The organism is Ectorhizobium quercum, assembly GCF_026552795.1.
GTDB classification, from domain to species: domain Bacteria; phylum Pseudomonadota; class Alphaproteobacteria; order Rhizobiales; family Rhizobiaceae; genus Ectorhizobium; species Ectorhizobium quercum.
Genome location: NZ_JANFPI010000007.1, coordinates 166,720 through 273,275, shown reverse-complemented (window position 1 = coordinate 273,275; position 106,556 = coordinate 166,720). Strand labels below are relative to the sequence as shown.

The following is a 106,556-nucleotide window of genomic DNA, read 5'->3' as shown; positions in this document are numbered from 1 at the left end:
ATGCAGATGCGTGACCTCACCCTCGGACAGGGTGACGATCTTCACGTCGGCATAGGACATGCGCTTGAAGATACCGGCAATGTCCTCCTGATCGCGCGACAGCCGGTCCATCGCCTCGGACAGGATCAGGTCGAAGCGACCTCGCGCGGCGTCCGAGATCAGCGCCTGAATGCCGGGTCGCAGCAGCGACGCGCCGGAGATGGCGTGGTCGGTATATTCCTCGACGATGCGCCAGCCTTGCTTCTCTGCATGCAGGCGGCACATGCGCAGCTGGTCGGCGATCGAGGCATCGCGCTGGTTGTCGGAGGAATAGCGGGCGTAGATCGCGACTTTCATCGGGCATGGCTCCTTACCGGGAGCGGCGCGACCCCCGCCTGATTGCTTGCGCCGCGAAGTCCTGACGCGCCATCTGCTCGCCCAGCAGCCGGGCGAGGCGGACAAGACGCGGGTCGGGATCGCCGCGCGGGGTGAAGCTGAGTTCTGGCACGTCGACCAGCATTGCTTCGAGCAGTTCTTCGTGCTCGCTGCGTGGTATTGCCGTTGATGTGCGTGCCTTTTGCGTCATGAAGCAAAGGATTGACGCAAGAGAGAGTATAAACAACTGGAATCAAAGGCAGAAAGTCGGCGCTGACGGGCGTGGCATCGCGTATCACAGAACACGCCAGCGAAGAATGGCGCATGATGGCATAGTGAAATGACTGGTGTCTGTTCTGTGAAATCGGCTCAAAGCGCATGGCAACTCCCCGGCGATTGCACCTTGAGACCATTACTTCGGGGCAAAGGATCACGTCGCCATCACCGGCGACAATAGCGTATTGCATTTAAAGCTACAAGACGTTATGTTGCAGCCAAGGAGAAAACCAATGGTCAGCACCGCGGAACGCAAGGAATACCCGATCTCGATGCGCCTGCCCGAGGCGGACGTCGCGATGATCGATCGCGCCGCCAACCTGCGCGGGCGTTCGCGCACGGACTTCGTGCGCGACGCCGCCGTGCGCGCGGCCGAGGACGTGCTGATGGAGAACCGGCTGATCCGCATGAGCCCGGAGGGATTCGCCGAGTTCATGGAGGTGCTCGCCGCACCCGCCGGGCCTGTTCCCGAAATGGTGGAGCTGGCGAGACGGCCCGCGCCCTGGGAAGCCGGCTATGACGCGAAGCGTTGAACCGTGGCGCTTTCGGCTCCCGAACCGCTCACCGCGGAACATGATGTCTCGGCCTTTTCCTGCGGCAAGCCGACGCTCGATCACTGGCTGAAAACGCGCGCGCTCTCCAATCAGGACAAGGGGTTTACCGCCGTCCTCGTGGTGCATGAGGGCGGGCGTGTCGTCGGCTATTATGGCCTCGCGCCGACGGCAGTCATTCCGGCCATCCTGCCGCGCTCGGTCCGCACCGGCCAGCCGCCCGACCCGGTTCCCTGTCTGCTGCTCGGTCAGCTCGCTACCGACACCGAATGGGCAGGACGTGGCATCGGTACGGGCCTCGTAAAGCATGCGCTCCAGCGCTGCGTTCAGGCCGCGCAACTGATCGGCGGTCGGGCGCTGATGGTCAACGCCGTGGACGAGGAAGCGGCCCGGTTTTGGCAGAGGCGCGGGTTTATGCCATCAAAAGACGATCCGTTCGTTCTGTTCCGATCCATCGCCGCAATCGCCGCGTCGCTTGGGGAGGGGCAGGGAGATTAGATTTGAGGCGAGGTCAATTTCGGCCCTAAGCGGCCGCTTGCCGTACCTGTATGCTGCACCGCCGTATTCTCCAAAGCGGCCATTCGATAGCTGCCGCAGCAAAACGCGGGGAGACGCGGTAGTGATACGGGACGGGCTAACGTTCACTGCGGCGACAATCATTTTCTGCTTAAGTCGCAGTATAGGCGGCTTTTGCGCCCATGGTTACAAGATCAGAGGCCGAATGATCTCGGTTGCGGGACGCAGCTCATTATGAGCGGTGGCAGCGACATTAACGGGCCACGCATTCAATCAGCTTCTCGGCAATTTCTTAGCTCAAAAATAGGTGGCTTTTCGAACACGAGTGCCAACGCTTGGTGGAGCGTGAGCCCCTATGGCCGGGAAAACCGTTTTTGAAGATGGCACCCCAGTAGCCTGGGACATTGATTCCGGAGTAATGTCGGCCGATGTCGGCCTTCTTCGCCATGGCGATCGGTGCTTTTACCGCCGCATCCCCTTAGGGAAGGGCCAAGGTAATGCGGCCGGCCTACAGCTCGCCGATCATCTTGCGGTGATTCTGTCGTAGAGGCTCGTCCAGTCGCAGTCGGCGCGAGCGGTTGCGGTCTTTTTCGCCATCGCGGTTCGCCGTGACGGGTGCCGAAAGTTCTCTCCTAGCTATCGACCCGTCGCGGCAATGCCGATGGGAGGAAGCCCAGGGCGCGCTCGCGCACGCCGAGTTGCTGGAGTTGATCGAGTTCCTCGCCGGCCGCGATGTCCGTGACCGCGCAAAGGCTCTGTTTTCTGATTTCGGCGACAAGTTGCGGGACATCGCGGTGCATTCGGAGGCGATCGATCCCAGCCTGGAGATCGAGATCAACGAGGCTGCCGGACTCAGGGATGCTCTTCGCGCACTGCTGACACCGGTCATGTCCAGGACAGAGCGGGACAGCGTCGCCTCGGGCGATCCGCTGGCTGGAACGCAGTTCCTCGCGGCAGAGCCGATAGCCGAGGACTTTCAAATCTATCGGCATCTGGCGGACAGCTTTCCCGAGGATGTGCGATACGAAGCGCTGCCCTATTGGTCGTCTGTCCCACTGCCGGCCTAATCCCTGGGGCCTCGGTACGCGGCTTGGAAGCGCGCAACCATCAAGGCCGCGCCGAAACTCACGAAGATGACACGGGACCGCCGCAACAAGCTGGATGCGCCTGCGAGGTGGCCTGACGCGAAACTCAGGGCGCTCAGCGCCGCGGCACCGGCGAAACTTCTATCCCTGCCGTGGGTCGCGCCGTCCCTACCGTGGTGGCCGCTTGCCGGCGGCTGGAAGAACGTGGCCGCCGACCCGAAGCTGCTGATGTTCAGCCGCTTTCGAGCGACTCCGCCGAGCGTGGCGGCGCTCCTGAGTTTCGGCGTCGAAGCGTCATGCCTTCCCCGACAGCGCGGTGGCTACGAGAAAGCCTATCGGCGGCGTCGCTTCAAACTGGCGGCCGTTCCCGGACCGGTCATGGCCGCCTTCCATCCGTCGCCGTGGCTCATCCGGCATACGGATCCGCTCGCGAAGGCGGGAGAGACGGTCGGTGCTATCCGCAAGCAGGTGAGACGGCAGATTCTCGCGGCACTTCCCAAGGGGATCATCGAGAAGGACACTGTAAAGGCTCGTCGGCGGCACCGGTCCATCGGCCGGACCTTGGCCGCGATAGAGCGGGCGGCCGGGCTGTCGGGACAGTCTGCCGCTGCTTGGAGCAGCGCCGTCGGTGAGGATCGCGCCGCCCGGTCCGCTGTCCTTAGATGGCGACAGACGCCGACGATCGAGCGCCTCTCGCCGGCCGAACTCGATGATCTCGTCGATTACGCCATTGGCGCGCCGGGCGTGGTGCTAGGCCGGGCGCTATTGCGGCATGACCCAACAGTCCTTGATCCGGCGCGCTATGGTGAACTCGTTCAACTGAGCTGGCAGGGCTTGCGCGCGTATCTCGACAATCCGGTGATCCTGTCGTCCCTGCCGGGCAAGAACGCGGTCGATCAGGTGATGGGCGCCGTCGTCGATGGCGGTTTCGAAAGTGTCCTCGACGAGCATTTCTGGCTTCGCGCGCAGAATCTTCCAGAGGGTGCGGCGGGTCTCGCCAAGGATTTGCAATCTTCGCTCGGCCTTCGGGCGGGTAGTTTCAGCTTTCACAGTGTTGGCGGGCCAGCGCACAAGATACCGGTACGGTCCCATGTCGCTGTTCCGTTCGGTGACGCCGAGGCGGAACCGGCCGACAAGGTGAATGGAGCACTCGCGCCATCCGCGCCAGCGCGGCCGGACGAAGTCCGCCGGAGCTTCAACACGCCGTTCTGGCCGCACGTGCTGGCAACGACGTCGGTGGGACAGGAAGGTCTGGATTTCCATCCCTGGTGTTCGCATGTGGTGCATTGGGATCTGTCCTCGAACCCGCTCGACCTTGAGCAGCGCGAGGGCCGCGTTCGGCGATACGCCGGGCTGGCAGTGAGGCGGCGACTTTCGACCATGTTGCACAAGGAGGCGCTTGGAGATGCCGCCGTGTCGAGCGGTTCTCCGTGGCACCATCTGCAGCGCCAGGCTGAGACGCTGGTCGATGCGAGTGGCCTTCGACCTTGGTGGGTGCTCGAGAAAGCCGAGATCAGCCGCCACGTCTTCGAACGTCCATTTGGCCGAGACATGAGCCGCTTCGCCCAGCTCCGCGAGCAGCGCATGATCTACCGACTGGCGTTGGGCCAGCCCAACCAGGAGGACTTTATCGAGATTCTTGCGCGGGGCGGCGAGGCGACCCGCGTATTGCTGAGCCCGCTTGTGCTGGATCTGTCCGCTATGGGGTTACGTCAGGCACCCGAACCGGCCGCCCCGGATTGTCGCGGCGCCTTACGGTTCCCTCTTCCCTTGGAGGAAGTAGAGTGATACAAATCCTCGGATAATAGATGCCATACTCCGAGCCTACGTATCGTGCCCGAATCCTCGTCCCAGCGCCACATTGCTCACTCCGTGCTGAAAGCGCGTGGTATCGCGCGTCTCACCGAACTGCGGGCTGCGGGAGTAACTGCGGCGACTATGAGTCGCATGGAACGGGATGGCGAGGTGCTTCGCCTTGCGCGGGGGCTTTATCAACTCTCTGATGCTCCGCTCGACGCTCATCACAGTCTGGCCGAGGCAGCGAAACGGGTGCCGAAGGGTGTGGTTTGCCTCGTCTCGGCCCTTGCTTTCCATCAACTTACCGATCAGCTGCCGAGGCAGGTGTGGATCGCCATCGGCCAAAAGGATTGGGCTCCCAAGCTTGATGGGGCGCCAGTTCGGCTCGTGCGCTTCACGGCTCGCCTCCTTACGGAAGGCGTCGAATCCCACACCGTCGAAGGGGTGCCCGTAAAGGTATTTGGGGTCGCCAAGACGATCGCCGACTGCTTCCGGTATCGCAACAAGATCGGCCTCTCGGTGGCGATTGAGGGCCTCCAGGAGGCGCTGCGTCAACGCAAGACAACCCCTGGCGAAATCGTCAGGCAAGCCGAGCGAGGAGCGATCGCGACGGTCATTCGACCTTATCTCGAGGCGCTGACCGCCAATGGCTAAGGAGCTCAAGAATGTCGGCGCTTCGGTGCGCGCCCGCCTCCTGCAGCTCGCCAAGACATGCGGCCAGAGCTTTGATCTTGTCTTAACGCGCTTTGCGCTCGAACGACTCCTCTTCCGGCTTAGCCAATCACCGCATGCGGACCGCTTCGTTCTGAAAGGCGCGATGCTGATGATGAGTTGGTTTGAGGATCCACATCGCGGCACGCGTGACCTCGATCTGTTGGGGTTTCCCGGTGCGATGCAATGCCATTCGACACGGGTCCGCTGGCACCATCTGAGGATTGCCATTGGGGTCAGTTCCGTGCCGTTGTCCGAGACAATCGTGTGAGGGCGTCCGCGTTGGGCCATGACGATATCGAGTTCCCGCGTGACACGCAGACCCGAAAGGGATGTGTCGGCGACCAGCGCCAGGCATTCCCGTGTGAAGTCGTCGACAACGGCCAAAACGCGAAACCTCCGTCCCATCGGTGAACGCATCGCTGACGAAGTCGAGGCTCCACCGTTTGTTGGCCCGTGACGGCAGCGCGATGGGCCGTCGCGTTCCCAAGGCCCGCTTGCGGCCACCACGCTTGCGAACGGCGAGTTTCTCTTCCCGGTAGAGGTGACGCAGCTTCTTCAGGTTGATGACGATACCCTGTCGGTCCAGCATCACATGGATGCGGCGATAACCGAAGCAGCGGCGCTCGGACGCAACCTGCCTCATGGCTTTCCGAATGGACGCATCGTTCGGCCGAACGCTGCAATATCGCACACTCGACCGGTCCACGGCCAGGATTGCACACGCCCGGCGCTGGCTCACGTCATGCTCCTTGCAGACATGGGCCACCGCATCTCGTCTTGCGCCGGGCGTCACCATTTTTTTGATGCGACATCCTTCAGATTGGCGTTGTCCAGCATCGCCTCGGCGAGCAGCTTCTTCAGCTTGGCGTTCTAGTCTTCCAGGGCCTTGAGCTTCCTGGCGTCGGAGACATCCATGCCGCCATACTTCGCCTTGTATTTGTAAAGGTTGCCTCGGATATCCCGTGCTGGCGGCAGACATCGGTCGTCCTCTGGCCGCTTTCCTGCTCCTTCAGCATCCCGATGATCTGCTCCTCCGTGAACCGTGCACGCTTCATTCCGTCCGTCTCCTCAATATGGCGGACTCTACCAGAATCTGGAGGAAGATCAGGGGTTCAGGTCATGATCATTGAGCCGTATTGATCGAGCGGCCCTTCCACGGTCTTGCGCGGCTCTCATCGATCGTTTGGCGGATCATCCATCCGTAAGGCGGCGATGAAATGGTCTGTCGATATGGCCATTCTCGTGAAGGTCAGGGTGGGGGGAATGGTGCTTTTTTGCGCGCCCATCGCTCCTTCCATTCTCGGGCTATCTCTCTCTTATGATTTGCGCAAAAAAGTCCTGGGCGGCGTTCAGGTAGGCGTTTTCATCGTGTGCCGCGCCCGGGATCATTTCTAGTTGGCAGCGCATGCCGGCGGCCTCGAACGAGGTTTTGAGGGCTTGCAGGCGTTCGGGTCGCGTTTCGCCTGCATCGTTCGCGCCGTCCATGAAATACGCCGATTGCGGCCGGTGCATGATTTCCCAGGTCTCGAGATCGACGGAGCCCGCCGCCATATGGACGGGAACTGTTCTCAGGCGCTCCAGGTCGACAGTTATCCCGAATATCGACGGCACGTCCTTGATGCCGACCCACCAGGAGCGCTCCGGATCCAGCCGGGTAACGGAGCCCGGCGCCCCTATGGAGCATGCTGACATTCGGTCGGGGTGAAGGAGCAGGAAGCGGTGCGCGAAATGGCCGCCGCCGGAAAATCCGCACAGCATGAACCGGCTGAAATCCTTGGCATAACGCTCGGACATCTCGTCGATCATCGCAAGGAGGACCAGGTCGTAGCGGATATCCCCTTCCCGGATGTACTTGTAGCCGTGCAAATTGCGATCGCCGCGCACGCCGCTGGGAAAAAGCGGGCACATGATGACGCAATTGTTCCAGCGGCCAAAGCTCGCAAGCGCCTGCAAGGCAGGGTCGAAACGCCGCCCAGTGCCGTGGATGAAAACGAGAAGCCGGGGCTTCGAACCCGCTTCCAGCGCCGATGGCGGGACGTAGAGCGAATAGCTGAAGCGGGCGTCCGCCTTGCACGCCTCATGAACGGTAAATCCCTTGTCGTAGGGGAGCATTCCGTCGCCGGTCTTTGTCGCATCGATCTCTTTTGCGCTCATCTGGGAGGCCTTCTTGTCCGTGTCCTGCGTGCCTGAATATCCCTGTCGGGATGTTTAGGCAAGGGTTCGCAAAAAATTTGCGCAAAATTAATCGCGTGAAAATATGCGATTAAAGCCTGTAAATCGGATAAATAAGAGCGTTCCCTTTCAATTTTTCGTTCTTCTGGCTTGACTTGATTATAAATGTGCGCAAATCAAAACGACAAGATGTACCTGTAACTCATCAAAGGGAGGAAACGTGATGAGAAATCTCAGGCTCGCGGGCATGGTCATGTCGATCGCCGCCCTGCTGGGCGGCGGCGTTGCGCTGGCCGCTCCGGCAGAAGAGGTCGTGGAGGGATCGAAGCAGGAGAACCAGCTGCTCGTCTATTCCAACATGGGAACGGACAACTGGAATCCGATCCTCAAGGCGTTCAACCAGCATTATCCTTGGATCAAGGTCGAGACGCTCAATCTCGGCGCCAGCGAGCCGATCAGCCGGTACGAGGCGGAGACCGGCACGGGCAACAGTTCCGCGGACTTCATCGTGACCGGCTCGATCGCCGACTGGATCCGCTTTGCCGACAAGAAGCTTGCCTCGGACTACGTCTCCAGCGAAGACGCCGGCCTGCCCGACTGGAGCAAGCCGTTCCCCGGCATCTACACCTTCTCGACGGACCCGATGGTCCTCGGCTACAGCAAGCTTTTGCTGACGGAGGAACAGCAACCGGACAATTTTGCCGATTTCGCCAAGGTCGTCGGCGAGAACCCGGCCCTGTTCAAGGGCAAGGTCGGCAGCTATGCCGTCGACGGTTTCGGCGGCTCCATCAACTGGGCCTTCGTGCGCCAGCATGGAGACAAGGCCTGGGAATGGCTGGACGCCATCGGTCCCAGCGTCAAGGCCGGCGACGGCAGCGGCGCGATGATCGAGAAGCTCTCCCGCGGCGAGTACACGGCGGTCTATTTCCTGTCGGGTCCGGTCATCATGCCGAAGATGGAGGCCGGCCTCGGCCAGGTGATCGAGTGGAAATACATCACGGACGGCACCCCGGTCTTCATGCGCGGCATGGCCGTGACCGGCAAGGCCAAGAACGTCAACTCCGCCAAGCTGCTTCTCGATTTCATCCTTTCGCCCGAAGGCCAGATCGCGGTCTCCGAGGCCGGCTTCATGCCCTATCGCGAGGGGCTTCCCGCCGATCAGTTGCGTTTCGATTCGCTTGAGCAATTGAAGGAAAGGATCGGAGAACAGAACATCATCACGATCAATTACGACCCCGATATGCTGACCGGCTTCGATGCGTTCACCAAGCGCTGGGCCAAGGCGATGGGCCAGTAAAAGTCGATCGAGAGAAAGAGCGGAGGGGAGGGCGATGGCAACCGATAGCTCAGGCCTGGACGTAATGCTGCCGCGAACCGGTTACGGGAAAGGCGCGGCTTTCGTGAGGAGCACCGGTCTGCAATGGGCCGTCATGCTGGTGCTGGCGGTGCTCGTCCTCACCCCGCTGCTGCCGATCCTGGTGCAGGCATTTGCCTCGGCTCCGCTTTACGACAGTAGCTGGCAGTTCACGTTCGGCAATTTCCAGGCGTTCATACGCTCGCCGCAAGTTTGGGCGGCAACGGGCAATACGCTTGTCTTCACCCTGATATCCACCGGCATCGCGCTCGTGGCGGGTGCGGCGATGGCGATCCTCGTGGGGCGGACCGATCTGCCTCTGCGCGGATTCGTCGGCGATCTTTTCATGGTGCCGCTCTATCTGTCGCACCTCATCCTCTGCATCGGCTGGATGACCATGTATGCCCCGGGCGGTTTCGTCACCACATGGCTGTTGCAGATCGGCGTGCCGCAGTGGAATCTCTACTCGATGGGCGGAATGTCGCTCGTCGCCGGCGTCGCTCAGGCGCCCCTCGTCTACATGTACTGTCTCTACGGCGCCGCAGGCGGGGCCGGCGGCAGCCTTGAAGACGCGGCCCGCACCGTCGGCGCCGGCCGGTTCCGCGTCCTGTTTTCGATCACGCTGCCTCTGATGGTGCCCGCGCTTGTCTATGCCACGATCCTCAACCTCGTGGCCGGGCTCGAAATGCTCGCGATTCCGAAACTCCTGGGCAAGACATCCAACATCCACGTGCTCTCGACCTTTCTCTTCGATGTCGGGATAGACAATCCGAATCCCAATCACGGGCTGGTGGCCAACGCCGCGTTCCTGCTGATGGCGCTGGTCGGGATCTCGCTCTTCCTGCAATGGCGGCTCCTGCGGAACGCCTTCAAGTTCACCACCGTTCAGGGCAAGGCCGGCCGCGCCAAGCGGGTCAGCCTCGGAAAGTGGCGCTGGGTGCTGTTCGCGCTGATCATGCTCTACATGCTCGTCACGCTGGTCATTCCCGTCGGAGGTATCATCCTGCGGGCCTTCACCGTCATTCTGACACCGCTGGTGCCGCTCGCCAACGTGCTGACCACGGCGAATGTGGTGCGCATGTTCGAGGAGCCCCGCTTCTTCCAGGCGATCGTCAATACGATCGAGGTCGGGCTGCTGTCCGCGGCCATCGGAACCGTGCTCTGCGCCGTCCTCGTTCTCGTCAGCCAGCGGTCGAGCTTCCGGCATGCGGCGCTGGTCGACGGGCTGGCGATGCTGCCGCGTGTGCTGCCGGGGCTGATCGTCGGGCTCGGCGTGTTCTACGCGGCGGTCATCTTCCCGCCCTTCGGCTGGATACGGTCGTCCATCTGGATATTGGTCGTGGCGTATCTGATGAACATGATTCCCCTGGGCGTCGGCGTCATCGCGCCTGCCGTCCTGCAAATCAGCCGCGATCTGGACAAGGCCGGGCGGGTGAGCGGCGCGGACTGGCTCAGGACATCGCTCAGCATCATCACGCCGCTGCTGAAACCGGCGATGGCCGGCACCTTCATCCTGATGTTCGTGGCCAGCCTGAAGTCCTACACGATCGCCATGTTCCTCTTTTCTCCGCGCACCGAGGTCATAGGCGCGTCGATCCTGCTGTTGGCCGGCGATGGCGACACCGGCATCGCCTGCGCACTGGCCACCGTGCAGATCGCCTTCACGCTTATCATCGTCCTCGTGGCACGGTGGCTTATGGGAGTTCGCATCTATGGCTGAGCTTGTTCTTTCCGGTATTACCAAAAGTTACGGCAATGTCAGCGTCATCAAGGGCCTGGATCTTTCCATCTCGAAGGGAGAGTTCGTCTCCCTGCTCGGTTCCAGCGGTTGCGGCAAGTCGACCACCCTTGCGATGATCGCCGGGCTGGAGGCGCCCAGCAGCGGAAAGATCCTGTTCAGGGACAAGCCGCTCGCCTCTCCGGTGGACAATATCTTCGTCGAGCCGGAGGACCGGCAATTCGGTGTCGTGTTTCAGTCCTATGCGCTCTGGCCGCATATGACCGTGGAACAGAACCTCGCCTTTCCGCTGAAGATCCGCAGGATCGCGCCGGAGGAGCGCAGCAGGCGGATTGCCGAAACGCTCGAACTGGTCGGTTTGTCGGGCCTGGAAAAGCGCTATCCCGGCCAGCTTTCCGGCGGCCAGCAGCAGCGTGTCGGGCTTGCGCGCGCCCTCGTCTACCGTCCCCAGCTTCTTCTGCTGGACGAGCCGCTGTCGAATCTCGATGCACTGCTGCGCGAGCAGGCGCGCGTATGGCTCAAGGAGATCCAGCTTCGGCTGGGGATCACGACGATTTACGTCACGCACGACCAGACGGAAGCGCTTTCGCTCAGCGACCGTATCGTCGTCATGAAAAACGGCGTCGTCGAGCAGGTCGGCTCGCCGACCGAGATCTACGAGCGCCCCGCGACGCCGTTTGTCGCGGAATTCGTGGGAAGCTCGAATTTCTTCCCGGCAACGGTTGCAGATGCCGCCGCCGATAGCGCGCGGCTCGAACTGCCGGGCGGCCAGACGGCGGTCGTCCAGATCGCGGGCAGCCTGGCGGCGGGCCAGAAGATCAGGCTTTCCCTGCGGCCGGAGCGCCTGAAGGCGGAACAGACGCCGGGGTTGAGCAATGCGCTGAAAGTCACATTGAAACGCAATGTCTATGTCGGTGAGCGTTTCAGCTACGAATGCGAACTGGATGGGCAGTCGTTGCAGGCTTTCGGGGATCACCCGCTGCCGGAAGGGGCGGTGGAATTGTATTTTTCCCCTTCATCTGCAACCATCTTTGCAGCGTGAGCATAAAGGATTTATTGCCTAGAGATGGAATCGGACCTGGTGGGAAAAATGCGGGCGGACCTCCTGATGGGAGAGTTCGAGCATGGCCAATGGCTGCGGCTGAACGAACTGGAGAAACGCTATTCCGTCAGCCGTTTCGAGGTCCGCAAGGCGCTGGCGACGCTGGCGGCCGTCGGCGCGCTGGAACACGTCGAGAACCACGGCTACCGGCTGCCCCCGGCAGACCCGGAGCGCGATTCCCACCATCGGGAAATACGCATGCTGCTGGAGCTGGGGGCGGCGCCCAAGGTTTATTACCGGGCCTCGATCGACGATCTGGCCCACCTTCACGAACTGGCGCGAAATTTTTCCGACGCGGTAGAAGGCTCATCGCTCATCGATATCCAGACCGCCAACGACAATTTCCATCGCGCCTTCTTCGCGCTCTGCGGCAATCCGGTGCTGTCCGGAACGATAGACGAATTGCGGGAACTGGTCCGGCCATACAGCCGGCACCCGTATTCGACGAGCGAGAACCGGCAACAGAGCGCCGCCGAACATTTCGAGATGCTCGACTGCATCGAACAGAAGAACCTGCCGGGTCTTCTCGACGTCATGCGGCGCCATCTTTATCGTATTTCCATCGCCTCGAAGCTCGCAGGCCCCGGTTCCGACGACGAATGACCCCGCTCGGCGTTCAGTCCCGGCTGGCGGTAAAGCAGGGGATCGGTTCCGCTGCCGCTTCTGCCAGCAGGAATTATCTAGCCGGATAAATATTGGCAACTACGTGCGGGTGCCCGGCCGGTCTGGCGGTCAGTTGCAGTCGGCGCACAGGCCGTGAACCTCGATCGTGGCGGACCGGATCTTGAAGCCGTTGTCTCTGGCGTGCTTCGTCAGGGCGTTCTCGACCCTGGCGTCCTGAAACTCGCTGACCCTGCCGCAGGCCTCGCAGATTTCGAACGCCGTAATCCGGGGATGGATCTGGCCGTGCCGTGAATGACAGCAGACGACGAAGGCGTTCATGCTCTCCAGACGGTGGACGCGGCCGATCTCGAGGAGCTTGTCGAGGGCGCGGTAGATCTGCAAGGGCGCCTTCAGGCCGTGAACCCTGAGGCGATCCAGAATGGTGTATGCGCTGAGCGGCTGCCCGGATGTTTCCAGCACCGACAGAACCAGGCTCTGGTTCCTCGTCAGCTTCAGGTCGGGCCGGTGGAGCGCCTGCGACATTACCATCTCCGAAACATGCGTAGAGAACGATCCGCGGCCGCCGCTGCGGATCGGGGGCTGATCGTCCAGGAGCCGGAACGCCCGGCGGCCATCGGGCGGTTGCGGGCAGGGTCCGGGCTCATGGGGAATCCTTCCGGGCGGGGCGGCCGCGTTATTCGGCCGCCTGTCTGACGGCGCGGCATTTGAGGAAACCGTCGGTAATGACGTCCTTCGGCAGGTCGCGGCCGATGAAGACGAGTCGTGTGATGCGCTCCTCGTCTTCCTCCCAGGGCCGCTGGTGGTTGCCTTCCAGCAGCATGTGAACACCCTGGGCCACATAGCGGTCGTCGTCGCCGGAGAAGGAAATGATGCCCTTCAGCCGCAGGATATCCATGCCGAAGGCCTGAACGGTCGTTTGCAGCCACGGGAAGAATTTCTCCGGATCGATCGGCTGGCGCTCGACCAGCGAGAAGCTCGCCACATGGTCGTCATGCTCGTGGTCGTGCTCTTCCACCAGAAAATCGGGCTCGACGTCGAGGATACGGTCGAGATCGAATGCCTTTCTGTCGAGAAGGCTCGCAATGTCGAGGTCGCAACGCTCGGAGCGCAGGATGCTGGCGGTCGGGTTGATGCGGCGAATGCGAGTCTCGACGGCCGCCAGATCCTCTGCGGAAGCGAGGTCCGTCTTGTTGAGGATGATCGTGTCGGCGAAGGCGATCTGCTCCTGTGCCTCGTGCGCCCGGTCGATCTCGCCGGGCAGATGCCGGGCGTCGACGACCGTGATGATGGAGTCGAGCCGCGTCCTGGCCCGCACGTCCTCGTCGACGAAGAAGGTCTGCGCCACGGGGGCGGGATCGGCAAGGCCGGTGGTTTCGATCAGGATGCCGTCGAAGCGGCCCGGACGGCGCATCAGGCCCTCGATGATGCGGATGAGATCGCCGCGCACCGTGCAGCAGATGCAGCCGTTGTTCATCTCGAAGACGTCTTCCTCGGCATCGACGATCAGGTCGTTGTCGATGCCGATCTCGCCGAACTCGTTGACGATGACGGCGAATTTCCTGCCGTGCGGCTCGCTGAGGATACGGTTGAGCAGCGTCGTCTTGCCCGCGCCGAGATAGCCGGTCAGCACGGTGACGGGGATGGGGGCGGTCTTACGGGACATGGCCTGAACCTCGCGTTTCAAGGATTTCTCTCTGCCGCTGCGCGTCGCCGAAGCGGGCCGTGACGGCAATAGATATGTTATTACGTTACTTTTCATTTGACGAATGTAATAACATTACCTATGCAGTCGCTGTCAATCCCCGAGGACGCGATGACCGAGATTTGCCTTTCATTCGAAAACCTGACCCTTGGCTATCAGGGTCACGCCGCCGTCCATCACCTGACCGGCACCGTCGAGCGAGGCTCCCTGACGGCGGTCGTCGGGGCCAATGGCTCGGGCAAGTCGACGCTGATGAAGGGGATCGCCGGCATCCTGAAGCCGATCGGCGGAACGTGTGCTATGCGTTACCGGCGGCTCGCCTATCTCCCCCAGCAATCGGAACTCGACCGCAGCTTTCCCGCCCGCGTGATCGATCTCGTCTCGCTCGGTTTCTGGCAGAGGCGGGGCCTTATGGGGCGGATCACGCGGGAGGACATGGCCGATCTGGCGAGATGCCTCGAAGCGGTGGGACTGACGGGGTTCGAGAAGCGCCCGCTCGACAGCCTTTCCGGCGGCCAGATGCAGCGGGCGCTCTTCGCCCGCGCCATGTTGCAGGATGCCGACCTGATCCTGCTGGACGAGCCCTTCAACGCCGTCGACGCGCGCACCATCGACGATCTCCTCGCGTTGATCGGATGCTGGGTCGCGGAGGGGCGGACGGTGCTCTGCGTCCTGCACGACCATGCGCTGGTGCGCGCGCATTTCCCGCGGACGCTTCTTCTCGCCCGCCGGCCGGTGGCCTGGGGGCCGACCCGCGACGTTCTCACGGCCGAAAACCTTTCCCGGGCGCGGGGTTTCCAGGAAGCCTGGGACGAGGTGGCCGGCTGGTGCGACGACAACCCGGTTTCGGGGCCCGCCGCCGCGCACGGCCATGCCACGGGGAAGGCGGTGGCGAATGTATGATTTCCTGATTGCCCCCTTCCTGCACTACGGCTTCATGCAGCGGGCGCTGTTCGGCTCCCTCGTGCTTTCCGCAAGCTGCGCCCCGGTCGGCGTCTTCCTGATGCTCCGGCGCATGAGCCTCACGGGAGACGCCATGTCGCACGCCATCCTGCCGGGGGCGGCGCTGGGCTTCCTGTTCTTCGGGCTGGATATCCTGTCCATGACGATCGGCGGGCTGGCGGTCGGCCTGCTGGTCGCACTCGGCTCCGGTGCGGTGTCGCGCTTTACGGTCCAGAAGGAAGACGCCTCGATGGCGGCCTTCTACCTCATCTCGCTGGCGGTCGGCGTGCTGCTCGTGTCCTGGCGCGGCTCGAGCGTCGATCTCATGCATGTGCTGTTCGGCTCGGTGCTGGCGCTGAACGACGAGGCGCTGGCGCTGATCGCCGGCATCGCCGTCATCACCTTCTTGGCCCTCGGCATATTCCGGCGCGCGCTCGTCGCCGAATGCCTCGATCCGCTCTTCCTGCGCTCGGTGAGCCGCATCGGCGCGCCGGTCCATTTCCTGTTCCTGACGCTGGTGGTGCTCAATCTCGTCGGCGGGTTCCAGGCGCTGGGCACGTTGCTGTCGGTCGGCCTGATGATGCTTCCGGCGGCGGCATCGCGTTTCTGGTCGAACCGGGTCGGCACGCTCTGCCTGATCGCGATCGTGATCGCCGCCGTGTCGTGCGTCGGCGGGCTCCTGCTTTCCTACCATGCGTCGATGCCGTCCGGACCGGCCATCATCCTGACCGCCGGCATCGCCTATGCGCTTTCCGCTCTCGCCGGCCGGAGGGGGATGCTTTCCAGCCTCCTCGTCTTCCGCCGCCACAAGACAGCCTGATCAACACAAGGAGATTTCCATGTTCAGGACGTTCCGCATCGCAACCACTGCAAGCCTTCTTACGCTGGGCGGTCTCGCCCCGGCCGCCTCGGCGGCCGACCTCGATGTCGTCGCCAGCTTCTCGATCATCGGCGACTTCGCGAAGAATGTCGGCGGCGACCGCGTGGCTTTGACGACGCTCGTCGGCCCCGACGGCGACGCCCATGTCTACGAGCCGCGGCCGGCCGATGCGGTCGCGCTCGAAAAGGCCGGTGTCGTCCTCGTCAACGGCCTCGAATTCGAAGGCTTCATGAAGCGGCTCATCGAAACCAGCGGCACCAGGGCGACGGTGGTCGAGGTGACGAAGGGCATCGAGCCGCTGAAGCCGGAAGAGGAGGAGCACCACCACGACGAGACGGCCGAGGCGGCCGGCCACGACCACGACGAGACGGAGGAGGCCGGCCACGAGGGCCACCATCACCACGGCGAATTCGACCCCCATGCCTGGCAGTCGATTGCCAATGCCGAAATCTATGTGAAGAACATCGCCGACGCCTTCTGCGCGGCCGACACGGCCGGCTGCGCGACCTATACCGCCAATGCCGACGCCTATCTCGCCAGGCTCGCGGCCCTCGAAACGGAGGTGAAGGCGGCAATCGAAGCGATCCCGGTGGACAAGCGCACGATCATCACCTCGCACGACGCCTTCGGCTATTTCGCGCACGAATACGGCCTGACGTTCATTGCGCCCGAGGGGGTTTCGACGGAGGCCGAAGCATCGGCCGCGGATGTCGCCAGGCTTGTCGACCAGGTGAAGGAGGACAAGGCCTCGGCGATCTTCCTCGAGAACATCACCAATCCGCGCCTTGTCGAGCAGATCGCCAGCGAGACCGGGCTGAAGGTGGGCGGCACGCTCTATTCCGACGCGCTGTCGGGCGAGGATGGCCCCGCCGCCACCTATATCGACATGGTCCGTCACAATGTCGAAACGATAAAGGCCGCCATTCTCGGAGGCTGAATCCGGCGGCCTGCCCGGTGTTCAGCGGGCAGGCCGTTCGTTCCCGCAACCGCAGGCAGGAATCTGATCGGACAAGATGGGCAGGCTGTTGAAGCGACGCGAACCGGCACCCGAGGCGCCGGAGACCGCAACGAGACTCTACGACCCGGTGCCCGTGACGCTGCTGACCGGCTTTCTCGGCGCCGGCAAGACGACCTTGCTGAACGCGCTTCTTGCCGACCGGCGGTTTGCGGGCACCGCCGTCATCGTCAACGAATTCGGCACGGTCGCCGTCGACCACGATCTGGTGCGCGGCGGTCGCGAGACGTATTTCCGCACCACGACCGGCTGCATCTGCTGCACGGCGACGAGCGATATCCGCGTCTCGCTTCACGACCTGCACGAGGCGCGGCGCGCCGGCGATATCCCGCCCGTTTCCCGCGTAGTGATCGAAACCACCGGCCTTGCCGATCCGGCGCCGATCATCAACAGCATCATTCCGGGCGGCGCACCGGCATTCGGCCTGCGCGACCACGTCGTGGCGCGGCATTTCTACCTGAGCGGCGTCATCACCGCCTTCGATGCGGTCGCGGGCCGGTCGACCCTCGACACCCACATGGAAGGATGGAAGCAGCTTGCCTTCGCCGACCACGTCGTCCTGACCAAGACGGATATCACCGAAGAGCAGGTGCCGTGGGAGAGCGAACTGCATGGCCTGAACCCGGCCGCTGTTTTCCATGACAGGCATGCGCCCGGTTTCGACCTGTACCGACTGATCGGTGACCGGGCCTATTCCATCCAGGGCAAGGCGGAGGACGTGCCCGGCTGGCTTGCCATGCAGGCTTTGGGCGCGCATCCCCAGCACGCGCACGCTGCGGACCGCCACGGCAATGCGATCGAGGCGATCAGCCTCGACCACGACGTGCCGCTCGATCCGCATTCGGTGATGACCTTTCTGGAACTGGTCACGAGCAATACCGGCTCCGGCCTGCTGCGGCTGAAGGGAATTTTCGCCGTGACGGACGATGCGGACAGGCCCGTGGTCGCCCATGCCGTCCAGCACAGGCTCTATCCCCTTCAGCGGCTGGATCGCTGGCCGGATGGCGACCGCCGGACCCGCGTCGTTCTGATCGGGCAGGACATGCCTGTCCAGCCGATCCGCGACCTTTTCGAGGTGCTGGCACCGCGTGCGCTGCGCAGGCGGAGGTCGGCATGAGCGGAGGATTCTCCAATCTGCTGGCGCGGGGCACGTCGGGCGTCGTCGGCAAGGCGCGCGCCATCAAGCAGTGGACCCGCGTGCTGCTCGCCTTGCCCGAGGACGCCGTGGTTTCGGTGAACGAACTCGCCTGCCATCTGCCCGGCTGCCCGCCGAAGGAGACGGTGGTGCTGGTCATGCGCGATGGCGAAACCACGCAGGTCTCGATCCACAAGGCGATGCTGGACCTTGCGGAGGACGACATCGCCGATGCGTTTTCGGCGATCGGCCGCCCGCAGGGCTCATATGCGGCGGGCCGCTTCGGTGGTCCGGGGACAGGATAGGGCGCGGGGCGGACATGAGTGGAACAATGGCGCTTGAGATCGAGGGCCTGTGCATATGCTTTGGCAAGCGGCGGGTCGTCGGGCCTTTGAGGCCCAGCCGCATGTGCAGATGGCGCCGTTGCTCGGCGTCGGACCCGGGCGGCTGGCAACGCGCTATATCCTTCCCGCGGTCTTCGGACCCATGCTGCGCCACGCCACGCTGCGGTTGCCGGGCGCCGCGCTCGTGCTTCTCGCCGTTCTGGCGGTCTCGCTGCAAATCCGGAACGGACGCGCTGACGGGACAGCCGAATGCCGTTTTCGGGGAAGATCCTCTCTTTGCGGCGTAAAGAGGCTTTCAGGGATTTTTCTCTACCGGAACGCGGGTTGCAGGCCATGAGGGCCGCATGTCCGTCCAGCGCCGGTCACAGGAAAGGGGCCGCGACGGTCGTCGCGGCCCCGATGGCGTCCCTATTGTGCCGGCGCCTCAGGGAGCGCATAGGCAATCACGTAGTCGCCGCGATTGTCATTCGTCCCGGTCCGGGTGGCGCCGCCGGCCACGACGACGACGTACTGCTTGCCGTCCTTGCCGACGTAGCTCATCGGGGCGCCCTGGCCGCCGACGGGCAACCGTCCGCGCCACAGCTCCTCGCCCGTCGTACTGTCGAGCGCGCGGGTGTAGTAGTCGAGCGTTCCGTGGAAGAAGGTCAGGCCGCCCTTGGTGACGAGAGGCCCGCCCATCGTCGGCATTCCGAGCGGAATGTGGACGCCGGGAACGATGCCGTGCACGGGCGCATCCTCGATCGTTCCCATCGGCACCTGCCACCGGGTCTTGCCCGTGGAAAGGTCGATTGCGGTCATCGAGCCGAAGGGCGGCTTGAAGCAGGGAATGCCGAGCGGCGAGACGAACATCGACCGCTCCACGCCCCACGGGGTGCCGAGCTGTTCGGAGTATTCGCCCTCGGTCGACGGGGTCAGGCCGATCTCCCGGGCCACCTCCTGCTTGATGAAGTGGCCCCATTGCGCCATGCGGATGTCGTTGACGATCAGCGTGCCGGTCGAGGCGTCGATGGCGCCGCCGCCCCAGTTGAAGCCGCCGTAATAGCCGGGATAGATCAGGGTGCGCTGCTTGTCGGAGAGCGGCGTGAATTCGCCTTCCCAACGCATTTTCTTGAACTCGATCCGGCAATAGAGCTGGTCGAAGATCGTCGCGCCCCACATATCCGATTCCGTCAGCTTTTCGGCGCCGACCGAGATGGCCGAATAGGGCTGTGTCGGCGCGACCTTCATGTCGGGCATCGCATCGGTCGCCACCGGGCGCTGCTCGACCGGAACCACCGGCTCGCCGGTGCGGCGGTCGATCACGAAGACCTGGCCGCGCTTCGTCAGCTGGATCAGCACCGGCACCGTGGTTCCGTCCGCGCGCGGCAGATCGTAGAGGATCGGCTGGGCGGACACGTCATAGTCGAACTGATCGATATTGGCGGTGCGGAAATGCCAGCGTTCCCGGCCCGTCTTCACATCCACCGCGACGACCGCGTCGTTGTACTCGTCCGAGTAGGGATGGCGGTTGCCGGTCCAGAAGTCGGGCGTCTGGTTGCCGGTCGGGAAATAGGCCAGGCCGAGCGCCGGGTCATAGGCGGCCGTTCCCCAGAAATTCGGGGTTTCCGGCTTGTAGATCTCGCCGTCGACCAGCGGCGTGCTGTCGGCCGCACCGCGGGAGGGATCCCAGGCCCAGACCAGATTGCCGGTTCCCACGTCATAGCCGCGCACCACGCCGGAGGCCTCGCCCACGGTCAGGTTGTCGTTCAGCTTGCCGCCGATCATGATGATCCCTTCGGCCACCAGCGGGGCCGAGGTCAGGTAGTAGGACCCTTCAGCAGTCGGTCCGAGCCCCTTGAGCAGATCGACGAAGCCGCCATCGCCGAAGTCGGTGCACAATGCGCCGGTCCCGGCGTCCAGCGCGAAGACGCGTGCGTCCACGGTGGTGGTCATGATGCGCCGGTGGCAAACGGCGGCCGCCATGCCGGCCTGATCCGCCGCGGCGGGCGTATCTGTCGCGCCCGTGTCCGCGCTCGTGTCCGGAAGCGCAGCCGGCCCGGCCTGCCACGAGGGCGGCGGCGTCTGGTCCAGATCGACATAGGCGACGCCGCGGCAACGCTTCCAGCTCTCGTTGCCGGCGGTGTCCCTGACCTCCGGATCATAGCGCCAGCGCTCGGCGCCGGTGGTCGGATCCAGCGCGATCACGATGTTGGACGGCGTGCAAAGATACATCGTGTCGTCGATCTTGATCGGTGTGACCTGATATTCCTTGCCGTCGACGGCCAGGTCGCCGGTGCGATAGGTCCAGGCGACTTCCAGGTCCTTCACGTTCGAAGCGTTGATCTGGTCGAACTGCACGAAACGATTGCCGCCGAGGCTGCGTCCCCAGGCCGGCCAGTCCTGACCGCTTTCCTCGCCTGCCGAGGCGTGAACCACCGGCGCGGGTTGCGCGCTTTCGGCAACGATGGTCGGATGCGGCCGGAACATGCCGGCGAGGACCGCGGCCAGACCGAATGCGAGCACGACCGACAGCGCAGTGGCGGCCTTGCCGCCGAGCGCTGGGCGCCCGGAGGGGCGCAGGAGAAGCGGCGAGACGATTGCGGCCCCGAGAGCGATGACGAGGAATGTCACCACCCGCGGCACGAGTTGCCAGAAGTCGATGCCGACTTCCCAGAACGCCCAGGCCGTGCTGACGGCAAAAAGTGCGAGCGCGATCCAGAGCGCGGACGCGCGCCTGCGGAACACGAGATATCCGGTCGCGGCCATGACCAGACCGGCGATCAGATAGAACCAGGAACCGCCGAGCGTCACGAGCCATACCCCGCCCGCTGCCAGACCCAGCCCCAGTAAAGCGACGACGATTCCAAGACCGCCGAGTATCCACGACACCATTTTTTTCATTCCTTCACACTACACTTTCCTATCCGGCCGATGGCCGGCTGCCGTCTCAATTCCGTTTCTTGCGCCATACCGGACCCTTGCCGATGCGGGTTATCCCCGTTCCGTTGCGGAATAGGCGAGCGCCGCCACGGGCAGGCCAAATCCGATCCAGGAGGCGAGCGTCCATCCGCCCTGCGCGTAGGCCCAGCCTCCGGCCGCCGATCCGATGGCGCCGCCGAGGAAGAACGTCGCCATGTACAGGCCGTTGAGGCGGCTGCGCAGCTCCGCGCCGAGGACGAAGATCGCGCGCTGGCCGAGCGTCAGGTTCGCCGCCACGCCGAAGTCGAGAAGGATCGCCGCAACGACGAGCAGGACGAGCGCTGCGGTCGAGCCGGACGGCGCAAGATGCGTCAGCAGGAACGCGCCGGCCACCATGACCATCGCCACCGCCGTCGCGGAGCGCATCCAGCCGCGATCGGCGAGCCGGCCTGCGATTGGCGATGCCACCGCGCCGGCCACGCCCGCCAGCGCAAAGAGCGCGATGCCGCCTTGCGACAGGCCGAATTCCGGGCCGGTCAGCAAAAGCGGCGTCGTGGTCCAGAACAGGCTGAAGGCGGCGAACAGGCAGGCATGATAGATCGCGCGCCGTTGCAGGACCGGCGTCGTGGCGGCGAGCCGCGCCATAGAGGCAAGCAGTTCGCGGTAGCGCAGCTTCGAGGCCGGCAGGCGGGGCGGCAGCGCACGGCGGAGAACCAGCGCGATCGCACCCATTGCAACGATCGAAAGCAGGAAGACGGCGCGCCACGACGCCAGTTCAGCGATGAAGCTGGCAACCGGCCGTGCCAGCATGATGCCGAGCAGCAGGCCGCTCATGACATTGCCGACCACTCGCCCGCGAATGGCTTCCGGCGCCAGATGCGCGGCATAGGGCACGAGTACCTGAACGGCGACCGAGCCCAGCCCGATGAGAAGGGAGGCGAGGAGGAAGGGCAGGGCATGCGGCGACAGGGCCGCGCCGACGAGGCCGATCGTGGCAATGCCGATCAGGACCAGCGTCAGGCGGCGGTTCTCCACCAGATCCCCGAGCGGCACGATCAGCAGCAGGCCGGTGCCATAGCCGATTTGCGTCAGGGTCACGATCAGTCCCGCGGCATGCGGCGACAGGCCGAGCGCCTCGCTGATCGGGCCGGCCAGCGGCTGGGCGTAATAGATGTTGGCGACGATCAGCCCGCACGCCGAGGCGAGCAGGAAAATCAGCCGCGAGGAAACGGCATCGGTGCCGGATGAGGAAGCGACCGGGATCGTCATGGCCGCCGCCGGGACCGGGCCGGGGTATTGGGCCCGCGTCGCAAAGACCCGGGGGGCTTCAAACCGCCGTCATCGTCGATCGTTTGCTGCACCATGGCGGGTGCTCCTCCTCTCATCTCTTCCGCCCCATTCTGCCGGCGATCGGCTGCCGCGTCTTCCGGGAAAAGACAGACCGGCAACCGGGATCGCCGGATACCGTCATTCGGCACCGGTCATCGCTTCGGCGCCCTCCCGCCCGGGAACCTGCTGCGGACTGAAGGCGGCAAGGATCGCAAGGCCGAGCGCGGCAAAGGAGAGCAGGGCCCCGGCGAGGATCGGCGCGGTCAACCCGAGCCCGACGGCGATGGTCGCGCCGCCGGCCCCGGCCCCGATGGCGTTGCCGAGGTTGAACATGCCGATATTGACCGAGGCCGCCAGCGTCGGGGCGCCCGCCGCCCTGGCCCTGTCCATGACCAGCTTCTGGATGGGCGAAACGGTCGCGAATCCGAAGGCCGCCATCAGGAAGACGGCTGCCGCCGTCACGACCCGGCTTTCCGCGAAGATCCAGAACACGACGAGGACCAGGCCCTGGGCGGCCAGTGTCAGGAACAGGGTGCCGAACAGGCTGCGATCCGCGAAGCGGCCGCCCAGCCAGTTGCCGATCACCAGCCCGAGGCCGAACAGCAGCATCAGGAAGGCCACTCCGCCGTCGCCGTAGCCGGCGGCTTCCGTGGCCATCGGCGCGATATAGGTGATGACGGTGAAGAACGCCGCCGGGCCGAGGACGGTAATCCCCATGACCAGAAGCACCCTGGGATCGGCAAAGGCGCGCAGTTCCTGCCGGACGGGCGCGGCTTGTCCCGCGCCGATCGGGGGCACCCAGCGGGCGACCGCGACGATCACGACGACGCCGATCCCCGCAATCACCCAGAACACGGCGCGCCAGCCCGCCACCTGCGCCAGCCAGGTTCCGGCCGGCACACCGACCAGGTTGGCCACGGTCAGGCCGGTGAACATGAAGGCGATGGCGCTCGCCCTGCGGTGCGGGGCGACAAGCGAGGCGGCGATGATCGAGCCGATGCCGAAGAAGGCGCCGTGATTGAACGACGTGATCACGCGTCCGACCAGGGCCACCGGCAGTGTCGGGGCCAGCGCGGTCAGAAGATTGCCGGCGGTGAAAATCATCGCCAGGCCGATGAGCATCCTCTTGCGCGGAACGCGGGCGCCCAGAATGGTCAGAAGCGGCGCGCCGACGAAGACGCCGAGCGCATAGGCCGTCGCCATGTGACCCGCCTGGGGAATGCCGACGCCGAGGCTGCCGGCGATCTGCGGAAGGATGCCGGCGATGACGAACTCGGTCATGCCGATGCCGAATGCGCCGATGGCAAGAGCCCAGAGTGCTGCGGGCATGCGTATGTCCTCGTTGTTGGTATGTCCGATCGCGGCGGAGGGTGCTGTGCCGGCACGCGAGACCGGCCTCCGGTGCCGGGCGGCCGGCGTCAGGAAGCGTCGTGCGCCGGGATCGACCGGCTTAATCGGTTTTCGCGGGGACGGTCTTCGTGCGGGCGATCCAGTCGGCGAAGGCGCCGGCGAAGGTGCCGAGGAACGTCCGGGTGTTGTCGTTCGCCAGCTTGTCGCTCTCGTCGAACAGCGTGCCGACGTTCGACAGGTAGACTTCCGGCTGCTGCAAGACCGGCATGTTCAGGAACACGAAGGACTGGCGCAGGTGGTGATTGGCGCCGAAGCCGCCGAGCAGTCCCTGCGAGATCGAGACGACTGCCGCCGGCTTGCCGTCCCAGACGCTCCGGCCATAGGGCCGGGACCCGACGTCCAGCGCGTTCTTGAGCGCGGCCGGAACCGAGCGGTTGTATTCGGGCGTGACGAACAGGACGGCATCCGCCTTGCTGATTTCGCCGCGCAGGCGCAGCCAGGACGCTGGCGGCGCCTCTCCGTCGAGATCGGGATTGTAGAGCGGGAGATCGCCAATCGCGCTCTCCTGCAATTCGAGACCGGGAGCGCCGAGTTCGCCAATGGCCCGGCCGACCGCCCGGCTGAAGGAACCGTTGCGCAGGCTGCCGATCAAAAGTGCGACTTTCGCCGTCATGTTTTCTCCAATTGTTGTTCACCCGCTTCGCGCGATGGGCTGGCGGGCTGCGGTACTGGTGGCGGGCCCGATCCGGGCAATGGAGCTGATTGCATCGACTCGGATATCATTTTCACCGGATGCAATAATCACCTAATAACGCAAGGCAGAATTCATACGGAATGAAGGATGGATCGGTCGACCCCCGGGGGGGTGCGGCGGCGATGAAATCCGTCCGGCGCAGCGAACGGCGCCGGACGCGATGGCGGGGCGGATCCCCGCGGGAAGGGACTGGGTGTTTTCGAGCGTGGCTCCGGGCGGTTCCGTGTCCGCTTAAGAATGCGCCTCCTCGGGTGCGGGCTCCGGCTCCGGTTCGTCCGGTGTCAGGGCAAGTGCCGCATGGTGATGACTGACCGCGACCGGCGGCGGCAGCGACGTGCCGCGCTGGCGCTCGCGGATCAGGGTGAGCAGGCCGGAGGCGACGATGAGGACGATCCCGGCAAGCGTCGGCGTGTCGATGGCGTCGCCGAAAACCAGATAGCCGAGCAGGATCGCCCAGACCATCTGGCTGTACTGGGTCGGGCCGATATAGGCCGCCGGCGCATGCTGGGCCGCGGACATGAGCAGCAGGTTGGCGCCGGCCGCCAGCAGTCCGTAGCTGGCGAGCATCGCCCATTCGGCCGAGGTCGGCGGCTCGAAGGAGGGGATCATCACCGCGCCGCTGATGACGATGCCGCCGAGGATTCCGGCGCCGAAGAGGGAAACCTTCTTCTCCTCGGCATCGGCGGCGCGGAAGGTGATGACGGACACGGCGCCTCCGAGGCCGGCGAAGATCGCGCCGAGATGACCGATCGAGAGTTCGCGGAAGCCCGGTCTCAGCACGATCAGCACGCCGATGAACCCGACGACGACGGCGCCCCAGCGCTTGACGCCGACCTTTTCCTTGAGGAACAGCACCGACATCACGGTGACGAAGGCCGGTTGCAGGAAGATCAGGCAGAATGCCTCGGCCATCGGCAGGTGGGTGAAGGCCGTGACGCTGCCGATGACGCCCATCGGATAGGAAACGAAGCGCAGGAGCCAGAGCGGCCGGTTCCGCGTCGCGAAAATATCCGTCCAGCGGTCGCCCGGCCGCATCAGGAACGGCAGGACGCAGAGTGCGAAGACAGCGCCGAAAAAGGCGGACTCATAGGGCGGCAGCGCGCCCTCGATCAGTTTGACGCTGGCGTCGCTGAAACAGAAGGCGGCGAAGGAGGCAAAGCCGAGCAGCACGCCCCTTGTGGTCTGGTCGGAGCCCTGGTCTTCCACGGGGGCCGGGGCCGGCTTGACGGGATCGTTCGACATGACGCGGCTCACCTCGTCCCGGTCTGTTCGGGAGCGTCGAGGAGCGGGGTATCGGCCCAAGCCCGGCCGGGCACCGGCCGCGGTGCGGCAGGTTCCCTTACGGCGAGGCGGATGGAGCGGGCGAAAGCCCCCTTTCGGAGGCGACCGGGGAGGACGGCGACGTGGGCAGGCACGATGGATTCCTTCGGGAGTTGATCATGGGTAAACGGTCCTCCTCCCGTTTCGGCGATCCTTAGAGCATTTCATCCTTTCATGGAAACGACGAAATGCTCTAACCATTTGTTTTTGCACAATTGCGAACGGAAAACCGCTTCACAGTTTTCCTTCGAATTGCTCTAGGCGCTTGCGGCATCGAGCGCGGCGATATCCTCCGCGGTCAGCGCCAGCCCCGAGGCCTTCGCGAAGCCCTCGACATGAGCGATCTTGGTGGCGCTGGCGATGGGGGCGGTGACGCCCTCGCGGGCGATCAGCCAGGCCAGCGCGACCTCGGCCGGCGTGGCCGCATGGCGCGCCGAGACCTCGTCCAGCGCCTTGAGGATCGCCGTGCCGCGCGGGGTCAGGTACTTGCCGATGCCGCCGCCGCGCTGCGACTGTCCGAGATCGGCCTCGGACCGGTATTTGCCGGTCAGGAAGCCCGAGGCGAGGCTGTAATAGGTGACGACGCCAAGCCCCTCGCGGATCGAAAGATCGCGCAGCGCTCCGTCGAAGGACGAGCGGTCGTAGAGATTATATTCCGGTTGCAGGACCTCGTAGGCGGGGAGGTTTTCGTCCTTCGAAACCTTCAGCGCTTCACCGAGTTGGCCGGCATCGAAGTTCGAGGCGCCGATATGGGCGATCTTTCCGGCTTCCAGCAGCTTCGCATAAGTTTCCAACGTCTCCGCCGGCGGCGTCAGGGGATCGAACTCGTGCGAGAAATAAAGGTCGATCCGGTCGATCCCGAGCCTGGCCAGCGAAGCGTCGACGGACTTCTCGATCCATTCTCGCGAAAGCCCCCGTTCGACGTGATAGCCGACCTTGGTGAAGATCGTCACCCTGTCGCGCATGCCCGGCCGCGCCTTCAGCCAGTTGCCGATGATGGTCTCGGACTCGCCGCCCTTGTTGCCCGGCGCCCAGGCGGAGTAGATGTCGGCCGTGTCGATGGCGTCGAAGCCGTGATCGACGAAGGCGTCGAGGACGGCGAAGCTCTGCTTCTCGTCGATCGTCCAGCCGAAGACGTTGCCGCCCAGCACCAGCGGGGCGATGGAGAGGCCGGTGTTGCCGAGTGCGCGCTTTTCCATTGTTCTTCCTTTCGTCGGGTCAGGCGATGGCGCCGCCGCCGTCGACATAGACGGTGGAGCCGGTGATATAGGGGTTGGCGATGAAGGCCATGATCTGCACGGCGATATGCTCCGGCGTTCCGACCAGTCCCGCCGGCAGGCGTGCGGCCGCTCCGTCGTACATGGATTTGCGGGCGGCGGTGTCAAGCCCGTCATACAGTTCGGTCGCGACGAGCCCCGGCGAAACGCAGTTGACGCGCACGGGCGCGAACTCGAGCGCAAGGCCGCGCGTCAGCCCTTCGACTGCGGCATTGATCGCGCCCTGAATGGCCGCGCCCTTCCTGGGCCGGATCGACAGGAAGCCGGAGACCAGCGTCAGCGAGCCACCCTCCGCAATCTTCGCGGCGCGGGCGATGCGGTAGGCGCCCCAGAATTTCGAGTTCATCGACTGGTAGGCGTCGACGAGCGGCAGTTCGCGCACGGCGGCCACCTTGGTCTTCGACGCCGAAACGACGATGTGGTCGAAGGCGTTCCGGCCGGCGAAGAAGGCCTCGACGCCGGGCTCGTCGGTCGTGTCGAGCACCTGGCCTTCGGCGCCGGCACCCAGCCGGGCGACGGCCGCCTCCACCTTTTGCTTCGAACGGGAGGCGATCGTCACGGACGCGCCGGCCTCGAGTGCGGCCTGCGCCGCGCCGAAGCCGATGCCGGAACTGCCGCCGACCACAAGGACGGTCTTGCCGGTTAGGTTCATGGGGTCGTTCTCCTCTTGCCTGCTTCTGTCACGGGATGACCTTGCGAGCGCGGAACTCGTCGAAAAGCCGCAGGAACATCGCTTCGGAATCGACGACATCCTGGAAACCCGCCTGGCGGATCTTCGTCGTCGAGCAGATCACGTCCCAGTCGCAGTTGAAGATGAAATCGCCGAAGCTCCAGGACGCGACCGTCTCGAAAGGCACCGGAACGAGACCGTGCTTTGCGACGATCCTGTCCCAGAGCGGCCCCTTGTCGGCCATCATCTTCGCCAGCGGGATGGGCATGGGCGGCGCCAGCTCCATGTCGAAATGGCGCGCGAAAGCCTCCCACAGCCGGTTCCAGCGGAAGATATCGCCATTGGTGAGATTGTAGGCCTCGCCGCCGGGGGCCTGGCTCGCGGCCCATTCGGAACCGGCGGCGAGCTGGGCGGCGTCCGTCACCTGCGCCAGCCGTCCGTAGCATTCCGCCGTGCCGGGAAAGCGCAGCGGCAGGCCGAGTTCCTTCGAGATCGCGGCATAGACGGCGATGACCATAGACAGGTTCATCGGATTGCCGATGGCGAAGCCGCAGACGACATCGGGCCTCAGCGCCACCATGTCCCACGGCCGGCCTTCGGCCTTCTGCCGCAGCCAGTCCTCCTGATCGTAATAGAACATCGGCGGCATCTGGCGCGGATCGTCTTCCTTCGCCGGCGTCACGAAGGCGCCGAGATGGGCGCCGTAATATTTGCCGCCCTCGTAGAGCACGACCCGCTTCAGCGCCGGCGAGGCCGTATCCGCCGCCTCGATGAGGTTGCGCAGCATGGCGAGGTTGATGTCGACCAGCCAGGACGGATCGGCATGTTCCTGATAGGCGGCATGAAAGACATGGGTGACGTCCGACAGGCCGGAAAGCGCGGCCTGCGTCGCCTCCGCGTCGAGAAGGTCGACGGACAGGAAGGTCGCGGGCGTTTCGAAATCCGGCTTTCGCCGCGAGATCGCCGTTACCCGCCAGTCCGGGCGGCTCGCCAGATAGTCGACGAGGTTGCGGCCGATGACGCCGAGGCCTCCGGCGACGAGGGCGTGTTTGCGTGTTTCGCTGATCATATGGATTTTCCTCACAGGCTGTCGATGACGCCGCCATCGACGCGCAGGGCCGCGCCGCTTGTGGCCGAGGCCTGGTCAGAGCAGGTGTAGACGACCATGTTGGCGACCTCTTCGACGCTCGCCGCGCGGCGGATGACCGAGGACGGGCGATTGGCGAGCACGAAGTCGCGCGCGGCATCTTCGAGGGACTTGCCGCTCGCTTTGGCCTCGTCCTCCAGCATGGCGGCCATCCCGTCCGAAAGGGTCGGTCCCGGCAGCACGGAGTTCACCGTCACGCCGGTTCCCGCCATGCGCTTGGCAAGACCGCGCGCGATCGACACCGCCGCCGTCTTGGTGAAGCCGTAATGGATCATGTCGGCGGGAATGTTGAAGGCGGATTCCGAGGAGATGAAGACGACGCGGCCCCAGCCGTTCTTCTCCATTCCCGGAAGATAGAGCCGCGCCAGCCGCACGCCGGACAGCACGTTGACTTCGAAATAGCGCCGCCATTCCGCGTCGGGGGTCTCGAAAAAGTCCTGCGGGCCGTAGATGCCGAGATTGTTGACGAGGATGTCGCAGGCCGGATGCGCATGCACGAGGTCGGTCGCCCCGGCTTCGGTGGAGAGATCGGCCGCCAGTCCCGTCACCTTCGCGTCCGGCACCGCCGCCTTTACAGCGGCCACCGCGCGGTCCACCGCCTCCCGGTGGCGTCCGTTCACCACGACATGCGCGCCGCTGGCGGCAAGGCCCTTCGCGATGGCGAGGCCGATGCCCGCGGTGGAACCCGAAACGATGGCGGTCTTTCCCGATAGATCGATCAGCATGTTTTCCTCTCAAGCAATGCGCCCGCCGCCATCGACATGGACGACCGAGCCTGTCATGAAGCCGTTCTCCATCAGAGAGATGGCGGCATGGGCGATATCCTCGACGGTGCCGATCCGGCCGGCGGGAAGTTCCGCCGCCACCCGGTCGTGGAAGGCCTTGCGTTCCGCCTTCCCCATACCGGACCAGAGTGGCGTATCGATGACGCCGGGCGAGATGACATTGACCCGGCGCGGCCTGAGTTCGAGCGCCAGACCCATCGCCAGGCTTTCCAGCGCCAGGTTCAGCGCCCCGACGACGGCGGAGCCTGCCGATGGCCGGTATCCCGCCAGACCGGACACGAAGATCAGGCTGCCGGTTGCGACGAGATGCGTCGCCGCCGCCCGGGCGATGTTGACCGGTCCCCAGAACCTGGAGGCCAGCATCCGGTTGATCTCGTCCTCGCTCAGATCGACCAGCGGCTTGAATGTCAGATCCCCGGCGGTGGTCACGATGTGGTCGAAGGGGCCTTCCGCGGCGACCGCCCCGGTCACGGCGTCCTGGTCCGACAGGTCGATCGCATGGGTGGCGATCGCCTTGTCCCGCAAGGTGGCCGCGACGCCGTCCAGCTTCGCCCGGCTGCGTCCGGCAAGGGCGACATGCGCCCCGCGTGCCGCAGCCAGCCGGGCGATGGCCGCCCCCATGCCCGATCCGCCGCCGGCAACGAAGAGCTTCTTGCCGATCAGGGCACCGAGACCGTCACCGCCGCGCGTCGCGGGACAGAAAGAGGATTCGGTCATTGCCGCTCCGATTATCGATTGTACCGACCTGGATATCATTTTCATTTGGAACAATAATCACCTAACATCGAAAGGCAGAATTCAGTCTGGATTAACGATGGATCAGCTCAGCCTCCTGCGGCTTCTCGTGGCGATTGCCGACCACGGCAGTCTTGCCGCCGCCTCCCGCGCCCTGTCTCTCTCGCCCTCGGCCGTCACGCTCGGCTTGCAGCGCCTCGAGGAACAGGTGGGCGCGATCCTCGTCGTGCGCACCACGCGGCGGTTGTCGTTCACGCCGGAGGGCGAGCATTTCCTGACGGACTGCCGGCGCATCCTGGCCGAAGTGCAGGAGGCGATCGATTCCGTCGCCGACCGCGGGCGGCTGCGTGGCGAGATCCGGGTGACGGCCACGAACGATTTCGGGCGCAACAGCCTGGCGCCGGTCATCGACGGGTTCATGCGGGTTCACCGCGAGGTCCGGTTCGCGCTGCTGCTGAGCGATTCCGTGATGGATCTGGCCGAAGGCGGTTTCGACGTCGCCCTGCGCATGGGACAGCTCGGCGCCTCGCGGGCGGACCAGCGCCTGCTGATCCGCGGGACGCGGCAGATCTGCGCCTCGCCCGGCTATTGGGAGCAGGCGGGCAAGCCTCGCCATCCGCGGGATCTGCAAGGCCACAACTGCATGGTGCTGGCGCGACCCGACGCTCCGCAGTCGAGCTGGCACTTTCAGGACAAGGGCCGCGAGTTCAGCGTCCGCGTATCGGGCGACCGCACCGCCAACGAAGGGGCGACGCTGCGCCACTGGGCGATCGCCGGCGCCGGTGTCGTCCTCAAGTCCAGCATCGACATCAGGGCCGACGTCGCCGCCGGAAGGCTCGTCCCCGTGCTGGAGGAATACGAACTGGCCGAGCACAATCTCTACGCCGTCGTGGCCTCGGGACGACGGGTTTCAAGACGCGTCACCGCGTTTGTCGACTATCTCGCGCAAAATCTCTAGGGTCGGGAAAAGTGCGAAGCGGGTTTCGTTCGCAACTGCGCAAAAACAAAGAGCCGGAGCATTGCAGCGTTTTCCTGAACCGCTGCAATGCTCCGGAACGCCCGCGCGCCGATGCGGATTTCACGTCCGGCGGCCAGGCCGCGCGTGTTCCTTACTTGCCGCGAACGTCGCCAATCGCATCGGGCGCCACCGGCGGCGCGGCGTTGCCCCAGCTGTTGCGGATATAGGTCAGCACGTCGGCGATCTGCTGGTCGTTCAGGCGCCATGCGAGCGAGGGCATGGCGGGCGTGGTCGGCGCTCCGGCGGTGCCGACGCCCTGGCTGCCGGCAAGCACCAGATGCGCCAGGGTCTCGGCGCTCGGCTGCTGCACGATGGCATTGCCGGCCAGCGCCGGGAAGAGCTGGCGGGCGCCCTTGCCGTCCATCCCGTGGCAGGCCGAGCAGGTGTCGTGATAGATTGCCGCGCCGGCAATCATCCGCCGGTCGGCGGCCCCGACCGGCGCCGGCTTCGATGCGGCCTCCGGCGACAGGCTTTTCAGGTAGACGGCAATCGCCTTCAGATCGGCGTCTGTCATCTTCGAGGTCGAATCCGCGATGGCTTCCGTCATCGGCCCGGAGGCGACGGTGTGGGCATTCGTGCCGGTCTTCAGATATTGCACCAGCTCCTCCTCGCTCCAGCTGCCGATGCCGATATGCGGATTGCCGGTGATGTTAGGCGCATACCAACCTTGCAGCGAAGCCCCTTGCAGGAATTCGCCGTCCTTGTCGGCGCCGAGAAAGCTCTTCGGCGAATGGCAGGTGCCGCAATGGCCCGGCCCCTGGACGATATAGGCACCGCGGTTCCACTCCGCCGACTGGTTCGGATCGGGTTCGAAGGCGCCTTCCGTGAAGTTGAGCATGTTCCAGCCGAGCATCAGGAGCCGGATGTTGAAGGGGAACGGCAACTGGTTGGCGACGACCTCGTTCGACACCGGCTCGATCGTCGTCAGATAGTCCCAGAGATCGGAAATGTCCTTCTCCGGCATCTTGGTATAGGCGGTGTAGGGCATGGCGGGATAAAGACGGGTGCCGTCATGGCCGATGCCGGTCTTCATCATGCGGATGAAGTCGTCCTTCGACCAGTTGCCGATGCCGGTTTCCCTGTCGGGGGTGATGTTCGGCGGCACCAGCGTTCCGAACGGCGTTTGCAGAGGTTCGCCGCCGGCGAAGGGCTGGCCGCCGGCCTTCGTGTGGCAGGCGACGCAATCGCCGAGGATGGCCTGGTAGCGGCCGTTGATGATCCTGTCGGCCTGATCGGCCGCACCGGCGGCGGCGGACGAGGCGAGGAAGGCGCCGAGCGCCAGGAGGGGAGCGATCTTTCTCATGCCGACACCAGGGGAACACCGGGGTTGCGCAGATACTGGTTGCGGATCGCGTCGGCTGCGAGGAAGGCGAGCGCCCCGACCGTGCCCGTCGGGTTCTTTCCCGCATTGTGCGCGAAGGCCGACGCACCGATCACGAAGACGTTGGGAACGTCCCAGCTTTGCAGATAGCGGTTGACCACGCTGGTGCTCGGATCGGCGCCCATCACGGCGCCGCCGGTATTGTGCGTGCTCTGGTAGGGCACCGAATCCCAGCTCTTGTTGCGCCGGGCGATGGTGTATTCGCGTCCGCCGAGCGTTCGGGCGATCTCCTCCATCCGGTCCGAGACCCAGTTCGACATGCGGATGTCGTTGTCGGGAAAATCGAAGGTCATCCGCATCAGCGGCCGTCCGTAGCGGTCCTTGTAGGTCGGGTCGAGGTCGAGATAGTTGGTGCGGACCGGGTAGCTCGAGCCCTGCGAGCTGAAGCTCAGCGTGCTCTTGTAGGCCTGCCGGGTCGCCTCCTTCCATCCCGCGCCCCAGCGCGGGGCGCCGGGCGGCATGGGCCGCGTGGAAATCGGGCGGCCGTTCGTCGGAATACAGTTCACGCCGGCGCCGCCGACGAAATCGAGCGGTCCGTGATCGAAGGCGTCGCCGTTGAAGTCGTCCACCGTCTGGCCGAGCGAGCCAGCCGCGACGAAGGGGTTGAAATTCTTGTCGTCGAAGAAGACCGAGGCTCCGGCATTGGTCTGGTAGCAGTAGTTCCGGCCGACGGTTCCCTCGCCCGTGTCGGGATCGTAGATCTCGCCGATGCCCGACAGCATCAGCATGCGCACATTGTGAAGCGCATAGGCGCAGACGAGGACGAGATCGGCCGGCTGGAAGAATTCCTCGCCGGACGTATCGACATAGGTGACGCCCCGCGCCATCCGGCCCGAGCGGTCGAGATCGACGTGCAGCACTTCGCTGTCCGTCCGCACCTCGAAATTCTTCTTCTTCATGAGAACCGGCATGATGGTGGTCTGGGCGCTGGCCTTCGAATAATTGGCGCAGCCGAAGCGCTCGCAGAAACCGCAGAAGGTGCATTGGCCCATCGCGATGCCGAGCGGATTGATATAATCCTTCGACAGGTTGGCGGAAGGCGCGGGGAACGGATGCATCCCCAGGGAGCGCGTGGCCTCGGCAAAGAGCGTCGGCGCGTAGGTCATTTCCATCGGCGGCAGCGGATAGTCGCGGGCGCGCGGATCCTCGAACGGGTTGCCGCCCTCCTGGATCTGTCCCGCGATATTGCCCGCCTTGCCCGAAATGCCGGCGAGATACTCGAAGCGGTCGTAGAAGACCTCCATCTCGGCGGCGGTGACGCCCCAGTCCTGCAATTGCAGGTCGGCGGCCTTCTGCGCGCCGTAACGCTCGGTGAGCTTCGTCCGGATCTGGAAATCGGAATCCCAGAAGCGCCATGTCTGGCCGTTCCAGTGGACGCCGGCGCCACCGACGCCGTTGCCGAGCAGGAACGAGCCGAAATCGCGCATCGGCAGCGCCGTCTGCGAGGGATCGTTGCGCACCGTCATCGTCTCGACGACCGGTTGCAGGAACAGGTCGCGGCGGATGCCGTAGCGCAATTCGTCCTGGGCGTAGCCGATGTTGAAGTCGGTCGCCGTGTCGCGCCAGGGTCCGCGCTCGATGGCAAGCACGTCCAGACCTTCCTCGGTCAGTTCATGGGCGAGGATGGAGCCGCTCCAGCCGAGGCCGATGATCACCACATCCTTGCGGGGAAGAATTCTCGTCATCGTCCCGACCTCACTGTGCGAGCCATTCGGGCGCGCCGGCAATCGACACCGGCGGCCGCGGATAGGGCTGATTGTGTTTGCTGACATGGTCGCGATAATCGTATCGCGCACCGGGAAAGCCGAGCATGCGCCAGGAGACCATGTCCCTGTTGCCGCCATAGACGGGATCGGCGAAGAAGCCTTCCATCGTATTGTTGAGGATCAGGGTGAAGAGCCCCTTGCCGTCGATATTGTGTGGAAGCGCGATCCTGCCGGCCTCCAGATCGGTCAGGAAGGTGTCCTGCTGCTCCGGGGAAAGCGCCGTGAAGGGCGTGCCGCCGTTCTGCATCAGATAGGCCTTGATCGCGTCGAGCCCGCTGCGATAGCGCGCCGCCGGCACCGCCTCGCCCTGATAGCCCTGCGTCGGCAGGCCGGGCAGGAAGGGCCCCTGGGTGTAGAGCCGGCTGGAATTGCCGAAGGGTCCGGCAAGCTGCCGGTCGATATAGACCGCGCAGCCGGCCTCCTTGCCGCCGATGGTGATGTCGTCGGGGGGAATGAGGCGGTCGACGATGGCTTCGACGGTCGCGGCTTCCTCGGCCGTGAAGAAATGCCAGCCGCCCGGCGTCACCTGGACCGGCGGATCGGCCGCATAGGATGTCCAGGGCAGAATTCCGCCCCGGAAGCTGCGGGCCAGCACCGGTCCGGCGGTGCCGGCGAGAATGGTGAAAGCGACGGATGAGAGGAATGTGCGCCTGGACAGGCGCGGGGGACAGTGCTGACCCATGAAACCCTCCGGAACAGGTCGATAACGCAGAACGGAGAAAATGCAGCATTAACCTGATGAAATCAGACAAGTTTTTAAAATTTGTCCATACCAATAAGCTTAGGGCCGGATTGCGATAAAACAACCCTTCGCCCGGAAATGAGGTCGGGAGGGGAGACGCGCAAAATCGCAGGGAGATGGCCGGAAATGGCGGATGATTGCCATTCTGATTGCTTTTTATGCGTTTTTCCGCTGATCTGCGAACCGCTCCGGAATGAAGAGACGGCATAAGGATACAGCATGTGGCGCAGGCAGGACTGGACCTTTTCCAGCATCGTGGCTCTGGCTTTCGGCCTCTCGACCGCATGGTTCTGGTGGTGGTTGATCATGTATGAGGGCGTGTGGGCCTACATGATCTTTGCATGGATACCGGCCGTTCCGGCGCTTGTCTTCGGTTTCCATGCGGTGAAGAATCACGGCAGCGGAGTCGGGGCAATCGCGATGCTGCTCGCCCTTTCGCCGCTGGCGACATCCATGATTGTCTGAGCGATGACCCGGAAAGCGTCTTCGACGGTGCGGTGAGCAGGACGAGGGATAAAGCTCCATGACAGACCTGTCGACGCAAGGCACCTTCCAGCAACGGATCGGCTGGAGCCCGCGCCGGTCGTCCGGTATCGCACCGCTTCCCGCCAGCCGTCGCCGTTTTAGCTGCAATCCAGCCGCGAGGATGATTTCAAAGGCTGGCACGTTCATACCCCCTCTCATCGCCGCGACGGTCATGGTGATCGCCTGCGGCAGCGGACCGGCCGGCGCAGGGGCGGGGTGGGTCGGCGAATGGCAATCCGGCCCGGAGAAGGCGATCGCCATATCCGCCGGCCCGCAGCCGGGCGGGCTTCTGATCGAGGGCAATGCGACATTCGGCACGACCGATCCCGAAAGGACAAGCCGCGGATCGGTCAATACCGGCAGTTTCTCGGTGGTCTGGCCGGGCGTGCGGGAAGACGACCGGCAGATCGCCTTCACGATCGCCGACGACCGGGCCATCGACTACGCGAGCGGCGAGACCTACGATTGCAGGCTGCGGCTGACGTTGGGGGGAGGGCACCTCGACGTCGAGGACAATAACCAGTGCGGCGGCTTCAACGTTACCTTCACCGGGCGGTATGCCCGAACGGAGCCGTGAAGGCGAAACATGCTCTGAATCCGGCAAACGGCACCGGGCGTCGAATGCTATCCGCCCACACGGACGCATCCCTCCGTCCGCCGGTCATAGGCCGGCCTGTCGGGTTCCTGTCGAAGCGTGTTCAATGCGGCGGTGCGATCCGCCGACAGCCGCGAGGCATCGGCGCCGGCCGAAAGCAGCATCGTCGTGACGTCCTTCCGGCCTGTCCGCACGGCTTCGTCGAGAAAGCTCGGCTCGTCGCGGAAAGGCGCATCGATATCCGCCCCGTTCGCCACCAGCATGCGGGCGAAGTCCAGCGACCGCGGCACGCCGGTTTCCTCCATGAAGCGGAAAAGCGCCCCGGTTGCCGCTTGCAGATCGGCCTTGCCGACCGGGACGGGCCGTTCTTCCAACAGCCATCCGCCGACATGCATCGCCGCACCGCCGGCGGCGGCCACCAGCAGGTGCCGCTCGCCGGTCCCGCCCTGCTCGCGGGTGTTCAGGGGCACGCCCGCGGCTGAAAGGAACCGGACGAAATCCAACCGGTCCAGTTCGGCCGCGGTGCGCAGCGCTTCGCTTCTGGCCGCCTCGTCGCTGACCGGCAGCAGGAGCCGCGCCATCTCCTCGTCCTCGCGCGCCACGGCGACGCTCAGGGCCATCAGCAGCGGCAGATAGGATCCCTCGCAGGTGCGCAGGCTCATTTGCGCGCCGTACCAGTTCCCTCGTCCGACGACCGCTCCCTGTCCGATCAGATGCCGTGCTGCGTTGCGGGCTCCGTAATCGGCGGCGGCGAGCAGGTCGTCGCCGGCTCTCGTCCTTGCCGTGCAACGCTCGCCGCACCCGGCCTGAGCGGTCAACAGCGCCGGAAGGTCGTCGCTGGCAATGGCATCGAGAATGGCGCCGCGCTGGGCGCTTGCCACGTTTTCCGCGCGCGTCTCCCACAACTCGCTGGCTGCCCAGCCGGCAAAGAGCAGCGCCGGCAGGGCCTGGACCGCAAGGAGGGCGCCGAGCCAGCGCGGCCGGTAGCCGGACCCCCAGATGACGGTATTGAGCAGGCAGGAGAGGCAGTTTCCCGCCCCCAGCAGCAATATCCCGAGCGCGAGACCGAGCCCCGGGAAGAAGCCGCCTTGCGCCCGGCTGGCGATGAGTGCGACGCCCATGACCACGCTGCCGGCAAGGATGAGCAGCGAAAGGGGCAGAAGGAGCGATTGAACCACTGTTCTCATGCGACTGAACCCGGGTTGGTAACGGGAAACGACGGAACATTTCCGGCAAACGTGCCGAAGGCGGCTTTGCGGCGGGGAAAACCTTCCTTCGCGAAGCCATTTTCGGCCATCCTGTCCTGCCTGATATTGGCCGGTTGCGCCAACTGCAATATTCTTTTCGTCTCCATGCCGCTTCGGTGACGGTTGCCGTTGCCCGGGCTGAAAACGCATGGGGCCGGGGCATGGGCCGAAGCGCCCGAATCCGGTTGCGGGAAACGGAAGTCCAGACGGAGCGCAATTGAATCCATGTCCAGATCGTCTCCTTCGCTTTTTCGGCAGGCGGTGCGCCTTCTTCTTGCGGCCGGTGCGTTCTCCTTCTTATGTTTCGCCGCCTTTGCGGAGGAGGACAAGCTTCCCCTCGTCCTCACGCCGGAACCCGGCATCTCCGCGCGGGTCGAAAAGCGCGGAGGGGATTATGTTCTGGTGCAGCCGGACGGCCGGCGCCTGACGCTCATGACGCAGGAGGACATCGATGCACAGGGCACGTCGCCCTTCTTCGACGAGGAGGATTATGATTACGACGGCCACCCGGATCTCGCCGTCGGCCTGCCTGCCGGCATGGTCGATATCGGCTATGGCCTTTACCTCTACGATTCCGGGTCGAAGTCCTATGCGATGTTCGACGTGCCGGATGCGGTTGCGGACCGGCAGAACTGCGGCGGCTTCTGGAGCATCGAGCGCCTTCCCGAGCGCAAGGCCATCTACAGCACCTGCCGCGGCGGGGCGCGCTGGCACCATGACGTGCTGCGGATCGAGCCGGACCGGTCGGTCTGGATCGTCGAGCAATCGCGGGTGCCGGAAGATGCGGTCGACTGGCCCTATTTCAGCAAGCCCATGCGGTCCGTTTCCTATGACCGGCGAGGCAATATCCTGTCGGAAGACGTCATTTCGCCCGAAGAAAGGGAAGAAGTATGGGATGTGCCGGTGGAGCGGCTTGCGCTCTATTCGGCCCCGCAGGAGACGGCGAGGACCCGAGCCTATCTGATCAGGGGCGATGTCGCCATCATCCTGGCCTTCAGGGGCGACGACTGGATGAAGATTGCCTACAACGGCAGGAAGGACAGGATCGAGCGCTGGGTCTCGCTGAAGGATGCCTACGATCTTGCCGCACGCTACGATCCGCAGCAGCCACCTCCCGCGCCGCTGGCGCTGTCGGCGGCCGACTATAGTGGAAACACCGAGGACCCGGATTACTACCGTAACCTCTTCACGCTCTCCCTCGACAACCGGGGGCAGGGGGATATCCGTATCGGCCACGGGGAAATCCATCTGATCTTCACCGGGCCTGACGGCAAAAGCGTCCCGCACAAGCTCTACGACATCGGCGATTTCACCCTGACGCCGGGGCAAAGCCGCCTGCTGGACGACAATGTGATTGAAAAGCATGGCGAGACCCACGTCATCTTTCACGGCTCCAGCGCCGGCGACGGCTATGTCCCGTTCTTCCCGCCGGGCCTTGCGCCCGGCCGCTACACGGTCCGGCCGGTCCTCACCGATCCGGACCTGTCCGGCCCGCTCTATGCAAAGGAAGAAATCCCGATCGACTATCCGCCGCGGCTGCGCGCCGATCTCGTCAAGGCGGCACCATGATTGCATCTGCCAAGCGTATCGGGTTTCCCGGCCGGATACACCTGCCGTTCAGTTCCGCATCCGCTGCTTCAGAAGCTGCATGAGATCGCCGTTGCGGGGCAGCCTGTCGCTCCTGCCCTGTTCCGTGAGCCAGTAGAACCGGCCGGGCTTGAGGCTTGCCGGCAGCTCGTAGTCCATGCCGTCCCAGACATCCTCGCGGAAGGAATAGAAGGCCCAGTGGCCGCCACGCGCATCGACCGCATCCATGACGTCTTCGAGATAGGCGCGGCAATCCGCCCACAGGCGCATGCAGCCGAACTCGGCGGCGACCACCCGGTTGGACGCGAGCCCCTGCGCCTTCGCCCAGTCGAACGCCGTGTCGATATGGGCGGTGACGGCCGCGCGGTCCCAGGCGAGATCGCCGCCTGCGTAGCGGGTCGTCACGCCCGGATAGCGGAAGGGTTCCTTGCGCGTCATGTTCGGTGCGCTCGTCGCGGCGTAGGGCTCGTACATATGGAAGGCGTAGAGCACCCGGTCGTCAGAAAGGCGTGCCGGCCAGGCGGCGAGCGAGCGCGGATTGGCGTAGTAGCCGCTGTCGACCATGACGGGCGTGAGCGGATCGACCGCGCGGATCGCCGCGATGATCCGTTCGTAAAGCGCCGGCAGGTCGCGCGGGCCGCCCGCCTGCTTTTCCTGCCATGCCTTGAGGTCGTCCATCGCGGCGTTTTCCGCAAGGCCGGTGGTCTTTTCGGGAGCGGGCTCGTTGAGAAGATTGTAGGCGGCGATCGCCGGATGATCCTTCAGGGCTGCGGAAAGGTCCGCCCAGAAACGCACCGCCTGATCGGAGAAGGCGGGATCGGACCACAGGCGGTCGTCGAACGCGCCGCCGTTCTGCTGCACCCAGCGCGCGCCCGGCAGGCTGAGCGGCGCGACGACCACCTTGAGACCCGCAGCTTCGGCGGCATCCAGAACCTTGCGCAGCGTCGCCAGATCCTGCGCCTTCAGGCCGTCGTAACGGTCGGCGTTTCCGATCAGAAAGTCGCGACCCTCGCCCTTCCACTTGCTGAAAGTCAGGCGAACCCATGTCGCGCCGGTGTCGGCCAGCGCCCTGAAATAGGCCTCGTCCGGCGGCGTCTCGTTGAAGCTGTTTCCGCCTTTTTGCGGACTGTCCCAGAAGGTGATGAGATCGGCGGCCGTGGCCGGCCGAACGGTCGAGCATGCCAGAAGAAAACCGAGGCACAGAAAACGAAAAGCCGTCATGTAAAACACCATCCCGACGATGAATTGCGCGGCACCTTCTCATCGTCTTTTCGGGCTTTCTTATGTCACGCGCGGGGGAGGCACCGTATCGGCCGATGCGGCACGTCCGGGATTTCCCGGCTGCGAAGTCGTCGGGGCCATTGCGCCGGAAGGCGATTATCTGCCATCACAGGGCGACCGCTGACATTCGCTTCCCGCATCTAGGACCCGCGACATTGAACCGCCACACGCTGACCGAAATCGGCTTGCCAGCCGGCACCTTGTTGATCGCGGTGCTTGCCACTTTCGCACCGTTTCCCGCCGCGCTTCCCGCCACGTTCGAACATGGCCTGGACTTTGCCGCCATCGTCCTGATCTTCGCGACGGTCTTCGTGGTGCTGCGCCATGCCGAAACCGTCGCGCACCATGTCGGGGAACCGTTCGGCACGCTGGTCCTGACGCTGGCCGTCACGGCCATCGAGGCATCCGTCATCATTTCCCTGATGCTGGACGGCTCCGAAAAGCCGACGCTGGCACGGGAATCGGTATTCTCCACCGTGATGATCATATGCGCGGGCGTCGTCGGCGCCTGCCTGACCCTCGGGGGATGGCGGCACGTTCGACAGGACCTGAAGCGGCAGGGGACGAGCGCATTCCTCTCCATGCTGATCGCCCTGGCCGGCTTCACGCTCGTGCTGCCGAATTTTACGCTGACCGGCCGCCCGGGCGAGTTCTCCCACGTGCAACTGGCATTCATCGCCACGCTGGCCTTCCTCCTTTACGTCGTCTTCGTGATCGCGCAGACGAGACGCTACAGGGGCGATTTCGTCGAGGATCTCCGCCATGAGACAATGGTCCATCCGGCGTTGCCGGAACGCAGCCTGCCGGCCAGCCTCGTTCTGCTGGTGGCGGGGCTCGCCGGCATCGTGATGCTGACCGAGATCGTCGCCCACAGCGTCGAGGAGAGCCTCATCCGCTGGCAGATCGAGCACACCGAGGCGATCATCGGCGCCTTCATCGCGACGCTCGTCCTGATGCCGGAATCGATCTCCGCGGTGAAGGCGGCGCTCAGGAACGAATTGCAGCGGGGCCTGAACATCGCGCTGGGCTCGGCCTGCGCCACGATCGGCCTCACGGTTCCGCTCGTGGCCGTCGCGAGCCTGATATCGGGAAGAGAGCTGGACCTCGGGCTGGTTCCCGGCGACATCGCCCTTCTGACGATAGCGCTGGCGACCTGCATGGTCAGCTTCAGCACGGGGCGAACGACCCTCCTGACCGGGCTGGTCCATCTGGTCATCTTCTTCGCCTATCTGCTTCTCATCGCCGTGCCCTGAAAGATCGCGAAGCTTTCGATGGGAACGATGGCACGATATGTCCGGTCTTCGTCCTGCCGGTGTATTTCCTGCCGTCAGTGCAAGGGTCTAACATGGGCTCATGTCAACACACAGGAGTTCTCCGATGTCCGCTTCCAAGACCGCGCTGATCGTCATCGATGTGCAGGAATCCTTTCGCCATCGCGACTACTGGAACGAGGCGGCCCTGCCGGCCTTCGTCGAGCGGCAGCAGGCTCTCGTCGACGGGGCGAAAGCCGCCGGCATTCCCGTGGTCCAGATCTTTCACGTCGACGAGAGCGGCGTCTTTTCCGAGGCCTCGGGTTTCGTCGCGACGCTGGCGCCGCTCGACATCCGGCCGGACGCCGTCTTCCGCAAGCGCCGTCACAGCGCCCTGGTGGGATCGGGCCTCGACGTTTGGCTGACGAGCAACGGCATTCGACGGGTCGTCATATCCGGAATCCGCACCGAGCAATGCTGTGAAACCACGGCCCGGCATGCGTCGGACCTTGGTTACGATGTCGATTATGTCGGGGAGGCGACGCTGACCTTCCCGATGACGGATGCGGCCGGCCGCGAATGGAGCGCGGCGGAAATCCGGGCGCGCACGGAACTGGTGCTGGCCGGACGTTTCGCCCGCATCGCCACCGTGGAGGAAGCGCTTGCCGGGCGGCAGGAGAAGGCCGCCGCATGACGGATGCGACGCAGCCCCTCGACATCGCCGTCTATGTCGTCGTGCCGCCATGCGTGCTGCTGCTTGACGTGGCCGGGCCGGTCGAGGTGCTGCGCAAGGCCAATCTCGAACAGGACCGGGTTCGCTTCGCCGTTCGCTATATCGGGCCGTCCTCGACGGCGGGAAGCTCCATCGGCCTGGCCATCGCCGGCATCGAGCCCCTGCCGGAGCGCCTGCCGGACGGGGCCATCGTCGTCGTTTCCGGCAGCACGGAGACCCCGCTCGGCGGCGATCCGGCCGCGAGGGCCGGTGATTTCGCGCTGAATGCGCTCATCGTCGAATGGCTGAGGACGGCGATCCGGCCCGGCATCCGGCTCGTCTCGATCTGCTCGGGCGCCCTGCTGGCCGCCCGTGCGGGATTGCTCGACGGGTACGACTGCACGACCCACCATGCCTGTACGGAAGACCTTGCCGAACTCGCCCCCGCCGCGCGGGTGCGTGAAAACCGGCTCTATGTCGAGGACGGCGAGCGGCTGACCAGCGCCGGCATCACCGCCGGCATCGACCTGATGCTGCATATCGTGGCGCAGACTGCCGGCCACACCTGCGCGCTCGCCGTGGCGCGCTATCTCGTCGTCTATCTGCGGCGCGGCGGATCGGACCCGCAGCTTTCGCCCTGGCTCGAGGGGCGAAACCACATCCACCCGGCCGTTCACCGTGTGCAGGATGCCGTCGCCGCCGATCCGGCGCGGCAATGGTCCGTCGCCGCGCTGGCAAGGCTTGCCGGCGCCAGCCCGCGCAATCTGTCGCGCATCTTCAACGAGCATGCCGGCATGAGCGTGAGCGATTATGTCAACCGCATGCGCGCGGCGCTGGCGCGCGAAATCCTCACCGGCTCCCGCGTCGATCTGGAAACCGTGGCGACGCGGGCCGGGTTTGCCTCGACAAGGCAGTTGCGGCGGGTCTGGAACCGCCTGCACGATCAGCCGCCCAGCCGAATGCGCGGACCCTTCCCGCCCACCGCCTGATCCGGCGGCCACCCGTGTTGCCGCCGGAATGCGAGACCGCGCCGGTGACGGTACGCCCCCGGTTCAGGGTGCGGCGGCGGTCCGCGCTTCGGCATGGCCGCGGGAGCAGCAACCGCCATGCGCAGGCACGGACGGGGAATCGCCGCCGGTGGCTTCCACGGGCAATCGCGCCGCGCGCATGCCAAGCCTGGCGAGAAGCCCGGCATCCTTGTCGCGGCCGGGGTTGCCGGTGGTCAGCAGCACGTCGCCGGTGAAGATCGAGTTCGCCCCGGCGAGGAAGCACAGCGCCTGCATCTCGTCGCTCATGGCGTCACGCCCCGCTGACAGGCGCACGACGCTTTGCGGCATCAGGATGCGGGCGAGCGCGATCAGCCGCACGAAGGCGATGGCGTCGGCGGGCCTGGCCTTGTCCATCACCGGCGCGCCCTCGATCGCGTTCCACATGTTGAGCGGCACGCTTTCGGGGTGATGCTCCAGCGTGGCGAGCGTCACCAGCATCGAGATGCGGTCGTCCACCGTCTCGCCCATGCCGACGATGCCGCCGCAGCAGACCTTGATGCCGCCGGCCCGCACGTTTTCCAGTGTCTCCAGCCGGTCGTCCATCGTGCGGGTGGTGATGATCTCGGGATAGAAGTCCCGCGACGTGTCGATGTTGTGGTTGTAGTAGTCGAGGCCGGCTTCCGACAGGCGCTCGACCTGCGGCGGCGTCAGCATGCCGAGCGTGACGCAGGTTTCCATGCCGAGCGCCTTCACGCCCTCGATCATGGCGCAGACCGCATCCATGTCGCGGTCCTTGGGGCTGCGCCAGGCGGCCCCCATGCAGAAGCGCGTCGCGCCGCCCGCCCTGGCGCGGCGGGCTTCCGCCAGCACCCGCTCGACCTGCATCAGCTTGGTCGCCTTGACGCCGGTCTTCCAGTGCGCGCTCTGGGAACAGTAGCCGCAGTCTTCCGGGCAGCCGCCGGTCTTGATGGACAGCAGCGTCGCCGTCTCGACCTCGGCCGGGTCGAAGTGCCGCCGGTGGACTTCCTGCGCGCGGAACAGAAGCTCCGGGAAGGGAAGATCATAGATTTTCCGGGCCTCGGCCTGCGTCCAGTCGGTGCGCGGCGGCGGCGCGGCCTGCCCGGACGGCAGGCCGGTGGCGTGCGTGGCGCGGCTCATCGGCCGGCCTTCCGGAGAAAGCGGGCGGGAACGAGCGCGGCGCCGAGCGAGACCATCGCGATGTTGATCAGGTCGCCGAGGATGAAGGGCACGAAGCCGAGGACGAGGATCTGATCCGCCGGGACATAGAGGCCAAGCCACAGAAGACCGGCCGCGTAGGTGACGCCAAGCCCCGCCAGCATGGCGAGCGTTCGGCCGGCCGTGCCGCGGCCGCGCGCCAGCGTGCCCGTCAGCCAGCTTGCGCCGAGATAGCCGAGCAGATAGCCGCCCGTCGGGCCGGCCATGTAGGCGATGCCGATGCCGCGCTCGGGCGTTCCCGAAAAGACGGGCAGGCCCGCCGCGCCGGCGGCGAGATAGGCGCAGAAGGTCGCCGTGGCGAGACGCGCGCCCATCGTGACGGCAATCGCCATCACCGCGAGCGTGTGCAGCGTCATCGGCACCGGCCAGGAGGGCACGCGCAGCTTGGCGCAGAGCGTGATCAAGGCCGCCCCCAGCACGATGGCGGCGGTCGTCTTCGCCACGGATCTGAGATTGGGCTTGGAAAGAGCGAGTGTCTGGCTCATGTCGGCTCCTTTGATTTTATAGATAATCGTTGAAGATATCTATAATGAATCCACAAGAGCGGCTGACTCGCAAGGGAGATGTAGATAATTTTATCCGACTATCGCAAAAACATCGCGTTTGCGGCCGCCGGCGGCCGGAACCGGGCGATGGCCGATCCACTGAACATGCCGGGCAAGCGTCGAGCAGGCGGTTTCGACATCGCCCTTGCGCAGCGCGGCCAGAATGGCGCGGTGATCGTGATCGGTGCGCGCTTCCCAATTGGATTGCCAGGCGGCGAAGAGAAAGCGGGCGCTGGCCGCATGCAGGTCGTCGATGGACGCGAGCAGGCGCGGCATGCCGCAGGGCTCGACGATCAGGCGGTGGAAGCGGCGGTTCGCCTCTTCCCAGGAGCGGACGTCGTGCGAATTGTCGCCCGCCCTGGTGGCTTCCTCGGCCGCATCGAGGATCGCCTGGGTCAGATGCGGCGCGGCGTGGCGCAGCGCCAGAACCTCGAGCGCGGCCCGCATCTCCGCGACTTCCTTCACTTCCGAGAGGTCGAAGGCCGCCACCCGCACGCCGCGCCGGGGCTCGCTCACCGCCAGTCCCTGCGCTTCCAGCCGCCGGAAGGCCTCGCGCACCGGCACATGGCTTGCGCCGAACTCCTCGGCGATGTGGTCCTGCCTCAGCCGCGACCCGGGTTCGATCTCGCCTGCAATGATCCTCTCCGCCAGGGTCCGGCTGATCCGGGCGGCCACTGTTTCTTCCGTTTTCGCGCTCATGTTTTATAGATAATTTGCGGCGTGCCGATTGTCGATCAATCAGTGCGGTCGTGCAGAAGAATTTCTGCTTCGCCGCGGGGCCGGTTCCGCGGGGCCGGCGGGTGGCAGGATGCGGGAAGGGCCTTGGTTTGCCGGATAATGACGCCGGCAACGGATTGTTCCGGAGATCCTCCGCTCCGGTATGGCGCCCGGGTTTACGAGCCGAGCGGCCGTCTTTTCATGAATGCGAATTCCCCGAACCGTCTCCACCTTCCCCATTGCGATCATCGACGAGGGCGGAGTCGATTCGATGGATCTCGACCGGGCGGCGGTTTGCCGGAACCTTCTTGACGGAAGCCTTCAGGCGTTTCCGGAAGGTTTGCCGCGGCTTTCTCAAGGTATTTGCTCGCTTGCTGATCATCTCTGCTCCCTGATTCGGCAATTTATTGATGCGTACTACCTTCATGCAAGTAAATCTTGCGGCATCAACCCCGATTCGACTCTTTTCGCCTGCCGGCTAACCATTTTGTGATTGTTGTCCAGGCGGCTTCGTTACTGTCCCGTGACCAATACTCTGCCTCACGGGCGATCGGAGCGGCTTTGCGACGTGCCGTTGGATTTTGCAGCGGAGGCGGATGTATTTGCCGGCCACAATGCGACGGCATGGCATGCAGGCGCAAATGTCGCATGTAAAATGATTCTAAAGTGGCTTGCGCCGATAGAAATTCTATTTTAGAATCATTCTAGATTTCATGAATGAGCGGCTCAACTTTACGGGCCGCGACCACCCGGAAGAAGGAGACTGAACGATGTCCAGCAACGCCACCTGCAATGCCTGCGCATTCTACGAGAACCATGTCGCCAACACGCAGAAGGTTTCGGAAAACGCCGGCCTGTGTCGTTTCAACCCTCCGGTCACGCAGCCGGAGGCGAATGCGCGTGGCCTGTGGCCGGTGGTGTCGGCCACCGACTGGTGCGGCCACTTCGCCGACGAGCGCAAGGCGGCCTGACGGCACCAAGGCCATCGGAACCGGAAAAGGCGGTGCTTCGGCGCCGCCTTTTTGTTTGGATGGCCCTTCCGCTTTCCGCGCGCTATCGTTGCCGGGCGGGAAAAGGTGGCCACGGTTTCGTTCCGCCGCAGCGTGCCGCATATTTGGCCTTGCCGGTCGCTTGACACCATTTTGGGCGGCTCCTAGAAACCTCTACCAAACGGTAAAAACATGGGGAACACGATCATGAGCAAAGACATCCTCCTTTCCCGCCGCGCCGTGCTGGCGGGCGGTCTCGTGCTCGGCGCCGGCGCCTTCGCGCCAGCCGTCAGGGCCGCGGACCCGATCAAGGTCGCGGGCATTCACGGCTCGCCGGTCGAAAATGCCTGGAACTCGGTCCTGCACAAGGCGCTTCAGGATGCGGCGAGCGAGGGTGTGATCGAATACGTCTTTTCCGAAGGCGTTTCCGGCACCGACTATCCGCGCGCCATGCGCGAATACGCCGAACAGGGCGCGAAGCTCATCATCGGCGAGGCCTATGCCGTCGAGAGGCAGGCCCGCGAAGTGGCTGCGGATTATCCGGACACCGCCTTCGTGCTCGGTTCCAGCGGCAAGGAGGAGGGCGACAATTTCGGCGTGTTCGGCACCTGGAACCATGACGGCGCCTATCTGGCCGGCATGCTGGCCGGGAAGATGACGCAATCGAACGTCGTCGGCTCGGTCGGGGCGATGCCGATTCCGGAAGTCAACATGCTGATCAACGCCTTCGCCGCCGGGGTGAAGGAGGTCAATCCGGATGCCAGGCATCTCGTCACCTTCATCGGCACCTTCTTCGATCCGCCGAAGGCCCGCGAGGCCGGTCTCGCCCAGATCGATGCCGGCGCGGATATCCTGTTCGGCGAGCGCATCGGCACGGCGGACGCGGCCAAGGAGCGCGGCATCAAGGCGGTCGGCTCGCTGGTCGACTACACGCCGCGTTATCCGGATACCGTCTTCGCCAATGCGCTCTGGGGCTTCCGTCCGATCCTCGACGCGGCGCTGGCCGATGTCGTCGCCGGCAATCCGGTCGGCCGCGATTATACCGCCTACGGGCTGCTCAAGGAGGGTGGCAGCGACATCGTCTATGTGAAGGACAGCGCTCCGGCCGATGCCGTCGAGGCGATGGAGGCCCGCCGCGCCGAAATCAAGGCCGGCACCTTCACCGTGCCGCAGGACACGGCGGAGCCGACGTAAGCATTGCGATGCAGGACGACGCAAGCGCGCTTGCCAAAGCGATCGGCACGGGCCGGCTGACGGCGGTGGAGGCGATGGAAGCATCGCTTGCCGCCGCTGACGTCTTTTCCGTGCTCGGAGCGGTCGCTTATGGCGATGCCGGAAAAGGCATGGCGGCGGCCCGCGCCTTCGATGCCCTGCCGGCCGGGGCGCCTCTTCGCCGCGGGGCGTTCGGCGGGGTGCCGACGCTCGCCAAGGATCTCGGCGGGCCGTTCGAGGGATTTCCCGTGAGTGCCGGGTCGGCGCTGTTGCCGCGCCGCGGCGGCATGGCCGATTCGGATCTTGCCGAACGGTTCCGTGCGGCCGGCTTCTGCCTGTTCGGGCTGACGACCAGCCCGGAATTCGGCCTGTCCCTGGCCAGCGAGCCAGCCATCGGCCCGGTTTCGCGCAATCCGCTCGCCCCCGATCTCAGTCCCGGCGGCTCCTCCGGCGGCGCGGCAGCCGCCGTCGCGGCGGGCATCGTCTCGATCGCGCACGCGACCGATGCCGGCGGCTCTATCCGCGTTCCCGCCGCCTGCTGCGGGCTGGTCGGCCTGAAGCCGGGGCGTGGCGCGATGCCCGGCGGTCCCGGTTTCGGCAATCATCTCGGCGGCATCGCGACCGAGCTTGCCGTCTGCCGCTCGGTGCGGGACGCGGAACGCGCCTTCGCCGCCCTGTCCGGCGCGGCGCGCGGGCCCTTTCCGCCACCCGCGCAGGAAAAGGCCGCCGAAGGCCGGCTGCGGATCGGGCTTCTCGCCGACACCGGCGCGGATACCCCGACCGATCCCGAACGGCTTGCCGCCGTCGAGGCCGCTGCCCGGTCCCTGGAGGCGGCGGGACATGGCATCGTCACCATCGCGTGGCGGGACATAGAACAGATGGCGCTTGCCAGTGCGCAGGTCTTCGCCGGTGTGGTTGCGATCAATCTGGCCGAGACGGCCGAGCGTCTTTCCGCCGACTTTTCCGCCGCCGAGCCGATGACGCAGGCCGTTCTGGAGCGCGGGCGGGCGATGAGCGGCACCGAGGTGTGGCGGCTGATGAACGCCGCCGTCTTCGTCAGCCGCGATCTCTGGCGGGTTTTCGACGCCGTCGATTGCCTGCTGACGCCGATGCTCGCCACGGCGCCGAAGCCGGTCGGCGCCTTTCCCACCGATCATTGCGATGCCGAGCTGCATTTTTCGCGGATGACGGCGTTCGCGCCGCTGGCGGCGCTGGCCAACATATCCGGCTTTCCCGCGCTGACCCTGCCCGTCGGGGCGGATGCGGCCGGCCTGCCGCTGCCGGTGCAACTCGTCGCGCCGATGGGCCGCGAGGCGCTTTTGCTGAAACTGGCCGCCGCCCTCGAAGGCGAGGGGCGCTGGCAACACCGCTTTCCTGTTGCGGGGCTCGAACCATGAGCGAAGCCGTTCTCGAAATCTCCGGCGTCAGCAAGCGGTTCGGCGACACGCTCGCCAATGACGACATCTCGCTGTCGCTGGGCAAGGGCGAGATCGTCGCGCTGCTCGGCGAGAACGGCGCGGGCAAGACGACGCTGATGAGCATTCTCTTCGGCCATTACGTGCCGGACGGCGGCGCGGTGCGGGTGATGGGCCGGGAATTGCCGCCCGGCCGGCCGCGTGCGGCGATCCGCGCCGGCATCGGCATGGTTCACCAGCATTTCTCGCTTGCGCCGAACCTCACCGTGCTCGAAAATGTCATGACCGGTACGGAAAGCCTGTGGTCTCCGGCCTCGAACGCTGCTGCGGTGCGGAAGAAGCTGATGGCGATTTCGCAGCGCTTCGGCCTGAAGGTCGATCCGGATGCGCGGCTGGGCGATCTTTCGGTCGGCGAGCAGCAGCGCGTGGAAATCCTGAAGGCGCTCTATAACGATGCCCGCATTCTGGTGCTGGACGAGCCGACGGCGGTGCTGACCAATATCGAGGCGGAAAAGCTGTTTTCGACGCTGAAGGACATGGCGCGGCAGGGGCTTTCGCTGATCTTCATCTCCCACAAGCTTGACGAGGTGATGGCGACCGCCGACCGCATCGTCGTGTTGCGCGGCGGCAGGCTGGTGGCGGAGCGAAAGGCGGCTGAAACCGGCAAGGCGGAACTGGCCGAACTGATGGTCGGCCGCGCCGTGCAGCGCCCGGTGCGCGAGGCGGCGACGCCGGGCGAGGTGGTGCTGGAGGCGGCGGGCATCACCGTTCGCACCGGCGGGGTGGACCGGCTGAAGGCGGTCGATTTTCACCTGAGGGCGGGCGAGGTGCTCGGCATCATCGGTGTTTCCGGCAACGGCCAGACCACGCTTGCCCACCTGCTGAGCGGCACGGCGCAGCGCAGCGCCGGCGACCTCGTGCTGTTCGGCAAGGGGATCGGCGATCTCACGGTCGCCGAGGCGGTCGAGGCCGGCATCGGCCGCATTCCCGAGGACCGCAACCGCGAGGGCGTCATCGGCGAAATGGCGATCTGGGAAAACGCCATCCTCGAACGCGTGGCGCGCTTTTCCCGCCGCGGGCTGGTGGACCGCAAGGCAGGCATGGCTTTCGCGCGGCGAATCATCGAGGCTTTCGACGTGCGCGGCGGCGGGCCCGCGAGCCGTATCCGCCTGCTTTCGGGCGGCAACATGCAGAAGCTCATCCTCGGCCGGAACATGATCGAACGGCCGCGCATCCTCGTTGCCGCGCAGCCGGCGCGCGGGCTGGACGAGGGCGCGGTCGCGGCGGTTCACGAGCGCATTCTGGAGGCGCGCCGGGCCGGAACCGCGGTGCTGCTGATCTCCGAGGATCTCGAGGAGGTGATGGCGCTTGCCGACCGCATCCAGGCCATCGTCGGCGGACGGCTGTCGCCGCCGGTGCGGGCGGAGGATGCCGACGCCCGGAAACTCGGCCTGATGATGGCCGGGGAATGGGAAAGGGAGGGGCTCGCCCATGCGGTTTGAACGACGCGAGCATCGACCGGCGGCGCTGGTCGTCGCCACGCCGCTGATCGCGGTCATTGCCGCGCTGGCTCTCGCTGGCGTGCTGATCGCGCTTGCCGGTGCGCCGGTTCTCACGGCCTACTGGAAAATCCTGACCGGCGCCTTCGGCTCGCGGCTTTCGGCCACCGAAACGCTGACGCGCGCAGCACCGCTGATGCTGACGGGACTGGCGGCGGCCATCGCCTTTCGCGCCCGGCTGTGGAACATCGGCGCGGAGGGGCAGTTCTATCTCGGCGCGATCGCGGTGGCGGCGGCGTCCGCCCACCTGTTCGGCGGGCTGCCGTCGCTCATCCAGATCCCGGTGCTTTTCGTCACCGGCGCGGTGGCGGGCATGGCGCTGCTGCTTCTGCCGCTGTGGCTGCGATTGCGCTTTTCGGTCGACGAGGTGGTGACGACGCTGCTTCTCAACTTCGTCGCCATCCTGTTCGTGTCCATGCTGATCGACGGGGTGCTGAAGGACCCGCTGGCTTTCGGCTGGCCGCAATCCGAGCCCGTGGCGGATGCCGCGCGCCTGCCGAGGCTGCTCGACCGCTCGCGGCTGCATATCGGGCTGGTGATCGCCATAATCCTCGCCATTGTCATCCACTTCGTACAGTCGCGCACCGTCTTCGGGTTGCAATCGCGCGCCGCGGGGCTCAACCCGGCGGGGGCCGTCTTTGCGGGTGTGCCGCTGGCCCGCACGCTCGTCATCGTCGCCATGCTGTCGGGCGGCCTGGCGGGGCTGGCCGGGGCCGTCGAGGTGATGGGGGTGAAGGGCTATGTGACGACCGACCTTTCGCCGGGCTACGGCTATTCCGGCATCGTCGTCGCCATGCTCGCCAATCTCAATCCGCTCGGCGTGGTGCTGGCCGCACTGTTCACCGCCGTCATGTTCGTCGGCGCCGACGGCATGAGCCGCAGCATGGGCATTCCCACCTATATCGCCGACGTCACCGTGGCGCTGTCGCTCCTGTCGATGCTGGTGGCAGTCTTCTTCACGCAGTACAGGATACGCCGATGAGCGCGCTGATCGACATCCTTGCCTCCGCCGGCCTGTGGGCCGCCGTGCTGCGCATCGCCACGCCGCTCATCCTCGGCACGCTGGGGGCGCTTTTGTGCGAGCGTTCCGGCGTGCTGAACCTCGGCATCGAGGGCATCATGACCTTCGGCGCGATGATCGGCTGGCTCGCCGTCTATAACGGCGCGGACCTGTGGACCGGGCTTTTCGTCGCGGCGCTGGCGGGCGGCGTGTTCGGTGCTCTCCACGCGCTGCTGACGGTCACGCTCGGCCTGTCGCAGCATGTCTCCGGCCTCGGCGTCACGCTGTTCGCGTCGAGCTTCAGCTATTATGTCTTCCGGCTGATGGTGCCGGTGGCGGGCACGCCGCCGACGGTGGAGCCGTTCCGGCCCATCGCCATTCCCGGCCTGTCCGACCTGCCCTTCCTCGGTCCGGCCTTGTTCACGCAGACGGCGCCGACCTATCTGGCGATCGCGCTCGCCCTTTTGCTCGCCTACATCGTTTTCCGCACGCCGCTCGGTCTTGCCATCCGCATGACGGGCGAGAATCCGCATGCGGCGGAGGCGCAGGGCATCAACCCGATGATGGTGCGCTACGGCGCGGTGATCGCCGGCAGCGCGCTGATGGGGGTGGGCGGGGCGTTCCTCACGCTTTCGGCCTTCAACAGCTTCTTCCCGACGATGGTGCAGGGGCGCGGCTGGATCTGCATCGCGCTCGTCGTCTTCGCCTCCTGGCGGCCGGAACGCGCGCTTTTCGGGGCGCTGCTCTTCGCCTTCTTCGACGGTTTCCAGCTTCGCCTGCAAACCGTGCTGAGCGGCGTCGTGCCCTATCAGATCTTCCTGATGATCCCGTATGTTCTTTCCATCGCCGCGCTTGCCGTCATGGCGCGGCGCGCCCGCGTGCCGCAGGCGCTGATGCAACCGTACCGGCGCGGCGAGCGCTGATTTCAGACCCTGGAGGTTTCGCCCATGTTCGACCTGATCATCCGCAGCGCCAATCTTCCGGACGGGCGCAAGGGCGTCGATATCGGCGTGGCCGGCGGCAGGATCGCGGCGCTTGAAAGGAAGATCGATGCGCAGGCGGGCGAGGAGATCGATGCCGGCGGACGGCTCGTCAGCCCGGCCTTCTGCGATCCGCATTTCCACATGGATGCGACGCTGTCGCTCGGCCTGCCCCGCATGAACGTCTCCGGCACGCTGCTGGAGGGGATTTCGCTGTGGGGCGAATTGCGCCCGACGCTGACGAAGGACGCGCTGATCGATCGGGCGCTGCGCTATTGCGACCTCGCCGTTTCACAGGGGCTTCTCTTCATCCGCAGCCATGTCGACACCTCCGATCCGCGCCTCGTGACGGCGGAGGCGCTGCTGGAGGTGCGCGAGATCGTCAGGCCCTATATCGAGCTTCAGCTCGTCGCGTTCCCGCAGGACGGCTATTATCGTGCGCCGGAGGGCGTGGCCGCGCTCGAACGGGCGCTCGACATGGGCGTGGAGATCGTCGGCGGCATTCCGCATTTCGAACGGACGATGGAAGAGGGGCGCCGGTCCGTGGAAGCGCTCTGCCGCATCGCCGCCGAGCGGGGACTGGCGGTGGACATGCACTGCGACGAGACGGACGATCCGATGTCGCGCCACATCGAGACGCTGGCGGCGGAAACCGTGCGCTTCGGGCTTCAGGGCCGCGTCGCCGGCTCGCACCTCACCTCCATGCACTCGATGGACAATTATTACGTCTCGAAGCTCATTCCGCTGATGGCGGAAGCCGACATCAACGTCATTCCCAACCCGCTCATCAACATCATGCTGCAAGGCCGTCACGATACCTATCCGAAGCGGCGCGGCATGACGCGGGTGCGCGAGCTGATGGCCGCCGGCCTCAACGTGTCCTTCGGCCATGATTGCGTGATGGACCCGTGGTATTCGATGGGCTCCGGCGACATGCTGGAAGTGGCGCATATGGCGCTGCACGTTTCGCAGATGGGTGGCGTCGCGGAAAAGAAGATGCTGTTCGACGCCGTGACCGTCAATTCGGCCCGGACGATGGGGCTGGAAGGCTATGGTCTCGATGTCGGCTGCAAGGCCGATCTGGTAGTGTTGCAGGCCGAAGACGTGCAGGAGGCGCTCAGGCTCAAGCCCGCCCGTCTTTTCGTCCTGAAGGCGGGCAAGGTCGTCAGCCGCACGGCGCCGGTGGTCAGCGAACTGTTCCTGGAAGGGCGTCCGCGGACCATCGACGGCGGCCGGGATTTCGTGCCGCGCGCGGCCGGCTGATCCGTCCCGGGTCAAACGGGGGCCTTTTCAGGGCGTTTCGGGCGCCTTGTCGCGCAGATAGACCTTCATGCGCTCGGAAGCGTTGCGCAGGTGGCGTTCGGCCGCCGCGCCGGCTTCCTCGGCATCGCCCTTTTCGAGAGCGTCGAAGATCTCCTTGTGCTCGCCCTGCACGGCGTCCATCAGGCCGGTCAGGTTTGCCCGCGTGTTGGCGCGGGCCCGCCGGATGACGTGGCGGGCGCCGAATTCCAGATGCTTGCAGAGCGCGATGAAATGCGGATTGTGCGTGGCGGCGACGATGGCGTGGTGGAAGGCGTAGTCCTCGTCGTCGCCGAGCCGGTCGCTGGCGATGGCGTATTCCATGCCGATCAGCGCCCGCCTGATCTTCTTCAAATCCTCCGGCGTGCGGTTCAGCGCGGCGATGCGGGTGGCGGCAACCTCGATGGCGACGAGAAGCTCCAGCAGGTGTTCGAGCGATTTCGCCTCCTCGATCACCACCGGCTGGACCCGGAAGGCCTTCATGCCGCTCTTGTCGATGACATAGACGCCACTGCCGGCGCGGGCCTCGATCAGCCCGTCCAGCTTCAATTGGGAAAGTGCCTCGCGCACCACCGGCCGGCTCACCGCGTATTCGGCGGAAAGCTCACGTTCACTCGGCAGCTTGGCACCCACGGGAAACTCGCCGGCGAGGATGCGCTTCTCGAGCTGGCGCGCGATCTCCTCCGGCAGATGGCCAGCCGCTCTCGCGCCTGCTGCGCTTTCCTTCATCGCCTTCTCCCGGTGTTGACAAATTGTATCGGGAAGGATGGCTTAACCGGCCTGACAAGTCAATCTGAAGGCAGTCCGTTTCCGCTTCCATGCAGGCTAAGCGCACCATTAATTTCCAAGGTTATGATAAAATAAACAATGAAATCAAATAATTATTCAAAAATCCAATTTGGTCTTACTTCTTTGTTGACTGGTAAGTCCAGTTTGCGCTACCACTTCGATCAACCGGAAGACGGAGGGGTCTTCCGATATCGTGGAGGAAATCATGTCTCTTGGCGCAGTCCTGCGGGCCGGTGTTGCCTGCCTGTCTCTTGCTATCGCCGGTGCGGCTTCTGCCGAGCCGCTGAAGGTCGCTCTCGTCGAAACGCTGTCGGGGCCGCAGGCCTCAACCGGCCTGCTCTATCGTGCGGCGGTGCTCTACCAGCTCGGCAAGATCAACGAGGCCGGCGGCTTCAACGGCGAGAAGATCCAGCTTCTGGAATACGACAACCAGGGCGGCCCGGTCGGCGCCGCCGACCGCGTCAAGGCGGCGATCGCCGATGGTGCGCAGGTCATCCTTCAGGGGTCCTCGTCAGCCGTGGCGGGCCAGATCACGGAAGACGTGCGCAAGTTCAACCTGCGCAACAGGGGCCGGGAAGTGCTCTATCTCAACCTCGGCGCCGAGGCGCTGGAGCTGACGGGCGCCAAGTGTCACTTCTATCACTTCCGCTTCAGCCCGAACGCCGCGATCCGCTTCAAGACGGTCGCGCTCGGCATGAAGGAAGAGGGCATTCTGGGCAGTCGCGCCTATTCCATCAACCAGAACTATTCCTGGGGCGTGGACGTGGAAAACACCGTCACCGCCAATGCCGGCGAAATCGGCTACGAGGTGGTCGAGAAGACCCTGCACGAAGTCAACAAGATCCAGGATTTCTCGCCCTATGTCGCGCGGATCCAGGCGGCCAACGTCGATACGGTCTTCACCGGCAACTGGTCGAACGACCTGCTGCTGCTGATGAAGGCGGCCAGCGGTGCGGGTCTCAAGGCGAAGTTCGCCACCGCCTTCCTCGACCAGCCGGGCAATATCGGCAATGCCGGCGCCATCGCCGAAGGCCATGTCGTCTCCACGCCCTACAATCCGGAAGCCAACGGTGAGACCTCAATGGCCTTCGCCGAGGACTACAGGAGCGTGACCGGCCACTATCCGGCCTATGTCGAGCCGGCCGCCGTCTTCGGCCTGATGCTGTTCGGCGAGGCGCTCAAGGACGTCGCCTCCGATGGCGGCAAGGTCGATACGACGAAGATCGCGCTCGCGCTCGAAGCGGCGACCGTCGACACGCCGATGGGCGAATATTCGATGCGGGCGGACGATCACCAGGCCCAGTTCCCGATGGTCGTGCAGACCGTTTCCAGGGAAGCGAAGGTCAAGGCCGACGGCACCGAGTTCGGCTTCCTGCCGGTCAAGTCCTTCTCCGGTGCCGATTCCATCGACCCCGTGCAGGACAGCTGCTCGATGCAGCGTCCCGGCTGATTTTCCCGCCGTCTCTCCCGGTGGCAGGGCGGGCCGATCGCGAATGAGCGGTTCGCCCTGCAATCCGCGCTGAACCTTCAATCACGGACCAGACAATGGATCAGATTCTCTTTGCCGTCCTGAACGGTGCGATCTACGGATTGCTGCTGTTCATGGTCTCGGCGGGTCTCACCCTCATTTTCGGCATGATGGGGGTTCTCAACTTCGCACACGCCTCCTTCTACATGGTGGGGGCCTATCTCGCCTATACGCTTCAGCCGCTGACCGGCTTCTGGCTGGCGATCCTGATTTCGCCGCTGATCGTCGCGGGCATCGGCATTCTCGTCGAGCGCGTCATCCTGCGCCGCGTGCATGCCTACGGCCATGCGCACGAACTGCTCGTCACCTTCGGCCTGTCGGTGGTGATCGCGGAAGTCATCAAGATCTTCTACGGCAATTTTCCTGTCGAATACCGCGTGCCGGCGGCGCTGCAATTCTCCGCCTTCGATATCGGCGGCGGCAGCTATCCGTTCTACCGGCTGTTCATGGGCGGTGTGGCGCTTCTCATGTTCGCCCTTCTCTATCTCATGCTGACGCGCACCCGCATCGGCATCGTCGTGCGCTCGGCCATCTACCGCCCGCGCATGGTGGAAGCGCTCGGCCACAACGTGCCGCTGGTCTTCATGGGCGTGTTCGGCGTCGGCGCCTTCCTCGCCGGCTTGGCCGGCGCGGTGGCGGGCGCGTTCTACACCACCAATCCCAACATGGCGCTGGAACTCGGCGTGATGGTGTTCGTCGTTGTCGTCGTCGGGGGCCTCGGCTCGCTCGGCGGCGCGATGGCCGCCTCGCTGCTCATCGGCATCCTCACTTCGCTTGCCGTCGGCGTCAGGGTCTCGATCGCCAGCCTGCTCGATTACATCGGCCTCGGCGGCGTGGCCCGCGATATCGGCGGCGTCTTCGTTCTCGAAGTCTCCAGCATCGCCGCGACCCTGCCGTTCTTCCTCATGCTGATCGTGCTTCTGGCGCGTCCGAGCGGCCTTCTGGGCGAGAAGGAGTAATCCATGACCCTCAAGCATTCCGCCGCAGCGCTGCTCGTCGTCGCCCTTCTCGCGGCCCTGCCCTACCTCGTGTCCGAATCCATGACCAATGCGGCGATCCAGATGCTGATCGCGGCGCTGTTCGCCACCGCCTTCAGCCTGCTCTGCGGGCAGGCGGGCATGCTGTCCTTCGGCCATGCCGCCTATTTCGGCCTCGGCTCCTTCGCGGCCGTGCATGCCATGAACGCCCTCGGCGGCGAGGGATTGCTGCCCACGCCCCTCATTCCGCTGGCGGGTGCCGGTGTCGGCCTTCTCTCCGGCATCGTGGCGGGCTGGTTCTCGACAAAGCGTTCGGGCGTCTATTTCGCCATGATCACGCTGGCGCTGGCCGAACTGCTGCACGCGCTGGCGCCGCATCTGAAGGGCACGTTCGGCGGCGAGGCGGGCGTCTCCTCCTTCCGCATGCCGGCCTGGGGTTTCGATTTCGGCTCGACCACGGAAGTCTATTACCTGGCGCTCGCCTGGGTCGTCGTCTCGATCCTGCTGCTCTATCTCCTGACGCTGACGCCCTTCGGCCGGCTGACGCTGGGCCTCAGGGAAAACACGCACCGCCTACGCTTCCTTGGCTACAACACCCATGCGCTCGGCACGATGGCCTTTGCGATCTCCGCCATGTTCGCGGGCATCGCCGGCGCGCTTCAGGCGGTGAACATCGAGGCGGCCAACTACGTCGTCTTTGAAGCCACCATTTCGACGGCAGTCGTGCTCAACAGCTTCATCGGCGGCGTCGGCACGTTCTTCGGCCCGGCCATCGGCGCCGCTGCCATGACCTTCTTCGGTCATGTGACCTCCGACGCGACGCGCTCCTGGCTGCTCTATCAGGGCCTGATCTTCGTGCTGGTGATGATGTTCCTGCCGCGCGGGCTGGTCGGCGAGGCGGTCGAGCGGCTGAAGAACCGCAAGGCGGGGTCCTTCGCCCCGGGCCCGGTTGCCGGGCGGCTGGCCGGGCTGGTCGCGACGGCGGCAGGTGCCGTTATCGTCATCGAGCTGACGCAGCGCTTCTTCTCCAGCGACTACAAGACGCTGGTCTCCGCCGGAAACTGGCCGCCCGTCACATTCCTCGGCCGGGAATGGCTTCCCTTCGCCCTAACAACCTGGGGCCTGCCGCTCGTTCTTCTCGCCGCCGGCATCGCGCTGCTTGCCATCGTCAACCGCCGCATGGCCAAGGCCGGGGGAGAGGCATGATGACAAAGGACATTCTCGTTCTGGAAGGCCTCAACAAGTCCTTCGGTCCCGCCCACATCATCCGCAATGTGAACCTCGCCGTGCATGAGGGCGAACGCCACGCGGTGATCGGCCCGAACGGCGCCGGCAAGTCGACGCTGTTCCATCTGATCTCCGGCCAGTTCGCGCCGACCAGCGGCAGCATCCGGCTCGACGGCGAGGACATCGGCGGGCTCGCGCCGGCCACCGTCAACCGCAAGGGGCTCGCCCGCTCCTTCCAGATCACCAACATCTTCCCCGGCCTGAGCGTGTTCGAGAACATCCGTCTCGCGGTCATGCGCCGGCACAATGTGCAGTTCGTGCTGTGGCGGCCCGTTTCCGGGTTGAAGAAGGTGCGCGACGAGGTCGAGACCCTGCTGGAACAGGTGCGGCTCACCGCGCGGGCCGCAACGCTCGCCAGCCAGCTTTCCTATTCCGAGCAGCGTTCGCTCGAAATCGGCATGACGCTCGCTTCCGATCCGCGCGTCATCATCCTCGACGAGCCGATGGCCGGCATGTCGCAGGAGGAGACCGATTACACGGTCGGCCTCATCCGCGAGATCACCAGGGGCCGCACGCTGATGATCGTCGAGCATGACATGGACGTGGTCTTCACGCTGGCCGACCGCATCAGCGTTCTCGTCTACGGCGAGATCATCGCCACCGGCACGCCGAAGGAAATCCGCGAAAACGCCCGCGTCCGCGAGGCTTATCTGGGCGAGGAGGTGCAGTGATGGCCCCGTCTTCCGACATCATTCTCGACGTGCGCGACCTGCATGCGCATTACGGCAAGAGTCACATCCTCCAGGGCGTGAGCTTCGACCTGAGGAAGGGCGAGGCCATCAGCCTGCTCGGGCGCAACGGCTCGGGGCGCTCCACGACGATGAAGGCGGTGATGGGCCTCGTGCCGCCCACCGGCGGCGAGGTGCTGCTCAACGGCAGAAATATAGCCGGCGAAAGACCCTTCCGCATCTGCCGCGACGGCATCGGCTTCGTGCCGGAGGAACGGGAGATCTTCCTGAACCTGACGGTGGACGAAAACCTGCAAATGGGCTTACAGCGCGGCGCGCCGGGCGCGACCAAGTGGACGGTCGACCAGATGTTCGACTATTTCCCGCGCCTCAAGGAGCGCCGCAACACGCGGGCGGGCAGCCTGTCCGGCGGGGAACAGCAGATGCTGACCATGTGCCGCACGCTGCTCGGCAATCCGCTCGTCATGCTGATCGACGAGCCGACGGAAGGCCTTGCGCCGAAGATCGTCGCGGTCGTCGGCGAGATGATCCGCGACATCAACCGCCACGGCGTCTCGGTCGTGCTGGTGGAGCAGAAGCTGACCATCGCGCTCAAGGTCTCCGACCGGGTCTGCGTGATGGGGCACGGCCGGATCGTTTTCGAAGGCACGCCGGACGAACTGACATCCAAAGAGAAACTCATGGAGGAATGGCTCGCCGTCTGACGGGCCATCGGGAGAAACAATCATGACCACGATGACCGCGCCGCTCGAAGTCGGCCTTGCTGTCAGGGACCTGAAGCGCATGCGCGCCTTCTATGAAGAGGCGCTCGGCCTGCGCTTCGTGTCGGAAGTGCATGTGCCGGGCCCGAAGGCCGAGGCCGCCGCCATGTGCCGCGACGGCTATACGGCGGTTCGCCTCCAGACGCAGAAGGGCGAGCGCATCAAGCTGCTTTGCCCCGACCGGCCGCCGGAAGCGAAGGAGGATGACCGCCTGATCCTCGAGCGGGCCGGCTCCAGCTACCTGACCTTCATCGTCGACGACCTGAAGGTGCTGCTCGACCGGCTGGTTGCGCACGGCGGCCGTTCGATGACCGGCGCGGACCCGGTCGAGGTGCGCCCCGGCACCTGGCTGGCCTTCGTCGCCGACCCGGAAGGCCACATCGTCGAGGTCGTCCAGTATGACGATCTTGTGGCCTATCGCAGCGATTTGTGAGTCGGCTCATGACATTCGATTTCGAAAACCGCACCCTGCTCGTCACCGGAGCCAATGGCGGCATCGGCCGGGCGCTGGCGGAACTCTACCATGCCTCCGGCGCCAATCTGGTGCTGAGCGATCTGGATGAGCCGGCGCTGCAAGGATTTGCCGCCTCGCTCGGCGACGACGTCCGCATCGCCACGTTGAAGGCCGATGCATCGAGCGCCGAGGATGCGGAAAGGACCGTCGCCCTCGCGACGAAGCGCTTCGGCGGCATCGACTTCCTCGTGCCGTCCGCCGGCATCTATCAGGCGAAGCCCTTCGCCGAAATGTCGGACGCCGACTGGCACAGGACGATCTCGATCAACCTCGACGGCGTCTTCTATCTCTGCAAGCGGGCGCTGCCCGCCCTGAAGGACGGGTCCTCCATCGTCACCATCGCCTCGCTCGCCGCCTATCGCGGCGCCTATACCAACGCCCATTACGGCGCGACCAAGGGAGCGATGGTGTCCATGACGCGGGCGCTTTCCCGGGAACTGGCGCCGAAGACCCGCGTCAACGGCGTCGCGCCCGGCATCATAGAGACACCGATGATCGGCGAGCTTCTGAAGACGCGCATGGAGGAAACCATGTCGCAAACGCCGCTGAAGCGGCTCGGCAAGCCATCGGAAATCGCCTCGGTCATCGCCTTTCTCTGCTCGCCCGCCGCAAGCTTCATCACCGGCGAGACGATCCAGGTGAATGGCGGCATCTACATGGCATGACGGCAAGGGAAGGAAGACGAATGACGGGACTTCTCAAGGGCAGGCTGGCCCTCGTGACCGGAGCCGGGCGCGGGCTGGGTGCTGCGATCGCCGCGGGAATGGCGGTGCAGGGCGCGCGCGTCATCCTCGCCGATATCGACGGGGAGGCGGCGCGGAGGCAGGCCGCGGCCATCGAGGCGGACGGCGTCGAAGCCGAGGGCCATGCGCTCGACGTGACCGACCGCGCGGCGGTGAAGGCGTTCGCCGGGGATGTTCTCGCCCGGTTCGGCGGGATCGACGTTCTCGTCAACAATGCCGGCGTGGCCGGCCGCGCCGCCTTCGACCAGCCCGAGGCGGCGGAGGTGTGGGACCGGGTGATCGGCGTCAATCTCGAAGGCGCCTTCAACGTCTCGCATGCCTTCGTGCCGGCGCTGAAGGCGAAGAAGGGCAATGTCGTCCATCTCTGCTCGGTCGCCGGCTTCGTGGCGGGTGGTTCCACTGCCGGCTATGTCGTCTCCAAGGGCGCCATCCGCTCGCTGACGCAGGTGATGGCGCGCGATCTCGCTCCCCACGGCATCCGCGTCAACGCCGTTGCGCCCGGCATCATGATGAGCGAGATGGCCGTCGCCCAGCTCAACCGGCCCGGCGGCACCGACTGGTTCATGAACCGCGTGATGTTGAAACGCATCGGCGAGACCGGCGAAGTCGTCGACCCCGTCATTTTCCTGGCCTCCGACATGGCGAGCTACATCACCGGCACGATCCTGCCGGTCGATGGCGGCTTCCTGGCGGCCTGATCCTTATCTCTTCCGGTTGCGGAGACACGCTCATGCCCGAATACAAAGACCTTGTTCCGAACAGTTTCTGGCGGGAAATCATTCCGACCGACGCCGACCGTGCCGTCTTCGACGTGACGCTCGGCGGCACGATGCTGGCCGAGATGCACCTGATCCGCGCCTTCGAGGAGAAGGTGCTGGAACTGGCTGGACACGGCCTCGTCCACGGTCCGGCCCATTCGGCCATCGGCCAGGAAGGCGGGGCGGTCGGCTCGGCGGTCTCCCTGCGCCCTTCCGACCAGATCAACGGCTCGCACCGCGCCCATCACCAGTTCCTCGCCAAGGCGCTCGGCTATGTGGTACAGGACGGCATCGACCCGAAGGCGGCCTTCGGCGAGGATATCCGCACGCTCGCGCAGCGGACGCTGGCCGAAATCCTCGGCCTGTCGCAAGGCTTCTGCCGCGGGCGCGGCGGCTCCATGCACCTGCGCTGGGCCGAATCCGGCAATCTCGGCACCAATGCCATCGTCGGCGGCGGCGTGCCGATGGCGGCGGGCGCTGCATGGGCGCACAAACGTGCCGGCACCGGCGACGTCGTCTATACCTATTTCGGCGACGGCGCGACCAACATCGGCTCCGTTCTCGAAACCATGAACATTGCCGCTGCGTGGAAGCTGCCGATCTGCTTCTTCATCGAGAACAACCGCTATGCCGTTTCCACCCATGTGGAAGAGGTGACGGCGGAGCCGCGCCTGTCCTCCCGCGGCCTGGCGTTCGGCATCCCGTCCTTGAAGGTGGACGGAATGGATCCGGTCGCCGTCTGGCTCGCGTCGGAAGAAGCGAACGCCATCATGCGTGAGGGCGGCGGCCCGACGATCATCGAGGCCGACGTCTACCGCTACTTCCACCAGAACGGCCCGCTGCCGGGCAGCGCCTTCGGCTATCGTTCCAAGGAGGAGGAGGCCGAGTGGCGCGGGCGCGATCCGCTCGTCGCGCTGGCGAAGACGCTTCAAGAACGGCAGGCGATCGGCGAGGACGCGGTGCAGGCATTGCGCGACCGCTGCGTGGCGCTGATGGACGAGGTGGCCGGCGAACTCATCGAAACCCACGAGGGCAAGCGCCGCATCGTTCCCTCCCTCTGGCCGGAGGAAAGCTTCCGCGACTTCGGCCTGCGCGGCGATCTTTCGGAATTCGACGGCGTGCGGTTCGAGGAGCTGGAGAGCTTTTCCGGCAAGACCGTCGCGGATGGCCGTTTCATCGATGCGGTTGCCGATGTCATGGCGCGGCGCATGGACACGGACGAGCGCGTCGTGGTGCTGGGCGAGGACGTTCACCGCCTGAAGGGTGGCACGAACGGCGCGACGCGCGGCCTGTCCGCCACCTTCCCCGACCGGGTTCTGGGAACGCCGATTTCCGAGAACGCCTTCACCGGCATTGCCGGCGGCATGGCGGCGGACGGGCGCGTCCTGCCGGTGATCGAATTCATGTATCCCGATTTCATGTGGGTGGCCGCCGACCAGGTGTTCAACCAGATCGGCAAGGCGCGGCACATGTTCGGCGGCGACAGCGACATGGCGGTGGTGCTGCGCACCAAGGTGGCGATGGGCACGGGCTACGGTTCGCAGCATTCGATGGACCCGGCGGGCATTTTCGCGACGGCGCCGGGCTGGCGCATCGTCGCGCCCTCGACGCCGTTCGACTATGTGGGGCTGATGAATTCGGCGCTGCTGTGCCGCGATCCGGTTCTGGTGCTGGAGCATGTCGATCTTTACGCCGCCAAGGGACCGGCGCCGGTGGACGATCTCGATTATTTCATTCCGCTCGGCAAGGCGAAGGTGGTGCGGTCCGGCTCGAAACTGACGGTGCTGACCTATCTGGGCATGGTGGCGAAGACGCTGACCGTGGTCGAATCGCTCGGCGTCGACGCCGAGGTGATCGACCTGCGGTCGCTCGACCGGGCCGGGCTCGACTGGGAAACGGTGGAAGCCTCGATCCGCAAGACCGGCAATGTGCTGATCGTCGAGCAGGGGGCGTCCGGCACGTCCTATGGCGGCTGGCTGGCCGACGAGTTGCAGCGGCGCGTCTTCGACTGGCTCGACCAGCCGATCGCCCGCGTGCATGGCGCGGAAGCCTCGCCCTCCATCTCGAAGGTTCTGGAGGCCGCCGCCGCCGCCCGTCCGCAGGATATCGAAGCGGGCCTGCGCGCCATGATGGCCGCGCAGGGCCTTCCCATCGGCGGCTGACAAGAAGGAGACGGCCATGCCAATCGAAGTCGTGCTGCCCGCCCTTTCGGCGGGGATGGAAGAGGCGGTCATCGCGCGCTGGCTGAAGGCGGAAGGCGATGCCGTGAAGAAGGGCGACCTTCTTGCCGAGATCGAAACCGACAAGGCGACGATGGAACTCGAGGCGGAAGCCGACGGCACCGTCGGGCGCCTGTTCGTCGACAACGGTGCGCGCGCCGAGGTCAATCAGGTCATCGCCGTTCTGCTGAAGGACGGCGAGGATGCCGCCGCGCTGGCGGTAGCCCCCGTGTTGCAAGCGGCTCCCGCCGTTGCGGAGGAACAGGCACCGGTTCACCCCCTCGCCGGTGCGCCTGTCGGCGCCGGCGGCGACGTTCGTCACAGGGCGTCGCCGCTTGCCCGCCGGCTCGCCGCCGAACGCGGCGTGTCGCTGGAGGGGCTTGCCGGAAGCGGGCCGAAGGGCAGGATCGTCCGCATCGACGTGGAGCGGGCGGCGGCATCCGTCAGGCCGGTCGCGGCGGAGGCGGTGCCGGCCCCGGCAACGCCGCCGGCTCCCGCTTCGGCGAAAGGCATTCCGCCCGGGATCGGACCCTATGAGGCGGTGCCGCACACATCCATGCGCCGCACCATCGCGCGCCGGCTTCTGGAAGCCAAGCAGACGGTGCCGCATTTCTATCTGAACGCGGATTGCGACATCGACGCGCTTCTGGCACTGCGCGCCCGCATCAACGAGAAGCGCGATGCGTCGGAGCGGATTTCGGTCAACGACTTCATCATCCGGGCCTGTGCCCTTGCGCTTCGCAAGGTGCCGGATGCCAATGCCGTCTGGACGGAGGATGCCATCCTGAAGCTTCAGGACATCGACATTGCCGTCGCCGTGGCGACGGATGGCGGGCTGATCACGCCGCTCATCCGGCAGGCCGACAGGAAGAGCCTCGGTGCCATTTCGGCGGAAATGAAGGCGCTGGCCGCCCGCGCCCGCGAAAACCGGCTGAAGCCCGAGGAATACCAGGGCGGCGGCTTCTCCCTCTCCAATCTCGGCATGTACGGCACGAAGTCGTTTTCGGCGATCATCAACCCGCCGCAGAGCGCGATCCTCGCGGTCGGTGCGGGCGAGCGCCGCCCGGTGGAGCGCAACGGCGAACTGGCTTTTGCGACGCTGATGAGCGTGACGCTTTCGGTCGATCACCGCTCGGTGGACGGGGCTCTCGGCGCGCAGCTTCTCGCCGCCTTCAAGATGGCCATCGAAGACCCTATGAATCTCATCGTCTGACCGACAATATAACATCGGGAGTATCCGGGCTCCGGCCCGGACAGGATCGTGGAGGAATGATCATGCAACTCAAGGACCCAACCTTGTTCCGGCAGGCCGCGCTTGTCGGAGGAGAATGGATCGCGGCGGAGGGGAGGGCCTCCATCGCGGTGAACGACCCGGCGACGGGCGAGACGATCGGCCATGTGCCGAAGCTCGGCGCGGCGGAAACGAAGGCGGCGATCGACGTGGCCCAGAAGGTCCAGAAGGAATGGGCCGCGCGCACCGCCAAGGAGCGCAGCGCCACCTTACGCAAATGGTTCGAGCTGATGATGGAGAACCAGGACGACCTCGGCCGCATCCTGACGCGCGAGCAGGGCAAGCCGCTCGCCGAGGCCAAGGGCGAGATCGCCTATGGCGCGAGCTTCATCGAATGGTTCGCGGAAGAAGCCCGCCGCATCTACGGCGAGGTCGTTCCCGGCCACCAGCAGGACAAGCGCATCCTTGTCATCAAACAGCCGGTCGGTGTCGTGGCGGCGGTGACGCCGTGGAACTTCCCGAATGCGATGATCACCCGCAAGGCCGGCCCGGCTTTCGCAGCCGGCTGCGCGATGGTGCTGAAGCCCGCCTCGCAGACGCCGTTCTCGGCCATCGCGCTGGCCATCCTCGGCGAACGCGCGGGGCTGCCGAAGGGGCTGTTCAGCGTCGTCACCGGCTCGGCCCGGGAAATCGGCGGCGAACTGACGGCAAATCCCCTCATCCGCAAGCTGACCTTCACCGGTTCCACAGAGGTCGGCATCGAGCTTTACCGCCAGTCGGCGCCGACGATCAAGAAGCTTAGCCTCGAACTCGGCGGCAATGCGCCCTTCATCGTCTTCGACGACGCCGATCTCGACGCTGCGGTCGAGGGCGCGATCATCGCCAAGTTCCGCAATAACGGCCAGACCTGCGTCTGCGCCAACCGCATCTACGTGCAGGACGGTGTCTACGACGCCTTCGCGGACAAGCTGGCCGCTGCTGTCGGCAAGCTGAAGATCGGCAACGGTTTCGACGAGGGCGTGGTGCTCGGCCCGCTGATCGACACGGCGGCGAAGGAGAAGGTCGAGGAGCATATCGCCGACGCCGTCGCAAAGGGGGCGAAGGTGACGAGCGGCGGCAAGCCGCACGCGCTCGGCGGCACCTTCTTCGAGGCGACGATCCTCGCCGATGTGACGAAGGACATGGCGGTCGCCCGCGAGGAGACCTTCGGGCCGCTGGCGCCGCTCTTCCGCTTCCGGGACGAGGCCGACGTGATTGCGCAGGCCAACGACACCGAATTCGGGCTCGCCTCCTATTTCTACGCCACGGATCTGGCGCGGGTGTTCCGGGTGGCGGAGGCGCTGGAATACGGCATGGTCGGGGTGAACACCGGCCTGATCTCCACGGCGGAGGCGCCGTTCGGCGGGGTCAAGCTCTCCGGTCTCGGCCGCGAGGGCTCCCGGCACGGCATCGAGGATTTCGTCGAGATGAAATATCTCTGCCTCGGCGGAATCCGGTAAGGCGCAGGCCGCCCGGGTTCGGGAGGCGGGAACGCCTTTCGGGATGCAATCACGGCCGGCGCCTTGCGCGCGCCGGCCAGCCCTGCCGGCCCGTGGAAAGTCGGGATGCCGTCTTAATATTTTGTTAAGCATGTTTTCCGTAAGGTCGGATACGCCCTGAAGCGGCGCCTTCGCCGGACGCATGAAGCGGGTCCGGCTTTCTCGAAAACATGTGCCGTTCCACGCACCGAACCCGGCCGGGTCCGGTGTCGGGCGGCGATCATCCGCAGTTTCCACGTCTTCCGGGGAGATGCGAGCCCACATCGCAATCCTGCCTTTCGCGAAACCGGCTGCCCTGCGCGCGACTGCGACGCACGAAGCGGTTCTCTCCGGGAGAAGTCCAGTCCTCGGCGCGTCGTTCGACCCAGCGCGGAGGATCGATGTTTCGCCTGCCGGCAGGACGCCGGCGGGCGTCGGGCCGGGGCGGTCACGCGCTCCGGTTCTGCCCGGCAGGGCAGCGTACCGGATCGAAGCGATGTGCGATCGGAATGCCCTGCGTCGTGTCCGGCCTGTCAGCGCCCAGATTGGTCTCGAAAGCGCTGGCAGGCCGCCGGGCCGGCCTTTTTCTATCGCAGGAAATCGCGGAACCGCCTCAGCGCGAAGAAGAACAGCACGGAGCCGATCAGGGCGAGGGCCGCGAATTGCGGCCATACGACATCGAGGCCGGCGCCGCGGAACAGGATCGCCTGGCCGAGAATGACGAAATGCGTGTTCGGCGCGGCGAGCATGATCGTCTGAATGATTTCGGGCATGCTTTCGCGCGGGGTCATGCCGCCGGCCAGAACCTCGAGCGGCAGCAGGACGAGAATGAGCAGCATGCCGAACTGCGGCATGGAGCCGGCGATGGTGGCGAGGAAGATGCCGAGCGAGGTCGTCGCGAACAGATGCAGCGCGGCACCGGCGAGGAAGAGGGCGACCGAGCCCTGAACCGGCACGGCGAGGAAGCCCTGCACCACCACCGTCAGCGCGAAGGCCGTCGCGGCCAGAACAACGATGCCCATCGACCAGACCTTGCTGACCATGATTTCCGCCGGATTGACCGGCATCACCAGCAGGTGCTCGATGGTGCCGTGCTCGCGCTCGCGGATCAGCGCGGCGCCCGTCAGGATGATCGACAGCATGGTGACGTTGCCGATGATGTCGGTGATCGAGCCGAACCAGCTCTTGTTGAGCTCGGGATTGTAGCGGGCGCGCAGGACCAGGTCGACGGGAACATCGACGTTGCCGCGATAGCGCTGCGCATATTCGTTGACCTCGCTGTTGATGATGCTCTGGATATAGCCGTTGCCGGTGAAGGCCTGCGACATGCGGGTCGCGTCGACATTGATCTGGAGCGTCGGCACCTTTCCGCCGAGCAGATCGCGCTGGAAATTGGGCGGAATGTCGAGGGCGAACGTGTCGAGGCCCGCATCCATGCGCTGGTCCATCTCCGCGATGGTGATCATCTTCGGCGGGGTGAAATAGGGCTCGTAGAAGGCGGTGGCGATGCGGTTCGACAGCGTCGACTGGTCCTCGTCGACGATGGCGATGGCCGCGTGATTGAGGCTCTCCGGCATGGCGGTCGACGAGGCGTAGATCGACACGGTGAAGGCGTAGACGATCAGGATGACCAGCGCCGGGTCGCGCAGCAATCCGCGCAGTTCCTTGATACCGAGCTGGATGACGTTGGAAAGACGCATGATCAACTCGCCTGCTTGCGGAGGGAGAGCACCCCGATGCCGATGAGCACCGGAACGGCGATGAGGAGCGGAATGAAGGAGCCGGACAGGCTTGCGAAGTCGAGCGATTTCGAGAAGGTGCCGCGCGAAATGGTGATGAAATAGGTGGCCGGGAAGATATTGCCGATCACCGCGCCCACGCCCTTCAGCGCGGTGACGGGATCGAGCAGGCCGGAATATTGCGTGACCGGGATCATGGTCAGGAGCGCGGTGCCGAACAGGGCGGCGATCTGGCTCTGCACGAAGGCGGAGATGACCAGGCCGATGGCCGTCGCGATGATGACGTAGAGGAAGGCGCCGGTCGCGAAGGCAAGGAAGCTGCCGTTGAACGGGACGCGGAAGACCAGGACGGCAAACGCCGTCAGCAGCAGGAAATTCACCATGCCGAGCACGACATAGGGGATCTGCTTGCCCAGCAGGAATTCGAGCCGGGTGACGGGCGTGACATAGAGATTGACGATGGAGCCCAGTTCCTTCTCGCGCACCACGCTGAGCGCCGACAGCATGGCGGGGATCAGGATCAGCAGCAGCGGTATGACGGCAGGCACCATCGCGACGAGGCTGCGGATATCCGGATTGTAGCGATAGCGGGTCTCGATCGAGAACGTGCCCTGCGTGGCGGCGGCGCCGTAAAGCTCGCGGGCCTTGCGGGTCAGCCAGCTCTGGTGCATGCCCTCGACGTAGCCGCGCACGGTTTCGGCGCGGGTCGGCATGGCGCCGTCGATCCAGGCGCCGACCTCCACGGTCCGGCCATGCGCAACGTCGCGGCCGAAGCCCGGCGGGATTTCCAGGGCGAGGCTGATGTCGCCGCTCTGCATCCGCTGGTCCATCTCGGCATAATCGAGGATCGGCGGCCTTTCGATGAAATAGCGGGAGCCGGAAATGTCGGCGACGTAGTCGCGGCTGATCGTCGTGTCGTCGCGGTCGAGAACGGCGAAGGTCAGGTCCTCGACGTCGAGATTGACGCCGTAGCCGATCACGAACATCAGGATGACGGAACCGAGGATGGCGAGCGTCGCGCGGATCGGGTCGCGTTTCAGCTCCAGCGTTTCGCGGCTCGTGTAGGACAGCATGCGGCGCAGGCTGAAGGCGCCGCGCGGCTTCCTGCCCGGTTTCGCCTCCGTGGCGAGAGCGGCGGCGTCCTCCGGCGAGGGCGCTTCGGCCTCATCGCCGATGGCGTCCTGGAGGTAGGCGATGAAGGCTTCCTCCAGTGTCGGCATCTGCCGCTTCTCGACGATGGCTGCCGGGGTGTCGCTGACCAGCACCTTGCCGGCATGCATCAGCGAGATGCGGTCGCACAGCGCTGCCTCGTTCATGAAATGGGTGGAGACGAAGATCGTCACGCCGTCCTTGCGCGACAGGTCGGAAAGGATTTTCCAGAAGGCGTCGCGGGCCACCGGATCGACGCCGGAGGTCGGCTCGTCGAGGATCAGGATGTCCGGCGCGTGGATCATGGCCACCGCGAGGGAAAGGCGCTGGCGCACGCCGAGCGGCAGCGCATCCGGCAGCGCGTCGACGACGTCGGCCAGATCGAAGCGGCTGATCATCTCGGCAATGCGGGCGTCCACGGTTTCGGGCGGCAGGCTGAACAGCCTGGCGTGGAGCGCGAGATTCTGCCGCACGGTCAGCTCGCCATAGAGCGAGAAGGCCTGGCTCATGTAGCCGATGCGGCGGCGCACATCCATGTCGGAGGCGTCGACGGTCTTGCCGAAGAGCTTCGCCGTGCCCTCGCTGGCGGCGAGCAGGCCCGTCAGCATTTTCATCGTCGTGGTCTTGCCGCAGCCGTTCGAGCCGAGAAAGCCGAAAATCTCCCCGCGCGGAATGCGGAAGCTGACGTTATCGACGGCGGTGAAATTGCCGAACCGCATCGTCAGCCCTTCGGCCTCGATGGCCCAGGTTTCGTCCCCGTCCGTTTCGCGCGGCGGGATCACCACCTTGGTGTGGTCGCCGCGATCCTCCGGCGGCAGGAGTTCGATGAAGGCGGCGTCGAGATCCTGCGTGCCGGTCCGTTCCATCAGTTCGGCGGGGGTGCCGGTTGCCAGAACCTTGCCGGCGTTCATCGCCACCAGCCAGTCGAACCGTGCGGCTTCCTCCATATAGGCCGTGGCGACGATGACGCTCATCTGCGGATGCGTCGCCCGGATGCCGTCGATCACCTCCCAGAACTGGCGGCGCGACAGGGGATCGACGCCGGTGGTCGGTTCGTCGAGAATGAGAAGGTCGGGATCGTGGATCAGCGCGCAGCACAGGCCGAGCTTCTGCTTCATGCCGCCGGAAAGCTTGCCGGCGGGGCGGTCGAGGAAGGGATGAAGGCCCGTGCCCCGCGTCAGCTCGTCGATGCGCCGGTTGCGTTCCGCCGCGCCGTGGCCGAACAGGCGGCCGAAGAATTCGAGGTTTTCCCGGACGGAAAGCGTCGCATAGAGGTTCTTGCCGAGCCCCTGCGGCATGTAGGCGATGCGCGGGCAGACGGCATTGCGGTGCTTCCTGTCCGCCATGTCGCCGTCGAGAACGATGACGCGGCCGCCGGTGATGGCGCGCGCGCCGGCGATCATCGACAGCAGCGTCGATTTGCCCACGCCGTCCGGGCCGATCATGCCCGCCATGCAGCCCGCGGGAATGTCCAGCGTGATGGAATCGAGCGCAACCGTGCGGCCATAGGCATGCCCGACGTCTTCCAGACGGACGATGAAGGTTTCGGCAGCGGTCATTGGACGAGGTTTTTCTCAAGCTCCTCCGGCCAGGCGGCGTCGGGAGAGGTGCGGACATAGGCGGCGCCGGGAAGGCCGGTCTTCACCTGCCGGATGTATTTTTGCAGGAGTTCCTTCGGGATGGTGGCGCGGATGCGGAAGACGAGCTTCTGCCTTTCCTCCTGGGTCTCGACCGTCCTCGGCGTGAACTGGGCCACGTCCGCGACGAAGGAAATGCTGGCGGGGATCGTGTACTGGGGAGCCGTGTCGAGGACGATGCGCGCCTGCGAGCCGATCTCCATCCGTCCGGCCTGCTCCGTCGGCAGGAAGAAGGTGATGTAGACGTCTTCCAGATCGACGAGGCTCAGGACGCGGCCGCCGGCGGCCAGAACCTCGCCCGGTTGGGCGACGCGGTACTGGATACGGCCGTCGCGCGGCGATTTCAGGGTGCTGTCGTCGATCTGCGTCTGTAGTTCCTCGATGGCGGCCTGGGCGGCATCGACGGCCGATTCGGCGTCGATGACCTGCGCCCTGGCGGCGCTGATGCCGGCCTCCGAGGCCGCAAGCTCCGCCTTGGCGACGGCGAGCGCCGAAACGGCCCCCTGATAGGCCGAGCGGGTATCGTCGAGAACCTGCTGGGAGAAGACGCTGGTCTTCGCAAGCTGTTCGGCGCGGTCGAGCGTCTTGCGGGCCACGTCGAGCTGGACCTCGCGCTGGGCGACCACGGCGGTGGCCGATTCGTTTTCGGCCAGCCGCTGGTTGACGAGGCTGCCTGCCGTGTCGATGCCGATCTTCGCCCGGCGAAGCTGTGCCTCGGCCTGCCGCTTCTGCGCCTCCAGCGTGTCCGTGTCCATGACGGCGAGAACCTGGCCGGCGGTGACGAAATCACCCTCGCGAACGGTAATATCCTTCAACCGCCCAGCGAGCTTGGTGGAAATGTCGATTTCAGTCGCCTCGATGCGTCCATTTCCCATCGCGATGCCATCCGGCAGTTCCGCTGCGCCGATCTGTTGCCAGGCGAAATAGGCGCCAGCCAGCGCAACGACGACGATACCCGCCGTTGCAAGATTCCGGAGGGAGACGCTCATGCCACTTTCCTTCTGAACACAGTGCGATTCGTTTTTACAGCCGGTGTTGATACCGGCAGCGTGTGACGGTCATTTCATTAGCAGCAAAATTATCGCTTAGATTTGATATTCATCAATATGCCTTCCGATCGCACATAATTGTTGCTTCGCTTCGGATCGCAAGCCGTCGCCGGTGCGAATGATTGACAATGCGGCTTGCCGGGACAAGATAACGCCGAATGCCACGGTCCGGGAGCGGTTTCATGTACACCATTTTGCGTATCCTCGTCACGGTTTGCGGTCTCGCCGTCGCCGGTTTCGCCGGCGCGCAAGGGGCGAGAAGCATAGAAACGACGCCGGACGCCGACTATTTCGGCTTCGACCTGCGCCTCGAAAAGGACGTGTCGCTCGGGCAATGCGAGGCGCTGTGCATCGAAAACGGCTCGTGCCGGGCCTTCACCTACAATACGCAGGCGCAATGGTGCTTCCTGAAATCGGATTTCGACACGATCATAGCCTCGCCGGGGGCCGTGGCCGGCCGCATCGTCGAGGCTGACGCCGGGCCGGATATCGGCGCGCCGCCGCGCCTGTCCTTCCTTTCGTCCTGGTTGCAGCAGAATGCCCGCACCTTCGCCAGCAATCTCGCCGTGCCCGGCGAGGACCGGGAAAAGGGATTGGCCGCGCTTTCGGCGGAGGCAACGGCCGCCCTTGCCGCAGGCGATCCCGTGCGCGCCTTTGCGCTCTACAAGGCGGTTGCCGCCCTTAATCCCGACGGCCCCGCCGGCTGGACGGGCGCGGCGCGCGCGGCGCTTGCCGTGACCGACAATTCCATCTCCTCGACCGACGGCGTTTCGGCGGCGATCAACGGCTACCAGCGCACGCGCAGCACGCAGGAACGGGCCGCAGCCCTTTTCCTTCTGGCGCGCACGCTGGAGAAAAGCTACGAATACCGCCCGGCGCTCGAAGCCTACAAGGCCTCGCTGAAGCTCGCCGACGTCGCGAGCGTGCGCGAGGCCTATACCGCCCTGCACGAGCGGCAGGGCTTCCGCATGGTCGAGCACACGATCGATTCCGACACGGCAAGTCCCCGCGCCTGCGTGCGCTTCTCCGAACCGCTGTTGAAGTCCGGCACCGATTACTCGTCCTTCGTGACGCTCGACGGCGCCGTGCCGCAGGCGCTGGAAGCCACGGGCAGCCAGATCTGCGTGGAAGGCCTGTCGCATGGCGGACGCTACCGGCTCGCCTTCCGTCCGGGCCTGCCGTCCACGGTCGGGGAAAACCTCGAAAAGCCAGTTTCGCTCGACCTTTACGTGCGCGACCGCAAGCCGTCGATCCGCTTCACGGGCGAGAATTTCGTGCTGCCGGCGACGGTGCGCCGCTCGATCCCGGTCGTTTCCGTCAATGCCGGCGAAGCGGCGCTGAAGCTCTATCGCATCGGCGACCGGGGCATCGCCTCGCTGATGGCCGATTCGAAGTTCCTGTCGCAGATGGACGGTTACGGCTTCACCGATCTGGAGGAGAAGCGCGGCGAGCTTGTCTGGCAGGGATCGCTGACGCTCGAGCAGCAGATCAACCGTGAAACGACCACCGGCTTTCCCGTCGACGAGGCCCTGCCGGAGCGCAAGCCGGGCGTCTACGTGCTGACGGCCTCGGTGGCGGGCGACGGCCTGGAAGACTGGGACGCCCGGGCGACGCAATGGTTCGTCGTTTCCGATCTCGGCCTTTCGACCTTTGCCGGAACGGACGGACTATCCGTCTTCGTGCGCTCGCTGACCTCCGCCCGGCCGCTTGCCGAGGTCGAGGTGACGCTGCTGTCGCGCGGCAACGAGGTACTCGGCACGGGCACGACGGACGGGGAGGGCCGCGTGACGCTTTCCGCCGGGCTGATGCGCGGCACCGGTGCGCTGGCGCCCGCCGTTCTGACCGCGAAGGCCGGCGACGATTATGTGTTTCTCGACATGACCCGCGCCGGGTTCGATCTTTCCGACCGCGGCGTGACGGGGCGCAATGCGCCCGGCCCGCTCGACGTGCTGGCCTACAGCGAGCGCGGCATCTATCGCGCCGGTGAAACGGTGCATGCTTCCGCCCTGGTGCGCGACGGAGCGGCCAACGCCGTGCCCGGCCTGCCGCTGACCTTCGTGTTCGAACGTCCCGACGGCGTCGAGGCGGCGCGGATCGTCGGCAACGATGCCGGGCTCGGCGGCCATTCCGTCGATTACGCCATCGCCGCCAATGCCATGCGCGGCACATGGCGTTTCCGGGTCTTCACCGATCCGAAGACGCCGGCGCTGGCGGAAAAGCCTTTCCTCGTCGAGGACTTCGTGCCCGACCGCATCGAGTTCGACATGACGAGCGAGGCCGCGGCGATTTCCCCGGATGCGCCGGTGACGGTCGGGATCGACGGGCGGTTCCTCTACGGCGCACCGGCCGCAGGGCTGACGATGGAGGGCGACCTTGCGGTGAAGCCGGTGCGCAGCCGCGCCGGCTTCGAGGGCTATGTCTTCGGCCTTGCCGACGAGGAAAGCGAGGAGGCGAGCCGCGCGCCGCTGGAAAACCTGCCCGCGCTGGACGAAAACGGCAAGGCTGAGATCGAGGTCGGGCTGGGCGACCTGCCCTCCACCTCGCAATGGCTGGAGGCCGAGGTCGCCCTGCGCCTGCGCGAAGGCGGCGGCCGGGCTGTCGAACGGCGCTTGACGCTGCCGGTTCGCCAGGACGGGCCGATGATCGGCATCAGGCCGGAATTTTCGGGCTCGGTGGCGGAGAACACCGAGGCGCGCTTTACCGTCATCGGTGTCGAGGACGATGCGCGTGTGCCGCTGGCCGGCCTGAAATGGAAGCTGATCAAGATCGAGCGGAACTACCAGTGGTATCGCGAGGGCAATGGCTGGCGGTTCGAGCCGGTGCTTTCCACCTCCCAGGTCGCCGACGGCGTGCTGGATGTGGCCGCCGAAGGATCGCAACTGTCCGTGCCGGTCGCCTGGGGCCGCTATCAGCTCGAGATCGAGGGTGAGGGCGCAGTGTCGAGCGCGGCTTTCGATGCCGGCTGGTATGTGGAGGCCAGCTCCACCGAAACGCCGGATGCGCTGGAAATCGCTCTCGACAAGCCGCAATATGCGGCGGGCGAGACGGCGAAGCTGAAGATTTCGCCGCGCCACGCCGGCACGGTTCTGGTGACGGTGGGCACGGATTCGCTGCTTTACTCGACCCATGCCGAGATCGGCGCCGATGGCGGCGAGATCGATATTCCGGTCACGGCCGACTGGAGCGGCGGCACCTATGTCGCGGCGACGCTGTTCCGTCCGGGCGAGGCGCAGGAAAGCCGCATGCCGATGCGCGCCATCGGCATCAAGTGGCTGGGCATAGACCCGGCGGCGCGGAAGCTCGCCGTGACGCTCACGCCGCCGGAACAGGTTTCGCCGCGCGGGCCGCTGGAAATCCCGGTTCAGGTAGCCGGCGCCGGCGCGGACGAGGAAGCCTATGTGACGGTCGCCGCCGTCGATGTCGGCATCCTGAACCTGACGCAATACACCATGCCCGACCCGGCCGGCTGGTATTTCGGCCAGAGGCGGCTGGGAATCGAGATCCGCGATCTCTACGGCCGCCTGATCGACGGTTCGCTGGGCACGCTCGGGCGTATCCGCACCGGCGGCGATGGCGGCGACATGGCCTTGCAGGCCAGCCCGCCGACCGAGAAGCTGGTTGCCTTCTTCTCCGGCCCGGTGAAGCTCGACGGCGAGGGCAGGGCGCTGGTGCGTTTCGACCTGCCGCAGTTCAACGGTACGGCCCGCGTCATGGCGGTCGCGTGGACGAAGACCGGCGTCGGCCAGGCGCAGAAGGACGTGGTGGTCCGCGATTCGGTGGTCCTGACCGCGAGCCTGCCGAAATTCCTGTCGCCCGGCGACCGCAGCGAGCTGCGCGTCGACATCGCCGCGACCGATGCGCCGGCGGGCGACTACAGGCTTGCCGTTTCGGGCGGCGATTCCGTCAGGCTCGACGGGGAACAGGGCGAGCGCACGGTTTCGCTGGAGCCGGGCAGGCGGCAGACGGTGACGCTGCCGATCGTGGCCGGTCGTCCGGGCACGGCGACGCTTGCGCTGACGCTGACCGGCGCGGACGGGCTGACGGTGGAGCAGGGGCTTGAGGTCCTCGTGCGCCCGGCGACACTGCCGGTGACGGTGCGTCACGAACTCGCCATCGAGCCCGGCCGCAGCCTGACGGTGGATCGCGGCCTTCTGGCCGGCCACTTCGTCGACGGGGCTTCGGTGACGCTCAACGTCACCCGCGCCCCGGCCTTCGACATGGCGGCGCTTGCCATGATGCTCGACCGCTACCCCTACGGTTGCGCCGAGCAGACGGTGAGCCGCGCGCTGCCGCTGCTTTATCTCGATCAGGCGGCAGCTCTTGCCGAGGGGCCGGACGATTCCGACCTGAAGGCGCGGGTGCAGCAGGCCGTCGAGCGGATTCTGGGCTATCAGTCGTCGTCGGGCAGTTTCGGGCTCTGGCGGCCGGGCGGTGGGGATCTCTGGCTCGATGCCTATGTCAGCGATTTCCTGACGCGGGCCCGCGAACGCGGCTTCGCGGTGCCGGAAGGGGCTCTGGCGCAGGCGCTTTCCAATCTCGAGAACCAGCTTGCCTATTCGGACGTGAAGAACCGGGGCGACGGCATGGCCTATGCGCTCTACGTGCTGGCGCGAAACCGCAAGGCGGCGATTTCGGACCTTCGCTACTATGCCGACACGGCGCTCGATTCCCTTTCCACGCCGATGGCGCGCGGCCAGCTTGCGGCGGCGCTTTCGCTCTATGGCGACCAGGGCCGCGCCGGCAGCCTGTTCCGCAACGCGCTGGCGCTGTCGGGCGAAGCGGTGGATGAAGGGTCGCGCTCCGACTACGGCTCGGCGCTGCGCGACGACGCCGCACTTCTGACGCTCGCGGCCGAAAGCCGGCCGGAACCGGGCCTCGTCGTGCCGTTGACGGCCCGGGTCGGGGACGAATGGCAGCTCAGGAGCCGTTCCAGCACACAGGAACAGGCCTGGATGTGGCTGGCCTCCCACGCCCTTGCCGACGAAGACAGGACGGTGGCGCTGGGCGTGAACGGGCAGGACCGGCAGGGCGGCTATCAGGCGCGGATGAGCGGGCAAACGCTTTCGGACGAACCGCTGACGGTCGAGAACCGGGGCGGGGAAACGGTCTATGCCGCTGTGACGGCGGTTGCCGCGCCGGAAGAGCCGCTGCCGGCCGGCGGGCAGGGCTATACGATCGAACGGAGCTGGTACACGCTCGACGGCGAGGAGACCGATATCGGCGCGGCCGTGCAGAACGGGCGCTATCTCGTGCAGATCACCGTGACGCCGCAGTCCGACCGGGCGCAGCGCATTCTTGTGACCGATCTTCTTCCCGCCGGTTTCGAGATCGACAATCCGCGGATCGTCGGCAGCGCCGATCTCGCCCATTTCGACTGGCTGCCCGAGGTCGAGGCGGCGCATACGGAGTTCCGCAGCGATCGCTTCGTGGCGGCCTTCGACCGCAACGAGGGCGCAAGCGATGAGATCACGCTGGCCTATGTGGTGCGTGCCGTCACGCCCGGAACCTATGCGCTGCCGGCGGCGAGCGTCGAGGACATGTACCGGCCGGAATCGACCGCGCGGACGGCGACCGGCATGACGACCGTGCGGCCGGCGCAATGAAAGGGGTGCGGCGAGCGGCGTTTACGCTGGCGGGCCTCGGCCTGCTGGCTGCCGTTGCCGCCGTCGCGCTCGACCGGGCGGACCGGGCCTTTCCGCCGCCGCTCGAAGAAGCGCGGGCGGTGTCGGCCGAGGTTCTCGACCGCAACGGCGCGCTTCTGCGGGCCTTCGCCACGCAGGAAGGACGCTGGCGGCTGAAGACGCAGGGCGCGGACGTGGACCCGCGCTTGGTGGAGATGCTGATCGCCTATGAGGACCGGCGCTTTTACGCGCATGGCGGCGTCGACCCGTGGGCCGTCGCCCGCGCGGCCGGGCAGTTTCTCACGCATGGACGCATCGTTTCCGGCGCCTCGACGCTTTCCATGCAGGTGGCACGGCTGATCGAGCCGCGGGCCGAGCGCAGCCTGCTGTCCAAGCTCAGGCAGATGGCGCGCGCCGTGCAGATCGAGCGGCGGCTCGGCAAGGCGGACATCCTCGACCTCTACCTGACGCTTGCGCCCTATGGCGGCAATCTGGAGGGCGTGCGGGCGGCAAGCCTCGCCTGGTTCGGAAAGGAGCCGAAACGGCTTTCCGTGGCGGAGGCCGCGCTGCTGGTGGCGCTGCCGCAATTGCCGGAACGGCGCCGTCCCGACCGGTTCCCGGACGCAGCGATGAAGGCCCGCGAACGGGTGATCGAGCGGGCGGTGCAGGCCGGCGCGCTGGATGCCGGCGAGGCGGCGCGCGCGGAACTGGCCGCCGTCCCGTCCGCGCGGCGGGCCCTGCCTTCGCTCGCGGCGCATCTGGCCGGTACGGCGCGGATCCGCAAGCCGCAGGAGCGGCTGCACCGCACGACCATCGATGCGCGCGTGCAGGCGGGTCTCGAAACCGTCGCGGCGGGCGCGGCGCAACGGCTGGGGCCGGGCCTTTCCATTGCGATGATCATGGCCGATGCCCGCACCGGAGACATCCTCGGCCGTGTCGGCTCGGCGGATTATTTCGATGGATCGCGGCGCGGCTGGATCGACATGACGGAGGCCGTGCGCTCGCCCGGTTCGGCGCTCAAGCCCTTCATCTATGCGCTGGCCTTCGAGGAGGGGCTGGTGGCGCAGGAAACCATCGTCGAGGATCGCCCTTCGGACTTCTCCGGCTATCGTCCGCGCAATTTCGACACCACCTATCAGGGCGACGTCTCGATCCGCCGGGCGCTGCAACTGTCGCTGAACGTGCCGGCGGTGAAGCTGCTCGACGCCACCGGCCCGGCGCGGCTGATGGTGCGGCTGAGGCGGGCCGGCGTGACGCTGCACCTGCCGGCCGGCGAACCGGCCGGCCTTTCCATCGCACTCGGCGGCGCGGGCATCTCGCTGAAGGATCTGGTGCAGCTCTATACCGCCTTTCCCAATCGCGGAAAGCCGATGCGGCTCGGCGACGGCGTGACCGGCTCTCCCGGCCCGTTCGACGGGGAGCCGCTGACGACGCCCTCCGCCGCCTGGCAGGTGGCCGATATCCTCGCATCCGTGCTGCCGCCGCCCGGCAGCCCCATCGGCGGCATCGCCTACAAGACCGGCACGAGCTACGGCTATCGCGACGCCTGGTCCGTCGGTTTCGACGGTCGCCATGTGCTCGGCGTCTGGGTGGGGCGGGCGGATAACGGCGCGGTGCCCGGGCTCACGGGCTATCAGGCCGCAGCGCCCATCCTGTTCGAGGCTTTCGCCCGCTCCGGCGTGGCGGTCTCGCGGCTGCCGGAGGCGCCGGTGGGGGCCGCCCGGCCGGCCCTTGCCGAGCTTCCGTTCGCGCTTCGCCGTTTTGCGGCGACGGAAAGCGGCCTGCCCCGGTTCAGGGCGGCAGAAGCGCCGCCGCGCATCGTCTATCCGCCGGAAGGCGCGCGGGTGGAACTGGGGTTGGCGAGCGAAGGCCGGGTGCAGCCGCTGGCGCTGAAGCTTCAGGGCGGCACGGCGCCATTCCGCTGGCTCGCCAATGGCAGGCCGCTGTCCGCCGATCCGACCCGCCGGCGCACCGGCGAATGGCTGCCCGACGGCGGCGGCTTTTCGCGGCTGACGGTGATCGACGCCAACGGCAGGGCGGCGAGCGTCGGGGTGTTTCTGGAATAGGGTATTTTGGGAAAAGTGCGGAACGCGGTTTCCCGTCCGGAAAGGCTTTGGGCGACCGAGGAAAGAGGCAAAGACCCCCTCTGGCTGCCGCTATCCCCGCCGGCGATCAGCCCGCGAAACCGCCTTCGTCGAGAAAGCGCCGTTCCTCCGGTGTCGTTTCGCGTCCGAGGATGGGGTTGCGGTGGGGAAAACGGCCGAAGCGGGCGATGATGTCGCGGTGGTCTATCGCGGCTTCCAGCGCAGGACCGCCTTGCGGTTCGTTGCGCTTCACGGCCTCTTCCTGATCCGCCAGATCCTCCGAATGGGTGAGCGGCAGGTAGAAGAACACCCGAAGCTCCGGCTCGACCACCCGGTCGTGGCCGAGCGCCAGCGCGCGGCGGCTGTAATGCCGGGCCAGCGGGTCGGTGGCGTACATGTGGCCGGTGTCGCGGAAGCAGTTGCGCGGGAACTGGTCGAGCAGCAGCAGAAGCGCCAGCGCGCTTTCCGGATGGTCGAGCCAGCTTTCGAACGCGCGGCGGGCGGCGGCCATGTGCAGGTCGGCGCACAGGCTGCGGAAGGCGTCGTCGAAGGCTTCGTCCTTGGTGAACCATTTCTCCGCTCCGGCCTCGCGCCAGAAACGCGTGACGGCAAGGGCGTCTGCCGGAACGGTCATGCTTTTCTCCCGTTTTGAGTTCAAGAACCGGGCAACGCGGCCTGTTGCTCCTCCTTGAGATCTACACCGGTCAGCTTGCGTTTCAAGGCCTCGCGGATCAGCCAGAAGGCCTTGGCGGCGGCGAGCGGAAGCTTGAGGCCCGCCTCGCGGATGTTGGAGATGCAGTTGCGGTCGGCGTCGGAAAGGCCCGGCTTCGGGCCGTAGGTCAGATAGGCGCCGAGACTGTCGACCGAAGAAAGGCCGGGCCGCTCGCCGATCAGCACCAGCACGAGGCGGGCTTTCAGCGCCGCGCCGATCTCGTCGCCGATGGCGACGCGGCCATTCTCGACCACGGCGACGGGGCCGACGCTCAGGCCTTCCGTCTTCAGAAGCGGCAGGAGATCGGCGATGAAGGGGACGGCATTGGCGGCGATGGCCGTCGAGGAAAGTCCGTCCGCAACGACGATTGCCACGTCGCAAGGGGCGCTGCCCAGTGCCGCGAGCCGCGCGGCGTCCTCCGCCGTCAGGCGGCGGCCGAGGTCGGGGCGGGCGAGATAGGTCTGTCGCGTTTCGGCCCGGCTCGAGACGGGGACGTTCATCAGGCCGAGACCGGAAAGGCCGGCGCGCAGCGCCTCCCTGTCGAAGGGAATGTGAACCGCGTCGCGGGCGCTGGCATGGGCGTAGGAAAAGCGCAGCACATGGGCGGTCGGAAGCGAGGCTCCGGCCCGCCCGAGCGCGATGGAGGCGTCGGTGTGTCGGCGCAGCGCTTCCCAGGGGTCGAGGGTCACGACATTCACGGGGTCCGGGGTCGTGTCCGTCACGATGCGATCCTCAGCAGCGACTGGCCGGCGGTCTGCGGCAGGAGATGGCCGTCATCATCCGTGACCTGCATCCGGTTCAGCCATTGCTGGAATTCCGGCGCACGCTTCAGTCCCAGCACTTCGCGCACGTAGAGCTGGTCGTGGAAGGAGGTGGACTGATAGCCGAGCATCACGTCGTCGGCGCCGGGAATGCCCATGATGAAGTTGACGCCCGCCGCGCCGAGCAGCGTCAGCAATGTGTCCATGTCGTCCTGATCGGCCTCGGCATGGTTGGTGTAGCAGATGTCGCAGCCCATCGGCACGCCGAGCAGCTTGCCGCAGAAATGGTCTTCCAGGCCGGCGCGGATGATCTGCTTGCCGTCATAGAGATATTCGGGGCCGATAAAGCCGACGACGGTGTTGACCAGCAGCGGCCGGAAGGCGCGGGCGACCGCATAGGCGCGGGCCTCGCAGGTCTGCTGGTCGACGCCGTGATGCGCGTCGGCGGAAAGGGCCGAGCCCTGTCCGGTCTCGAAATACATCACGTTGTCGCCCACCGTGCCACGCTTTAGCGACTGGCCGGCCTCGTAGCCCTCGCGCAAAGTAGCAAGCGAGATCCCGAAGGAGGTGTTGGTCTTTTCCGTGCCGGCGATGGACTGGAAGACGAGATCGACCGGCGCGCCCTTCTCGGCCATCGCGATGGAGGTCGTGACGTGGGTCAGCACGCAGGACTGTGTCGGGATGTCGTAGCGGGAAACGATTTCGGCCAGCATTTCCACGAGGTTCGTCAGCACCGGTATGCTGTCGGAGGCGGGATTGATGCCGATCACCGCGTCGCCGCAGCCATAGAGCAGCCCGTCGACGATGGAGGCGGCGATGCCGAGGCGGTCGTCGGACGGGTGGTTCGGCTGGAGGCGGACGGCCATCGTCCCCTCGAGCCCGATGGTGTTGCGGAAGCGCGTGACGACGCGGCACTTGCGGGCGGCGAGGATCAGGTCCTGGTTGCGCATCAGCTTGGAGACGGCGGCGACCATTTCCGGGGTGAGGCCGGGGGCGAGCGTCGCCAGCGTCGCCGCATTGGCGGCCGGCGAAAGCAGCCATTCACGGAAGGCGCCGACCGTCATGTGCGAGACGGGGGCGAAGGCATCCGTGTCGTGGCTGTCGATGATGAGGCGCGTCACCTCGTCTTCCTCGTAGGGGATGAGCGCCTCGGTGAGGAAGGTCTTCAGCGGCACGTCGGCCAGGCACATCTTCGCCGCGATGTTCTCGGCGGCGCTGGCCGCGGCGACGCCGGCAAGGTAATCGCCCGAGCGGGGCGGCGTGGCTTTCGCCATCAATGTCTTGAGGTCGGCGAAGCGATAAAGTTCCCCGCCCGCGGTTATCTGATAGGCCATGACCGGCTGTTCCCGTTTTTCTGTCCGGAAACGCCATTAGGGCAGGGGCTTCGGCGGGCGTCAAGCCTTTCGCGGCCGCGAAGGCCGCCTTCCTTCGTCATCGGCGGAAAAAGGGATTCAGCGCGACAGTTCGCGGATGGCGCCGTCGAGGCCGCCGAGCGTCAGCGGGAACATGCGTTCCCCCATCAGCCTGCGGATCATGCCGATGGACATGGTGCGATCCCAATCGTCCTCGCGCACCGGATTCAGCCAGACGCATTTGCGGAAATGGCCGGTGATGCGCTCGAGCCAGACCGACCCCGGCTCCTGGTTCCAGTGCTCCACCGCCCCGCCCGCAAGCGAGATTTCGTAAGGCCCCATAGAGGCGTCGCCGGCGAAGATGATGCGGTAGTCCGGTCCGTAGGTGCGGATCAGCTCCAGCGTGGACAGCCGGTCGGCATGGCGGCGGCGGCTGTCCTTCCACACGCCCTCGTAGATGCAGTTGTGGAAGTAGAAATGGTCCATGTGCCGGAACTCGGACTTCGCGGCGGAGAACAGTTCCTCGACGACGCGGACATGATCGTCCATCGATCCGCCGGCATCGAGGAACATCAGCAGCTTCACCGCATTGCGCCGTTCCGGTCTCGTCTGCACGTCGAGCCAGCCGTGTTCGGCGGTGGAGCGGATCGTGCCGGCAAGGTCGAATTCCTCCGCCGCGCCTTCGCGCACCCAGCGGCGCAGGCGCTTCAGCGCCACCTTGATGTTGCGGGTGCCGAGCTCCACCGTATCGTCGTAATTGCGGAACTCGCGCCTGTCCCACACCTTGGCCGCGCGGCGGTGGCGGGAGGCGTCCTGGCCGATGCGCACGCCTTCCGGGTTGAAGCCGTAATCGCCGAAGGGCGAGGTGCCGGCGGTGCCGATCCATGTGTTGCCGCCCTGATGCCGGCCTTTCTGCTCCTCCAGCCGCTTGCGCAGCGTTTCCATCAATGTGCCGAGGCCGCCGAGCGCCTCGATCTGCTTCTTTTCCTCGTCGGTCAGGTATTTCTCGGCGAGCCTTGCCAGCCATTCGGCGGGCAGTTCGACCGGAGCGGGACCCTCCTCGCCGCCTTCGCCGGACAGGGCGGCGAGGCCCCTGAAATGGGTGGAGAAGACCCGGTCGAAACGGTCGATGTGGCGCTCGTCCTTCACCAGCGCCGTGCGGGCGAGATAATAGAAGGCCTCGATGTCGAAGGCGGCGATCCCCTGCTTCATGCCTTCCAGCAGGTCGAGGAATTCCCGGAGCGTCACGGGAACCTTTTCCGCCTTCAGGGCCAGAAAGAAGGGAATGAACATCGCTTGTCCTTCCTGAGCGTTTGCGCGCTTACCGTATCACGGAAACAGCCAGGCCTCTCCTTTTTCGCGGCGTCACTCCAGGCCGATCCGGTCCAGTTCGTAGGGCGTCTGCTGGTAGATCTCGTTGATCCAGTTGCCGAAGAACAGGTGCGCATGGCTGCGCCAACGGTTGAGCGGGGTCAGGGCCGGATCGTTGTGCGGGAAATAGTCGTGCGGCATCCTGATCGGCACGCCGGCATTGACGTCGCGGAAATATTCCTCGCCCAGCGAAGTGGAATCATACTCCACATGATTGAACATGTAGAGCCGGTTGCCCTTCTTTTCATGGACCAAGCACACGCCCATCTCGTCGGATTCCATCAGGATTTCGAGGCCGGGGCCGCGCTGCTCGATGTCGGCGCGGCGCACCTCCGTCCAGCGGGAGACCGGAATCTGGAAATCGTCGGAAAAGCCGTTGAGATAGACGGAGGACGGCTTCAGGTTGCGGTGGCGATAGACGCCGAAGCCCTTTTCCTTCAGCAGATGCTTCGGCACGCCGTGGAAATGGTAGATGGCGGCCATTGCGCCCCAGCAGATGTTGAGCGTCGAGTGGACATGGGTGGTCGTCCAGTCGAAGATCGATTGCATTTCCGACCAGTAGGTCACGTCCTCGTAGGGGATCGTCTCGACCGGCGCGCCGGTGATGATGAAGCCGTCGAACTTGCGGTCGCGGATCTCCTCCCAGGTCCGGTAGAAGGAGAGCAGGTGCTCGGCCGACGTGTTGCGCGGCGTGTGGCCGCCGACGCGCACCAGCGTGAATTCCACCTGGAGCGGCGAGGCGCCGACGAGGCGCGCCATCTGGATCTCGGTGCGGATCTTGTTCGGCATGAGGTTCAGAAGCCCGATCTGAAGCGGGCGGATATCCTGACGGATGGCCGCGGTTTCGGTCATGACCCGTACGCCCTCGGAGACGAGGGTGTCGAAGGCGGGCAGCGTATCGGGAATCTTGATGGGCATGGGGCACGATCCAGACTTTACTATCAAAGCCGGCCGAACTCGGAAAAACGCTTTCAGGAAGATCGTTCCATCGGCCCTTTAGCGAGTTTTTTAACGTGGCTGCAAGCCGGCCGGCCAAATCACCACAGAATGGCTCTCCATAATCCCGATCTGCGGAAAAATCAATCACCGATGACGGGCAGATGCCATCATTTTCGTCAGGTGCGGCGGGCCATGAACGCCAGGCGCTCGAACAGGTGCAGATCCTGCTCGTTCTTGAGCAGCGCGCCGTGCAGTTTCGGCAGGATGGTCTTCGGGTCGGCCTTCAGATCTTCGGGGCTCACCTCGTCGGCCACCAGAAGGCGGATCCAGTCCAGCGCCTCGGATGTCGAGGGCTTCTTTTTCAGGCCGGGCACGGCGCGGACCTCGTAGAAGAGCGTCAGCGCGTTTCGCAGGAGGTCGTGGCGGATGCCGGGATAATGGACCTCGACGATGCGGGCGAGCGTTTCGGCTTCCGGGAAGCGGATATAGTGGAAGAAGCAGCGGCGCAGGAAGGCGTCCGGCAGTTCCTTCTCGTTGTTCGATGTGATGATGACGATCGGCCGCGTCTGCGCCCGCACGGTCTCGCCGGTCTCGTAGACGTGGAATTCCATGCGGTCGAGTTCCTGCAACAGGTCGTTGGGAAACTCGATGTCGGCCTTGTCGATCTCGTCGATCAGCAGCACGACCTTGCCCTCTGCCGAAAAGGCCTGCCACAGCTTGCCCTTGCGGATATAGTTGGCGACGTCGGAGACGCGCGGATCGCCGAGCTGGCTGTCGCGCAGCCGCGAGACCGCATCGTATTCGTAAAGGCCCTGCTGGGCCTTCGTGGTCGACTTGATGGTCCATTCGATCATGTCGAGACCGAGGCTTGCCGCCACCTGGCGGGCGAGCTCGGTCTTGCCGGTGCCGGGCTCGCCCTTCACCAGCAGCGGCCGTTCGAGGCGGATCGCCGCATTGACCGCAATCGTCAGATCCTTGTCGGCAATGTAGCTTCCGGTGCCGGAAAATTCCATCTCCACCCCTCCAAACCGCGTCCTGCGGCTATAGATAGCGGATGGGAAGATGTGTGGGAAAGGGTTTGTGCCAGAAAAGTGCTTGAGTTCGGCGGCCTCTCGAACCATTATACGCACCCGAATGGATGGCGGTTCGCCGTCAGGAATGCCGCCTTGTGAAGCCAATGGTTTTTCGGCGGGTCTTTTCGTCAGCATTCCGAGAATTCTTCCGGCCCGCCGGCCGGGACACACACGTTTTGATCGCGGCGAGGGTGCCGCTCAACACCAGATGACCGCATTGCAGCGGAGACAAGGAGATACATTGCAGGTTCTCGTTCGTGACAACAATGTCGAGCAGGCGTTGCGCGTTCTGAAGAAGAAGCTTCAGCGCGAAGGTGTGTTCCGCGAAATGAAGGCCCGCACGGCCTATGAGAAGCCCTCCGAAAAGCGGGCTCGCGAAAAGGCCGAGGCCATCCGCCGCGCCCGCAAGCTGGCGCGCAAGAAGGCCCAGAAGGAAGGCCTGCTGACCCGCAAGCACTGAATGCGCTTGCCGACCGGCTTTCCCGCAAGGGCTCCGTTCTCGACGGGGCCTTTTCCTTTTCAGGCGATATGAGCTATTGCAGGCCGCATGAGCGATCGTTTCACCATTCTGCTCGGCGGCGAGCTTTTGAAGACGGACCGGCTGATGGCGGCCGTGACCGGCAGCCGCATCATCGCGGCCGATGGCGGCATGCGCCATGCCGAGGCGCTGGGCGTCGTGCCGGAACTGTGGGTCGGCGATTTCGATTCCACCGACGCCGCGCTGTTCGAGCGCTGGGCCGATGTGCCGCGCCAGGCCTTTCCGCGCGAAAAGGATGCCACGGACGGGCAGATCGGCGTCGAAACGGCGATCGGGCTCGGTGCCCGGCGGCTGGTTCTCGCCGGCGGTCTCGGCGGCGCGCGCACGGACCATGCGATGCAGCACATCGTCTATACCGTCCATCTCGCCGAAAAGGGTCTCGACGTGCTGCTGACCTCCGGCGAGGAGGAGATGACGCCGCTGCTGGCGGGCGTCACCGAGATCGACCTGCCGGACGGGGCGCTGTTCTCCATTCTCGGACTGGGCGATCTCACGGCGCTTTCCATCGAGAACGCCCGCTATCCGCTCGAGCGGCGGGACGTGCCGTTCGGCCCGCCGATGACGATCTGCAATGTGGCGCGCGGGCGCGTCCGCCTGACGCTCGAAGCCGGGCGCGGCGTCGTCCTGTCGCGGCCCTACGACTTTACCGGAGTGTGACCCTTGGCCCCGCCGATCCTGAAACTCGACGACATATTCCTCACCTTCGGCGTGACGCCGCTGCTGGCCGGCGCGTCGTTGCAGGTCGAGCCGGGCGACCGCATCTGCCTCGTCGGCCGCAACGGCTCGGGCAAGTCGACGCTGATGAAGATCGCCGCCGGTCTGGTCGAGGCGCAGTCGGGCGAGGTGTTCCGCCATCCCTCCGCCACGATCCGCTATCTGGAGCAGGCCCCGGATTTCGGCGATTTCTCCACCGTGCAGGCCTATTGCGAGGCGGGGCTCGGCCCGGGCGACGATCCCTATCGCGTCACATACCTGTTGCAGCATCTGGGGCTGAGCGGTGAGGAGCATCCGGCGCGGCTTTCGGGCGGCGAGGCGCGCCGGGCGGCGCTCGCCCGCGTCATGGCGCCCGAGCCGGACATCCTGATGCTGGACGAGCCGACCAACCATCTCGACCTGCCGACCATCGAATGGCTGGAAGACGAGCTTTCCCGCAGCCGTTCGGCGCTGGTGCTCATTTCGCACGACCGGCGCTTTCTCGAAAAGGTCTCGACCGCGACGGTGTGGCTCGACCGCGGCACGGCCCGGCGGCTCGACCGCGGTTTCGGCCATTTCGAGGCGTGGCGCGACAAGGTGCTGGAAGAGGAGGAGACGGAGCAGCACAAGCTCGGCCGCGCCATCGAGCGCGAGGAGCACTGGCTGCGCTACGGCGTGACGGCGCGGCGCAAGCGCAACATGCGCCGTCTCGGCGAGCTTCAGGACATGCGCTCCCGCCATCGCGGCCACAGGGGACCGCAGGGCTCGGTGCAGGCCTCGATCACCGAGGCGCGCGAATCCGGCAAGCTCGTCATCGAGGCGGACAGGATCACCAAGAGCTACGAGGGGCGCACCATCGTCGCGCCGTTCTCGCTGCGCGTCCATCGTGGCGACTGCATCGGCCTCGTCGGGCCGAACGGCGCGGGCAAGACGACGCTGCTGAAGATGCTGACCGGCCAGCTCGAACCGGATACAGGCACGGTGAAGCTCGGCACCAATCTGGAGATCGCCACCCTCGACCAGAAGCGCGAGGACCTGAACCCGGACGAGACGCTTGCCCATTACCTGACGGACGGGCGTGGCGAGACCCTGCTGGTCAATGGCGAGCAGAAGCATGTCAGCGGCTACATGAAGGATTTCCTGTTCCAGCCGGAACAGGCCCGCACGCCGATCCGCAATCTTTCCGGCGGCGAGCGCGCCCGCCTCATCCTCGCCCGCATCATGGCCCGGCCGTCGAACCTCCTGATCCTCGACGAGCCGACCAACGACCTCGACATCGAGACGCTCGATCTGTTGCAGGAGATCGTCGCGGGCTATTCCGGCACGGTCATCCTCGTCAGCCACGACCGCGATTTCCTCGACCGCACCGTCTCCTCGACCATCGCGCCCGCCGTTCCGGATGCGCCGGACGGCCGCTGGATCGAATATGCCGGCGGCTATTCCGACATGCTCGCCCAGCGCAAGGGCGCGGCGGAGGAGCGCCGCAGGGCGGAAAAGGCGACCGAAAAGCCGAAGGCCGAGGCAGCGGCGCAGGCCGAGGCGCCGAAAACCAGGGGAAAGCTCTCCTACAAGCAGAAGTTCGCGCTGGAAAACCTGCCGAAGGAGATGGAGAAGACCGAGGGCGAGATTGCCGCGCGCGAGGCGAAGATGGCCGATCCCGAACTCTTTACCCGGGACCCCGCCGCTTTCAACAGGCTGGCCGGCGAGCTGGAAAAGCTGCGCGACCGGCTGGCGGCGATGGAAGAGGAGTGGCTGGAGCTGGAAATGCTCCGGGAGGAACTGGAGGGGTGAGGAGCGGTTCGGCAATGCCGAAGCCATCGATCCCGTGGACCGATTGCAGCGACGAACGCCCGGAACGCAGGCGCAGGCCGGGAGTCTTCGCCGGAGAACGTGCGTTCCTTGCCCTTGTCACGCCCCATCCGGCGCGCTAAGTCATCATCATGCTCTAACGGGGTGCCCTACCGGGCTGAGAGGCATTGTGCCGCTTTTGCGGCCGCCAACCCGAAGAACCTGATCCGGTTAGAACCGGCGGAGGGATTAGACGGCTCCTGACAGCGCCCTATTCCCGTGAACCAGTCGATGGAGGAGGTGCTGATGCGCGCGAAGCTTCTTTCCCTTTTGGCGGCCGCGGCCGCTCTTTCGCTTCCGCCCCTTTCCGCCTCGGCGGCGGACAGGACGCTGACCGTCTATACCTATGAAAGCTTCATTTCCGAATGGGGCCCGGGGCCGAAGGTGAAGGAAGCCTTCGAGAAGACCTGCGACTGCTCCGTCCGGTTCGTCGGAATCGCCGACGGTGTCGCGCTGCTGTCGCGCCTGAAGCTGGAAGGCGCGTCCTCGCGGGCGGATGTCGTGCTCGGCCTCGACACCAATCTCGTCACTGAAGCCCGGGAAACCGGCCTGTTCGACCCGCACGACATCGACACCTCCGCCGTGACGGTGCCGGGCGGCTTCACGGACGACGTGTTCGTTCCCTACGACTACGGCCATTTCGCCGTGGTCTACGACACCAGGACGCTTTCCGATCCGCCGACAAGCATGAAGGAGCTGGTCGAGGGCGATCCGTCCCGAAAGATCGTCATTCAGGACCCGCGCACCTCGACGCCGGGCCTCGGCCTGCTGCTGTGGGTGAAGGCCGTCTATGGCGACCAGGCGGGCGAGGCCTGGGAAAAGCTGAGGAACCGCGTGCTGACGGTGACGCCCGGCTGGTCGGAAGCCTACGGCCTCTTCACCAAGGGGGAGGTGCCGATGGTGTTTTCCTATACGACGTCGCCGGCCTATCACATGATCGCTGACCACGAGGACCGCTATCAGGCGGCCGCCTTCTCGGAAGGGCACTACATCCAGATCGAGGTGGCGGGCCTGCTGAAGAACGCGCCGGAGAAGGAGCTTGCCCGCGATTTCCTGCGCTTCATGATCACGCCCGGTTTTCAGGATGCGATCCCCGAAAACAACTGGATGATGCCGGCGGCGCCCACCTCCGGGCCGCTACCGGAGGCTTTCGGCAGGCTCGTCCAGCCGGAAAAGACCTTTCTGACCAGCCCGGAAGAGGTGGCGCGCAACCGTAAGGCATGGATCGACGAATGGCTTGCGGCGATGAGCCGCTGATGTGACGCTGCCGACATGACGTTGTTGACGGGCGGCGAACGGGCGTGGGCGATTTCCGGCGGGGCGGCGGTGCTGGCCGCCGTTTCGGGCTTCGCCGGCACGGCGCTCGCCGCGCTTTTCCTGTTCGACGGCGGCGGTTTCGCCGGCCTCTTCGATGCGTATACGCTGCGCGTGCTGCGGTTCACGCTCTGGCAGGCGCTGCTTTCGACCCTGCTTTCGGTGCTGTTCGCCATTCCGGTGGCGCGGGCGCTCGCGCGGCGTCCCCGGTTTCCGGGCCGCATCTGGATCGTCCGGCTGTTTGCGGTGCCGATGGGGCTGCCGGTGCTGATCGGCGCGCTCGGCCTGATCGGCATATGGGGGCGGCAGGGCGTGGCGAACGGGCTGTTGCAGGCGCTCGGGCTTTCCCAGCCGGTCAGCATCTACGGGCTTTCCGGCATCCTGCTCGCCCATGTCTTCTTCAACATGCCGCTGGCCGCACGGTTGATGCTGGGCGGGCTGGAGCGGATCCCCGGCGAATACTGGCGCATGGCCGCCACGCTCGGCATGCCGTCGCGCGCCGTTTTCCGCTTCATCGAATGGCCGGTGATCCTCGGCCTCGTTCCCGGCATCGCCGGGCTGATCTTCATGCTGTGTGCGACAAGCTTCACGCTGGTGCTGATGCTGGGCGGCGGGCCTGCGGCGACGACCATCGAGGTCGCCGTCTATCAGGCGCTGCGGTTCGATTTCGATCCGGGCCGGGCGGTGGCACTGTCGCTGATGCAGGTCGCCATGACGGGCCTGCTGCTTGCGGCGACGGCTTTCCTGCCCGCGCCCGCCGACCAGGGGGTGACGCTGGCGGCGCGGCCGGGGCGGCGGTTCGACGGCTGGCGGCGCGCCAGCCGGCTTTCGGACGGTCTCGTCCTGCTGCTGGCCGTCGCCTTCGTCGGCCTGCCCCTGCTGTCGGTGGCGCTTGCCGGCCTGCGGGCGGACCTTCTTGCGCTCGTCCTGATGCCCGCCTTCCGCAAGGCGGCGTTCACCAGCCTGACGATCGCGTTTTGCGCCGGATGCCTGTCCGTCCTGATGGCATCGGCGATCGTCCACGCGCAGGCGGCGGTGGTGGACCTGCGAAGGCCCGGCGCCGGCTTGCGGGGCTTTTCGGCGGCGCTTTCCGGCACGGGGTCGCTCATCCTTCTCGTCTCGCCGCTGATCCTCGGCACGGGCTGGTTTCTGGCGCTGAGGGGGCTTGGCGACGTGGCGCGTTTCGCGCCGGCGCTGGTCGTCGTCATCAACAGCCTCATGGCGCTGCCCTTCGTCCTGCGGGTTCTGGCGCCGGCGTTCGAGGTCCACCGGCAGCGCACGCTGCGGCTTTCCGCCAGCCTCGCCATCCGCGGCTGGCCTCGGGTGCGGCTCGTCGATGGTCCGGTTCTGGCGAAGCCGCTGCTCACGGCCCTGTCCTTCGCGATGGCGCTGTCGCTGGGCGATCTCGGCGCGGTCGCCCTTTTCGGCTCCGACGACCTGATGACGCTGCCCTATCTGATCTACAGCCGGCTCGGCAGCTACCGCACGAACGAGGCGGACGGCTTTGCGCTCATTCTCGGCATCGTCTGCCTCCTGCTGACGATAGCCGGAACGGCCGGGCAACGGAAAGGGGCACGCGATGAGCGATGACCGGACGATCGCGCTGGCCGGCGTAACCCTGGCGCTCGGCAATGCCGCGTTCGCCTTCGACTGCACCCTGCCCGGCGGGGCGATCACGGCGGTGACAGGGTCTTCGGGCTCGGGCAAATCCACCCTGCTCAATCTCGTCGCGGGCTTCGAGACGCCGGACCGGGGGCAGGTGCTGATCGGCGGGACGGATGTCACGCATCTTCATCCGTCCGAACGGCCGGTGTCGCTGGTCTTTCAGGACAACAACCTGTTTGCGCATCTGGATCTCGCCAGCAATATCGGGCTCGGAATCAATCCGGCCCTGAAGCTTTCCGCGGCGGACCGGGTGGCGGTCTCCACGGCGCTCGAACGGGTCGGGCTCGCAGGTTTCGAAAGGAGACTGCCGGGAACGCTGTCGGGCGGGGAGCGGCAGCGGGCGGCCTTCGCCCGGGCGCTGGTGCGCCGCAAAGCCGTCCTGCTGCTCGACGAACCCTTCGCCGCGCTCGATCCCGATCTCCGGGCGGCGATGAGCGCGCTGCTCGTCGAGCTGCACCGGGAGACCGGCAACACGGTGATGATCGTGACGCACGACCCGCAGGAAGTGCGGCGCAGCGCGGATCATGTCCTGTTTCTCGATCATGGCCGGATCGCGGTCGACCTGCCCGCGGAAACCTTCCTTTCCGGCACAGGCGTGGCTGAGGCCGACGCCTTTATGCGATGACGCGCCACATTTTCGACGCTCGCGGCTGTCATGCAGGTTCCCGACATGGTTCTGGGGGCTATGAATAAATAGCAGGGCTTCCTACTTGCCAAAAGACTTTGTGCTATTAATTGAAGCATCGTCCTGCGTAGGCGGGTTGTTCGGAGACATAGCATTTCGATGTGCCTGAGAAGCATATCCGCGGTTACGAGTGCAGTGCGGCATGACAGGGCCGATGCGCGGAAGGCAAACAGGCTTTTCCCGAAGGCGCCTTTGCGCCTTTTTTCCGCCGGTGTGCTCAGCCTCATGCTCGGCGGCTGTCAGTCGCTGATGGAGCAGGCCTACGAACCGAGCGTTCGCCCCTCCTCCAATCCGCAGATCGTCGACGAGGTGCAGAAGAACGATCCGCGCGCGGCAATGGGCGCGCGCGAGCATCCGCGCATCGTCGCCAGCTACGGCGGGGAATATCACGACCGCAAGACGGAACGTCTCGTCGCCCGCATCGCCGGCGCGCTGACGGCGGTTTCGGAAAACCCGAACCAGTCCTACCGCATCACCATCCTGAACTCGCCGGCCATCAACGCCTTCGCGCTGCCGGGCGGTTATCTCTACGTCACGCGCGGCCTTCTGGCGCTTGCCAACGACGCCTCGGAAGTGGCTGCGGTGCTGTCGCACGAAATGGCGCATGTGACCGCCAACCACGGCATCGAGCGGCAGAAGCGCGAGGAGGCGGAGGTGATCGCGTCCCGCGTGGTGGCCGAGGTGCTCTCCTCCGACCTCGCCGGCAAGCAGGCCCTGGCGCGCGGCAAGCTGCGCCTTGCCGCCTTCTCGCGGCAGCAGGAATTGCAGGCCGACGTGATCGGCGTGCGCATGCTGGGCGAGGCGGGCTACGACCCTTATGCTTCGCCGCGATTCCTCGAATCGATGGCGGCCTACAGCCGTTTCATGTCCGTCGAGCCGGACAACGACCAGAGCCTCGACTTCCTGTCGAGCCATCCGAACGCGCCGCAGCGTGTGGAACTGGCCCGCTTGCAGGCGGCGCGGTTCGGCCCCGAGGGAGCGACGGGCGATCGCGGCCGCGACTATTATCTCGCCGGCATCGACGGCCTTCTCTATGGCGACAGCCCGGAAGAAGGCTATGTGCGGGGGGAAACCTTCCTGCATGCGAGCCTCGGCATCCGCTTCGAGGTGCCGGACGGTTTCGTGATCGACAACAAGGCGGAGGCGGTGCTGGCGACCGGGCCGGGCGATATCGCCATCCGTTTCGACGGCGTGACCGATTCCTCGAAGAACAGTCTGGAGACCTATCTGACGAGCGGCTGGGTCGCCGGGCTTTTGCCCGATACGGTGCGCAGCGTCCGCATCAACGGCCTGGAGGCGGCCACGGCCAAAGCCAGCGCCGAACGCTGGGAATTCGACGTGACCGTCATTCGCCTCGAAAACCGTATCTTCCGTTTCCTGACGGCAGTGCCGAAGGGCAATCCCAATCTGGAGAGCACGGCGAACGTGATGAAGACGAGCTTCCGCACCATGACGGCCGCGGAGACGGCTTCGCTGAAGCCGCTGCGCATCCGCGTCGTGACGGTGCAGCCGGGCGAAACGATTTCGACCATTTCCGCCCGCATGATGGGCACGGACCGCAAGCTCGACCTGTTCAAGCTCATCAACGCGATGCCCGTGGCGGCATCCCTGTCGCCGGGCCAGAAGGTGAAGATCATTTCGGAATGAACGAAAGAAGCCCCGGACGGCCATCCGGGGCTTCAGAGCGTTTCCGTTTTTCTCCGAATCGCGAAAACGTTCCAGCTGTTTGTTTTCACGCATTTCCGCACGCAAAACCGCTTCAGACTTTTGCTGAAAATTCTGTAGTGTCTTGACAAATCCTCTCCTCCGTCACCCTCGGGCTCGACCCGAGGGTCCACGCCGCAAGCGGCGCGGTGGATGCTCGGGTCGAGCCCGAGCATGACGAAAGAGAGCAGGGCACTTGAAACTGCGGAGGCGGTCCGGGGGCTTCTTCGCTTGCCGTCGATGAGGGCGCTTTACGCTGCGGCCATGCCCGGTGCGATGATTTCGAGGGCGTCGCGCAGCTTCTGCATGGCGCGGCTTTCGATCTGGCGGACGCGCTCCTTGGAGATGCCCAGCTCGCTGCCCAGTTCTTCCAGCGTGAGGCTTTCATCGGCAAGGCGCCGGGCGCGGATGATGCGTTCCTCGCGGCGGTTGAGATGGCCGAGCGCCTGATGCAGCCAGCGATGGCGGCGTTCGCCGTCGATCATGCCCGAAACCTGTTCGTCCGGCAGTGGATCTTCGCTTTCCAGCATCTCGATCTGCTCGCGTCCGCCATCCTCGCCGGCGATGGCGGGGGCCTGAAGCGAGGCGTCCGGGGCCGAAAGCCGCGCATCCATGTTCTGCACGTCGGCAATGCTGACGCCGAGCGCTGCGGCGATTTCCTCGTGAACGGCACGGCTCGTCAGTTCCCGGTCGCCGCGGGCGATGCGGGCGCGCAGCCGCCGCAGGTTGAAGAACAGGGCCTTCTGGGAGGAACTCGTGCCGCCGCGCACGATCGACCAGTTGCGCAGGATGTAATCCTGCATGGCAGCGCGGATCCACCAGCTCGCATAGGTCGAGAAGCGGACATTGCGTTCCGGCTCGAAGCGGGCAGCGGCTTCGAGAAGCCCGACATAGCCTTCCTGCACGAGATCACTCAGCGGCAGTCCGAAGCCGCGGAAACGCGACGCCATCGAAATGACGAGGCGCATATGGGCCGTGGCGATGCGATTGCGGGCGTCCCTGTCGTCGCCATCCCTCCAGCGGGTTGCCAGGTCCAGCTCCTCGTCGCGCGCGAGATAGGGTGCCTGCATGGCGTATTTGACGAGGGAGCGGTCAACGTTCATGATGTTCATCGCTTTCTCCAGAAGCTGGGCACGGAGATACCGTTCCCGAAATCGCATGCGATTGCGGGCGCCAGGACCAAATCGTTTCAAGAGTGCCGCCCGCAAGGGACGGACCGGACGGAGAAGCCACCCCCGGCGGCCGCTCACGATGCTGCTACAGTTTTGAAACGCGAGAGCCGAAAAAAGGTTCCGGAGAAATCTTGAAAAAAGAAAACCCGGCTCTATGGCCGGGCTGTCTTCATGGAGCAGGACGAAAGTCTCAGGCGGCTTCGTCCTGGGTGTCTTCTTCTTCCGCTGCCTTGCCGCGCTTGGGACCCTTGGCGAGATGGGTCTCGACAAGGCGAACGGCTTCGGTTTCGGACATCTTGTTGACGGCCGCGATCTCGCGGGCCATGCGGTCCAGAGCGGCTTCGTAAAGCTGGCGCTCGGAATAGGACTGTTCCGGCTGGTTTTCGGCACGGTACAGGTCGCGGACCACTTCGGCGATCGAGATGAGGTCGCCGGAATTGATCTTCTGATCGTATTCCTGGGCACGGCGCGACCACATGGTGCGCTTGACCTTGGCCTTGCCCTGGACAACCTTCAGGGCGCGTTCAACGAAATCGGTTTCGGAAAGCTTGCGCATGCCGATGTTCACCGCCTTGGCGACGGGAACCTTGAGACGCATCTTGTCCTTTTCGAAATCAATCACGAAAAGCTCGAGCTTCATGCCCGCCACTTCCTGCTCTTCGATAACGGAGATGGTGCCGACGCCATGCGCCGGATAGACGATCGCCTCGCCCTGCTTGAAGCCATGCCGCGCTGCCGAAGGTTTTTTCTGCTGGGTCGTCATTCGTTTCAAAAACTCCCTGTTACGCACCCGGCCATCATGAGGCCGGCGGCCGGGTCAGATCAGGCCCGGATGAGACGGGGAATACCGCCTAGTGACACCAAACCGGCCATCCGACCTGCACGCAGCAGCAGCCCACCCTTGCGATCTGGGACGGAGCAACGTCAGGCGTTGCGAATGTCACGGAAATCGCGCGTGGTGCCAGCTTGCTTTCGTGAGGTTTCAGGGCATAAAAATACCCTTCTGTGGGCCAGTCCGTTATGTCTAGCACAAAAATATGTGGAAATCAATAATTTGCTTTGGTCGGGCGGAAAGGTCCGCACCGTTTCAGGCGTCCCGCAAGGGGGATCAGTCGCCCGCGCCGGGTTTCTCGGAGAAATACTTCTCCAACTTGCTTTCCTCGCCGTCCATTTCCTTGGCGTCGGGCAGGGGGTCGCGCTTGACGGTGATGTTCGGCCAAACGGCGGCGTATTCCGCGTTCAGTTTCAGCCAGTCGTCGAGGCCCGGCTCCGTATCGGGCTTGATCGCCTCGGCGGGACATTCCGGTTCGCAGACGCCGCAGTCGATGCACTCGTCCGGATTGATGACGAGGAAGTTCTCACCCTCGTAGAAGCAGTCCACCGGGCAGACTTCGACGCAGTCGGTATATTTGCAGCGAATACAATTGTCAGTCACGACATACGTCATGAGGCACTCCACGATCCAGGCGTTGTCGGCTCACCGGCCGCACTTCATTCCCTTTTCATGACCGGACCGGCCTGCCGGGAAGGGACTTCGGTATCAGAAAGCTCGACTGTCAGGTACTGCCTTTGAGCGCGCTTATCAAGGAGAAAGCGAACTCAAAATGTCGCGGAACGGGGAGTGTTATTCTCCCGTCCCGTCGAAATCGGAAAGCAGATTGTCGAGCGCCCGGCGCTCCCGTTTGGTCGGGCGGCCGCTGCCGGGCTGGCGCTGCGCCTGCTCGAAGGCCGACAGGCGCGGCGTGGCTTCGGGAGGCGGCGTAAGATCCTCGTAAAGCAGCCTGGCTTCTTCGAACGGGCCGCGTCTCTTGCCGGCGCCGCGGACGACGAGAACGATGTCGCGCCGTTCGAGCGTCAGTTCGATGCGGTCGCCCGTCCTGACGGCGTGGGACGGCTGATGGACCTTGCGCCCGTTCACCGCCACATGCCCGGCCTCGACGAGCGTTTGCGCAAGGCTGCGGGACTTCACCATGCGCGTGAAGAAGAGCCACTTGTCGATGCGCTGGCGCTCGGCGACAGGCGGCTCCCCGGTCGTCATGTCACTTCTTGAGCTGGTCGCGAAGGGCGGCCAGAGCGGCGAAGGGCGAATCCGGATCGATCGGCTTCTCCTTCTTCGGCGGCCGGGCTTCGAAGCGCTGGTTGTCGCGCTTGTTGTCGCGTTTGCCGTGGCCGGGCTTGCCGCCCTTGTGCTCGTTGCGCTTGCCGCCGTCGCGCTCGCCGTCCCGGTTGCGGTCCGGACGGCCTTCGCTGCGACGGTTTTCGCCGTCCCGGCGTTCGCCCTGCGGACGGTTGCCGCGGCCGCGGTGTTCGCCCTGCGGGCGGGCCCGCGGACTGTCGCTGCGCCCACCCGGACGCCACAGGAGCACGGGCTTCGGTTCGGCGGGCGGAAGCTCCTCCGCCGCGGTTGCGGCTTCGAGCGTCGCTTCGGAGTCTTGCGCGGTTTCGTTAGCAGGCGCCGCTTCGGCGGGCGTTGCCTCGGCAGGTGCTTCAGCCGGTGTTTCGGTGATTGCCTCGGCGGGCGTTTCCGTGGCCGTTTCGACCGGCGTTTCCGAAGCTGTTTCGGCAGGGGCTTCCGCGACCGAGACGTCGGCATCCGCTACGCCTGAGGCTTCGGGTGCCGCTTCCGTTGCCGGTTCGGCGGCCGTGGCGGTATCTTCCTCGGGCTTGCCGGCGTTCAGGACGGTTTGCGCCTCCTCGGCCGGTACGGCATCGGCGCGATAGCCGAGCCCCTTGAGGATTTCTTCCATGTCGTCCGGCGTCGCGCCGAGAATCGAGAGCATCGCGGTGGTGGTGACGAAGCGGCGGCCGTCATAGGCGCCTTCCGGGCGCGGCTCGGTGCCGGGCTTCCACTGGAGCAGCGGACGGATGAGGTCGGCGAGGCGTTCGAGAATATCGATGCGCACGGCGCGCTTGCCGAGGAAACGGAAGCCGGCGAGCTTGTAGAACATGCGTTCGAAAGTGGGGTCGGTGACGATCGAGGTGCGGCCGGCGGCGAGAACCGGAATGAGTTCGCCGTAGCCGGGCAGTTCCAGGCCGTCGTTCTTCAGCGCCCAGAGCAGGGTGATGAGTTCGGCGGGCGCGGGCTTGAGCAGCGCGGGTATGAAGACGTGGTAGGCGCCGAAACGCACGCCGTAGCGGCGGATGGAGGCGCGGGCATCCTGGTCGAGCGTCTTGATCTCGTCGGCGACATCGCGGCGGAACAGCACGCCGAGGTTCTCGACGAGCTGGAAGGCGAGGCCGCGGGCAAGGCCCTGGAGGTCCTCGGCGCGCGACAGGTCGTCCAGCGGCTTGAGCACGGTGGTGATGTGATGGTTGACGAAGCGCTCGACGCGGGCGGCGACGTGATCGCGGGCATTGCCGGTCAGCTGCTCGTCGGCCAGCAGGATGACGCGCGGGCGCATGATGTTGTCGCTCGACGCCAGGCGGGCGACCGGCTCGCCGAGCCAGCGGACGAGGCCGCGCGAATCGAGCGCCAGGTCGTTGTTGCCGGAGGCATGCAGACGTGCGGCGCGCGCTTCGAACTCCAGCGCGAGCGCCTTCAGGGCCGCGGTCTCCACCGCCTTGCCGTCCGGCCCGTCCATATCCGGTGCGGGCGTGAACCGGAAACCGGCCAATTGCCCGACATGATGCCCTTCAACGAAGACATCGCCATTCACACTGATTTCAGCTTCCAGCATCGCATTCTCTCTCAGGCGCCTCATGAGCACAGTTGTCCTGCGGTCTACAAAGCGTTTCGTCAACCGTTCATGTAGCGCATCGGACAGACGATCCTCAATTTCCCGTGTCTTTTCTTGCCAGTGTGTCGGATCGGCAAGCCAACCGGGGCGGTTCGAAACGTATGTCCATGTTCTGATCTGCGCGATCCGCGCCGAAAGCGTGTCGATCTCGCCATCGGTGCGGTCGGCGCGCCGCGCCTGCCCGGCGAGAAAATCTTCGCTGATGGCGCCGTGGCGCACAAGATCGAAATAAATCGTCGAAATCAAGTCCGCATGCTGTGCGGGCGTGATGCGGCGGTAATCCGGCAGCGCGCAGGCATCCCACAACGTCTCCACCCGTTCGGGGGTGGTCGCCATGTCGACGACTTCCGGATAGCGGGCAAGATGGTCGAGGGCCTGGGCATCGGTCGCCGGCAGGGCGCGCGTCAGGCCCTGCACCGTCGGCATGGCTTCGAGGCTGCGCTGCAAGGCCTTGATCGAGGAGAAGTCGAAAGTGGCGGTGCGCCATTGCATGACCTTCACGGCGTCGAACGCGTGGGCCTCGATGCGCTCCACCAGTTCGTCGTCGAAAGGATCGACCCGGCCGGTCACGCCGAAGGTGCCGTCCTTGGTGTGGCGTCCGGCGCGTCCGGCGATCTGGCCGAGTTCGCCGGGATTGAGGTTGCGGTACTGGTAGCCGTCGAACTTGCGGCCCTGCGCGAAGGCGACGTGGTCGACGTCGAGATTGAGGCCCATGCCGATCGCGTCGGTGGCGACGAGGTAATCGACGTCGCCGGCCTGATAGAGGCCGACCTGCGCGTTGCGGGTGCGCGGGCTGAGCGCGCCGAGCACGACGGCGGCACCGCCGCGCTGGCGGCGGATCAGTTCGGCGACGGCATAGACCTCGTCCGCCGAGAAGGCGACGATGGCGCTGCGCTGGGGCAGGCGGGTGATCTTCTTCGAGCCGGCATAGAAAAGCTGCGACAGGCGCGGCCGCTCGATGACCAGAATGCCGGGCAGCACCTGTTCGAGGATGGGCCGCATCGTCGCGGCGCCCAGCAGCAGCGTTTCCTCGCGGCCGCGCAGGTGCAGGATGCGATCGGTGAAGATGTGGCCGCGCTCCAGGTCGCCGGCGAGCTGCACCTCGTCGATGGCGACGAAGGCAGCCTTCGTCTCGCGCGGCATGGCCTCCACGGTGCATATCGAAAAGCGTGCATTCGGCGGGGTGATCTTTTCCTCGCCGGTGACGAGGGCGACATGCTGCGCCCCGACCTTCTCGACGACACGGGTGTAGACCTCGCGGGCCAGCAGGCGCAACGGCAGACCGATGACGCCCGATCCGTGGGCGACCATGCGCTCGATGGCGTAATGGGTCTTGCCGGTATTGGTCGGTCCGAGCACCGCGGTCACGCCGCGGCCGGAAAGGATCATGGGTCGCATCAGGTGAAGTTCACAGCTCCCGAAGGCATTGCGCCTGTTGCCCGCTTCCCTTCCGTTGCGGACAGGGTCGGGCGACTTTCCCCACAGATGGCGATTGCCGGGACGGATGGCAAGACGCGGCCGGCTGGTTTGCGCTGTTTTCCCCGGTTGTGAGACGCGCGCCGCCGGTCCGGCTAAGTGCTTGTTTTAAGATTCGGAACAGCCTGCGAACGAATCGGCGACGAATCGCTGATTCATGCTGATTCAGGGTTTGTTCACCGCAATATCTCGTCGTCCTTTTTTCGATGGCCACCAGATGCTGAATCGCCTTCTCCGCCTCGAAGCGTGTCGGCGGCTCCGGCGTTAACTTTTGCGCGGCGGGATTCACGACTTGCTAAGAAACGTTCCAACCCATTGATTTTATTCGATGCGATGGAGCGGCTACCATTGCAGCGTTAACTTTCGGGCCAAAGGCGGAACGAATCATCGACGAATCGCTGACGGCGGGGTTTTCCCGGTTTGTTCACCGCAAGATGTGGTGGCTGCCGGCGAGAGAAGACATATGCGGGGCGGGCGCTGGCGGCTCCGGGCGGTCGTTTTGGCCGCCGTCGTTAACCTTTGGGCCCCGGTGTTCATCTTTCGGAAAAGATCGGAACCATTCCGGCATGAGGACGTTCATTCGGTTACTGGATACCTGCGGTCATGCCGCCTGCGCATTCGAGGATGCGCACAAACCGGGAGAACATCATGAAGAAGATTGCATTGAGCCTTGCTCTTGTCGGCGCGCTTGCCTCCTGCACCACCACCGAACGCACGACCGCCGTGGGCGCTGCCTCCGGTGCCGTCATCGGCGGCGTGGTGACGGGGCGCGCAGGCGGAGCTGCCGTGGGCGCCGTTGCCGGCGGTATCGCCGGTGCCCTGATCGGCCAGTCGCAGGAGCGGCGCGGCTACTGCGTCTATCGCGACCGCCGGGGCGGCACCTACGAGGCCCGTTGCCGATAGTTTCACTTTAACAGTCCCCTGAGGAGGAGACTTGCGCCGGAATGCCGCGTCAAGCGGGGCATTCCGGCATTTTTTTTGCCGGTTCGACGGGCGCCGTTAACCTTCGGGCCAAAGACGGAACGAATCATCGACGAATCGCTGACGTTGCCGGTTTCCCGGTTTGTTCACCGCAATATGTGGTGTAAAAACAATTTGTTAACCATATGAAACAGTGGAAAACGCCCGCGGCGGAGCTTCGATCCGCCGCGAGCGTTAACCTGTCGGGCAGGTCATTTAAGAGGTTCTTAAAGGGCCTCGACACACATGGCGACGCCCATGCCACCGCCGATGCAGAGCGTGGCAAGACCCTTCCTTGCCTTGCGGCGTTTCAGTTCGAACAGCAGCGTGTTGAGAATGCGCGCGCCGGATGCGCCGACCGGATGGCCGATGGCGATGGCGCCGCCGTTGACGTTCACCTTGTCCGGATCGAGGTCGAGATCGCGGGCGACTGCGCAGGACTGGGCGGCGAAGGCTTCGTTGGCCTCGACGAGATCGAGATCGGCCACGGTCCATCCCGCTTTCTCAAGCGCTTTTTTCGAAGAGGGAACGGGGCCGATCCCCATGATGCGCGGATCGACCCCGGCGGTTGCCCAGGAGGCGATACGGGCAAGCGGCGTCAGGGCGCGGCGAACCGCTTCCTCTTCCGTCATCAGCAGCACGGCGGCGGCGCCGTCGTTGATGCCGGAGGCGTTGCCCGCCGTCACCGTGCCTTCCTTCTCAAAGGCCGGGCGCAGTTTCGCCAGCGAATCCGGCGTCGTGCCGGGGCGGACATGCTCGTCCTGATCGACCACCACATCGCCCTTGCGGGAGGAGACCGTGAAGGGCACGATCTCGTCAGCAAAGCGGCCGGCCTTTTGCGCCGCTTCCGCCTTGTTCTGCGAGGCGGCTGCGAAGGCGTCCTGCTCGGCGCGGGTCAATTGCCACTGGCGCGCGATGTTCTCGGCGGTGACGCCCATGTGATAGCCGTAGAAGGCGTCCGTCAGGCCGTCCTTCAGCATGGTGTCCAGCATCTCGAAATGGCCGATGCGCACGCCGGCGCGCAGATACTGGCAATGGGGCGCGAGCGACATGGATTCCTGCCCGCCCGCGACGACGATCGCGGCATCTCCGCCGGCGATCTGCTGCATGCCGAGCGCGACGGCGCGCAGGCCGGAGCCGCAGAGCTGGTTGACGCCGAAGGCGGTTGCCGCTTCCGGAATGCCCGCCCTGATCGCCGCCTGGCGGGCCGGGTTCTGGCCCTGGCCGGCCGTCAGGATCTGCCCGAGGATAATCTCGTTCACCTCCTCCGCCCCGATGCCGGCGCGGGAAAGGACGGCGGAAATGACCGCCGCGCCCAGTTCATGGGCGGGCACCGTGGCAAAGGCGCCGTTGAAGGCGCCGACGGCCGTGCGCGCGGCGCTGGCTATGACGATCGAAGGCTGGCGCATGGGGGTCTCCTCTTGCTCTCCTCCCGAAAGAACCTTGTCGCAAACTGACAAGGCAAAAACAATATGTCAAACGTTTGTTACAGTCGAAACGGGAAAGCCATGCCGGCCGTTTCGACGATTGCCTTTTCCGCGGGACGCGTTAAACCGGGCAAAGGTCTTGCGGATTCGCCGGCTGCGCTCCCGATCCCTGTTCCGGCGTGCCGCTGTCGCGGGTGCAGGCAGGTTCCGGCGCGGCATGGCCGGGAAGCCGCCTCGTTTCAGCACGCCGCAGGTCAATCATGGAATTCCTTCCCTCGTTTCCGACGTTCCTGGCTTTCGCCGCGGCGACGCTGCTGCTCGCCGCCACGCCCGGGCCGGACATGACGCTTTCGATCAGCCGGGCGCTGAGGGACGGCCGCTCGGCGGGGCTTGCCGTGCTGCTCGGCACCAATATCGGCTGCGCCGTCCATACGATGCTGGTGGCCTTCGGCGTGTCGGCGCTGGTCATCGCCTCGCCCACGGCCTTCATGATCCTGAAGACGGGAGGGGCGGCCTATCTGTTCTGGCTGGCGGTGCAGGCGCTGCGCTACGGGTCAACGTTCCGGGTGGAGGTGCGTGCGGGCACGGAAACGGCGGGCTCCTCGCCCGCGGCGGCCGTGTGGACCGGCATCGTCGTCAACCTGCTCAATCCGAAGGTCATCATCTTCTTCATGACCTTCCTGCCGCAATTCGTTTCGGCCAGCGATCCGCATGTCACCGGCAAGCTGTTCGTGCTCGGCATGACCTTCATCGTCGTGTCGCTGCCGGTCACGGTCGGTGTGGTGCTCGCCGCCGACAGGCTGTCGGCATGGCTGTTGCGCAACCCGGGCGTGGTGCGCGCCATCGACTACACGTTCGCCGCCGTGTTCTCGCTGTTTGCGGTGAAAATCCTGTTCACGCAGGCGCGCTGAAAACGCCACCTTCGGGCTTTCGGCCCACACCGGCGAGAATCAATCCTCGCCGTGGTTGGCGATCATCATCGCCTCGAAGGCGAGGCGCTCGGTCTTGCGCATGCGTTCGGATTCCGATTTCAGCTGGCCGCAGGCGGCGAGAATGTCGCGGCCGCGCGGTGTGCGGATCGGCGAGGCATAGCCCGCCTGATTGATGAAATCGGCGAACTTGGCGATCGTTTCCCAGTCCGAACACTGGTAGTTGGTGCCCGGCCACGGGTTGAAGGGGATGAGGTTGATCTTGGCCGGAATGCCCTTGAGCAGCTTGATGAGCAGCCTGGCGTCCTCAAGGCTGTCGTTGACGTCCTTCAGCATCACGTATTCGAAGGTGATGCGGCGGGCGTTCGACAGGCCGGGATAGGCGCGGCAGGCGTCGAGCAGTTCCTTCAGCGGATACTTCTTGTTGATCGGCACGAGAATGTCGCGCAGGTCGTCGCGCACGGCATGCAGCGAGATCGCCAGCATGACGCCGATTTCCTCGCCGGTGCGGATGATCTCGGGCACGATGCCGGAGGTGGAAAGCGTGATGCGCCGCTTCGACAGCGACAGGCCGTCGCCATCCGAGGCGATCAGAAGCGCCTTCTTGACGCTCTCGAAATTGTAGAGCGGCTCGCCCATGCCCATCATCACGATGTTGGTGATCTTGCGGCCTTCGGCGGGCACCATCGCGCCGACCGGCGTTTCGGCATCCGGGAAATCGCCCAGCCGGTCGCGGGCGAGCAGAAGCTGGGAAAGGATTTCCTCCGCCGTCAGGTTGCGCACCAGCTTCTGGGTGCCGGTGTGACAGAAGGAACAGGTCAGCGTGCAGCCGACCTGCGAGGAAATGCACAGCGTACCGCGGCCCTCGTCGGGAATATAGACGGTCTCGATTTCGACCGGGCGGCCGGCGCCACGCGGCGGAAAGCGCAGAAGCCATTTGCGGGTGCCGTCGCCAGAGACCTGTTCCTCGACGATTTCCGGGCGGGCGATGGTGAAATGCGTCTTCAGCATCTCGCGCATGTCGCGGGCCACGTTGGTCATGGCGTCGAAATCCGAGACGCCGCGCACATAGAGCCAGTTCCAGATCTGCGCGACGCGCATCCTGACCTGCTTTTCCGGAATGCCGCGCTCGCGCAGCGCCGTGCCGATCTCCTCGCGCGTGAGCCCGACCAGCGTCGGCTTCTCCGCACCGGCGCGGGGCATCACGGGCTTCTGCGGCGCTTTCTCGATCACGGCCTCGGTGGCGGACATCGGCGTCATTCCATCATCAGGTTGATGGCCCGGCCGGATCGCTCCG

The 106,556-nt window shown here is 65.5% G+C and carries 93 protein-coding genes, 3 pseudogenes and 2 riboswitches; of the genes and pseudogenes, 52 read left to right on the top strand and 44 right to left on the bottom strand.

Going from position 1 to position 106,556, the window contains the following annotated elements; translation table 11 throughout:
• Nucleotides 1-336: recombinase family protein (locus NOF55_RS20190; RefSeq protein ID WP_306412914.1), on the bottom strand; the 336-nt coding region annotated here is incomplete at its 3' end.
• A 13-nt stretch (nucleotides 337-349) separates the two neighbouring features.
• Nucleotides 350-565 carry a hypothetical protein gene (locus NOF55_RS20185; protein WP_306412913.1) on the bottom strand — a complete coding sequence of 72 codons (216 nt, stop codon included), beginning with the start codon at nucleotides 563-565 and terminating at the stop codon, nucleotides 350-352.
• 298 nt (nucleotides 566-863) lie between these two features.
• Here NOF55_RS20185 and NOF55_RS20180 point away from each other — a divergent pair, with 298 nt between their 5' ends.
• The 6 genes and pseudogenes from NOF55_RS20180 to NOF55_RS20155 form a co-directional block, all read left to right on the top strand.
• Nucleotides 864-1,163 carry a type II toxin-antitoxin system TacA family antitoxin gene (locus tag NOF55_RS20180; protein WP_306412912.1) on the top strand — a complete coding sequence of 100 codons (300 nt, stop codon included), beginning with the start codon at nucleotides 864-866 and terminating at the stop codon, nucleotides 1,161-1,163.
• 3 nt (nucleotides 1,164-1,166) lie between these two features.
• Nucleotides 1,167-1,679 carry a GNAT family N-acetyltransferase gene (locus tag NOF55_RS20175; RefSeq protein ID WP_306412911.1) on the top strand — a complete coding sequence of 171 codons (513 nt, stop codon included), beginning with the start codon at nucleotides 1,167-1,169 and terminating at the stop codon, nucleotides 1,677-1,679.
• A 626-nt stretch (nucleotides 1,680-2,305) separates the two neighbouring features.
• Nucleotides 2,306-2,764 (top strand): hypothetical protein, encoded by a 459-nt coding sequence (locus NOF55_RS20170; protein ID WP_306412910.1) that lies wholly within the window; start codon nucleotides 2,306-2,308, stop codon nucleotides 2,762-2,764.
• A gap of 66 nt (nucleotides 2,765-2,830) precedes the next feature.
• Nucleotides 2,831-4,570: a helicase C-terminal domain-containing protein gene (locus NOF55_RS20165; protein ID WP_306412909.1), complete on the top strand. Its 1,740-nt coding sequence runs from the start codon at nucleotides 2,831-2,833 to the stop codon at nucleotides 4,568-4,570.
• 45 nt (nucleotides 4,571-4,615) lie between these two features.
• Nucleotides 4,616-5,233 carry a type IV toxin-antitoxin system AbiEi family antitoxin domain-containing protein gene (locus NOF55_RS20160; protein WP_306412908.1) on the top strand — a complete coding sequence of 206 codons (618 nt, stop codon included), beginning with the start codon at nucleotides 4,616-4,618 and terminating at the stop codon, nucleotides 5,231-5,233.
• Nucleotides 5,226-5,462, top strand: a pseudogene (locus NOF55_RS20155) (nucleotidyl transferase AbiEii/AbiGii toxin family protein); the annotation flags it as partial. The gene NOF55_RS20160 and the pseudogene NOF55_RS20155, both read left to right, overlap by 8 nt.
• A gap of 53 nt (nucleotides 5,463-5,515) precedes the next feature.
• Here NOF55_RS20155 and NOF55_RS23460 read toward each other — a convergent pair.
• The 4 genes and pseudogenes from NOF55_RS23460 to NOF55_RS20145 form a co-directional block, all read right to left on the bottom strand.
• Nucleotides 5,516-5,698: pseudogene (locus tag NOF55_RS23460) on the bottom strand (DDE-type integrase/transposase/recombinase); the annotation flags it as partial.
• A gap of 160 nt (nucleotides 5,699-5,858) precedes the next feature.
• A pseudogene (locus tag NOF55_RS23455) lies at nucleotides 5,859-5,936 on the bottom strand (hypothetical protein); the annotation flags it as partial.
• A 214-nt stretch (nucleotides 5,937-6,150) separates the two neighbouring features.
• Nucleotides 6,151-6,309: a transposase gene (locus NOF55_RS23450; protein WP_370869013.1), complete on the bottom strand. Its 159-nt coding sequence runs from the start codon at nucleotides 6,307-6,309 to the stop codon at nucleotides 6,151-6,153.
• 289 nt (nucleotides 6,310-6,598) lie between these two features.
• The gene (locus NOF55_RS20145) at nucleotides 6,599-7,447 is read right to left on the bottom strand and encodes an alpha/beta hydrolase family protein (RefSeq protein ID WP_306412907.1); all 849 of its coding nucleotides are present in this window, start codon (nucleotides 7,445-7,447) and stop codon (nucleotides 6,599-6,601) included.
• A gap of 241 nt (nucleotides 7,448-7,688) precedes the next feature.
• Between NOF55_RS20145 and NOF55_RS20140 the strand changes: the two genes are divergently transcribed.
• From NOF55_RS20140 to NOF55_RS20125, 4 genes are all read left to right on the top strand, one after another.
• Nucleotides 7,689-8,762 (top strand): ABC transporter substrate-binding protein, encoded by a 1,074-nt coding sequence (locus NOF55_RS20140; RefSeq protein WP_306412906.1) that lies wholly within the window; start codon nucleotides 7,689-7,691, stop codon nucleotides 8,760-8,762.
• A 103-nt stretch (nucleotides 8,763-8,865) separates the two neighbouring features.
• Nucleotides 8,866-10,539 (top strand): ABC transporter permease, encoded by a 1,674-nt coding sequence (locus NOF55_RS20135; RefSeq protein ID WP_306412905.1) that lies wholly within the window; start codon nucleotides 8,866-8,868, stop codon nucleotides 10,537-10,539.
• Nucleotides 10,532-11,599, top strand: coding sequence for an ABC transporter ATP-binding protein (locus tag NOF55_RS20130; RefSeq protein WP_306412904.1), 1,068 nt, complete (start codon nucleotides 10,532-10,534; stop codon nucleotides 11,597-11,599). Before NOF55_RS20135 ends, NOF55_RS20130 begins: the two co-directional genes overlap by 8 nt.
• A 48-nt stretch (nucleotides 11,600-11,647) precedes the next feature.
• Nucleotides 11,648-12,262, top strand: a complete 615-nt coding sequence (locus NOF55_RS20125; protein ID WP_306412903.1) for a GntR family transcriptional regulator — start codon at nucleotides 11,648-11,650, stop codon at nucleotides 12,260-12,262.
• A 129-nt stretch (nucleotides 12,263-12,391) separates the two neighbouring features.
• On the opposite strand, the gene NOF55_RS20120 is transcribed toward NOF55_RS20125, so the two are convergent.
• Both NOF55_RS20120 and NOF55_RS20115 read right to left on the bottom strand, forming a co-directional pair.
• Nucleotides 12,392-12,805, bottom strand: coding sequence for a Fur family transcriptional regulator (locus NOF55_RS20120; protein ID WP_306412902.1), 414 nt, complete (start codon nucleotides 12,803-12,805; stop codon nucleotides 12,392-12,394).
• 151 nt (nucleotides 12,806-12,956) lie between these two features.
• On the bottom strand, nucleotides 12,957-13,946 hold the full coding sequence (locus tag NOF55_RS20115) for a CobW family GTP-binding protein (RefSeq protein ID WP_306412901.1): 990 nt from the start codon (nucleotides 13,944-13,946) through the stop codon (nucleotides 12,957-12,959).
• Between the two features lie 150 nt (nucleotides 13,947-14,096).
• Here NOF55_RS20115 and aztA point away from each other — a divergent pair, with 150 nt between their 5' ends.
• The 5 genes from aztA (at nucleotide 14,097) to NOF55_RS20090 (ending at nucleotide 18,262) form a co-directional block, all read left to right on the top strand.
• On the top strand, nucleotides 14,097-14,888 hold the full coding sequence (aztA, locus tag NOF55_RS20110) for a zinc ABC transporter ATP-binding protein AztA (protein ID WP_306412900.1): 792 nt from the start codon (nucleotides 14,097-14,099) through the stop codon (nucleotides 14,886-14,888).
• Nucleotides 14,881-15,747, top strand: a complete 867-nt coding sequence (gene aztB, locus NOF55_RS20105) for a zinc ABC transporter permease AztB (protein WP_306412899.1) — start codon at nucleotides 14,881-14,883, stop codon at nucleotides 15,745-15,747. Before aztA ends, aztB begins: the two co-directional genes overlap by 8 nt.
• Nucleotides 15,748-15,766: 19 nt before the next feature.
• The gene (aztC, locus tag NOF55_RS20100) at nucleotides 15,767-16,744 is read left to right on the top strand and encodes a zinc ABC transporter substrate-binding protein AztC (RefSeq protein WP_306412898.1); all 978 of its coding nucleotides are present in this window, start codon (nucleotides 15,767-15,769) and stop codon (nucleotides 16,742-16,744) included.
• A gap of 76 nt (nucleotides 16,745-16,820) precedes the next feature.
• On the top strand, nucleotides 16,821-17,939 hold the full coding sequence (locus tag NOF55_RS20095; RefSeq protein ID WP_306412897.1) for a CobW family GTP-binding protein: 1,119 nt from the start codon (nucleotides 16,821-16,823) through the stop codon (nucleotides 17,937-17,939).
• Nucleotides 17,936-18,262: a hypothetical protein gene (locus NOF55_RS20090; protein ID WP_306412896.1), complete on the top strand. Its 327-nt coding sequence runs from the start codon at nucleotides 17,936-17,938 to the stop codon at nucleotides 18,260-18,262. Before NOF55_RS20095 ends, NOF55_RS20090 begins: the two co-directional genes overlap by 4 nt.
• 447 nt (nucleotides 18,263-18,709) lie before the next feature.
• Here the strand turns inward: NOF55_RS20090 and NOF55_RS20085 are convergent, their stop codons facing one another.
• The 10 genes from NOF55_RS20085 to NOF55_RS20040 all read right to left on the bottom strand — a co-directional run bounded on the left by NOF55_RS20085 (nucleotide 18,710) and on the right by NOF55_RS20040 (nucleotide 30,548).
• Nucleotides 18,710-21,172, bottom strand: a complete 2,463-nt coding sequence (locus NOF55_RS20085; RefSeq protein WP_306412895.1) for a membrane-bound PQQ-dependent dehydrogenase, glucose/quinate/shikimate family — start codon at nucleotides 21,170-21,172, stop codon at nucleotides 18,710-18,712.
• 99 nt (nucleotides 21,173-21,271) lie between these two features.
• Nucleotides 21,272-22,468, bottom strand: a complete 1,197-nt coding sequence (locus NOF55_RS20080; RefSeq protein WP_306412894.1) for an MFS transporter — start codon at nucleotides 22,466-22,468, stop codon at nucleotides 21,272-21,274.
• 198 nt (nucleotides 22,469-22,666) lie between these two features.
• Nucleotides 22,667-23,857, bottom strand: coding sequence for an MFS transporter (locus NOF55_RS20075; protein ID WP_306412893.1), 1,191 nt, complete (start codon nucleotides 23,855-23,857; stop codon nucleotides 22,667-22,669).
• Nucleotides 23,858-23,978: 121 nt separating this feature from the next.
• Nucleotides 23,979-24,551: an NADPH-dependent FMN reductase gene (locus NOF55_RS20070; protein WP_306412892.1), complete on the bottom strand. Its 573-nt coding sequence runs from the start codon at nucleotides 24,549-24,551 to the stop codon at nucleotides 23,979-23,981.
• Between the two features lie 312 nt (nucleotides 24,552-24,863).
• Entirely contained in the window at nucleotides 24,864-25,874 is a 1,011-nt protein-coding gene (locus NOF55_RS20065; RefSeq protein WP_306412891.1) for a DMT family transporter, read from the bottom strand.
• 335 nt (nucleotides 25,875-26,209) lie between these two features.
• Entirely contained in the window at nucleotides 26,210-27,151 is a 942-nt protein-coding gene (locus tag NOF55_RS20060) for an aldo/keto reductase (protein WP_306412890.1), read from the bottom strand.
• 19 nt (nucleotides 27,152-27,170) lie between these two features.
• The gene (locus tag NOF55_RS20055) at nucleotides 27,171-27,881 is read right to left on the bottom strand and encodes an SDR family oxidoreductase (protein ID WP_306412889.1); all 711 of its coding nucleotides are present in this window, start codon (nucleotides 27,879-27,881) and stop codon (nucleotides 27,171-27,173) included.
• 28 nt (nucleotides 27,882-27,909) lie between these two features.
• Complete coding sequence (locus tag NOF55_RS20050) at nucleotides 27,910-28,968, bottom strand: SDR family oxidoreductase (protein WP_306412888.1); 1,059 nt, start codon at nucleotides 28,966-28,968, stop codon at nucleotides 27,910-27,912.
• 11 nt (nucleotides 28,969-28,979) lie between these two features.
• Entirely contained in the window at nucleotides 28,980-29,771 is a 792-nt protein-coding gene (locus NOF55_RS20045) for an SDR family NAD(P)-dependent oxidoreductase (RefSeq protein WP_306412887.1), read from the bottom strand.
• 9 nt (nucleotides 29,772-29,780) lie between these two features.
• A complete protein-coding gene (locus tag NOF55_RS20040; RefSeq protein ID WP_306412886.1) occupies nucleotides 29,781-30,548 on the bottom strand; it encodes an SDR family oxidoreductase in 768 nt (255 codons plus the stop codon).
• 97 nt (nucleotides 30,549-30,645) lie between these two features.
• Between NOF55_RS20040 and NOF55_RS20035 the strand changes: the two genes are divergently transcribed.
• The gene (locus tag NOF55_RS20035; RefSeq protein ID WP_306412885.1) at nucleotides 30,646-31,524 is read left to right on the top strand and encodes a LysR family transcriptional regulator; all 879 of its coding nucleotides are present in this window, start codon (nucleotides 30,646-30,648) and stop codon (nucleotides 31,522-31,524) included.
• 151 nt (nucleotides 31,525-31,675) lie between these two features.
• On the opposite strand, the gene NOF55_RS20030 is transcribed toward NOF55_RS20035, so the two are convergent.
• From NOF55_RS20030 to NOF55_RS20020, 3 genes are read right to left on the bottom strand one after another with little or no spacing between them, the layout of a single operon-like run.
• Nucleotides 31,676-32,887, bottom strand: coding sequence for a c-type cytochrome (locus NOF55_RS20030; RefSeq protein ID WP_306412884.1), 1,212 nt, complete (start codon nucleotides 32,885-32,887; stop codon nucleotides 31,676-31,678).
• The gene (locus NOF55_RS20025; protein ID WP_306412883.1) at nucleotides 32,884-34,650 is read right to left on the bottom strand and encodes a GMC family oxidoreductase; all 1,767 of its coding nucleotides are present in this window, start codon (nucleotides 34,648-34,650) and stop codon (nucleotides 32,884-32,886) included. The genes NOF55_RS20030 and NOF55_RS20025 overlap by 4 nt, the downstream gene beginning before the upstream one ends.
• A 10-nt stretch (nucleotides 34,651-34,660) precedes the next feature.
• A complete protein-coding gene (locus NOF55_RS20020) occupies nucleotides 34,661-35,413 on the bottom strand; it encodes a gluconate 2-dehydrogenase subunit 3 family protein (RefSeq protein ID WP_306412882.1) in 753 nt (250 codons plus the stop codon).
• Between the two features lie 279 nt (nucleotides 35,414-35,692).
• Between NOF55_RS20020 and NOF55_RS20015 the strand changes: the two genes are divergently transcribed.
• Nucleotides 35,693-35,938, top strand: coding sequence for a hypothetical protein (locus tag NOF55_RS20015; protein WP_306412881.1), 246 nt, complete (start codon nucleotides 35,693-35,695; stop codon nucleotides 35,936-35,938).
• Nucleotides 35,939-35,996: 58 nt separating this feature from the next.
• On the top strand, nucleotides 35,997-36,575 hold the full coding sequence (locus NOF55_RS20010) for a pyrimidine/purine nucleoside phosphorylase family protein (RefSeq protein WP_306412880.1): 579 nt from the start codon (nucleotides 35,997-35,999) through the stop codon (nucleotides 36,573-36,575).
• 47 nt (nucleotides 36,576-36,622) lie between these two features.
• Here NOF55_RS20010 and NOF55_RS20005 read toward each other — a convergent pair whose 3' ends face one another.
• On the bottom strand, nucleotides 36,623-37,780 hold the full coding sequence (locus NOF55_RS20005) for an ankyrin repeat domain-containing protein (RefSeq protein ID WP_306412879.1): 1,158 nt from the start codon (nucleotides 37,778-37,780) through the stop codon (nucleotides 36,623-36,625).
• The gene (locus NOF55_RS20000) at nucleotides 37,777-37,947 is read right to left on the bottom strand and encodes a hypothetical protein (RefSeq protein WP_306412878.1); all 171 of its coding nucleotides are present in this window, start codon (nucleotides 37,945-37,947) and stop codon (nucleotides 37,777-37,779) included. Before NOF55_RS20000 ends, NOF55_RS20005 begins: the two co-directional genes overlap by 4 nt.
• A 118-nt stretch (nucleotides 37,948-38,065) precedes the next feature.
• Between NOF55_RS20000 and NOF55_RS19995 the strand changes: the two genes are divergently transcribed.
• Nucleotides 38,066-39,409 (top strand): hypothetical protein, encoded by a 1,344-nt coding sequence (locus tag NOF55_RS19995; protein WP_306412877.1) that lies wholly within the window; start codon nucleotides 38,066-38,068, stop codon nucleotides 39,407-39,409.
• 48 nt (nucleotides 39,410-39,457) lie between these two features.
• Here the strand turns inward: NOF55_RS19995 and NOF55_RS19990 are convergent, their stop codons facing one another.
• The gene (locus NOF55_RS19990; protein WP_306412876.1) at nucleotides 39,458-40,648 is read right to left on the bottom strand and encodes a glycoside hydrolase family 5 protein; all 1,191 of its coding nucleotides are present in this window, start codon (nucleotides 40,646-40,648) and stop codon (nucleotides 39,458-39,460) included.
• A gap of 215 nt (nucleotides 40,649-40,863) precedes the next feature.
• Here NOF55_RS19990 and NOF55_RS19985 point away from each other — a divergent pair, with 215 nt between their 5' ends.
• The 3 genes from NOF55_RS19985 to NOF55_RS19975 all read left to right on the top strand — a co-directional run bounded on the left by NOF55_RS19985 (nucleotide 40,864) and on the right by NOF55_RS19975 (nucleotide 43,659).
• Nucleotides 40,864-41,961 (top strand): calcium:cation antiporter, encoded by a 1,098-nt coding sequence (locus tag NOF55_RS19985; protein WP_306412875.1) that lies wholly within the window; start codon nucleotides 40,864-40,866, stop codon nucleotides 41,959-41,961.
• Nucleotides 41,962-42,085: 124 nt separating this feature from the next.
• Nucleotides 42,086-42,652: a cysteine hydrolase family protein gene (locus NOF55_RS19980; RefSeq protein ID WP_306412874.1), complete on the top strand. Its 567-nt coding sequence runs from the start codon at nucleotides 42,086-42,088 to the stop codon at nucleotides 42,650-42,652.
• Nucleotides 42,649-43,659, top strand: a complete 1,011-nt coding sequence (locus NOF55_RS19975) for a GlxA family transcriptional regulator (protein ID WP_306412873.1) — start codon at nucleotides 42,649-42,651, stop codon at nucleotides 43,657-43,659. Before NOF55_RS19980 ends, NOF55_RS19975 begins: the two co-directional genes overlap by 4 nt.
• Nucleotides 43,660-43,722: 63 nt before the next feature.
• Here NOF55_RS19975 and bioB read toward each other — a convergent pair whose 3' ends face one another.
• From bioB to NOF55_RS19960, 3 genes are all read right to left on the bottom strand, one after another.
• The gene (gene bioB, locus NOF55_RS19970) at nucleotides 43,723-44,817 is read right to left on the bottom strand and encodes a biotin synthase BioB (RefSeq protein ID WP_306412872.1); all 1,095 of its coding nucleotides are present in this window, start codon (nucleotides 44,815-44,817) and stop codon (nucleotides 43,723-43,725) included.
• Nucleotides 44,814-45,380, bottom strand: coding sequence for a biotin transporter BioY (locus NOF55_RS19965; RefSeq protein WP_306412871.1), 567 nt, complete (start codon nucleotides 45,378-45,380; stop codon nucleotides 44,814-44,816). Before NOF55_RS19965 ends, bioB begins: the two co-directional genes overlap by 4 nt.
• A gap of 90 nt (nucleotides 45,381-45,470) precedes the next feature.
• Nucleotides 45,471-46,139 (bottom strand): GntR family transcriptional regulator, encoded by a 669-nt coding sequence (locus tag NOF55_RS19960; protein WP_306412870.1) that lies wholly within the window; start codon nucleotides 46,137-46,139, stop codon nucleotides 45,471-45,473.
• A 289-nt stretch (nucleotides 46,140-46,428) separates the two neighbouring features.
• On the opposite strand from NOF55_RS19960, the gene NOF55_RS19955 reads away from it, so the two are divergent.
• The 8 genes from NOF55_RS19955 (at nucleotide 46,429) to NOF55_RS19920 (ending at nucleotide 54,575) form a co-directional block, all read left to right on the top strand.
• Complete coding sequence (locus tag NOF55_RS19955) at nucleotides 46,429-46,650, top strand: hypothetical protein (protein ID WP_306412869.1); 222 nt, start codon at nucleotides 46,429-46,431, stop codon at nucleotides 46,648-46,650.
• 277 nt (nucleotides 46,651-46,927) lie between these two features.
• The gene (locus NOF55_RS19950; protein ID WP_306412868.1) at nucleotides 46,928-47,128 is read left to right on the top strand and encodes a hypothetical protein; all 201 of its coding nucleotides are present in this window, start codon (nucleotides 46,928-46,930) and stop codon (nucleotides 47,126-47,128) included.
• 225 nt (nucleotides 47,129-47,353) lie between these two features.
• On the top strand, nucleotides 47,354-48,340 hold the full coding sequence (locus NOF55_RS19945) for a BMP family protein (protein WP_306412867.1): 987 nt from the start codon (nucleotides 47,354-47,356) through the stop codon (nucleotides 48,338-48,340).
• Nucleotides 48,341-48,348: 8 nt separating this feature from the next.
• A complete protein-coding gene (locus NOF55_RS19940; RefSeq protein ID WP_306412866.1) occupies nucleotides 48,349-49,755 on the top strand; it encodes an amidase in 1,407 nt (468 codons plus the stop codon).
• A complete protein-coding gene (locus tag NOF55_RS19935; RefSeq protein WP_306412865.1) occupies nucleotides 49,752-51,275 on the top strand; it encodes an ABC transporter ATP-binding protein in 1,524 nt (507 codons plus the stop codon). The genes NOF55_RS19940 and NOF55_RS19935 overlap by 4 nt, the downstream gene beginning before the upstream one ends.
• Nucleotides 51,265-52,314: an ABC transporter permease gene (locus NOF55_RS19930; protein WP_306412864.1), complete on the top strand. Its 1,050-nt coding sequence runs from the start codon at nucleotides 51,265-51,267 to the stop codon at nucleotides 52,312-52,314. The genes NOF55_RS19935 and NOF55_RS19930 overlap by 11 nt, the downstream gene beginning before the upstream one ends.
• A complete protein-coding gene (locus NOF55_RS19925) occupies nucleotides 52,311-53,255 on the top strand; it encodes an ABC transporter permease (protein WP_306412863.1) in 945 nt (314 codons plus the stop codon). Before NOF55_RS19930 ends, NOF55_RS19925 begins: the two co-directional genes overlap by 4 nt.
• A gap of 24 nt (nucleotides 53,256-53,279) precedes the next feature.
• The gene (locus tag NOF55_RS19920) at nucleotides 53,280-54,575 is read left to right on the top strand and encodes an amidohydrolase family protein (RefSeq protein ID WP_306412862.1); all 1,296 of its coding nucleotides are present in this window, start codon (nucleotides 53,280-53,282) and stop codon (nucleotides 54,573-54,575) included.
• Between the two features lie 27 nt (nucleotides 54,576-54,602).
• On the opposite strand, the gene NOF55_RS19915 is transcribed toward NOF55_RS19920, so the two are convergent.
• Nucleotides 54,603-55,340, bottom strand: coding sequence for a FadR/GntR family transcriptional regulator (locus NOF55_RS19915; RefSeq protein ID WP_306412861.1), 738 nt, complete (start codon nucleotides 55,338-55,340; stop codon nucleotides 54,603-54,605).
• Nucleotides 55,341-55,605: 265 nt separating this feature from the next.
• On the opposite strand from NOF55_RS19915, the gene NOF55_RS19910 reads away from it, so the two are divergent.
• The 11 genes from NOF55_RS19910 (at nucleotide 55,606) to gabD (ending at nucleotide 67,606) form a co-directional block, all read left to right on the top strand.
• Entirely contained in the window at nucleotides 55,606-56,850 is a 1,245-nt protein-coding gene (locus tag NOF55_RS19910; protein WP_306412860.1) for a branched-chain amino acid ABC transporter substrate-binding protein, read from the top strand.
• Nucleotides 56,851-56,945: 95 nt separating this feature from the next.
• Nucleotides 56,946-57,887, top strand: a complete 942-nt coding sequence (locus tag NOF55_RS19905) for a branched-chain amino acid ABC transporter permease (RefSeq protein WP_306412859.1) — start codon at nucleotides 56,946-56,948, stop codon at nucleotides 57,885-57,887.
• Nucleotides 57,888-57,890: 3 nt separating this feature from the next.
• Nucleotides 57,891-59,111 carry a branched-chain amino acid ABC transporter permease gene (locus NOF55_RS19900; protein WP_306412858.1) on the top strand — a complete coding sequence of 407 codons (1,221 nt, stop codon included), beginning with the start codon at nucleotides 57,891-57,893 and terminating at the stop codon, nucleotides 59,109-59,111.
• The gene (locus tag NOF55_RS19895; RefSeq protein WP_306412857.1) at nucleotides 59,111-59,863 is read left to right on the top strand and encodes an ABC transporter ATP-binding protein; all 753 of its coding nucleotides are present in this window, start codon (nucleotides 59,111-59,113) and stop codon (nucleotides 59,861-59,863) included. Before NOF55_RS19900 ends, NOF55_RS19895 begins: the two co-directional genes overlap by 1 nt.
• A complete protein-coding gene (locus NOF55_RS19890) occupies nucleotides 59,863-60,585 on the top strand; it encodes an ABC transporter ATP-binding protein (protein WP_306412856.1) in 723 nt (240 codons plus the stop codon). The genes NOF55_RS19895 and NOF55_RS19890 overlap by 1 nt, the downstream gene beginning before the upstream one ends.
• 22 nt (nucleotides 60,586-60,607) lie before the next feature.
• Complete coding sequence (locus NOF55_RS19885) at nucleotides 60,608-61,075, top strand: VOC family protein (protein ID WP_306412855.1); 468 nt, start codon at nucleotides 60,608-60,610, stop codon at nucleotides 61,073-61,075.
• Nucleotides 61,076-61,083: 8 nt separating this feature from the next.
• Nucleotides 61,084-61,821, top strand: a complete 738-nt coding sequence (locus tag NOF55_RS19880; protein WP_306412854.1) for an SDR family NAD(P)-dependent oxidoreductase — start codon at nucleotides 61,084-61,086, stop codon at nucleotides 61,819-61,821.
• A 20-nt stretch (nucleotides 61,822-61,841) separates the two neighbouring features.
• Entirely contained in the window at nucleotides 61,842-62,597 is a 756-nt protein-coding gene (locus tag NOF55_RS19875; protein WP_306412853.1) for an SDR family NAD(P)-dependent oxidoreductase, read from the top strand.
• 32 nt (nucleotides 62,598-62,629) lie between these two features.
• Nucleotides 62,630-64,819: an alpha-ketoacid dehydrogenase subunit alpha/beta gene (locus tag NOF55_RS19870; RefSeq protein ID WP_306412852.1), complete on the top strand. Its 2,190-nt coding sequence runs from the start codon at nucleotides 62,630-62,632 to the stop codon at nucleotides 64,817-64,819.
• A gap of 16 nt (nucleotides 64,820-64,835) precedes the next feature.
• Complete coding sequence (locus NOF55_RS19865; RefSeq protein ID WP_306412851.1) at nucleotides 64,836-66,089, top strand: pyruvate dehydrogenase complex dihydrolipoamide acetyltransferase; 1,254 nt, start codon at nucleotides 64,836-64,838, stop codon at nucleotides 66,087-66,089.
• A 62-nt stretch (nucleotides 66,090-66,151) separates the two neighbouring features.
• Nucleotides 66,152-67,606: an NADP-dependent succinate-semialdehyde dehydrogenase gene (gene gabD / locus NOF55_RS19860; RefSeq protein WP_306412927.1), complete on the top strand. Its 1,455-nt coding sequence runs from the start codon at nucleotides 66,152-66,154 to the stop codon at nucleotides 67,604-67,606.
• A 605-nt stretch (nucleotides 67,607-68,211) separates the two neighbouring features.
• On the opposite strand, the gene NOF55_RS19855 is transcribed toward gabD, so the two are convergent.
• The 3 genes from NOF55_RS19855 to NOF55_RS19845 are packed head-to-tail and all read right to left on the bottom strand — an operon-like array spanning nucleotide 68,212 to nucleotide 73,138.
• Nucleotides 68,212-69,324 carry an ABC transporter permease gene (locus NOF55_RS19855; RefSeq protein WP_306412850.1) on the bottom strand — a complete coding sequence of 371 codons (1,113 nt, stop codon included), beginning with the start codon at nucleotides 69,322-69,324 and terminating at the stop codon, nucleotides 68,212-68,214.
• A gap of 2 nt (nucleotides 69,325-69,326) precedes the next feature.
• Nucleotides 69,327-72,071 carry a ribosome-associated ATPase/putative transporter RbbA gene (rbbA, locus tag NOF55_RS19850; protein WP_306412849.1) on the bottom strand — a complete coding sequence of 915 codons (2,745 nt, stop codon included), beginning with the start codon at nucleotides 72,069-72,071 and terminating at the stop codon, nucleotides 69,327-69,329.
• Entirely contained in the window at nucleotides 72,068-73,138 is a 1,071-nt protein-coding gene (locus NOF55_RS19845) for an HlyD family secretion protein (protein WP_306412848.1), read from the bottom strand. The genes rbbA and NOF55_RS19845 overlap by 4 nt, the downstream gene beginning before the upstream one ends.
• Before the next feature lie 242 nt (nucleotides 73,139-73,380).
• On the opposite strand from NOF55_RS19845, the gene NOF55_RS19840 reads away from it, so the two are divergent.
• Together NOF55_RS19840 and pbpC are read left to right on the top strand one after the other, a co-directional pair.
• Nucleotides 73,381-78,801, top strand: a complete 5,421-nt coding sequence (locus NOF55_RS19840) for an alpha-2-macroglobulin family protein (protein WP_306412847.1) — start codon at nucleotides 73,381-73,383, stop codon at nucleotides 78,799-78,801.
• Entirely contained in the window at nucleotides 78,798-80,885 is a 2,088-nt protein-coding gene (pbpC, locus tag NOF55_RS19835) for a penicillin-binding protein 1C (RefSeq protein ID WP_306412846.1), read from the top strand. The genes NOF55_RS19840 and pbpC overlap by 4 nt, the downstream gene beginning before the upstream one ends.
• 106 nt (nucleotides 80,886-80,991) lie before the next feature.
• On the opposite strand, the gene NOF55_RS19830 is transcribed toward pbpC, so the two are convergent.
• From NOF55_RS19830 to NOF55_RS19805, 6 genes are all read right to left on the bottom strand, one after another.
• Entirely contained in the window at nucleotides 80,992-81,537 is a 546-nt protein-coding gene (locus NOF55_RS19830; protein WP_306412845.1) for a DUF924 family protein, read from the bottom strand.
• A gap of 20 nt (nucleotides 81,538-81,557) precedes the next feature.
• Nucleotides 81,558-82,337 (bottom strand): ethanolamine ammonia-lyase subunit EutC, encoded by a 780-nt coding sequence (gene eutC / locus NOF55_RS19825; protein WP_306412844.1) that lies wholly within the window; start codon nucleotides 82,335-82,337, stop codon nucleotides 81,558-81,560.
• Complete coding sequence (locus NOF55_RS19820; RefSeq protein WP_306412843.1) at nucleotides 82,334-83,710, bottom strand: ethanolamine ammonia-lyase subunit EutB; 1,377 nt, start codon at nucleotides 83,708-83,710, stop codon at nucleotides 82,334-82,336. The genes eutC and NOF55_RS19820 overlap by 4 nt, the downstream gene beginning before the upstream one ends.
• A gap of 117 nt (nucleotides 83,711-83,827) precedes the next feature.
• On the bottom strand, nucleotides 83,828-85,021 hold the full coding sequence (locus NOF55_RS19815; RefSeq protein ID WP_306412842.1) for a vWA domain-containing protein: 1,194 nt from the start codon (nucleotides 85,019-85,021) through the stop codon (nucleotides 83,828-83,830).
• A gap of 72 nt (nucleotides 85,022-85,093) precedes the next feature.
• Nucleotides 85,094-86,017: a homoserine O-acetyltransferase MetA gene (metA, locus tag NOF55_RS19810; protein ID WP_306412841.1), complete on the bottom strand. Its 924-nt coding sequence runs from the start codon at nucleotides 86,015-86,017 to the stop codon at nucleotides 85,094-85,096.
• Between the two features lie 58 nt (nucleotides 86,018-86,075).
• A riboswitch (SAM riboswitch) is annotated at nucleotides 86,076-86,153 on the bottom strand.
• Nucleotides 86,154-86,214: 61 nt separating this feature from the next.
• Nucleotides 86,215-87,051, bottom strand: a complete 837-nt coding sequence (locus NOF55_RS19805; RefSeq protein WP_306412840.1) for an AAA family ATPase — start codon at nucleotides 87,049-87,051, stop codon at nucleotides 86,215-86,217.
• Between the two features lie 301 nt (nucleotides 87,052-87,352).
• Between NOF55_RS19805 and rpsU the strand changes: the two genes are divergently transcribed.
• From rpsU to NOF55_RS19770, 7 genes are all read left to right on the top strand, one after another.
• A complete protein-coding gene (gene rpsU, locus NOF55_RS19800) occupies nucleotides 87,353-87,571 on the top strand; it encodes a 30S ribosomal protein S21 (protein ID WP_306412839.1) in 219 nt (72 codons plus the stop codon).
• An 87-nt stretch (nucleotides 87,572-87,658) separates the two neighbouring features.
• On the top strand, nucleotides 87,659-88,306 hold the full coding sequence (locus NOF55_RS19795) for a thiamine diphosphokinase (protein WP_306412838.1): 648 nt from the start codon (nucleotides 87,659-87,661) through the stop codon (nucleotides 88,304-88,306).
• A 3-nt stretch (nucleotides 88,307-88,309) separates the two neighbouring features.
• Nucleotides 88,310-90,133: an ABC-F family ATP-binding cassette domain-containing protein gene (locus NOF55_RS19790; RefSeq protein WP_306412837.1), complete on the top strand. Its 1,824-nt coding sequence runs from the start codon at nucleotides 88,310-88,312 to the stop codon at nucleotides 90,131-90,133.
• Nucleotides 90,134-90,281: 148 nt separating this feature from the next.
• Nucleotides 90,282-90,396, top strand: a riboswitch (TPP riboswitch).
• 40 nt (nucleotides 90,397-90,436) lie between these two features.
• Entirely contained in the window at nucleotides 90,437-91,447 is a 1,011-nt protein-coding gene (thiB, locus tag NOF55_RS19785; RefSeq protein ID WP_306412836.1) for a thiamine ABC transporter substrate binding subunit, read from the top strand.
• A 15-nt stretch (nucleotides 91,448-91,462) separates the two neighbouring features.
• Complete coding sequence (gene thiP, locus NOF55_RS19780) at nucleotides 91,463-93,094, top strand: thiamine/thiamine pyrophosphate ABC transporter permease ThiP (RefSeq protein WP_306412835.1); 1,632 nt, start codon at nucleotides 91,463-91,465, stop codon at nucleotides 93,092-93,094.
• A complete protein-coding gene (locus NOF55_RS19775; RefSeq protein WP_306412834.1) occupies nucleotides 93,084-93,794 on the top strand; it encodes a thiamine ABC transporter ATP-binding protein in 711 nt (236 codons plus the stop codon). The genes thiP and NOF55_RS19775 overlap by 11 nt, the downstream gene beginning before the upstream one ends.
• 159 nt (nucleotides 93,795-93,953) lie before the next feature.
• A complete protein-coding gene (locus NOF55_RS19770; RefSeq protein WP_370869007.1) occupies nucleotides 93,954-95,501 on the top strand; it encodes a M48 family metalloprotease in 1,548 nt (515 codons plus the stop codon).
• A gap of 308 nt (nucleotides 95,502-95,809) precedes the next feature.
• Here NOF55_RS19770 and NOF55_RS19765 read toward each other — a convergent pair whose 3' ends face one another.
• From NOF55_RS19765 to NOF55_RS19745, 5 genes are all read right to left on the bottom strand, one after another.
• Nucleotides 95,810-96,670, bottom strand: a complete 861-nt coding sequence (locus NOF55_RS19765) for an RNA polymerase factor sigma-32 (RefSeq protein ID WP_306412833.1) — start codon at nucleotides 96,668-96,670, stop codon at nucleotides 95,810-95,812.
• 250 nt (nucleotides 96,671-96,920) lie between these two features.
• Entirely contained in the window at nucleotides 96,921-97,493 is a 573-nt protein-coding gene (locus tag NOF55_RS19760; RefSeq protein ID WP_306412832.1) for a CarD family transcriptional regulator, read from the bottom strand.
• 345 nt (nucleotides 97,494-97,838) lie between these two features.
• Nucleotides 97,839-98,177: a ferredoxin FdxA gene (gene fdxA / locus NOF55_RS19755; RefSeq protein ID WP_306412831.1), complete on the bottom strand. Its 339-nt coding sequence runs from the start codon at nucleotides 98,175-98,177 to the stop codon at nucleotides 97,839-97,841.
• A 177-nt stretch (nucleotides 98,178-98,354) separates the two neighbouring features.
• A complete protein-coding gene (locus NOF55_RS19750) occupies nucleotides 98,355-98,768 on the bottom strand; it encodes an RNA-binding S4 domain-containing protein (protein WP_306412830.1) in 414 nt (137 codons plus the stop codon).
• Between the two features lies 1 nt (nucleotide 98,769).
• On the bottom strand, nucleotides 98,770-101,856 hold the full coding sequence (locus NOF55_RS19745; RefSeq protein ID WP_306412925.1) for a helicase-related protein: 3,087 nt from the start codon (nucleotides 101,854-101,856) through the stop codon (nucleotides 98,770-98,772).
• A gap of 732 nt (nucleotides 101,857-102,588) precedes the next feature.
• Between NOF55_RS19745 and NOF55_RS19740 the strand changes: the two genes are divergently transcribed.
• Nucleotides 102,589-102,846 carry a YMGG-like glycine zipper-containing protein gene (locus NOF55_RS19740; RefSeq protein WP_306412924.1) on the top strand — a complete coding sequence of 86 codons (258 nt, stop codon included), beginning with the start codon at nucleotides 102,589-102,591 and terminating at the stop codon, nucleotides 102,844-102,846.
• A gap of 284 nt (nucleotides 102,847-103,130) precedes the next feature.
• On the opposite strand, the gene NOF55_RS19735 is transcribed toward NOF55_RS19740, so the two are convergent.
• Nucleotides 103,131-104,312: an acetyl-CoA C-acetyltransferase gene (locus NOF55_RS19735; protein ID WP_306412829.1), complete on the bottom strand. Its 1,182-nt coding sequence runs from the start codon at nucleotides 104,310-104,312 to the stop codon at nucleotides 103,131-103,133.
• Nucleotides 104,313-104,590: 278 nt separating this feature from the next.
• On the opposite strand from NOF55_RS19735, the gene NOF55_RS19730 reads away from it, so the two are divergent.
• Nucleotides 104,591-105,241 carry a LysE family translocator gene (locus NOF55_RS19730; protein WP_306412828.1) on the top strand — a complete coding sequence of 217 codons (651 nt, stop codon included), beginning with the start codon at nucleotides 104,591-104,593 and terminating at the stop codon, nucleotides 105,239-105,241.
• A gap of 39 nt (nucleotides 105,242-105,280) precedes the next feature.
• On the opposite strand, the gene rlmN is transcribed toward NOF55_RS19730, so the two are convergent.
• Complete coding sequence (gene rlmN / locus NOF55_RS19725) at nucleotides 105,281-106,510, bottom strand: dual-specificity RNA methyltransferase RlmN (RefSeq protein ID WP_370869006.1); 1,230 nt, start codon at nucleotides 106,508-106,510, stop codon at nucleotides 105,281-105,283.
• Between the last annotated feature and the right edge of the window lie 46 nt (nucleotides 106,511-106,556).

What these genes read in the sequence shown, in the direction of transcription:
- NOF55_RS19940 (WP_306412866.1), top strand. Translation starts at nt 48,349, where the DNA reads ATGCAGGACGACGCAAGCGCGCTTGCCAAAGCGATCGGCACGGGCCGG.
- NOF55_RS20165 (WP_306412909.1), top strand. Translation starts at nt 2,831, where the DNA reads ATGACACGGGACCGCCGCAACAAGCTGGATGCGCCTGCGAGGTGGCCT.
- NOF55_RS19745 (WP_306412925.1), bottom strand. Translation starts at nt 101,856, where the DNA reads ATGATCCTTTCCGGCCGCGGCGTGACCGCGGTGCTCGGACCGACCAAT.
- rlmN (WP_370869006.1), bottom strand. Translation starts at nt 106,510, where the DNA reads ATGTCCGCCACCGAGGCCGTGATCGAGAAAGCGCCGCAGAAGCCCGTG.
- NOF55_RS19820 (WP_306412843.1), bottom strand. Translation starts at nt 83,710, where the DNA reads ATGGCCTATCAGATAACCGCGGGCGGGGAACTTTATCGCTTCGCCGAC.
- NOF55_RS19840 (WP_306412847.1), top strand. Translation starts at nt 73,381, where the DNA reads ATGTACACCATTTTGCGTATCCTCGTCACGGTTTGCGGTCTCGCCGTC.
- NOF55_RS20030 (WP_306412884.1), bottom strand. Translation starts at nt 32,887, where the DNA reads ATGAGAAAGATCGCTCCCCTCCTGGCGCTCGGCGCCTTCCTCGCCTCG.
- aztC (WP_306412898.1), top strand. Translation starts at nt 15,767, where the DNA reads ATGTTCAGGACGTTCCGCATCGCAACCACTGCAAGCCTTCTTACGCTG.
- NOF55_RS19845 (WP_306412848.1), bottom strand. Translation starts at nt 73,138, where the DNA reads ATGAGCGTCTCCCTCCGGAATCTTGCAACGGCGGGTATCGTCGTCGTT.
- NOF55_RS20015 (WP_306412881.1), top strand. Translation starts at nt 35,693, where the DNA reads ATGTGGCGCAGGCAGGACTGGACCTTTTCCAGCATCGTGGCTCTGGCT.
- metA (WP_306412841.1), bottom strand. Translation starts at nt 86,017, where the DNA reads ATGCCCATCAAGATTCCCGATACGCTGCCCGCCTTCGACACCCTCGTC.
- NOF55_RS19890 (WP_306412856.1), top strand. Translation starts at nt 59,863, where the DNA reads ATGGCCCCGTCTTCCGACATCATTCTCGACGTGCGCGACCTGCATGCG.
- NOF55_RS20070 (WP_306412892.1), bottom strand. Translation starts at nt 24,551, where the DNA reads ATGACGGCGAAAGTCGCACTTTTGATCGGCAGCCTGCGCAACGGTTCC.
- aztA (WP_306412900.1), top strand. Translation starts at nt 14,097, where the DNA reads ATGACCGAGATTTGCCTTTCATTCGAAAACCTGACCCTTGGCTATCAG.
- NOF55_RS19880 (WP_306412854.1), top strand. Translation starts at nt 61,084, where the DNA reads ATGACATTCGATTTCGAAAACCGCACCCTGCTCGTCACCGGAGCCAAT.
- NOF55_RS19875 (WP_306412853.1), top strand. Translation starts at nt 61,842, where the DNA reads ATGACGGGACTTCTCAAGGGCAGGCTGGCCCTCGTGACCGGAGCCGGG.
- NOF55_RS19750 (WP_306412830.1), bottom strand. Translation starts at nt 98,768, where the DNA reads ATGACGACCGGGGAGCCGCCTGTCGCCGAGCGCCAGCGCATCGACAAG.
- NOF55_RS19935 (WP_306412865.1), top strand. Translation starts at nt 49,752, where the DNA reads ATGAGCGAAGCCGTTCTCGAAATCTCCGGCGTCAGCAAGCGGTTCGGC.
- NOF55_RS19805 (WP_306412840.1), bottom strand. Translation starts at nt 87,051, where the DNA reads ATGGAATTTTCCGGCACCGGAAGCTACATTGCCGACAAGGATCTGACG.
- NOF55_RS19905 (WP_306412859.1), top strand. Translation starts at nt 56,946, where the DNA reads ATGGATCAGATTCTCTTTGCCGTCCTGAACGGTGCGATCTACGGATTG.
- NOF55_RS19955 (WP_306412869.1), top strand. Translation starts at nt 46,429, where the DNA reads ATGGATCTCGACCGGGCGGCGGTTTGCCGGAACCTTCTTGACGGAAGC.
- NOF55_RS19865 (WP_306412851.1), top strand. Translation starts at nt 64,836, where the DNA reads ATGCCAATCGAAGTCGTGCTGCCCGCCCTTTCGGCGGGGATGGAAGAG.
- gabD (WP_306412927.1), top strand. Translation starts at nt 66,152, where the DNA reads ATGCAACTCAAGGACCCAACCTTGTTCCGGCAGGCCGCGCTTGTCGGA.
- NOF55_RS20010 (WP_306412880.1), top strand. Translation starts at nt 35,997, where the DNA reads ATGACAGACCTGTCGACGCAAGGCACCTTCCAGCAACGGATCGGCTGG.
- NOF55_RS19930 (WP_306412864.1), top strand. Translation starts at nt 51,265, where the DNA reads ATGCGGTTTGAACGACGCGAGCATCGACCGGCGGCGCTGGTCGTCGCC.
- thiP (WP_306412835.1), top strand. Translation starts at nt 91,463, where the DNA reads ATGACGTTGTTGACGGGCGGCGAACGGGCGTGGGCGATTTCCGGCGGG.
- NOF55_RS20095 (WP_306412897.1), top strand. Translation starts at nt 16,821, where the DNA reads ATGGGCAGGCTGTTGAAGCGACGCGAACCGGCACCCGAGGCGCCGGAG.
- pbpC (WP_306412846.1), top strand. Translation starts at nt 78,798, where the DNA reads ATGAAAGGGGTGCGGCGAGCGGCGTTTACGCTGGCGGGCCTCGGCCTG.
- NOF55_RS19885 (WP_306412855.1), top strand. Translation starts at nt 60,608, where the DNA reads ATGACCACGATGACCGCGCCGCTCGAAGTCGGCCTTGCTGTCAGGGAC.
- NOF55_RS19895 (WP_306412857.1), top strand. Translation starts at nt 59,111, where the DNA reads ATGACAAAGGACATTCTCGTTCTGGAAGGCCTCAACAAGTCCTTCGGT.
- NOF55_RS20090 (WP_306412896.1), top strand. Translation starts at nt 17,936, where the DNA reads ATGAGCGGAGGATTCTCCAATCTGCTGGCGCGGGGCACGTCGGGCGTC.
- NOF55_RS20185 (WP_306412913.1), bottom strand. Translation starts at nt 565, where the DNA reads ATGACGCAAAAGGCACGCACATCAACGGCAATACCACGCAGCGAGCAC.
- NOF55_RS19965 (WP_306412871.1), bottom strand. Translation starts at nt 45,380, where the DNA reads ATGAGCCAGACACTCGCTCTTTCCAAGCCCAATCTCAGATCCGTGGCG.
- NOF55_RS20035 (WP_306412885.1), top strand. Translation starts at nt 30,646, where the DNA reads ATGGATCAGCTCAGCCTCCTGCGGCTTCTCGTGGCGATTGCCGACCAC.
- NOF55_RS19980 (WP_306412874.1), top strand. Translation starts at nt 42,086, where the DNA reads ATGTCCGCTTCCAAGACCGCGCTGATCGTCATCGATGTGCAGGAATCC.
- NOF55_RS19830 (WP_306412845.1), bottom strand. Translation starts at nt 81,537, where the DNA reads ATGACCGTTCCGGCAGACGCCCTTGCCGTCACGCGTTTCTGGCGCGAG.
- NOF55_RS19925 (WP_306412863.1), top strand. Translation starts at nt 52,311, where the DNA reads ATGAGCGCGCTGATCGACATCCTTGCCTCCGCCGGCCTGTGGGCCGCC.
- NOF55_RS20130 (WP_306412904.1), top strand. Translation starts at nt 10,532, where the DNA reads ATGGCTGAGCTTGTTCTTTCCGGTATTACCAAAAGTTACGGCAATGTC.
- aztB (WP_306412899.1), top strand. Translation starts at nt 14,881, where the DNA reads ATGTATGATTTCCTGATTGCCCCCTTCCTGCACTACGGCTTCATGCAG.
- NOF55_RS20140 (WP_306412906.1), top strand. Translation starts at nt 7,689, where the DNA reads ATGAGAAATCTCAGGCTCGCGGGCATGGTCATGTCGATCGCCGCCCTG.
- NOF55_RS19910 (WP_306412860.1), top strand. Translation starts at nt 55,606, where the DNA reads ATGTCTCTTGGCGCAGTCCTGCGGGCCGGTGTTGCCTGCCTGTCTCTT.
- NOF55_RS19870 (WP_306412852.1), top strand. Translation starts at nt 62,630, where the DNA reads ATGCCCGAATACAAAGACCTTGTTCCGAACAGTTTCTGGCGGGAAATC.
- NOF55_RS19960 (WP_306412870.1), bottom strand. Translation starts at nt 46,139, where the DNA reads ATGAGCGCGAAAACGGAAGAAACAGTGGCCGCCCGGATCAGCCGGACC.
- NOF55_RS19735 (WP_306412829.1), bottom strand. Translation starts at nt 104,312, where the DNA reads ATGCGCCAGCCTTCGATCGTCATAGCCAGCGCCGCGCGCACGGCCGTC.
- NOF55_RS19995 (WP_306412877.1), top strand. Translation starts at nt 38,066, where the DNA reads ATGTCCAGATCGTCTCCTTCGCTTTTTCGGCAGGCGGTGCGCCTTCTT.
- NOF55_RS20060 (WP_306412890.1), bottom strand. Translation starts at nt 27,151, where the DNA reads ATGGAAAAGCGCGCACTCGGCAACACCGGCCTCTCCATCGCCCCGCTG.
- NOF55_RS19950 (WP_306412868.1), top strand. Translation starts at nt 46,928, where the DNA reads ATGTCCAGCAACGCCACCTGCAATGCCTGCGCATTCTACGAGAACCAT.
- NOF55_RS20025 (WP_306412883.1), bottom strand. Translation starts at nt 34,650, where the DNA reads ATGACGAGAATTCTTCCCCGCAAGGATGTGGTGATCATCGGCCTCGGC.
- thiB (WP_306412836.1), top strand. Translation starts at nt 90,437, where the DNA reads ATGCGCGCGAAGCTTCTTTCCCTTTTGGCGGCCGCGGCCGCTCTTTCG.
- NOF55_RS20115 (WP_306412901.1), bottom strand. Translation starts at nt 13,946, where the DNA reads ATGTCCCGTAAGACCGCCCCCATCCCCGTCACCGTGCTGACCGGCTAT.
- NOF55_RS20050 (WP_306412888.1), bottom strand. Translation starts at nt 28,968, where the DNA reads ATGATCAGCGAAACACGCAAACACGCCCTCGTCGCCGGAGGCCTCGGC.
- NOF55_RS19855 (WP_306412850.1), bottom strand. Translation starts at nt 69,324, where the DNA reads ATGCGTCTTTCCAACGTCATCCAGCTCGGTATCAAGGAACTGCGCGGA.
- NOF55_RS19770 (WP_370869007.1), top strand. Translation starts at nt 93,954, where the DNA reads ATGTGCCTGAGAAGCATATCCGCGGTTACGAGTGCAGTGCGGCATGAC.
- NOF55_RS20145 (WP_306412907.1), bottom strand. Translation starts at nt 7,447, where the DNA reads ATGAGCGCAAAAGAGATCGATGCGACAAAGACCGGCGACGGAATGCTC.
- NOF55_RS20020 (WP_306412882.1), bottom strand. Translation starts at nt 35,413, where the DNA reads ATGGGTCAGCACTGTCCCCCGCGCCTGTCCAGGCGCACATTCCTCTCA.
- NOF55_RS20125 (WP_306412903.1), top strand. Translation starts at nt 11,648, where the DNA reads ATGCGGGCGGACCTCCTGATGGGAGAGTTCGAGCATGGCCAATGGCTG.
- NOF55_RS19775 (WP_306412834.1), top strand. Translation starts at nt 93,084, where the DNA reads ATGAGCGATGACCGGACGATCGCGCTGGCCGGCGTAACCCTGGCGCTC.
- NOF55_RS20180 (WP_306412912.1), top strand. Translation starts at nt 864, where the DNA reads ATGGTCAGCACCGCGGAACGCAAGGAATACCCGATCTCGATGCGCCTG.
- NOF55_RS23450 (WP_370869013.1), bottom strand. Translation starts at nt 6,309, where the DNA reads ATGCTGAAGGAGCAGGAAAGCGGCCAGAGGACGACCGATGTCTGCCGC.
- NOF55_RS20005 (WP_306412879.1), bottom strand. Translation starts at nt 37,780, where the DNA reads ATGAGAACAGTGGTTCAATCGCTCCTTCTGCCCCTTTCGCTGCTCATC.
- NOF55_RS19945 (WP_306412867.1), top strand. Translation starts at nt 47,354, where the DNA reads ATGAGCAAAGACATCCTCCTTTCCCGCCGCGCCGTGCTGGCGGGCGGT.
- NOF55_RS19900 (WP_306412858.1), top strand. Translation starts at nt 57,891, where the DNA reads ATGACCCTCAAGCATTCCGCCGCAGCGCTGCTCGTCGTCGCCCTTCTC.
- fdxA (WP_306412831.1), bottom strand. Translation starts at nt 98,177, where the DNA reads ATGACGTATGTCGTGACTGACAATTGTATTCGCTGCAAATATACCGAC.
- NOF55_RS19975 (WP_306412873.1), top strand. Translation starts at nt 42,649, where the DNA reads ATGACGGATGCGACGCAGCCCCTCGACATCGCCGTCTATGTCGTCGTG.
- rbbA (WP_306412849.1), bottom strand. Translation starts at nt 72,071, where the DNA reads ATGACCGCTGCCGAAACCTTCATCGTCCGTCTGGAAGACGTCGGGCAT.
- NOF55_RS20055 (WP_306412889.1), bottom strand. Translation starts at nt 27,881, where the DNA reads ATGAACCTAACCGGCAAGACCGTCCTTGTGGTCGGCGGCAGTTCCGGC.
- NOF55_RS20075 (WP_306412893.1), bottom strand. Translation starts at nt 23,857, where the DNA reads ATGCCCGCAGCACTCTGGGCTCTTGCCATCGGCGCATTCGGCATCGGC.
- NOF55_RS20085 (WP_306412895.1), bottom strand. Translation starts at nt 21,172, where the DNA reads ATGGTGTCGTGGATACTCGGCGGTCTTGGAATCGTCGTCGCTTTACTG.
- NOF55_RS19915 (WP_306412861.1), bottom strand. Translation starts at nt 55,340, where the DNA reads ATGAAGGAAAGCGCAGCAGGCGCGAGAGCGGCTGGCCATCTGCCGGAG.
- NOF55_RS20120 (WP_306412902.1), bottom strand. Translation starts at nt 12,805, where the DNA reads ATGTCGCAGGCGCTCCACCGGCCCGACCTGAAGCTGACGAGGAACCAG.
- NOF55_RS20080 (WP_306412894.1), bottom strand. Translation starts at nt 22,468, where the DNA reads ATGACGATCCCGGTCGCTTCCTCATCCGGCACCGATGCCGTTTCCTCG.
- NOF55_RS20065 (WP_306412891.1), bottom strand. Translation starts at nt 25,874, where the DNA reads ATGTCGAACGATCCCGTCAAGCCGGCCCCGGCCCCCGTGGAAGACCAG.
- NOF55_RS19990 (WP_306412876.1), bottom strand. Translation starts at nt 40,648, where the DNA reads ATGACGGCTTTTCGTTTTCTGTGCCTCGGTTTTCTTCTGGCATGCTCG.
- NOF55_RS19730 (WP_306412828.1), top strand. Translation starts at nt 104,591, where the DNA reads ATGGAATTCCTTCCCTCGTTTCCGACGTTCCTGGCTTTCGCCGCGGCG.
- bioB (WP_306412872.1), bottom strand. Translation starts at nt 44,817, where the DNA reads ATGAGCCGCGCCACGCACGCCACCGGCCTGCCGTCCGGGCAGGCCGCG.
- NOF55_RS20045 (WP_306412887.1), bottom strand. Translation starts at nt 29,771, where the DNA reads ATGCTGATCGATCTATCGGGAAAGACCGCCATCGTTTCGGGTTCCACC.
- NOF55_RS19795 (WP_306412838.1), top strand. Translation starts at nt 87,659, where the DNA reads ATGAGCGATCGTTTCACCATTCTGCTCGGCGGCGAGCTTTTGAAGACG.
- NOF55_RS20040 (WP_306412886.1), bottom strand. Translation starts at nt 30,548, where the DNA reads ATGACCGAATCCTCTTTCTGTCCCGCGACGCGCGGCGGTGACGGTCTC.
- NOF55_RS19920 (WP_306412862.1), top strand. Translation starts at nt 53,280, where the DNA reads ATGTTCGACCTGATCATCCGCAGCGCCAATCTTCCGGACGGGCGCAAG.
- NOF55_RS20000 (WP_306412878.1), bottom strand. Translation starts at nt 37,947, where the DNA reads ATGGAGACGAAAAGAATATTGCAGTTGGCGCAACCGGCCAATATCAGG.
- NOF55_RS19765 (WP_306412833.1), bottom strand. Translation starts at nt 96,670, where the DNA reads ATGAACATCATGAACGTTGACCGCTCCCTCGTCAAATACGCCATGCAG.
- NOF55_RS19760 (WP_306412832.1), bottom strand. Translation starts at nt 97,493, where the DNA reads ATGACGACCCAGCAGAAAAAACCTTCGGCAGCGCGGCATGGCTTCAAG.
- NOF55_RS19815 (WP_306412842.1), bottom strand. Translation starts at nt 85,021, where the DNA reads ATGTTCATTCCCTTCTTTCTGGCCCTGAAGGCGGAAAAGGTTCCCGTG.